This window comes from Paraburkholderia sp. Tr-20389 (assembly GCF_017104565.1).
Lineage (GTDB): Bacteria > Pseudomonadota > Gammaproteobacteria > Burkholderiales > Burkholderiaceae > Paraburkholderia.
Genome location: NZ_JAAGPD010000037.1, coordinates 1 through 115,343 on the forward strand (window position 1 = coordinate 1; position 115,343 = coordinate 115,343).

The window sequence follows — 115,343 nt, forward strand, 5'->3', positions numbered from 1 at the left end:
TCGGTCAATGCGGCCATGACGGCCAGAATCGCGAGCTTGCGCATCGATTGCTCCTTCAATGAGTTGTGCGTTCCGCGTGCGCCGTATGGTCGGCGTCGTGCGAAGCCCGCACCTTACCCATCGAATGCAAGTTGCGTTTAACAGCCTCGTTACAGAATCGACAGAAGGTTGCACGCGGGCGTATCCGTTCCGACGCGCGGAAGTGAGCTAGAAGGCCCGCCGGATATGGATGGACGCATCCGTCGCAGCGCGCGATGTCCGTCACGTTCTGTCTGTCTTTGTAAGGGACGTTAAGGTGTGCGCGTTGGCGAATCGCCACGCCTTACTTTTTCTTGCGTCGCTGCTGGTTCGCTTCGCGCATGGCGATCATCGCGCGCAGCAGGATGACGCTCTGTTCATCGATCAGTGTGCAGAGCTGCTGCAAGCGCTCGCCGTCGATCGATTTCCACTGCAGCGCAGACAGCGCCGTGCAACGCGTGAGATGAAACGACACGAGTTGCCCGTTGATCGCCAGCAGGCGAATGATCGTTTCGGGATCGTCGGCGGGCCGTCCGAGCAGCCGGCCGATGATTTCCGAACTGACGCTCAGCAGCGGCTTGCGCATGCGCTCGTTCAGGCGCTCGGCGCTGAACGCGGGACCGAGGCCCGCCTGCTCGCGCGCCATGAAGAGCCGCCACGTGGCGGGTGTTTCCGTCGTGAACAGATAACTGGCGACGCGCGCCTGAATCACACGAAACGCGTCGATCAATTCGTCGTCGGACGGTTTGCCGTCGAGCACCGTCTGTGCGGCGGCGACGGCATCCGCGAAATAGGCGCCGACGCTCGTCATGATGTACTCGACGCACGCCTGATAGACGCCTTCCTTGTTGTCGAAGTAATACACGAGCGCGGGCGCGTTGACGCCCGCATGCTCGGCGATCTCGCGCGTCGACGCGCCTTCGAAGCCGCGTTCGCCGAACAGGCCCAGCGCCGCCTCGATGATCTTCGCGCGGGTCTCTTCGCCGCGCTGATAGCCGCCTTCCGCTGCGGGGCGGTGTCTCGGTGTGCGTGTTATCACGAGTCGTCCCGTCGATTGAAGGATGAATACAAAAACACCAGAACAGTAAAAGGTAAGGAACGGGAAAACAATATTGTTGACTAAATTGTACCAACTGGAATAATTATAACGATCGGTATAATTCTGGAGTCGACATGTCAGCCACCTTGCCCGTTGAGGAATCGGGGCGCGCAGCGAGCGCGCAACGGTCTGGAAAGAAGGGCGTTTTTCTCCTGATCGGCGGCGTCGCCGTGCTCGGCGCCATTGCGTGGGGCGCGCACTGGTGGACGGTGGGACGCTTCATCGAAAGCACGGACGACGCGTATCTGCAAGCCGACGGCATGACGGTCGCGCCGAAGGTATCGGGCTACGTGGCCGACGTGCTGGTCGGCGACAACCAGCGTGTGACGCGCGGCCAGCCGCTCGTGCGGCTCGACAGCCGTCAGTACGACGCCGTGCTCGAACAGGCGAACGCGACCATCGCTGCGCGCCGCGCCGACATTCTGCGTGGCGAAGCGGAACTCGCGCAGCAGCAGGCGGCCATCGCGCAAGCCCGCGCGCAGCTCGACGGCGCGACCGCGAACGAGGCGCATGCCGCCGACCAGGTCAAGCGCTATGAGCCGCTTGCCGCGACGGGCGCCGAGACGAACGAACGCGTCGCCGATCTGCGCAACACGCAGCGCCAGGCGAGCGCGACGCGCGCGGCGGACGCCGCCGCGCTGCAAAGCGCCGAACGCCAGATCGCGACGACGCATGCGGCGATCGAACAGGCGCGCGCACAACTGGCCGCCGCCGAAGCGAGCGCGCGCCAGGCGCAACTCGATGCGCAGGACACGACGGTCAAGAGCCCGATCGACGGACGCGTGGGCGACCGCAGCGTGCGCGTCGGTCAGTATGCACAGCCGGGCACGCGCTTCATGACGATCGTGCCCGTGCAGGACGTCTATCTCGTAGCGAACTTCAAGGAAACGCAGATCGGCATGATGCGCATCGGACAGCCTGTGACGCTGCGCGTCGACGCGTTGCCGGGCGCGAAGCTGCACGGCACGATCGACAGCTTCTCGCCGGGCACGGGTTCGCAGTTCGCGCTGCTGCCTGCGCAGAACGCGACGGGCAACTTCACCAAGATCGTGCAGCGCGTGCCCGTGCGCATCAAGCTCGATGTCGGGCCGGAAACCCGCAAGGTGCTGTTGCCCGGTCTGTCGGTGAATGTCGACGTGGACACGCGCGACGCGCGCAACAACGAAGCGCGCATCGAACGCGAGAACGAAGCGCACGTCGCGCACGAGAACAACCGTGGCTGAGCACGCCGCCGTGCAATCGCAGTCGCAAGCCGCCTCGGCCAAACCCGCGAACGCGAGCCCCGCGGACTGGACGGCCGTCGCGGCGGGCGCGCTCGGCGCGCTGATGGCGACGCTCGACATCTCGATCACGAACTCCGCGCTGCCGCAGATTCAAGGGCAGATCGGCGCCACGGGCACGGAAGGCACGTGGATCTCGACGGGCTATCTGATGTCCGAGATCGTGATGATTCCGCTCGCCGCGTGGCTCACGCGCGTGTTCGGGCTGCGCAATTTCCTGCTCGGCAATGCGACGCTCTTCACGCTGTTCTCGATCATGTGCGGGATGTCGCATAGCCTGCCGCAGATGATCGTCGGCCGGATCGGCCAGGGCTTCGCGGGCGGTGCGATGATCCCGACCGCGCAGACCATCGTCGCGACGCGGCTGCCGCGTCATCAGATGCCGATCGGCATGACGATGTTCGGCCTGATCGTGCTGCTCGGGCCGTTGCTGGGTCCGGTGGTCGGCGGCTGGCTCGCGGAGAACATCGACTGGAGCTGGTGCTTCTTTCTGAATCTGCCCGTGGGCGTGGCGCTCGTCGTGCTGCTGGTCGCCGGGCTCGATACCGCGCGCACCAACTGGCAGCAGTTCGTGCGCGCCGACTGGCTCGGCATCGTCGGCATGGCGGCGGGTCTGAGTTCGCTCACCGTCGTGCTCGAAGAGGGGCAGCGCGAGCGCTGGTTCGAGTCGTCGATGATCGTGTGGCTGAGCGTGGTGGCCGTCGTCGGAATCGCATTGCTGATTGCGGCGCAGTTCGTGTCGAAGCAACCCATCGTACGGTTGAAGCTCCTGACCAACGCGCGTTATTCGAGTGTGATCTTCATCGTGTTCACGGTCGGCGCGGGGCTGTACTGCGTGTCGTACCTGCTGCCGCAATTCCTGAGCGGCGTGGCGGGCTACAACGCGCAGCAGTCGGGTGCGGTGATGCTGATGTCGGGCTTGCCCGCGTTCCTGATGATGCCCGTGCTGCCGCGTCTGATGGGGCGCGTCGATACGCGTCTGCTCGTGGCGGCAGGACTTGCGTGCTTTGCAGGCAGTTGCCTGCTCGACATCGCGCTGACGGCGCAAAGCGCGGGCGACGACTTCACGTGGTCGCAACTGCTGCGCGGAGTCGGCCAGGTGCTCGCGATGATGCCGCTGAATCAGGCATCGATGGCGGCCGTGCCGCGCGAACAGGCGGGCGACGCGGCGGGCCTCTACAACATGGCGCGTAACCTGGGCGGCTCGGTGGGCCTCGCGCTGCTCGGCACGTTCATCGACCGGCGCAATACATTTCATGACGACATGATCCGCGAATCGGTGACGGCGAATTCGCTCGTCGGTCAGGAGCATGTCGCGCAGAGCGCGGCGGGCTTTTTCTCACAGCACGGCGATATGGCCTACGCGAAGATGCAGGCGCTCGGCCAGCTCGCGGCGCAGATGCAGTTGCAGGCGAGCGTGATCACATTTTCCGAAACGTTCTACGTGCTCGCCGTCGCGCTGCTGTTGTGCATTCCACTCGCTTTTCTTCTCAAGAAGCCGGCACTGGGTACGCCGTCGGCTGGACACTGACATCTGTGATGAAGCTATTTGATTTCGTCGCCGCTCCGCGCGGCGCTGCTGCGGGGCGCGCCCGTTCGTCGGACGCCGCGCGCCGCCGCTTATTTCATGCGGGTTCGATGCTTCCGCCGTTCGCTGCTGCGTTGACCATGCTGCTTGCAGGCTGCACGGTCGGCCCCGACTACAAGGGCGCGCCCGCCACGACGCACGCGAGCAGCTTCAAGCGCGCGCCGGACGGCGTCGTGTCGACGGCACCCGGCGTCGCGGCATGGTGGGTCGCTCTCGACGATCCGCAACTGACGTCGCTGATCGACGCGGGCATCGCCAACAGCCCCGATCTGCGCGCGGCGCAGGCACGCGTGCGGCAGGCGCGAGCGGGCCTGTCGCAGCAGCAGAGCAACGAGTTGCCGAAAGTCGGCGCGAGTGCGGCGTATCTGCGCACACGCGAGCCCGATCTGTCGTCGCTGAGCGGCAGCAGTTCCGGCTCGTCGGGTGGACGCGGGCCCGTCGCGCTGTATCTTGCGGGTTTCGATGCAAGCTGGGAACTCGATCTGTTCGGCGGCACGCGCCGCGCGGTCGAAGCGGCGTCGGCGGAAGCGGACGCGTCGCAGGCGGATCTCGCCGACGCGCACGTGCAGCTCGCCGCGGAGATCGGCAGCGCCTATGTCGGCTTGCGCGATCAGCAGCAGCGCATGGCGATCGTGCGCAAGTCGGCGGAACTCGAAGAGCGCGTGCTGACGCTGACCGAGCAGCGGCGCGATCGTGGCGTCGCGTCGCAACTGGACGTGGAACGTGTGCGCACGCAGGTCGAGAACACCCGCAATGCGCTGATTCCTCTCGATGCGCAGATTGCCGAATCGCTCGACGAACTTGCGGTGCTGACGGGCCGCGAGCCGGGCGCGCTGGACGACATGCTGAATGCGTCAGCGCCGTTGCCCGCGTTGCCGCAGTCGATCGCCGTCGGCGATCCGGCGGAGTTGCTGCGGCGGCGCCCCGATGTGCGTGCAGCCGAGCGGCGGCTCGCGTCGCAGAGCGCGCAGATCGGCGAGCGCGAAGCGGACTGGTTTCCGAAAGTGACGCTGTTCGGTAGCCTGGCCTTCAGCGCCGCCGACCCCGGACACCTGGTGCGCAAGAACAATTTCACCTGGCTCACGGTGCCTTACCTGCAATGGAACGCATTCGACTTCGGGCGCACGAAGGCGCGTGTCGATCAGTCGCGCGCCGCGTTCGACGAGGCGCAGGCGAAGTACGAAAGCACCGTGCTCGGCGCGCTGCGCGATGCCGATGTCGCGCTCTCGCGTTATGGCCATGAGCGGGAGAACGTCGTCAGCCTCCGCACGGTCGAGTCGTCCGCGACGCGCGCAGCGACGCTGACCGAACAGCGCTATCGCGCGGGTACGGCGACGGCGCTCGACTGGCTCGATGCCGAACGGACCCGCTATACGGCCGAACAGAATCGCATCCAGAGCGACGCGCAACTCATCAAGGACTACGTCGCCTTGCAGAAGAGCCTGGGGCTCGGATGGGAAGGGATGGTGTCCGTGCAATAGCCGCGCTGAGCCCGAGACTGTCGCGCGACTACGAAAAACGCCACGGCGCATTGCGCGCCGTGGCGTTGTCTTATCTGGCCGTCGCGCTGACGCGACCTCACTTGCCGCATAACAGAAGCAGACGTTCCTGATCGGAGCAAGGCCGTTTCGGCTTGGGCGCGGCCGTCGGCTGCTGCTGCACCGACGCCGACGTGCCGCCCGCCGGCATCGACGCGCGCCGCGCGATGCACGAGCGCAAGTGCCGTTCGATAGGCGGATAGTATTGCCAGCCTTTCGTGAGCGGCGGCAATTCGAGCTTCACCTGCTTCCACTTCGGATGGCCTTTTTCCTGAAGCACGTCGAAGTTCTCGCACAGCGAATCGGCGAAGCGGTTCAGATTGCTCACCGTATCGCGCAGGCCGTAATCGTACGTGACGAGAAAAGCCTTCACGGTCAGCGTCGGCACGTCCTCTTTTAACCAGTTCGGATAGCTGCTCTGGCGGATCGTCGCGGGAAAGTAGGTTTCCTTCGCGCGCGTCGTTTCCGCCGCACCCGGATCGACGCGCAGAATGCGAATCTGCGCAAGCAGGTCGGGATTCATGTCGGTGAAGAGCTTGGCAGGCTGTCCCGCGACGATCACAGCCACGTCGATCTTCTTCACGACGAGCGCGGCAATCGCGTCTTCGTTCGAAAGGCTCTGCACGTTCTGGTCGGGAATCGCCTGGTTGAACATCAGGTGATAAAGCGTGGTCGCCGACTGCGCAGTGCCGCTGCCGATCGGCCCGATGCTGATGACCTTGTCCTTGATCTCATTGATCGTCGTCATCGGCGAGTCGTTGCGCACGACGAAATAGATCTCTTCGTTGTAGAGCGGCATGATGAGGCGCAACGGGCGGATCGTCGTTCCGGCGTCCGCGTTGCCGGAGTTCGCCATGTCGAGATATGCCTGGTACACATCCGACTGCACGAGTGCGAGCTTCACGCCCGGCTCGAAGCGCATGCGCTGCACGTTCTCTGCGGAGCCCTTCGACGGCATCACTTCGAGGTCGATGCCGGCCGGCTGCGCGACGTATTTCGCGAGGTCCGCGCCGATCTGGATATAGGTGCCGCGCTCCTGTCCCGTGACGATCTTGTAGTGCGCGCTGACTCCGGCTGCCACGGCCAGCGACGCGATCAATAAGCTCACCACTGCCGTCAATCCCGTCAGTATCGTCTTGAGCATGGTCTATCTACCTTATGGTGTGTTGAACAGCATGCGCCAACGGCTGACGCGCATGTTCCGTTACATCAGGCATTGCAATGCGTTGAGTAGCTTCGTTTTCTCGATTGCGTGACGTGCTCTACGGTTTGTTCGCTGACGAAGGCTGGTGTTTCCAGCCCGATTCGCGGATCGCGCGCATCTGCGCGTCGATGCTGCTGACGGCGCTCGCCGCGTTGCCGGTGGATGTGCCCGTTGCCGGGGCGTTGGCTGCCGGGTTGGCTGCCGTGTTCGCTGTTGCCGCGTTGGTGCTTGGCATGCCGGGCGGCAATGGCGGAAGCGCCGGCGCGGCTTTCGTGCTCGCGGCGGCTGCCGGGTTGGCATTGGCATTCGCGCTTACGTTCGCGTTCGCTGTCGTCGCAGCGCGCGGCGACGGTGCGGCGGCACCCGTCAGCGGCTTCCAGCCCGTCGACAGAATCACGCGTTCGAGCAGCGTCTGCGCCTCGACGCTGCTGGTGTCGATGGCGAGCGCCTGTGATGCGCGCTCGCGCACGCAACCCCACAGCTTGTCTTTCGCACAGGTGTTCGCCACGCCGAGCGCAACGTCGCGCTTGTTTTCGCGATCCTTCAGATCGCTCTGCATCTGCATTGCTTCCGTATTGTTCGGTTCGATGGCATGGGCATCGGACAGCGCGGCCTTCGCATCGGCGAGGCTGTTGTGGGCGAGACTCGTACGCGCCGCGCGCAATGCGTCGGGCACGTTCCGGTAGTGTTGCACCGCGCGTGGCGGCGGCGCTGCCGGGACGACAGGCGAGATGACGGCAACGGATGCGGCCGGTGTCTTCAAGACGGGCACGTTCGTCACGTTGGCACTGGGCGCGTTGTGAGCCGTCTGCGGTGGCGTGTATGGCGAAATCGATCCACCCGAGGTGCTCGCGCTATTGGTTGGCTCGTCGCTGCCCGTGTCCTGCCGGTGGTCGCCCAGCAGCAGATAGCCCGCATAGCCGAGCGCGAAGATGAACAGCAACAGCACGACGCCCTTCGTGAAGATCCAGCGGCCGGCCGCTTGCCAGAGCGGCAACGGCACGTCGAGGGGTGGAATCGGTACGTCGGGCGAGAGGAGCGGCGAGATGCCCGTACCGTCCGAGGCGATGTCGGCGAGCGGTGGCGGCTGCGTATCGACGGCCCGCAACTGCGTGCCGGCGCGCTTGCGCTGAATGGGTTCGAGGGGGTGATCGGCGCCGCAGTACGGGCAGAAGTCGACATGCTGATACAGCACGCCGCCGCAACGAGTACACGGCGTTGGGAAACCCTGGGCAGGTGATGTTTCAGCAGACATGCTTAACCCCAACCAGTTGTATGCGATGCCATTTCGGCATGCTCAGGATCGGAGTTGAAGCAAACTCGCAGTTGGCGGAACTACGATCCACATGCGCTGGGTAGCGGCCAGCCCAGTCCTTTCTTTACGGGGCCGCTGTGTGTGCCAATATGGTTTCTTTCGCTCGTCGCGTCAATCGACGTTGTTACCTATCGCAGACAAATACACTTTGATTTCAGGGGGAAAACGATAACGCGTCAGGGTTTTTGCATAGACGCGAATACAACGCGGCAACCCGTACATTGATCATAGGAAACGCCGCCCTCAAACAAAAGGCCGGTGCGCATCGCGACCGGCCTGTGAATTTGTGAAGTACCTCGATAATAGAGTGCACGCATTTCGTGCACGGAAGGACGTGTGTGCGTTTGCTAGCGTTTGTCCGTTTTCGACGTGCTTTAATGCTGGCGCAGCGGATGGTCTCTCAACAGCCACGCAAGCGCGAACGCGAGTACCACCACGCATGCAGCGACGATGTACACGGTATGCAACGCGCCCGCGAACGCTTGCAGATAGTCGTCGCGCAATACGGCCGGCAAGTGATGGATAGCAGCCGGGCCGAGTGCGTGCGGCAATTCGGTGTCGGGCGGAATCAGCGCTTGCAGACGCGCGCTCAGGCCATTCGAAAAGACCGCTCCGAATGCCGCTACGCCGACCGAGCCGCCAATTGAACGAAACAGCGTGGCGCCCGACGTCGCCGTGCCGAGATGCTTGAACGGCACCGCGTTCTGCACGGCAAGAATCAGCACCTGCATCACCATGCCGAGTCCGCAGCCGAGCACGGCCATATACGCGTACATCACGTGAACGGGTGTGTCGAGCTTCAGCGTCGTGAGCAGCAGCATCGCGATGCCGACGAGGAACGTGCCCATGATCGGGAACATGCGGTACTTGCCGATACGGCTGATGATGCGTCCGGTGACGATCGACATCAGCAGCACGCCGCCCATCATCGGCAACATCTGCATGCCGGCTTCCGACGGCGTGGAGTTCTTCACCACCTGCAGATACATCGGCAGGAACGTCACCGATCCGAACAGCGACACGCCGACGATGAAACCGATCGCGCTCGACAGCAGGAACGTGCGGTCGCGAAACAGTTCGAGCGGCATGATCGGCTCGACGGCAAGACGCTCTTCATAGATGAATCCGCCGATACAGATGAACGCGAGCAGCAGCGTGCCCCACAGTTGCGGCGACGTCCACGGCAGCACCGTGCCGCCCTGGCTCGTGAACAGGATCACGCAGGTGAGGGCGCCTGCGAGAAACGCCGCGCCCATGTAGTCGATAGTGTGCTTCACCTGTTCCACACGCGGCTTGAACACGGCGCCGATCACGAGCAGCGCGGCGATGCCGAGCGGCACGTTGATGTAGAAAATCCAGCGCCACGACAGATGGTCGACGAGAAAGCCGCCCATCATCGGACCGATCACGGTGGCGAGGCCGAACACGCCGCCGAACACGCCCTGATAGCGGCCGCGTTCCGCAGGCGGAATCACGTCGCCGATCGCGGCCATCGTGATCACCAGCAGTCCGCCGCCGCCGAGTCCCTGCAGCGCGCGCAAGAGGATCAACTGCGTCATGTTCTGCGCGACGCCGCACAGCGCGGAGCCGATCAGAAACAACACGATCGCCGTCTGCAGCACGATCTTGCGGCCGAACAGATCGCCGAACTTGCCGTACAGCGGCACGACGATCGTCGATGTGAGCAGATATGCGGTGACCACCCACGACAGGCTATCGAGCCCGCCGAGTTCGCCGACGATGGTGGGCAGCGCCGTCGACACGATGGTCTGGTCGAGCGCCGCGAGCAGCATCACCAGCAGCAGCGCGGGAAACAGCACGCGAAGAGACGGACGCCCGGTGGCGGCGGGCATGGCGTCGGCAGTGAGAGTGGGGCTTTCCATTTGTACTCCCGTTGCTTTCAAGTTGGCTTGAAATTAATTAACACGCAGATTAATATATTCGACATCGCAGCGTTCGTCAAATACAGGTCATGGCAAGGAAAGCAGAAGCGGGATCGAAAGCGGGTGCGGATCAGGTGGAGCAGGCTGGTATCGAAGAAGCGGGGGCGCAGCCGGGTTCGGCGGCTGCGGCGCGCAGACCGGGTCGTCCATCCGGCAGCGGCCGCGGTCCGGAACAGCGCGCGCGTCTGCTGGACGCGGCGCTCGCGCTGTTCGCGCGGCAGGGCATCGTCGATACGACGCTCGGGCAGGTTGCACGCGAGGCCGGCTTCACGCCCGCGATGATGCATTACTACTTCAAGACACGCGATCAGTTGCTCGACGTGCTGATCGACGAGCGCTTCCTGCCGCTGCGCGCGCGCCTGGGCGGCTCGTTTCAGGTACATCCCGACGACCCCGTCGCGGCCATCACGCTGCTCGCGGAGCGGCTCGTCGAAGTGGCGGGCGACTATCCGTGGTTTCCGCCGTTGTGGATCCGCGAGGTGATCAGTGAAGGCGGCCTGCTCAAGCTGCGCATGCACGAGCGTTTCGGCGACGCGAACCAGAAAACCGGCATCGCGTACATCGAGAAATGGCAGAAGGACGGCAAGATCAATCCGGAACTGGAGCCGTCGCTGATGTTTCTGTCGGTGATCGGTCTGACGATTTTGCCGCTCGCAACGTCGTCGATGTGGCGCAACGATCCCGCGCGCCGCAAGCTGACGGCCGACGATATCGCACGGCACGCCGTCGCGCTGCTGACGCACGGCGTCGCGCGGTAAGCCGGGCGCGACGCCACTCTCTCATCAAAATGCCGCGCATAGCCTGAGCGGCACGCAATGTGCTTCATGCTATGCGTTTCGCAAGTCTGCCTTCGGACCTTCACGCAGGCGTCTTGCGCGATCGTCAAGATGGCGCGGTGCCGTTTGGCGTCAACCTGTATGCCGAAGCGGACAAGCGTACGGTGGCGTGCAACTCGACGGGTAAAATCGAGTCCGAGTTGTGGGCATGCGCCGCGCAACGGCGCGCGCAGACGAATTCGCGAAACAGGGTAGATCGACGGACGAACAGCGCGTCCGTCATCCATTGGTAAGAACGTGCATACGAGAGTAGAAACGTTGAACTGTTTTCCGCTGCCGGTGCTGGCGCGGTACATCAATGCGTTACATCATGGCCACGTCAGAATGCATAACCAGATTTTCAAGCCATAACATCAAGATGAACGGAGTATTGAGGCTCGATCAGGCCACGATCGTGCTCGTTGAAGACGACCCGCAAAACAGGGAATCGTTGAAGATTTTGCTCGAATCGGAAGGGGCGAACGTCATCGCCGTGGCGGATGCGGAAGAGGGAGTCGAGGCGGCTGTGCGGGCGTTGCCCGATGCCGTCGTCTGCGATCTGGATCTGCCCGCGATGGACGGCTTCTATCTGATTCAGCGCCTGCGGGATCACGAGATTCGCGGCGATCTTTCCCCTTCGGTCGCAGTGGCCCTCACGGGCCATACCGATGAAGCCTACCGGCTGCGCAGCATCGGCGAAGGTTTCCAGCATTTCATGACGAAGCCGGCGCCGCCCGAGGCGCTGGTGACGCTACTGCACGATGCGATAGGCGCACGCGCCGCTGGTTTGACCTGAAGCTCGAACCGCGGCGCTTTCGTGGATGAATTCAGCTGCCGGCGGCTTGCGCCGCCTGGCACGTGGAACACAGTCCCTTCAGCTCGATTCCGTCGCCGGCGAGCCGGTATCCCGCGTTTTCGATTTGCGCGACGAGTGCTTCGCGCAGCGCAGGCTGATGCAACTCGGTGACGTTGCCGCATTGCTGGCACACCACCAGAATGCCGTGCTGACATTGCGTCAGATCGTGACAGACGGCGAACGCATTGATCGACTCGATCTTGTGCACGAGTCCGGCGGACAGCAGAAAGTCGAGCGCACGATACACCGTGGGCGGCGCGGAGCCCGGGTGAATCTGGCGCATGTCGTCGAGCAGCGAATACGCCTTGGTTGCGCGCCCCGATGTCAGCAGCAGTTCCAGCACCTTGCGGCGGATCGGCGTGAGCTTTTCGCCGCGTTCGCGGCAATATTCTTCGGCCAGCGCGAGCGCCGCTTCGGCGGAAGCGGGCGTGCCGTGCGCATGGTCGGCGTGCTCGCGATGCGGGCCGCCATCATGCGAATGGGCGTGACCCGCGGCATGCGCATGGTGCGCGTCGTGCGAATGATCCCGTGCGGCAGCGGCGGCGGCCGCAGTTGGCTTGGCGTTTTTCATCCGCTGATTATACGGTTCATCCCGCATCGATAGCGCGGGCGCCCGTGTGCCCGCGCGTGCCGGCCGTATCGTGTCAGTCGAGCTTTGCCTCGAAGCCGCGCTTCACGCCCGGACGTTCGAACAGCATGTCGTACCAGCGCTTCACGTTCGGATACTCGGCGAGATCGACCTTATGGCGTTCGTGCCGCCACGCCCAGCCGAGAATCGCGAAGTCGGCGATCGACAGCTCGCCCGCCACGTACTCCGTCTTGCCGAGCCGCGCATCGAGCACCGAGTAAAGCCGCCGCGTTTCGGTGGAAAAACGCTTCAGGCCATAGCGCTTGTCGTCTTCGGACGCGAGCGCCGCAAAATGATGCACCTGGCCCGGCATCGGCCCGAAGCCGCCCATCTGCCACATCAGCCATTCGAGCACGGGCACACGGTCGCGCAGGCTGGCGGGCAGGAACTTGCCCGTTTTTTCGCCGAGATACAGCAGGATCGCGCCCGATTCGAACACGCTGATCGGCTGGCCGTCCGGTCCGTCGGGATCGACGATCGCGGGAATCTTGTTGTTCGGGCTGATTGCGAGGAAGTCGGGATCGAACTGCTCGTCCTTCGTGATGTTGATCGGCCGGACGACGTACGGCAGTTCCATTTCTTCGAGCGCGACGCTGATCTTGCGGCCGTTCGGCGTGCCCCATGCGTAGAGCGAGATGGTCATGTTGTCAGGTCAGATCGAAGTCGACGTATTGCTTGAAGCCGGAGCGGGTGGCGAGCCGCAGATACCAGCGTTCGAGATTCGGCAGTGACGGACGCTCGACGCCCGGCAGCCCGAACCAGCGCTTCGCATACGCGCCCAGGACGACATCCGCAAGCGTGAAATTCTCGCCTTCGATGAAGAAGCGTCCTTGCAACTGCGCGTCGAGCATCTTCCACAGCTTCGCGACATTGTCGATGTCGGCGGCGAGCTTCGCGTCGTCGCGCTGCTCCGCCGGCGTGCGCACGATAGCCCAGAACACCGGGCGCTCGGCGGGCTGCAGCGTGGACAGAGCCCAGTCGAGCCAGCGGTCGATGCTGGCGCGCGCCTTGGGTTCTTCGGGGTAGAGCAGGCTGGATGCGCCGTACTGCGTGACCAGATAGCGCAGGATCGAGTTCGATTCCCACAGCACATAGTCGCCGTCGACGAGCGTCGGCACCTTGCCTGTCGGGTTCATCGCGAGATATTCGGGCTCGTCGTTGCGGCCGAATTGCAGGCCGGCGTCGATGCGGTGATAGGGTAGGACCAGTTCGTCGCATACCCACAGGACTTTCTGTACGTTGACCGAGTTTGCACGTCCCCAGACTGTAATCATCCGGTAATCCTCTTTCTCTTCTAGCTACGTTGGCAAGCCGCGCCTTGCGCGGCGTTCAACCACTCACGATACACGAACGGGATTTTTCTTTCCTTTCGCTGGAAAAGCCCCTACAGCCGTTGCGTACAATGGGCGCACCCCAATTTGACGAGGCGCGCATGGCCCGCATTGTCCCCGACGACTGGAAGAGTCTCGCCACCACGGGCGCCGCCGCGCGCGAGCGCGAAACGCTGGCGCTGTTCGAAGAAGCGCTGCCGCGCGACTACACCGTCTATCACGGCGTGCACTGGACGCGGCTGCACGAAGGTTTCTCCGTGTTCGGCGAGGCGGACTTCGTGATCGTGAGCCCGTCGGGGCGTGTGATGATCGTCGAGCAGAAAACCGGCTTCCTGCGCGAAACGCCGAAAGGGCTCGTCAAGGTCTACATGCAGACCGAGCGCAATGTGGCGATCGCGCTCGCCCGTACGATCGAAGGGCTGCACCGGCGCTTCACGGCGGCCTTCGGCGCGGGCACGTATTTCATCGAAGAGCTGCTGTATTGCCCGGATCACGTGGTCAGGGACGCGGCCATCGCAGGCGTGAACCCGGCGCGCATCGTCGACGCGACGCGCAAGGACAAGCTCATCGAAACCATCCGTACGGCGCTGCCCGCCGACGAGCCGCGTCTCGCCTGCGCGTCGAAGATCCACCATTTTCTCGCCGACGAACTTGCGCTCACGCCCGACGCGAGCGCGCTGGTCGGGCAGGCGGGCACGCTCGTCACGCGGCTCGCGGGCGGACTGGCGACGTGGGCGCGACGGCTCGAATTCTCGCCGTTCCGGCTGCGCGTGATCGGCACGGCGGGCTCCGGCAAGACACAGCTGGCCGTGCAGGTGATGAAGGACGCCGTCGCGCGCGGCGAGCGGCCGCTGTACGTGTGCTTCAACCGCCCGCTGGCGGACCACATCGCGCGCGTCGCGCCGCCGGAGGCGAAGATCGCGAACTATCACCAGCTGTGCGACTGGATCGTGCGGGAAAGCGGCCGTGCGCCGGATTTCCAGAGCAACGACGTATTCGACCAGCTCGAAAGCGCTTTTGCCGCCACGCCGATCGACGCGCGCTGGCAATACGACGTGCTGATCGTCGACGAAGGGCAGGATTTCCAGCAGCCGTGGGTGCCCGCGCTCGAACGTCTGCTGAAGCCGGGCGGCGCGCGGTGGTGGCTCGAAGATCCGCTGCAGAATCTGTATATGCGCGAGCCCGTCGCGCTGCCCGGCTGGACGGTGCTGCGCGAATCGACCAACTATCGCAGTCCGCGCGACATCCTCGACTATCTGCGCAACGTGGTCGGCGCGACGGTGCCGCTGGCGGGCAGCCTGACGGCGGGCGGCCCGTTCGACGGCTCCGACATCTCGCTCTCGACCTACGACGAAACCCAGACGCCTGAAAGCTGCATCGACGCGACCAAGCGCGCGATCACCCAGGCGCTCGCGCTCGGCTTTCGCAAGCAGGACATCGCGGTGCTGTCGTTTCGCGGACGCGAAGGCTCGGTGCTGTGGCCGCTCGATCATCTCGGCCCACACCGGCTGCGCAGCTTCACGGGCAAGTACGATCTGTTCGGCAATCCCGCCTACCGGGAAGGCGACGTGCTGCTCGACTCGATCTACCGCTTCAAGGGGCAATCGGCGCCGTGCGTGATCCTGAGCGAAGTGGATTTCGACGCGTTCGACGAACGCAACGCGCGCAAGCTGTTCGTCGGCGCGACGCGCGCGACGATGAAGCTGATCGTGGTCGCTTCGCAGCGCGCCGCGCGGCATCTGCAACTGGGCGAGGCGAAGGAGCAGGCCGCGTAGAGGCCGAGGCAGGCGCCGCGCAAAGGCATAACGCACGCATCACGGCGTGCGCCGCGAAAACTCAGTGCCAGGCCGACGCGGCGACCAGCGTGCCCTTGTACGTGAGCGCGTCCCACCAGATCACGCGCAACAGCGGCGCGAGCTTCGCGATGTACAGTGCCTGCACGGGATCGCTTTCGACGAAATGCGTGACGCCGCAACGAAGCGCCGCGGCCGCCTTGTGCGCGGCGGCGCCTTCGGGCGTTTCGTCGTGGCTGTCGGGCATGCGCATCACGAGTTCCAGATGTCCGAAGCCGTGCCGCTCGAGCCACGCGCGCGTGCGCGCAAGATCGGCGTGCGGCCGGCCCGTGATCACCGCGCGCACGTTCTGAAGATCGACGTCGGGCAGCACTTCATACGGCAGCAGCGCATCGCGCTCGTTCAAAGCGGCGGCGAGGTCTTCGTCATATCGTGACAGCGGCACGTCGGGCAGCAGGATGCCGTCCAGATCGATCGCGTAGGTAGCGTATTCGTGGTCATCCGCCATTTTCCCGGCGGAACCGGACTCGACCTTCAGCCAGTCCTCGCGATAGTCGTCCGTGTAGGCCTGGCGCTCCCACGGGAACAGCGCGAAAAAGCCCGAGGCGTCGTTGGCGTAGTCCGGGCGGATGCGGCTGATTTCGTCGTATGCGCCCGTCAGCGTCTTGACGATCAGGCCGTGCTGTTCGAGGAACGCGATGCAGTCGACCAGCGTGAAGCCGCGCCCCGCGATGTCCTCGCACAGCAGCACCTTCGAGCCGGGAGCGGGCAGCGGCTGCGCCGAATCCCACGTGACATGGCGCGCGCGGCGGTCGTAGCTGAGAAACGCGACGGGCACGCCGACGGCATGCGACGCCATCAATGCGAGCGGCGCACCGCCCCGTAAAATGCCGATGGCGGCGGCGAAGCGCTCTTCGAGCAGGGCGGGCTGCAGCGAGTCGATCCAGTGGTCGAGCTGTTCGTAGGTCAGCGGTAGAACCGGCTTTTTCATGACGGACGGAGGTTGCGCTTTGCGGTAGGCCGGATGGACGCGCGTCCGCGAAACGGCTTTTTTGAGATGGAGCCGATATTATGCACGGCATGTAACGATTCTGTGTCGGGGTAGGGCCAGCGGCGCTGTCGTTATTGTCCGACGGCGTTGTCAGGCACAATGCGGGCACATCGACAACAAGACCACAAGAGGGACCTGAAAGTGCACTACAAGAAGAACGGATGGTTGCGCGTGCTTGCGCTGATGTCCGTGCTGGCGCTGGCGTTTGCTTCGTTCGGAGCGGGCGCTGCGCCGTTGACGGCGGCGCTCGCGCTCGACGTGAAGGGCAAGATCGCGAAGACCAACGACGCCGATCACAGCGAGTTTCACTTTTCGGAAGCGCAGTTGCTCGCGCTGCCCGCGCACAGCATTTCCACGTCGACGACGTGGACGGCAAAATCCACCTTCACGGGACCGCTGCTCGCGGATATCCTCAAGACCGTGGGCGCCTACGGCGATCAGATCGAAATCCATACACTGGATGACTACACGTACACCGTTCCCGTGTCGGACACGAGCCGCTATGGCGTGATCGTCGCGTACAGCATGAACGGCAAGCGCCTGCAGGTCAGCGACTTCGGGCCGCTGTTTCTCATCTATCCGCGCGACCAGTTTCCCGGCGAACTGGCGGGGGCGTCGGCGGACGCGAAATTCGTATGGCAGATCAAGGCTCTCATCGTCAAATAGGACGGCGCCCGCTGCGCCGTGTCGTGCTCGTCGTCATCTGGATCGCCGCGCTCGCGGCGCCGACTGCGGCGATCAGCTATCTGCTCTACTCGACGCTGCTCAATCCGCGTGCGACCCAGCAGCTGACGGGCACCTATGACGGCTTCTACTGGGACGCCGCGCAACTGCAGATCGCTTACGCGCGGCTCGAAAGCCAGCTGCTGCTGTACCAGACGGGCGTCGATAGCGACTATCCTCGGCTCGCGCTGCATTTCCAGGTGCTGCAATCGAAGCTGCGCGTGATGGCGGGCTCGACGCAGCGCCTCGCCGCCCAGGCAGAAGCCGTGCAGCGCCAGCAGCAGGAGATCGCCGGGCTGTCGGCGATGCTGGTCGCGCTGCAGCCGTCGCTCGACGCGCTGCCGACGTCGCCCGTGCTCGCTTCGCAGATGGTCGAGGAACTGCGCAAGCACTGGAAGGAAGTCAACGATCTCGCGTTGAGCCGCCGCAACGTCGACCTGCAGGACCGCGAGGCGATGAACTCCGACTTCATCGCGAAGCGCCGGATGCTGTTCGCGGGCGGGCTGGTGCTGCTGTTGCTGTCGGCGGCGGCGACCACGCTGCTCGTGATGAACGGCCGGCGCCGCACCCGGCTGATTCACCAGCAGCACGCCGCACTCGATGCCGAGCATCAGGCCAGCCGGGCCGCGCGCGAGGCGAGTCTCGCGAAGGATGCGTTCCTCGGCATGATCAGCCACGAGTTGCGCACGCCGCTGCACGCGATCGTCTCGTCGATCGAACTGCTCGGCTTCACGTTTCATTCCGAGGCGGACCGCAAGGTGCTGCATCGGCTGGAGACGGCCGCGCGCCATCTCGAAGCGCAGATGAAGGACTTGACCGACTATGCGCGTCTCGGCGCCGGCAAGCTCGAATTGCGCAACGAGCATTTCGATCCGCGCGAGCTGCTGGTGTCGATCGTCGACGAAAACGAACCTGCTGCGCGCGCGAAGGGGCTCGTGTTCGAAGGCATCGCGAGCGGGCGAGTCGGGCTCGTCGATTCCGATCCGCATCGTATCCGTCAGATCGTCAACAACCTCGTGACCAACGGCATCCGCTATACGGAACGCGGCATGGTCACGCTGCATTTCGAACAGCGCGACGATGCGCTGACCGTGGTCGTCACCGACACGGGCGCGGGTGTACCGGACAAGCAGATTCCGCTGATCTTCAAGGAGTTCACGCAACTGGACTCGTCGCGCACGCGGCGCTTCGAGGGCGCGGGCATGGGGCTCGCGATCGTGCAGGGTCTGGTGGACCTGTTCGGCGGGTCGATCGGTGTCGACAGCGAGGTGGGCAAGGGCACGCGCTTCACGGTGACGATCCCCGTGAAGCCGGTCGCCGCGCCGGTGGGCGTGTCGGCGGCGCCGCAAGCGGCGCATGGCGAGGGGCGTCCGCAGGTGCTGATCGTCGACGACAACCAGCTGATCCGCGAGTCGCTGTGCGAAATGCTCGCGCACATGGGATGCGACACGGCCGCCGTCGCCAATGCTGACGACGCGCACGCGTGGCTGGCTGCGCAGCGTTGCGATCTGGTGCTGCTCGATCTGCACATGCCGGACAAGGACGGCTACGCGTTCATGGCCGAGTATCAGGAGAGGGTGAGCGGGCAACCGGCCGACGCGCGCACGCCCGTGATCGCGGTGAGCGCTTATGCGCCCGAGGGCGCGGCTCGCGCCGAGGCCGATCTGTTCTTCGACAGCCTGACGAAGCCCGTTCACTACGAGGTGTTGCGCAACGCCGTGCAGCGCGCGCTGGCGGCGCGGCACGGGGCGTCGGTAGCGGGCTGACGGCCGCGCCGCTGCCTGGCGAGGTTGACGTCCTCGCGCTTATGCGCGGCTCAACCGTTTCGACAGATCGGCGACGAGAATCGCCATGCGCGCCGGTTTCTCATAGCACGCGACGTCGTAGTTGCGTACGATGTCGCTGATCTCCGACTCGCTCGCCTTGCCCGTCAGCAGTTCGCCCGTCAGCACGAAAATGGGCGCGTCCGGGTTTTCCGACGCGCGCACCGCGCGAATCGCTTCCGCCGAGGTCTGCGGGCCGAACAGCCAGTCGATCACGACGCCGTCGAACACCTGCGTCTGCAGCGTTTCCGCAAAGGCGGTGAGCCCGTAGATCGCGATGGCTGCAAAGCCGCTGCGTTCGAGATAGTCGCGCAGGTTGTCGGCGGACGCCTGGTCGTCGTCGACGACGGCGATCAGCGGCTTGTCGGTCTCGGCGCGGCGCGGATAGATTTCGATCTTGTGGACTTCGTACGCGTTCTGATAGAGCGCGCCGTCGTGACGCACCACGCGCCACTGGTCGAGCTTCGACCACGCAATGAACTCCGGCCGGCTGCCCGCTTCGATCGGCGCACCGATCCACGCGGTGCACGCCAGCTCGATCGAGCCGATCGCGAACACGGCTTCCTGCGCGGTGGCGCCCACCATGCCCGGATCGAGCGACTGCGCGCCGAACAGTTGCGCGGCCGGCTCGCCGAACACCTCGGCGACCTTCTTGATCTGCGAGAGCGTCCACGGACTGTTGCCGCGCAGCTTCCGGTGGCCTTGCGAAAAACTCAAATCGAGGATCCGGCAAAGCTCGCTGGTCTGCTGACGCTTGCCGATGCCGTGACGGCTCATCAACTCGCGCACGCGTTCGGCGACGGCTAGCGAATCGGTTGAGGTGGCTTCGTTGGACATGCGCGAAGTGTGAGTCGATGTAAGTAGTTGTATGTGACGAGACCTCGTGGCGGCAGCGCGATGCCACGCGGCGCGCCGGGCGCACGGACTGCCCTCGGGGGCAGCCACTGTACCGCAAGACTTCGGGCGCGCCTGGTGTCGCGCCGTGTCCGCATGATCGATTGCGTTCGACGAATCTGCCGATTCTAATGAGTTCGATCGCCCGTTGCTAACGAAGGCCTGTCCGATTCATGCGTAACCTTTCTATTTTAACGTTGAAAGGTATGCAAAACGAATGACGACCTGGATTCAGGCGCGATTTCGATGATGGAATCGACTGACCGATTGACGGCGCGCAAAGGCGCAAGGACGAGCGGACGCAGCGCCCGGCGGTTTTTGGCCGGGATTGCGGCGCGCGGGGGAGCCTGAGAAGATGCTGTCCCTCGATACCGTTTCGTTGCACCGTTTCCGTTCCGATGACGACCACCTATCCGCTGCACGCCAACCTGAGTCCGGCCGACACGCCGTTTCCCGATCAAGCCGACGTCGTCATCGCGGGCGCGGGCATCATGGGCTGCGCGGCGGCGTACTATCTCGCGCGCCGCGGCGTGAAGGCGGTCGTGCTGGACAAGTCGCGCATCGCGGGCCAGCAGTCGACGCGTGCGTGGGGTTTCGTGCGCCAGCAGGGCCGTGAAGCCGCCGAAGTGCCGCTGATGATGGCGGGCATGCGCATCTGGGAGCAGCTCGAACGCGAACTGGATTTCGATCTCGAATGGCGGCAGGGCGGTTGTCTGTACGTCGCGGACAACGACGAGGACTGGGCGTCGTTCCAGCAATGGCTGGATGTCGCGAAGCAATATGGACTGGACACGCGCGTGCTCGATCGCGCGCAGATCGACCAGCATGTGCGCGGCATGCAGGGCAAGGTGCTGGGCGGCCTGTATACGGCGAGCGACGGCCAGGCCGAGCCGCGCCGCGCGGCGGCTGCGTTCGCGGCGCGCGCCGTGGAAGCGGGCGCGCGGTTCTTCGAGGGCTGTGGCGTGGTCGGCGTCGAACGGGCGGCGGGCGCGGTGACGGGCGTCGTGACCGAGCGCGGCACGATCCGCACGCGGCGTGTGATTTGTGCGGCGGGCGCGAGCAGTTGGCGGCTGCTCGACACGCTCGGCATTGCGTTGCCGCAGCAGGCGGTGCGCGGTACGTGCATGCGTACGAATCCGCTGCCGGCCGTCACGGCGTCGACGTTCTGGGGCCACGGCCTCGGCATTCGCCAGCGGACGAACGGCGCGATCAATCTCGCCGACGACATGCAGGTCGATGTCGACATGACGTTCGGCCACTTCCGTGCGCTGAAGTGGTTCTTGCCCGAGCTGTGGGCGCAGCGCCAGAAGTTCAGCTTCCATCTGAACGGTGCGCTCGTGCGCGATCTGTGCGACCGTCTGCCGGGCGTCGTGCCTGTCGATGAGCGCGTTCTGCATCCGCGCGATCCGAATCCGCAGCCGAACCGGGGTCACGCGCCGCGAGCCTTGCAGAAATTGCGCGCGCTGTTTCCGGCGCTCAAGGATGCACGGATCGTCGAGTCGTGGGCCGGGTTGATCGACGTGCTGCCGGACGGTATTCCTGTGCTCGATGCACCTTCGCAGATTTCCGGTCTGCTGATCGCCACGGGGTTTTGCGGACATGGCTTCGCGATGGGACCGATCGTCGGGCGCCTGATGGCCGAGTGGATCGACGACGGGCAGCCGTCGATGGATCTTTCCGCATTCCGGTTGCAGCGGTTTTTTGATGGGACGATGCAGCGGCCGCGGAGCATGTTGTAGTCGGGGTCGGTTTTTGTCTGCGACGCAGTCGCCAAGCTTTGCCTTCTCGGCGCGGGCTTTGCCGGTTTGGTTTTTTGTTTTTGGCTTTCGCTGGCATCCGCGGTTTCGCGTGCTGGCATCCGCGTTTTGCTTCTGGTTTGCTGGCGTTGCCCCTGTGCGGGGCGGCACTTACTTTCTTTGCCGCCGCAAAGAAAGTAAGCAAAGAAAGCGGGCTAACCCCGCCAGTGCTAGTGATTGCCTGCGGGCCCCCGTCAGTTCCTACGCTTCATGCGGCAACGCGTTTGTTTGCGCCCGTTGCCAGCGTGCTAGCTGCACGCATCACCCGCTTCACATTGCCGTATCACGGCCTGCGTTACCAGACGGCCACCGCCGCCCAGGTGGCAAACTGTGTGTAGGCAGTCTCGACGTAGATGCTCCACTTCGGACTGAAAAGCGGATCGGTGTCGTAGGATCGCCAACGCATGTGGTGCAGCAACCTACACACAGTTTGCCACCTGGGCGGCGCCGACGATTCGCTGCCGCTGGCCGGTTACGGGTGATTGGAGTGGGTGATGCGCCGGTTCAAGGCGCTGGCAACGGGCGCAAAACAAAGTGTTGTGGTGTGAAGTACGGGACCCGTTGGGGGCCCGCGTGCCGCCCCGCACAGGGGCAACGCCTGAACACCGACATGAAAAAGCGGATGCCAGCGAAAGCGCAGAGCGAAAACCAAAAGGCGAAGCCCGCGCCGAGAAGGCAAGAACGGCGACTACGTCGCAGACAAAAAACCTATTTAACCGCGATATCGCGCCGCACACGCATAATGTGCTGCTCTCAACCGCTACCCCAATCCTCGCGAGGAGCAATCGCATCATGAAACTGAACCGCGTGATCAGCACGGTTGAAGTGCATACGGGCGGCGAACCGTTTCGCATTGTCACCAGCGGGCTGCCGAAGATTCCCGGCAAGACCATCGTCGAGCGGCGCGCGTGGCTCAAGGAGCACGCCGATCATCTGCGCCGTGCGCTGATGCTGGAGCCGCGCGGTCACGCCGACATGTACGGCGGCTACCTGACCGATCCCGTTTCGGAAGGCGCGGACTTCGGCATCATCTTCGTCCACAACGAGGGCTACAGCGATCACTGCGGCCACGGCGTGATCGCTCTCGCGACGACAGCTGTCTCGCTCGGCTGGGTCGAGCGCACGGAGCCGGAAACGCGCGTCGGTATCGATGCGCCGTGCGGCTTCATCGAAGCGTTCGTCAAATGGGACGGCGATCACACAGGCAGCGTGCGCTTCGTCAACGTGCCGTCGTTCATCTGGCAGCGCGACGTGAGCGTCGAAACGCCGGGCTTCGGCATCGTGCGTGGCGACATTGCGTTCGGCGGTGCGTTCTATTTCTACACGTCGGGCGAGCCGTTCGGACTCGATGTGCGCGAGTCGCAAGTCGACCGGCTGATCCAGTTCGGCGCCGAAGTGAAGCGCGCGGCGAACGCGGCGTTCGAGGTCCGGCATCCGCACATTCCGGAGATCAATCACATCTACGGCACAATCATCGACAACGCGCCGCGTCATCCCGGCTCGACGCAGGCGAACTGCTGCGTGTTCGCCGACCGCGAAGTCGACCGCTCGCCAACGGGTTCGGGCACGGCGGGCCGCGTCGCGCAACTCTATTTGCGCGGCCAGCTGGGCAAGGACGAGACGCTCGTCAACGAGTCGATCATCGGCACGGTGTTTCGCGGGCGCGTGTTGTCCGAGACGAAGCTCGATCGCTTCGACGCCGTGATTCCCGAGATCGAAGGCAACGCGCATATTTGCGGTTTCGCAAACTGGATCGTCGATGAACGCGATCCGCTTACCTACGGTTTTCTGGTGCGCTGAACGCGCAAGGGAGCAGCTTCGATATGAGCAGCACGCCGATTTTCGACGCCGCCGGCACGGCGCGCCTGATTCCGTTTCGCCCGCTCGTGGACGCATTGAAGATAGCGGCCGCCGATTACGCAGCCGGACGCGTCGCGAGTCCCGAGCGGCTCGTCGTGCCGCTGAACGACAACGGCATCATGCTGTCGATGCCCGCCGCGGCCGCCGATCTCGCGATCCACAAACTCGTCAATGTCTGCCCGCGCAACGGCGAGCGCGCGCTGCCCACGATTCACGGTCAGGTGATGACGTTCGACCCGGACACGGGCAAGACGCTGTTCATTCTCGATGGTCCGACCGTCACGGGACGCCGCACGGCCGCAATGACGATGCTCGGCATCGAGACGCTGTCGCACGCCGCGCCGAAAGACATACTTCTAATCGGCGCGGGCACGCAAACGGCGAGCCATCTGCAGGCGATCGGCGAACTGTACCCGGACGCGCGCGTTCGAGTGCGCGGCACGTCGCCGGCGCGCGCGCAGGCGTTCTGCGACGCGCAGCGAGACAAGGTGCGAGCGCTCGAACCATTGAGCGACTCGACGATCCCCGATTCCGTCGATACCGTCATCGCGCTGACGACGAGCCGTCAGGCTGTCTACGACGAAGCGCCGCGCGCGGGGCGGATCGTGATCGGCGTCGGCGCGTTCACGCCGCAGATGTGCGAGATCGGTGCGCGCACGCTCGCGGGCAGCGCGCTATATGTCGACGATCTGGCTGGCGCGAAGCATGAAGCGGGCGATTTCATCCAGGCGGGCATCGACTGGTCGACGGTGACGGGCATCAAGGATGCCTTCTCGAACAGGCCGGCCGTCGACAGGCCCATCGTCTTCAAGACGGTCGGCTGCGCGGCGTGGGATCTGGCGGCGGGGCGCGTCGCTCGCGCTGCGCTGGGCGCGGGCTGAGCGTTCGGCGTTGGGCGCAATCCGGGCCTTCGGATATCGATGCAACGCCGTCGATCACTACGTTTCGTCGCATGCAGGTCAGGTCGGAATCGAAACGAACGTCCGTGCCGTGTCACGTCAGCAAGCGTGCAAACAAACCGAAAACGTTGCAACATAGTCGTCTCGCGCAATCCCGCCGTTGTAAGCGCTGCCTGAAAGGGTGGCCTGGACGGGCTTGCGTTCTTCCCAGCAGTTCATTTTTGCGACCGCGCTATGACGACTTCCACTGCTCCTGCTTCGCCGGACCGCCCGCTCGATATGATCATCTTCGGCGGCGCCGGCGACCTGTCAGCCCGCAAGCTGCTGCCCGCGCTGTATATGGCGCATACGCACGGCAACCTGCCCGCCGAGACACGCATTCTGGCCATTGGCCGTCGCGAGTGGCAGCGTGACGATTATCTGAAATGGATGGAGGAGCAGAGCCGTCCGTTCATCGAATCGAACTCGTTCGACTCGTCCGCATGGGACCGCTTCCTGTCGCTGTTCGAATACGTGCGCGTCGACGTCGACCAGGCCGAGGCATATCAGCGCCTGGCCGAAGCATCGCGCGAGAATGCGCTGCGCGTGTTCTATCTGTCGACGTCGCCGGAACTGTTCACGACCATCTGCGACAACCTCTCGTCGCACGGTCTGCTCGACGAGTATTCGCGTGTCGTGCTCGAGAAGCCGCTCGGCCACGATCTGGCGTCGGCGCAGGCAATCAACGATTCCGTCGGCAAGCATTTCTCCGAACATCAGATCTACCGGATCGACCACTATCTCGGCAAGGAAACGGTGCAGAACCTGATGGTGCTGCGCTTCGGCAACGCGATCTTCGGGCCGCTGTGGCAGGCGCCGTATATCCGCAGCGTGCAGATCACGGTGGCCGAGTCGGTCGGTGTGGGCACGCGCGCGGGCTTCTACGATCACACCGGCGCCATGCGCGACATGGTGCAGAATCATTTGCTGCAGCTGCTGTGCATCGTCGCGATGGAACCGCCCGTGTCGCTCGATGCCGACGCCGTGCGCGACGAGAAGCTCAAGGTGCTGCGTTCGCTGCGTCCGATGACGGCGGAAGACATTTCGCGCGATACGGTGCGCGGGCAGTACACGGCTGGCGCTGTCGGCGGCGAGCCGGTGAAGGGCTATCTGGAAGAGGCGAACGTGCCGCCCGATAGCCGCGCGGAAACCTTCGTCGCACTGCGTGCGCACATCAACAACTGGCGCTGGGCCAACGTGCCGTTCTATCTGCGTACGGGCAAGCGGATGGCGAAGAAGCTGTCGGAGATCGTGATCGAATTCGCGGATCTGCCGTTTTCGATCATGCCGAATAGCCCGTGCGGTCCGCGCAATTGCGGCAACCGCCTCGTGATCCAGTTGCAGCCGAACGAATCGATCCAGCTGCAGATGCTCGCGAAAGAGCCGGGTAGCGGCATGCGCACGCTGCCCGTGAATCTGAATCTCGATCTCGAACAGGCGTTCACGAGCCGTCGCGCGGAAGCGTATGAGCGTCTGCTGATCGACGTCGTGCGCGGCAGGCTCACTCACTTCATGCGCCGCGATGAACTGGAAGCGGCGTGGACGTGGGTCGATCCGATCATCGAAGCGTGGAAGCGCAATGGCGACAAGCCGCGTGGGTATACAGCGGGAACGTTTGGGCCGGGGGCTTCGACGGCGATGATGGCGCGGGAGAATATGGTGTGGTCGGAGGAGTCGTAAGCCTCTGGATGCATGAGTGTGAGAAAGGCGAAGAGGGTGACTTCTTCGCCTTTTTCGTTTTCAGACCGAGCCGCGCTCTTCAGCCGGTCGGGTAGTCACTCATCCGCAGCGTCGTGCAAGTGGTCGGCGAGGTAATCGATCAGCGCCCGAACCTTCGACGGAAGGAAGCGGTTAGGCGGATACAGCAGCCAGACGGGGCCCATATAGGGACGCGCCTCGAACTCCCACTCGTCGAGAACCTGAACGAGATCGCCTTGCCGCAGCGCTTGCGCCGCGGCGAAGTCGGGCAGGCTCGCAATGCCGAAGTCCTGCAACGCTGCATCGAGACGGGCGCCCGCATGGTTGGCGATATAACGCCCCCTCACTTCCAGCGACTGGGTTTGCGTGCCGCGCCGGAAATGCCATCGATTGTCGTCGACCGTTTCTCCCAGATACAGGCACTCGTGCCGTGCGAGATCGCGCGGCTCGGCGGGTGTCCCGTGTGCGTCGAGATAGGCCGGCGACGCACATAGCAGCCATCGCACGGTACCGAGCCGCCGGGCAGCGAGGCCCAACGGCGGCGAGCGTGTCAGTCGAATCACAATGTCGACGTCGTCCCGCAACGGATCGACTTCGCGGTCGGCAAACACCAGTTGCACATCCACGTCCGGCCAGTTGCGCAGAAATCCGGGTATCAGCGGATGGATCACGGATCGCGCGAAAGCGATCGGCGCACTGACGCTGACCTTTCCTCGCGGCTCGCCGACCACTTGTCCGGCGACATCGACGGCGCCTGACGCCGCACCGACGATGTCGCGGCAATAGCGATAGACCTGCGCGCCCGAATCGGTCACCCGGACGCTGCGCGTCGAGCGCTCCAGCAGGCGCGTGCCAAGCGATTCCTCCAGGCGTTTGATCTGCCGGCTCACCGTCGACGGCGTGCTGCCCAGTTGGCGCGCGGCCTCGGAGAAATTGCCGGCATCGACCACGCGGGCAAAGGTCGCCATGTCGGGCAACAGCGCAAAAAGCTCAGTGGGGTTCATTGTCGTGCTCGCATCGGTCGACGCATTTGTGCATCTCAGACATAAAAGATGTTCTCCGAGCCCCGATTATAGTTTCCGGCGCAATGCCCGATCATTCGGACTGTTCGATGAGAAAAAGGGAGTCCGACGTGTCGAATCAGAAACGTTTGCTGTGGATATCCGACCTGATGTTGCTCGCGGTCGCGATGGTGTGGGGCACGAGTTATGGGGTCGTGAAAGTCGCGCTCGCGTTCTATCCCGTTTTGGGGCTGCTCGCGCTGCGCTTTGGGCTGACCTTCATCGTGCTGTCGCCGGCATTGCGATCGCTGCGGCACGTCAAGGCTTCTGCACTCATCGGCACGTTCGGCGCGAGCGTGCTGCTGCTCGGCATCTTTCTGGCCGAGACGTTCGGGATCTCGCTGACGCGAGCGTCCAACGCCGCGTTTCTGATCAGCTTGTGTGTCGTGCTGACGCCGCTCGTCGAATGGGCGCTGCTGCGCAGAAAGCCGTTGCCTGTCGAGTGGATCGCCGTCGGATTGTCGCTGGCGGGTGCTGCTCTAGTGAGCGGCGGCGTGTTCATTCCGACGGCCGGCGATGCGTTGATTCTGCTCGCTGCGCTGCTCCGCGCATTGATGGTATGCGTGACCAAACGTGTGATGCGCGACCCGGCGCTCGCGCCGCTGTCGGTGACGGCGGTTCAGGCGGGCACCGTCGCGCTCGGCAGTCTCGTCGTCGCGCTGGTGTGGCCGTCCGGGCAATGGCGTGCACTGCCGTCGCTCGCCGGGCATGGCGTCTTCTGGATGAGCATCGGCTACCTGGTGATTGCCTGCACGCTGTTCGCATTCTTCGCGCAGAACTTCGCCGTCAAGCGCAGCAGCCCGACACGCGTGGCGCTATTGATGGGAAGCGAACCGGCGTTCGGCGCGCTGTTCGCGTACGCGTGGCTCGGGGAGCATCTTTCGATGTCGGGCTGGGTCGGAGGCGGCTTGATGGTGTCAGCCTCCGTGCTCGCAACAGTGCCCTGGCAAAAGCGTACAAGCGCTTCGGTCGACGTGCATGCGGCTGTCGCGAGTGACGCCTGACGGCGCGCAAAAAGGCATTGCCGACTGGCATCGCATGCCTCGTATCGAGCGCCGACGATCCGCGCGACATCGACGACGCCGCGTCGCCGTTCGCGCCGGGTCAAACGGCGCGCTCAGAACACATCCACCCGCCCCGGAAAGGTCTCTTCGTAAGCCGCCGCCGCATCACCTTCAACGGGCGTGCCGCCGCGCTGCTCCCTGAACATCACGGGCGGCATGCCGAATTCCTTGCGAAACTCGCGCCCAAGATGTGATGCGTCGGAGAATCCGCAGCTCGAAGCGATGTCCGCCACCGTCCGGTCCGAACTCGTCAGCAACCACGCAGCCGTTCTCAAGCGAACCTGTTTCGCAAACGCCTGCGGGCTCTTCCCCGTCTCCGCCTTGAACAGCCGCTCCAGCTGACGCGGCGACAAATCCAGCTTGCAAGCGAGTTCTTCCAACGGCAGCGTGCGCCCGACATGCTGCTCCATCAACAGGATCGCGCGCTTGACCTTCGGATGCGTCGCCGGCTCCAGCCCCGGCGGATGCGGCTGCGGCGCGTTGCCTTTCTGCATTTCGCCGACGAGCAGAATCCGCAGCGCCTTCTGCACCGTCGCCGTCTCGAAGTGCCGCAGCAGGATCGCTGCCGCCACGTCGATCGAAGCCCGTCCGCCCGAGCACGTAATGCGTCGCCGGTCGATCACGAACAGCCGGTCCGCGACCAGCGAGTCCGAATTGACGGCAGGGAAGCGTTCGACGAAATCCCAGTAGTGAAACCAGCTGACGCAAATCCGGTGCGCGTCGAGCACGCCCGCGCGCATCAGCGCGAACACGCCTGTGCAGATGCCGACCAGCGTTGCGCTCTTGCGCGCAGCGTCGCGGATGAACTGCAGCGTTTCGTCGCTTGCCTGCGGCCCCGAATGCAGCAGCCCGCCGACGACGACCACGTAGTCGAACGGCTCGGCATCGGCGAAGGTTTCCCACGGTGTGATCTGGATGCCGCAACTCGCGCGCACGGGCGCGAGCGTGTCGCCAATCACGCTCCACGAGCAGCGCACCGGCTTGCTGTAGTCGCCTTCGTCGGCGGAAAGACGCAGCATGTCGACGAAGCCCGAGAACGCCGTCAGCGTGAAGTTCGGCAGCAGGATGATGCCGAAGCGGATGCGCTCTTTGGGCAGCGCGTCGATGGAAGTCAGCGGTAGTGAATCAACGATGGTCATGAAGGTCGTCAGTGGCCGACAACGAATAAGAATAAACAACACGCACGCGGGATAACCCTAGCGTCGCCGATCCGGCTGCATGCCTCTTGTCCTTTTGCGACACCGATTTTCTCAGATGCGAAGCGCGTGCGCCCCTGTCCGGCATGCGATCCACAGAACGCCGGGCCGCCCTGACTTGCGTTTTTCCGTCACCGGCTTGCGCGGAAGCGCAGTGGAAACCCGCTCTGGCGTCGCCATCCCACGTCGATGCCGTTTTTGTTCTATCTGCGGATTTTACGCTTTGGTGTACTGGCGTCACTGCGGAAGTCTCGCGTTTCCGCCCACTCAACTGAGCAAGGTTTCCATGAACGTCAGCGTTTTCGACCTGTTCAAGATCGGCATCGGACCATCGAGTTCGCATACGGTCGGCCCGATGATCGCCGCGTGCCGCTTCGCTTCGCATATCGAGGACGCGAATCTGCTCGCGTTCGTGCGCCGCGTGAAAGTCGAGCTGTATGGCTCGCTCGGCGCGACGGGCAAGGGCCACGGCACCGACAAGGCGGTGCTGCTCGGCCTCGAAGGCCATCTGCCCGACACCATCGACCCCGATATGATCGAACCGCGTCTCGCGGACATCCGCAAGGGCAAGCAACTGTCGCTGCTCGGCAAGCACCAGATCGCGTTCGAGGAGAAAGAGCACATTGCGTTCTTCCGCCGTCTGATGAGCGGCACGGGCAGCATCGTGCATCCGAACGGCATGCGCTTTCAGGCATTCGACGAGAACGGCCAACTGCTCGTCGAGAAAGAGTATTACTCGGTCGGCGGCGGCTTCGTCGTCAACCGCGAAGGCGATCGCGTGAACGGCGTGCGCGCGGGCGGCGAAGTGCCATATCCGTTCCGCACCGGCGACGACCTGATGCGTGTATGCCGCGAAAGCGGGCTGTCCGTCGCGCAGGTGACGTTCGCCAACGAATGCGCGTCGCGCCCGGCAGAAGAAGTGCGCGAAGGCCTGCTGGCGATCTGGCGCACGATGGCCGCATGCGTCGAGCGCGGCTGCAAGATGCATGGCGAGCTGCCCGGCCCGATGAAGGTCAAGCGCCGCGCCGCCGATCTCACCGTGCAACTGCGTACGCGTTCGGAAGAGTCGCTGCGCGATCCGCTGTCGATGCTCGACTGGGTCAACCTCTACGCAATGGCCGTCAACGAAGAGAATGCCGCGGGCGGCCGCGTCGTCACCGCGCCGACCAACGGCGCAGCAGGCGTGATCCCCGCCGTGCTGCATTACTACGTGAAGTTCGTGCCGGGTTCGAACGAGAACGGCATCGTCGACTTTCTGCTGACGGCGGCCGCCATCGGCATCATCTACAAGGAAACGGCGTCGATCTCGGGCGCCGAAGTGGGCTGCCAGGGCGAAGTCGGCGTTGCGTGCTCGATGGCCGCGGCGGCGCTCGCGGCCGTGATGGGCGGCACGGCGACGCAGGTCGAGAACGCCGCCGAAATCGGCATGGAGCACAACCTCGGCATGACCTGCGACCCCGTCGGCGGCCTCGTGCAGATTCCCTGCATCGAGCGTAACGCGATGGGCGCGATCAAGGCGCTGAACGCATCGCGCATGGCGTTGAAGGGCGACGGCCAGCACTACGTGACGCTCGACAACGTCATCAAGACGATGCGCGAAACGGGCGCCGACATGAAAACGAAATACAAGGAGACGTCGCGCGGTGGTCTCGCCGTGAACGTCATCGAATGCTAATGGAAACCAGCAAGGCAACGACGAAGGGGTCTGCACGATGAGCCGCTATTCGATATTCAGTCTGTTCCGCAACGGGTTGTCGTATCACGAGAACTGGGAGCGACAGTGGAGAAGCCCGGAACCGAAGAAGGAATACGACGTGGTGATCGTCGGCGGCGGCGGGCATGGTCTCGCGACCGCGTACTACCTCGCGAAGGAACACGGCGTGAAGAACGTCGCGATTCTGGAGAAGGGTTGGATCGGCGGCGGCAACACGGCGCGCAACACGACCATCGTGCGCTCGAACTATCTGTGGGACGAGTCGGCCGCGCTGTATGAAAAGGCGATGAAGCTGTGGGAAGGTCTGTCGCAAGACCTGAACTACAACGTGATGTTCTCGCAGCGCGGCGTGATGAACCTCGCGCACACGCTGCAGGACGTGCGCGACACCGAGCGCCGCGTGAATGCGAACCGCCTGAACGGCGTCGATGCCGAGTTCCTCACGCCCGCGCAGATCAAGGAAATCGAGCCGACCATCAACCTGAACAGCCGTTACCCGGTGCTCGGCGCTTCCATTCAACGCCGTGCGGGCGTCGCGCGTCACGATGCGGTTGCATGGGGCTTCGCACGCGGTGCGGACCAGGCGGGCGTCGACATCATCCAGAACTGCCAGGTGACGGGCATCCGTCGCGACGGCGGCCGCGTGACGGGCGTCGATACGGTGAAGGGCTTCATCAAGGCGAAGAAGGTCGCCGTCGTCGCAGCCGGCAACACGACCACGCTCGCCGACATGGCGGGCATCCGTCTGCCCATCGAAAGCCATCCGCTGCAGGCGCTCGTGTCGGAGCCGATCAAGCCCGTCGTCAACTCGGTGATCATGTCGAACGCGGTGCATGCGTACATCAGCCAGTCCGATAAGGGCGACCTCGTGATCGGCGCGGGCGTCGACCAGTACACGGGCTTCGGGCAGCGCGGCAGCTTCCACATCATCGAAGGCACGCTGCAGGCGATCGTCGAAATGTTCCCGGTGTTCTCGCGTGTGCGGATGAACCGTCAGTGGGGCGGCATCGTCGATGTCTCGCCCGATGCATGTCCGATCATCAGCAAGACCGACGTCAAGGGCCTGTACTTCAACTGCGGCTGGGGCACGGGCGGCTTCAAGGCGACGCCGGGCTCGGGCTGGGTGTTCGCGCACACCATCGCGAACGACGAACCGCATCCGCTGAACGCGCCGTTCTCGCTGGACCGCTTCTACAGCGGCCATCTGATCGACGAACACGGCGCTGCTGCCGTGGCCCACTAAACGCGCGCAACTGCGTTGCATGGGACCAGAGTAAGGCGCTAAAGCGCCAACTCTGGTCGACACTGGAGAAACACAATGCTGATGATCGAATGCCCGTGGTGCGGGCCGCGCGCCGAATCCGAATTTAGCTGTGGCGGCGAAGCCGACATTGCCCGTCCGCTCGACACCGACAAGCTCACCGACCGCGAATGGGGCGAGTACCTGTTCATGCGCAAGAATCCGCGCGGCGTGCACCGCGAGCAATGGATGCACACGCAGGGCTGCCGCCGCTGGTTCATGGCGACACGCGACACCGTCTCGTACAACATTCAGGGTTACGACACGTTCAAGACGGGCAACACGTCCGCTGATGCTCAAGGGGGCAACAAGCAATGAGCCAGAAGAACCGCCTCGGCGCCGGTGGGCGCATCAACCGCGCGATCCCGCTGACCTTCACGTTCAACGGCCGCACGTATCAGGGCTTTCAGGGCGACACGCTGGCGTCCGCGCTGCTCGCGAACGGCGTGCACTTCGTCGCGCGCAGCTTCAAGTATCACCGGCCGCGCGGCATCGTCACGGCCGACGTCGCCGAACCGAATGCTGTCGTGCAGCTGGAGCGCGGCGCCTATACGGTGCCGAATGCACGCGCGACGGAGATCGAGCTGTATCAGGGGCTCGTTGCGACGAGCGTGAACGCAGAGCCGAATCTCGAACACGATCGCATGGCGATCAACCAGAAGTTCGCGCGCTTCATGCCTGCGGGCTTCTACTACAAGACCTTCATGTGGCCGGCCAAATGGTGGCCGAAGTACGAAGAGAAGATCCGCGAAGCCGCGGGTCTCGGCAAGGCGCCCGAAGTGCTCGACGCCGACCGCTACGACAAGTGCTACGCGCATTGCGACGTGCTCGTCGTGGGCGGCGGACCGACGGGTCTCGCGGCGGCGCATGCGGCGGCGTCGAGCGGCGCGCGCGTGATCCTCGTCGACGATCAGCGCGAACTCGGCGGCAGCCTGCTGTCGTGCAAGACGGAGATCGACGGACATGCGGCGCTGAGCTGGGTCGAGAAGATCGAGGCGGAACTCTCGCGCATGCCCGACGTGAAGATCCTGTCGCGCAGCACGGCGTTCGGCTATCAGGATCACAACCTCGTCACGGTGACGCAGCGTCTGACGGAGCATCAGCCCGTGTCGATGCGCAAGGGCACGCGCGAACTGCTGTGGAAGATCCGCGCCAAACGCGTGATCCTCGCGACGGGCGCTCACGAGCGTCCCATCGTGTTCGGCAACAACGATCTGCCGGGCGTGATGCTGGCGTCGGCGGTGTCGACGTATGTCCATCGCTTCGGCGTGATGCCGGGGCGCGATGCCGTTGTGTTCACGAACAACGACGCGGGCTATCGCTGCGCGCTGGATATGAAAGCGTGCGGCGCGAACGTCACCGTCGTCGATCCGCGAGCGCAGGGCAGCGGCGCGTTGCAGGCGGCCGCGCGCCGTCACGGCGTGAAGATCATGAACAACGCGGCCGTGATGACGGCGCATGGCAAGCAGCGCGTGACGTCCGTGGAAGTGGTCGCGTATGCGAACGGCAAGACGGGCGCGAAGCAAGCGGACCTGCAATGCGATCTGGTCGCGATGTCGGGCGGCTTCAGCCCGGTGTTGCACCTGTTCGCGCAGTCGGGCGGCAAGGCGCACTGGAACGATACGAAAGCGTGCTTCGTGCCGGGCAAGGGCATGCAGCCGGAAACGAGCGTCGGCGCGGCGGCGGGCGAATTCAGCCTTGCGCGCGGCCTGCGTCTCGCGGTCGATGCCGGCGTCGAAGCCGTCAAGTCGATCGGTTATGCGGTGACGCGTCCGCAGGTGCCGCAGGTGGCCGAAGTCGTCGAGTCGCCGCTGCAGCCGCTGTGGCTCGTCGGCAGCCGCACGGAAGCGGCGCGCGGTGCGAAGCAGTTCGTCGACTTCCAGAACGACGTATCCGCGGCCGATATTCTGCTTGCGGCGCGCGAAGGCTTCGAATCCGTCGAGCACGTGAAGCGCTATACGGCGATGGGCTTCGGCACGGATCAAGGCAAGCTCGGCAACATCAACGGCATGGCGATTCTCGCGGATGCGCTCGGCAAGACGATTCCCGAAACGGGCACGACGACGTTCCGTCCGAACTACACGCCCGTGACCTTCGGCACGTTCGCGGGCCGCGAACTCGGCGATCTGCTCGACCCGATCCGCAAGACGGCCGTGCACGAATGGCACGTCGAAAACGGCGCGATGTTCGAGGACGTCGGCAACTGGAAGCGTCCGTGGTACTTCCCGCTGAAGGGTGAAGACCTGCATGCGGCCGTCAAGCGCGAATGCCTCGCGGTGCGCAACAGCGTCGGCATTCTCGATGCATCGACGCTCGGCAAGATCGACATTCAGGGCCCGGATGCCGCGAAGCTGCTGAACTGGATGTACACGAATCCGTGGAGCAAGCTCGAAGTCGGCAAGTGCCGCTACGGCCTGATGCTCGACGAAAACGGCATGGTGTTCGACGACGGCGTGACGGTGCGCCTCGCCGACCAGCACTTCATGATGACCACCACGACGGGCGGCGCGGCGCGCGTGCTGACGTGGATGGAACGCTGGCTGCAGACGGAATGGCCGGACATGAAGGTGCGCCTCGCCTCCGTGACCGATCACTGGGCGACCTTCGCCGTGGTCGGTCCGAAGAGTCGCAAGGTTTTGCAGAAGGTGTGCAGCGACATCGACTTCGCCAACGAAGCGTTCCCGTTCATGTCGTATCGCAACGGCACGGTGGCGGGCGTGAAGGCGCGCGTGATGCGGATCAGCTTCTCGGGTGAACTCGCTTATGAAGTGAACGTGCCCGCGAACATGGGCCGCGCGGTATGGGAAGCGCTGATGGCCGCGGGCGCCGAGTTCGACATCACGCCGTACGGCACGGAAACGATGCACGTGCTGCGCGCGGAGAAGGGTTACATCATCGTCGGTCAGGATACGGACGGCTCGGTCACGCCGCACGATCTGGGCATGGGCGGGCTGGTCGCGAAGACCAAGGACTTCCTGGGACGCCGTTCGCTGTCGCGTTCGGATACGACGAAGGACAACCGCAAGCAGTTCGTCGGTCTGCTCACCGATGATCCGCAGTTCGTGCTTCCCGAAGGCAGCCAGATCGTCGCGGGTCCGTTCCAGGGCGATACGGCGCCGATGCTCGGGCACGTGACGTCGAGCTACTACAGCCCGATTCTGAATCGTTCGATCGCGCTCGCCGTGGTCAAGGGCGGCCTGAACAAGATGGGGCAAAGCGTGACGATCCCGCTGTCGAGCGGCAAGCAGATCGCTGCGAAGATCGCCAGCCCCGTTTTCTACGACACCGAAGGAGTGCGTCAACATGTGGAATGAAACAAGGAACAATGCACCGGGCGCAACCTCGGCAGTCGCACAACGTGTGGCGGGCCAGGCGTGGCAGGAGTCGCCGCTCGCCGGCGTCGGCGATCTGGTGAAAAAGCACTCGGCGGTGCCGTCGAAGAAGTTTCATCTGCGCGAGAAGGCGTTCTGCGATCTGGTGAACCTGCGCGGCGATGTACGTGACGCGGCGTTTGTGAATGCCGTCGCGAGCGTGACGGGCTGCGAGCCGCCCGCGAAGCCGAACACGGTGGCGCGCGGCAACGGCTACGACGTGCTGTGGCTCGGTCCTGATGAATGGCTGGTGCGTTCGCAGCAGGCGCAGGCGCCTGTTGCCGAAGAGAAGCTGGTCGAGGCGCTGCAGGGGCAGTTCGCATCGGCCGTCGATATCGGCAGCGGCTGGACGGTGCTCGAAGTGAGCGGCGAGAAGGTGCGTGACGTGATCGCACGCGGCTGTCCGCTCGATCTGCATCCGCGCATCCTTGCGCCGGGCCAGTGTGCGCAGAGTCATTACTTCAAGGCGTCGATCGTGCTGGTGCCTGTTGCCGGCGATGCGTATGAGATCGTCGTGCGCCGCAGCTTTGCCGATTACTTCGTTCGTATCATGCTCGACGCGGCTGAGCCGCTGATGTCGTGAAGCCGTTCGAGGAACCGTTAGCGGCGTTCATGGAGCCTGCCTTGGGCGCGCGTGGTTCGCGCGGCAAGGGCTGGCGCGTGTTCATCGACGAGCTGGTGGTGTCGACGCGCATCGGCATTCATGCGCATGAGCATCTCGCGCCGCAGCCCGTCGTGATCGACGCGAGCCTGGCCTATCGCTGCGAGCCTTCGGAAGAGGGCACGCACGCGATGATCGACTATGAGCGGTACTGCAATCGCGTGAGCGAGTTTCTTTCGGCCAAGCCGCATACGCGGATGCTGGAGACGTTGGCTGTCGAGATCGCGCGGTTGTCGTTCGACGAGTGGCCGGCGCTCGACGCGCTTACGTTGTCGCTGTACAAGCCGAAGATTCGCGAGGGCACGAGGCGGATCGGTGTCGAACTCGACTGGACGCGGGCGGATTATGACGTGCATCGTACCTCGGTTGTTGCGGGCTGAGGGCGCCCTATGTCGCGTGCGCAGACGTCCGAGTTGCTCAGGCGCGCGTATGAGTCGGGCGATGTGCGTGCCGCCGTTGCTCTGTTAGATCAGAGTATCGCGTTGGGGCATCGCAAGATTGCGTTGATCCGGTATTTGCAGGCGCAGCATCTCGATGCGCCGCTCGATGCCAGGCATCATGAGTATGTTCGCGATGTCGCTGCGAGGATGAGTCCTCGCACGTTGGCTAGAGTTGTTGGGGAGGCTCGTGCCAGGGCTGGCAGGCGGGACGGGTAGAGTTTGCTTTTTGTCTGCGACGCTAGTCGTCATTCTTGCCTTCTCGGCGCGGGCTTCGCCTTTTGGTTTTCGCTCTGCGCTTTTGCTGGCATCCGCTTTTTCATGTCGGTGTTCATGCGTTGCCCCTGTGCGGGGCGGCACTTACTTTCTTTGCCGCCGCAAAGAAAGTAAGCAAAGAAAGCGGGCTAACCCCGCCAGCCCGTGTTCCTGCCTGCGGGCCCCCAACGGGTCCCGCACTCCACACGGCAATACTTTGTTTTGCGCCCGTTGCCAGCGCCTCGAACCGGCGCATCACCCACTCCAGTCACCCGTAGCGCACCGAGCGGCAGCGACCCGTCTGCGCCACCCAGGTGGCAAACTGTGTGTAGGTTATTGCACTGCATGCGTTCGCGCTCCTACGACACCGATCCCGCTTTTCAGCCCGGAGTGGTGCACTTCGATCGCGACGGCCTACACACAGTTTGCCACCTGGGCGGCCGTGGATGTCTGGTAACGCGGTCCGTGACGCGGGAGTGTGAAGCGGGTGATGCGTGAGTTAGCACGCTGGCAACGCGCGCGAACAAGCACGTTGCCGCGTGAAGTGTAAGAACTGTTGGGGGCCCGCAGGCAATAACTAGCATTGGCGGTGTTAGCCCGCTTTCTTTGCTTACTTTCTTTGCGGCGGCAAAGAAAGTAAGTGCCGCCCCGCACAGGGGCAACGCATGAACTACCAACACCAAAACGCGGATGCCAGCACGCGAAACCGCGGATGCCAGCAAAGAAAACCCAGAATGGCGACTGCGTCGCAGAAAAAAAGCATCACGCCGCATGCAAGCGGCCCTGCATCAACATCCTGACCCGTGACAAATCCGCCTCGACATGCCCCTGATGTTCGAACAGCTCAGCGAGCCAATCCACGAAGGCTCTGACCCGCGGCGACACACGCCGCCCCTTCACATAAGCAACCGAAACAGACATCGGCACCGGCTTCCACTGCGGCAAAACCTCACGTAACAAGCCCTTGTCGAGCAGAGCTTGCGCAGCAATGCGTGCAGGCTGGATCAACCCAAGCCCCTGCAACCCGCAGGTCAAATACGCATGCTCGTCGCTGACCTTGATGAAGCCATTCACCTTCACGGTCAACGGACTGCCGCCGACATCGAAGTCGAAGTCGACCGCGCGCCCCGTTAGCGCCGACATGCAGTTCACGGCAACATGTCCCGACAGGTCATCGAGACTTTCAGGCATCCCGTATCGTTCAAGATAAGCAGGACTCGCACACGTCACGTGCTCCAGCGTCCCGAGCCGCTTCGCAGCCAGGCCCGAATCGGGCAACTCGCCCAGCTGGATACTGCAATCCACCGCTTCGCCGACCAGATCGACGTTGCGATGACTCACGCCGATCGCGAGATCGATCGACGGATAGCGCTCGTGAAAATCATCGAGCGCAGGCAGCACGATCGAAGTCGCAACGGCGCCCGGCATTTCGACGCGCAGACGTCCGCTCGGATTGTCGAGCGTCTGGCGCAGCGTCGCTTCCATCTCGTCGATATCGGCGAGAATCTGCGCGCAACGCTCGTAATAGGCCGCGCCTTCCGGCGTGAGACTCAGACGCCGCGTCGTGCGCACGAGCAGCGTCGTGCCGAGCAGCGCTTCCAGGTTCTGCACAATGGTGGTTGCCGTCGCGCGCGGAATTTCCAGCGACTCCGCCGCGCGGGTGAAGCTGTTGGTATCGACGATACGCATGAACGTGCGCATCGCCTGAATACGGTCGATCACGGAACTCTCCTGTTGAAGACAAACCAGCAGAAAACACCGCGGCGTGCGCCGTCATGAGGTGACGGCGCGCCGGTACTGCAAACGCAATGACTGATGCGAGGCGGGAAGCAGGGACAGGCCGCCGTCCTGCACGGCCTGGAAGGAGGGGGTGAAGCGCGAATCTGGTCCTGTTGGGTCCTGCTGCCCGTTACTTGCGGAGCGAGTCGAGATCGATGACGAAGCGGTACTTCACATCGCTCTTCAACATGCGCTCATATGCTTCATTGATCTGCTGCATCTGGATCATCTCGATGTCCGAGGTGATGCCGTGCTTGCCGCAGAAGTCCAGCATTTCCTGTGTCTCCGCAATGCCGCCGATCAGCGACCCCGCCAGACGGCGGCGCTTCATGATCAGGTTGAACACCTGCGGCGACGGATGGTCGTGTTCCGGCGCCCCCACCAGCGTCAGCGTGCCGTCACGCTTCAGCAGGTTGATGAACGGATTCAGATCGTGCTGCGCGGCAACCGTGTTGACGATCAGATCGAAGCTGTTCACATGCGCTTCCATCTCCGCCGGGTTCTTCGAGATCACCACTTCGTCCGCACCGAGACGCTTTGCATCTTCGATCTTCGATGCCGACGTCGTGAACAGCACGACGTGCGCGCCCATCGCATGCGCGAGCTTCACGCCCATGTGGCCGAGGCCGCCCAGACCGACGATGCCGACCTTCTTGCCGGGACCCGCGCCCCACGTGCGCAGCGGCGAATAGAGCGTGATGCCCGCGCACAGCAGCGGCGCGACGCCCGCTGGATCGAGGTTCTCCGGCACGCGCAGCACGAAGTCTTCATCGACGACGAGTTGCGTCGAATAGCCGCCGTACGTCACGGCGCCCGTCTGACGGTCGTTGCCGTTGTACGTGCCGACGAAGCCGTTCTCGCAATACTGTTCGAGACCTTCCTGGCAGCTCGGGCAGGTGCGGCACGAATCGACCAGACAGCCGACGCCGACCAGTTGGCCCACCTTGTATTTCGTCACCTGCGACCCGACGTTCGTCACGCGGCCGACGATCTCATGGCCGGGCACAACCGGGAAAATCGTGTTCTTCCATTCGTTGCGTGCCTGATGCAGGTCCGAATGACAGACGCCGCAAAACAGGACTTCCATCTGTACATCGTGTTCGCGTAGATCGCGACGCTGAAATTCGAACGGCGCGAGTTTCGATTGAGCGTCGGTTGCGGCATAGGCGTAGGTCGTGGTCATGAATGCTCCAGCTCGATAGTGCAATTGCGCGAGTCGCCGCGCGGTCTGTAAGCGACCTGCAAGCGCGGCGGGTGAATCTGTCGTGCGCCGTGGCGCGCGGGATGTCCGGCGTGAGAACCGTCCGTGGAGCGCAAAACGCGCGATGCAGGGCAACGCGCAGCGCGGATGCCTCGTGCGAGGCGATGGACGGGTGTCGCGGACAGGAAGCGGGCTTTGCGACAGGGTTCCCATGTTAGGGACCGGGCGTGGCCCAGGGAATACCTGAACGTCTTGAAGGTTTGCCTAATTCTCCTGGCGGCCTCCGCGATAGACCATTTAATGCTAGATTTCAAGCCATATTCTCTGGCCCCGCATGGTTTCGCCAAATGGATTTCATCATGTCCGACACAAAACATTCACATGGCGCGCCGCTCGCGGCGCGCACGCCCCAGCAGCGCATGGTCGAACTGCTGCGCACGCTTGCGCCCGCCGAGGGCATGACGGATGCGCCGCTCGAAGGCGTCAAGTTTCTGCGCGCGAATCATCCGATGCCGCGCCGCCCGGTGATGTACGAGCCGAGCATCGTCATTGTCTGTCAGGGGCGCAAGCGCGGCTATCTGGGCGAGCAGTCGTATATCTACGACGCGCAGCAGTATCTCGTGCTGTCCGTGCCGCTGCCGTTCGAATGCGAGACGGAAGCGAGCATCGACGAGCCGTTTCTCGGCATTTCGATTCGCGTCGATCTGACGATGGTGGCCGAACTGCTGATGCTGCTCAACGAGACGCACGGCGCCGTCGACAGCGAGCCGCGCGGCATCTACTCGACGCCGCTCGACGAGCCGCTCGGCGATGCTGTGTTGCGTCTGCTCGAAGCGCTGGTGTCGCCGTTCGATGCGCGCATTCTCGCGCCGTCGATCGTGCGCGAGATCTGCTATCGCGTGCTGACGGGCGTGCAGGGCGACGCGATTCGAGCGGCACTCACGCATCAGCATCATTTCGGGCGCATCGCGAAGGCGCTGCGGCGCATTCATACGGAGTACGACGGCGATCTCGATGTCGAAACGCTCGCGCGCGAATCGGGCATGAGCCTCGCCGTGTTTCATGCGCAGTTCAAGAACGTCACCTCCACTTCACCGATGCAGTACGTGAAGACCACGCGCCTGCATCACGCGCGTCTGCTGATGGTTCAGGACGGGCTGAATGCGAGCGCGGCGGCGGCGCGCGTCGGCTACGAAAGCGCGTCGCAGTTCAGCCGCGAGTTCAAGCGCCTGTTCGGCTTGAGCCCCGTCGATGAAGTCAAGCGCATGCGCGGTACGCTCGACCCAGTCGTGCCGCCGCCTCAGCGCCCCGTCACGGCCGCGCGCAAGTACGTGACGACGAACTGAAGCCTCGTATCGCGCGTGCCCTGTGGTGCTGTCATGCAGGGTCGTGACAGCACACGCAAAGCTTGTTGCCGTCGGGATCGCGAAAGTACGCGCCGTAGTAGTTCGCGTGATATTCGGGGCGCAGCCCCGGCGGCCCTTCGCAGGCGGCGCCCTGTGCGAGCGCCGTTGCGTGCACGCGATCGACGGTGAGGCGGTCCGCTGCCAGCAGCGCGACCATTGGGCCGTTGCCCGGCACGGCAGGCTGACCGTCGAACGGCCTGCCGACGAGAAACAGCGGCCGCGCGATACCGGGCTTCATCCATCCTGCCCACGGCCTGTCGTCTTCGCGGAACTTCAAAGCGAGCCCTAGCTCGGCGAGTAACGTCGAATAGAAATCAAACGCCTGCTCGAAATCGTTGACGCCGATAAACACGTGGGAAAGCATCGAATGCGGCTCCTTGTCAGACGGAAACGTAAAGGCGGGTAACGCCGATACCAGCATGATTGCTGATCTGGCTACGCATGTGCGTCGTGGCTACGATGATCGCGCTGTCGACTCACGTCACTTCAACCACATTGCGGAGCCCGTTCATGAAGCGCTTTCACATTGCATTGGCCGTTGCGAACCTCGACGCATCGATCGACGACTACAGCCGCCGTCTCGGCCAGCCGCCGTCGGCGGTCGTGCCGGGGCAGTACGCAATGTGGCGCACCGACCTGCTCAACTTTTCGATCAATGAAAAGCCGGAAAAAGCAGGGCAGTTGCGGCACGTCGGTTTCGAGGACGACACAGTCGAAGGCTATTCGAGCAGCATCGACGTGAACGGGCTCGAATGGGAGCTGTTTTCCGCGGCGGAGCAGGACAGGCGCATCGTCGATACGTATGGCGTGCCTGTGCATGTGCCTCTGAAGAACTGAGCATGCCGCGCGCCATGCGGAGAGGACCGCTCACTTCTGCGCGCTGCCTGCTTCCTGCGACGTGTAGTGCGCGCGCTTTTCCTCGTACATCAGCAGGTCGGCGCGCTGCACGCCTGCTTCGATGCGTTCGCCACGTTGCACCGTCGCCATGCCCATCGAGAAGCTGATTGGCGAGCCCGGATAGAACTGGTTGTTCAGATCGACCAGCTGGCGGATCGTCTCGATCATCGCTGCGCCGCCGCGCTCGTCGGTGCCGGGCAACAGGATCGCGAACTCGTCGCCGCCGATGCGCGCCGCGTTGAAGGGTGTTTCCATCGCCTTCGCGAGCACTTCGCCGGCGCGGCGCAGCAGTGCATCGCCCGCCGCGTGACCGAGCTGGTCGTTGACGCGCTTCAGGCCATTGAGGTCGGCCATCACGACCGTCACGGGGAACGGCCCTTTGCGCTCCAGCCGGTTGAGTTCATCGACGTAGAACGAACGGTTGCGCAGCTTGGTCAGCACGTCGTGCTTGCCGAGAAACTCCAGATACGCTTCGGCCTTCTTGCGTGCGGTGATGTCGGTGAGCGCGACGAGCACGAGATCCCAGTTGCGTTCGTGGCCGGGCAGCACCGAGAACTGCAGGTGCACGTGCACCTCGTTGGCTTCGAGCGAATAGTTGAGCACTTCGCGCTGCTGGAAGAGCTTGCCGTCCCACAGATCGATCAGCTGCTCGCGGAAATGCGGGCGCATGTCGTCGCGGAAGACTTCGGGCAGGCGGCCGAGCAGCGTTTTTTTGTCGGGGGCGGCGAACATGTCCAGCGTGTGCTGGTTGACGTCGAGCACATGAATCTCCGCCATGCAGCGCTCGACGAATTCCGGATGGACGTCGGTGAAGGTGCGGAAATCCGTGATGCCGGCGGCGCGGGCCTCGTCGAGCAGCCGTTTGACGGCGCTGAAATCTTCGACCCACAGCGATACGGGCGAGTATTCGAACAGCCCGCGCACGTATTGTTCGGCCGTTGTCACGCGATGGCGAGCGCCTTCCAGTTCGGTGATGTCTTCCGTCGACACCAGCACGCGGTCCCAGCGCTCTTCGTGGCCGGGCAGGACCTGGCCTTTGAGGAGCACGTCGAGACGCCGGCCGCCGAGCGTGTAGTTGACTGTCTGGCTGGTGAAGTGTTGCTGGCCGGACCACAGCTGGCAGAGTTCTTCGAGGTGGGTGATCAGCATGTCGTCGCGGAAGACGGCTGACAGGTTGTCTGTCAGCGTGCTGAAATCTGCGGCTTCGAATTGGCTGAGTGTTTTCTGGTTGACCTTGATGACGCGGATGCGGCTTGCGCATTCGGCTACGCGGGTTACGTCGTTACCGACGTGAGCGCGTAGATCCGTCACGCCTTGGGAGCGCCAGTCTTCGAATAGCGCTTTTACCCCGCTGAAGTCTTCGAGCCACAGCGCCACGGGCGCGAGATCGAACATTTCCTGATCGTCGGAGGTGGGGCTGCGCGGGCTGGTTGGGGTGGGCATCACGGACGGGTCCAAAGTCTGTTTTCTCGCTATTTTACGGTGCCATGTGGCAATGGAGAAAATTCGACGTCGTTGTTTGAGTTGCCGGTTTTGCTGGCATCCGGGTATGCGCGTGCGCTGGCATCCGCGTTTTGCCTTCGTACTTCACGCGTTGCCCCTGTGCGGGGCGGCACCTACTTTTCTTTGCAGCGGCAAAGAAAAGTAGGCAAAAGAAAGCCGCTCACACCGCCAGCCCGTGTTCTTGCCTGCGGGTCCCCAGCGGGTCCCGCACCCCACGCGGCAACGCGCTTGTTTGCGCCCGTTGCCAGCGTGCTAACTCACGCATAACCCACTTCACATGCCCGCGTCATGGCCCGCATTACCAGGAAGTCCACGGCAGCCCAGGTGGCAAACTGTGTGTCGGCCATCGCGATGCAAGTGCACCACTCCGGACTGAAAAGCGGGATCGGTGTCGTAGGAGCGCGAACGCATGCAGTGCAATAACCTACACACAGTTTGCCACCTGGGCGGCGGTGACGGGTCGCTGCCGCTGGCTGCCTGCGGGTGACTGGAGCGGGTTGTGCGCCTGTTCGAGGCGCTGGCAACGGGCGCAAAACAATGTGTTGCCGTGTGGAGTGCGGGACCCGTTGGGGGCCCGCAGGCAAGAACAAGGATTGGCGGTGTGAGCGGCTTTCTTTTGCCTACTTTTCTTTGCCGCTGCAAAGAAAAGTAGGTGCCGCCCCGCACAGGGGCGACGCATGAACCACGAAGGCAAACCGCGGATGCCAGCGAAAGCGGCAGAGCCAAAGCCCAACCGGCGAAGCCCACACCGAGAAGGCAAGAACGTCGACTGCGTCGCAGACAAAAAAGACGCTTACTTCGTACCCACAGTCTGCAACGGGAACCACTTCCCGCCCACAACCTTATAGACGGTCACACCGCCGTACTTCAGATCCCCATACTGATCGTAAGCGAGTTCATTCGTCGTCACGCCCCTGGCATTAGTGCCCTTGAGCGCACTCAAATACTGCTTGGGATCCGTCGAATCAGCCTTCTTCATCGCGGCAAAAACCGCCATCGCGCCATCATACGCATACGGCGAATACAGTTCGACCTCCTTGTTGAAGCGCTTCTTGTAGCGCTCCACATACGACTTGCCGCCCGGCATCTGTTCCAGCGGACTTCCGCCCGACGAAGCGAGGGTCCCTTCTGCAGCTGTACCGGCAATCTTCAGCAACTCGTCGGAATGAATCATGTCCGGCCCGATCAGCGTCGCCTTCATGGCCAGCGTCTTCATCTGCTTGAGGAACGGCGCAGCCTGCGTATCGGCACCGCCATAGAAAATCGCATCGGCATCCGACGACTTGATATGCGTGAGAATCGAACGGAAATCGACGGCCTTGTCGTTGGTGAACTCCTGCGCGACGATCGTTGCGCCCGCAGCCTTCGCGGCCTTCGCGAACTCTTCGGCGACACCCTGGCCATATGCCGTGCGGTCGTCGACGATCGCGATCTTGCGCAGCTTCAGATCCCTCACGACATACGCGCCGAGCACGCTGCCCTGCTGCGAGTCGGACGTGACGAGGCGGAACGTCGTCGGCAGATTCTGGCGCGTGTACGCGGGCGCCGTCGCCGTCGCAAGTTCCGGAATGCCGGCGCGCGCGTAAATGGGCGCAGCGGGAATCGACGTGCCCGAGTTGAAATGGCCGAGCACGGCGACCACGCCGTCGTCGACCAGCTTCTGCGCGACCGTCGTGCCCTGGCGCGGGTCGGCCTGGTCGTCGGCGGCGTCGAGGACGAAACGCACCGGCTTGCCGCCGATCACGGGGCTCGTCGCGTTGAAGTCCTCGATCGCCAGTTGCACGCCGCTGCGGAAGTCAGCGCCGTAATGCGCCTGGCCACCCGTCAGCGGCGCAGCGAACCCGATCTTCACTTCCTGCGGCTCCTGCGCGAACGCGGCGCCGCCCAGCAGCGCACAGGCGATCGCGCTGAGCGCGAACAGGGGACGGCGGCGGCTGACAACATCGATGCGTTGGGACATCTGGTCTTCTCCTCACGTTTGTGTTGGACGCAGGACGGCTCGCGCCGCGCGCCTGTCGCGCGGCGTCCGTCCCGCAGGGGTACAGCGAAAGAAAGGCGCTCAGGCCATGTGCGCGTAGCGGTAGTCGGTGGGCGGCACGTACGTTTCCTTGATCGTGCGCGGCGATACCCAGCGCATCAGGTTCAGCGCCGAACCGGCCTTGTCGTTGGTGCCGCTGCGGCGCGCGCCGCCGAACGGCTGCTGGCCGACGACGGCGCCCGTCGGCTTGTCGTTCACATAGAAATTGCCCGCCGCGAAGCGCAGTGCGCGGTCCGCGTCGACAATGGCCGCGCGGTCCTGCGCGAACACGGCGCCCGTGAGCGCATACGGGCTCGTCGTATCGACGAGTTTCAGCACGTCGTCCCAGGCCTCGTCGCGATACACGTACACCGACAGCACCGGCCCGAAGATTTCCTCGCGCATCGTCACGCAGGCGGGATCGTCGACCTGGATCACGGTCGGCTCGATGAAGTAGCCCGTGCGGTCGTCGCAGCCGCCGCCCGCGATCACGTGCGCATCGCCCGCATCGAGCGCGCGGCCGATATGACCCGCGATGCGGTCGAATGCGTTGCGGTCGATCACCGCGCCCATGAACGTCGAGAAATCGGCGACGTCGCCCATGCTGACGGTGGCGAGCTGGTCGAGCAGCTGTTCCTTCACGGCGGGCCACAGCGACGCCGGAATGTACGCGCGCGAGGCCGCGCTGCACTTTTGTCCCTGGTACTCGAACGCCCCGCGCAGCAATGCGATCACGAGCGAGGGCACATCGGCCGACGGATGCGCGAGCACGAAATCCTTGCCGCCCGTTTCGCCGACGAGGCGCGGATAGCTGCGATACGTCGCGAGCCGTTCGGACGCGGCGCGCCAGAGCGAATCGAAGACGGCCGTCGAGCCGGTGAAATGCAGCCCCGCGAACGCCTCGGACGCCAGCGCCACCGACGACACCGTCGACGCCTCGCCCGGCAGGAAATTGATCACGCCGGGCGGCAGGCCCGCCGCTTCGAGCAGTTCGAGCACGTAATAGTTGGAGAGCGCGGCCGTCGCGGCGGGCTTCCACAGCACGGTATTGCCCATCAGCGCCGGCGCGCACGCGAGATTGCCGCCGATCACCGTGAAGTTGAACGGCGTCACGGCATAGACGAAGCCTTCCAGCGGCCGATAGTCGAGCGCGTTGCGCACGCCGTCGGGCGAGACGGGCTGCATCGTCTGCAGGCTGCGGGCAAAGGCGACGTTCCAGCGCAGGAAGTCGATCAGTTCGCACGCGGAATCGATTTCCGCCTGCTGCACGGTCTTGCTCTGGCCGAGCATCGTCGCCGCGTTCAGTCTGGCGCGCCACGGGCCGCTCAGCAGATCGGCGGCTTTCAGGAACACGGCGGCGCGGTCCTCGAACGACCATTGCGCCCATTCGCGCTGCGCATCGGCGGCCGCGCGGATGGCGGCGGCGACATCGTCCGCGCTCGCCTGATGAACTTCGGCGAGCACGCGCCGATGCTCGTGCGGGCTGGTCAACGCACGAGCAACGCCGCCTGCGATTCTTTTTCCGCCGACCACCACGGGCACCTGCACGGCCTCGCCCGCCTGCTGCGCAAGCGCGGCGGCCAACGCCGCGCGTTCGGGCGAGCCGGGCGGATAAGCTAATATCGGTTCGTTTCTGGGCGCTTCGACCACTGCCATGACTACCTCGGAAAGGGAGAAATCGGATTCAGGTCTGACCTGAATGTATCCATAAGTTAGTAAATTGGATCCAATCCTAGCAGCACATAAAATAGACGACAACTTTTTTCGTCGGCCGGCGCTCGGCCGGCTTCCCCACCATTTCTTCATTTATGACGACAGAGCAGGCCAAGGCGGACACCCGTTCGCTGCCCCAGACGATCCGCGACCAGTTGCGCGAAGACATCCTGCGCGGCGTGTTGCCGCCCGGCACCCAGCTGCGCCAGGAAAATCTCGCCGAGCGTTTCGGCGCGAGCCGTATCCCCGTGCGCGAAGCGCTCCGGCAGCTGGAGGCGGAAGGGCTCGTCAGCTATCAGGTCAATCGCGGGGCGGTCGTGATCGCGATGTCGACGACCGAGATCTGCGAACTGCTCGACATCCGCGCCGCGCTCGAAACGTACGCGGCGAAACTCGCGGTGCCGAACATGGTGGCGGCGGATATCGAGGCGATGAAGCGCATCCTCGCGTCGTACGACGTGGCGACGACGCCTGCCGAGTGGGCCGAATGCAACCGGCAGTTCCACCTCGCGTTGTGCGCGCCCGCCAACAACGCGCGTTTGCGCAAGATGATCGAGGAGTACTGCCTGAGCACGACGAACCGCTATCCGCATCTGCGCATGTCGCTGGATACGGAGAAGGGCGACGTGCAGCGCGATCACTACGAGATCGTCGATGCATGCAAGCGGCGCGCGGTCGACGAAGTGGTGACGCTGATCGAGCGGCACATTCTCGATACGAAACGCGAAGTGATGGCGGCCGCGCGGCATGCCAAAGCTTGAGTGCCGGATGGCGCGAGGTTCAGCGCAGATGAGAAGCCGTCGTTTGAAATCCGGCGCGGCAGAGCGTGACGAGTCGTTCTGCGGTGTGCGTCAGGCATTCGGGCTCGACGGACATCGCGGCGTCGATGCCATCCGCGATCTCGTTCACGCGCACGGCGATGGGCGCGTTCGCGTCCTCCCATGTTTGCGCGAAAGCGATCTGCTTGCATGGCCGCGCGAAGTCTTCGTCGCGCAGCAGATTGATGCGCGGCAGCGCATGCGCGATTGCGACGATCCGCCCATGCAGGCTGCTGCCGATATAGCCGCGGCTGTGCGCGATCAACGCACAGATGTCCCAGATATTCAGCGAACGGAAGACGTGCACGTGAGGCGCGCGCATGCGCGCGGCCGTGCGCTCCAGACACGCCAGATCGTCGTGCCACGGCGCCGCGCCGGCGCGGAACAGCACGACGGCGAGGCGATGCGCGTCGGCCGCGAGGTCCAGTTGCGCGGCGATCCGCGCGAGCGTTGCGTCGTCGGCGAAATCGGCGCTGAACTGCACGGCGAGATAGCCGGACGGTGCGGCATCGCGCAGTTGCATGAGCGCCGTTTCGTTTGCATGCGCGCGTATCGTGTCGCCGCACAGGTCGGCGACCAGCACGGCGCAATCGGGCGCGAGCCGCGCGTTGATTCCGAACTTCGCGAGCAGCGCCTGCGTATGAAAATCGCGCACGCTGATGTCGTCGGCACGCGCGAGTTTGGCGAGCACTTCGTCGCGCAACGCCGCGTCGCGAACGTCGAGCGCGACACCGCCGACCGCATTGAATAGCACGCGCACGGCGCTCGGCAATTCATGCTTCGACACCACATACGGCGCACGCTCGCGCGTGCCGAGCACGCGTTGCGCCCATCCGAAGCGATCGTGCTGCCGCGATGCGATGAGCCGCTGCGCGTGTTCCGGCGATTGCAGCATCACAGCTGCTTCCCACGCGTCGCAGGCGAGAATCTCTCCGCCGGCATGCAGCAGATCGACCGCACGTTCGTGCCACGGTCGAAGCGCTTCGACACGATGCCCGCCTTGCGCGCGCAGATCGCGTGCCGCGAGACCCGCGAAGCGCACGCTCCGGTCCGCGAGCAGGCTTGCAGCGACATGGGCGAACAGCATGTCGCCGAAGTTGTGCCGGTCGAACGCGCCGAACAGAACCACGGGTAACGGATGTGCCGTCATCGAGCGAATCCGCCATCACGTAGCGCGTGCCGCGCACGCCGCGATCGTCGAGTTGACTTTCGCATATCCATGCCCTACGAATCGAATTAACCGGTCGTCGGTGATATCGGTGCAAAGCTTCATACAAGTCACTGGATGCTGTTCGGAGGGTACACGCAATTCGCGTGTGGGCGACGATCAGTCTGCAGCGCGCCGGCATGCCGGTGCGCCCCTTCATGCCTCGCAAAACGCAACCATCCTGCTGCCCGGGAACACGGGCACCGCAGCGACGCTGGTTGCAGGGGATGCATCATGTTTACCTACCTGATCGTCGTCGCCATTTCGGCGTTCGTTCCCTATGTCGCGACGCCGGCCGCCGAAGCCGGCGTCAGGGCGGTCGTCTCGCATCACAACGACATGGAGACGGGCAGCGACACCGCCACCATACCCGCGCCGACCCTCGTGGCGCAGGACACGCGCGTCGCGAGTGCGAAGCCGCGGGAAGCACATTGAAGCGCTCTTGCTCGCTGGTCCGCGTCGAAAGCACCTCATCTGAAGGATGTTTTATCGCGCTGTAACATGGCCGTCGATAATCGAAGGGACGGCCGAGATGTATGCGCGTGCATCGAGTCGAACGGCTCGATGTGCTGCGTGTCGCCGTCCTGCCGTTTTGTCCAGCGATCAACCCGCCCGCCGCAGTGCGGCGCGATGCGTCTACACCCAATGGAGCGAAACCGGATGAGCACGATCACCACAAAAGATGGCACGCAGATTTTCTACAAGGATTGGGGTACGGGCCGTCCCGTCGTCTTTTCGCACGGCTGGCCGCTCGATGCCGACGCATGGGATGCGCAGATGCTGTTCCTGCTGCAGAACGGCTTTCGCGTGATCGCGCATGATCGCCGGGGTCATGGGCGCTCGGACCAGCCGTCGAACGGCAACGACATGGACACCTACGCCGACGATCTCGCCGCGCTGCTCGACGCGCTCGACATCCAGGGCGCGACGCTCGTCGGCCATTCGACGGGCGGCGGCGAAGTCGCCCACTACATCGGCCGTCATGGCACGAAGCGCGTCGCGAAGGCGGTGCTGATCGGCGCGGTGCCGCCGCTAATGCTGAAAACGGAAGCGAATCCGGGCGGCCTGCCGATGGACGTGTTCGACGGCATCCGCAAGGGCGTCACCGATAACCGCTCGCAGTTCTATAAGGATCTCGCGGTGCCGTTCTTCGGCTTCAACCGGCCGGGCGCGAAAGTGTCGCAAGGCACGATCGACGTGTTCTGGGCCCAGGGCATGGCGGGCGGCATTCACGGCCAGTATCAGTGCATCCGCGAGTTCTCGGAAGTCGATTACACGGAAGACCTGAAGAAGTTCGACGTGCCGACGCTGATCCTGCACGGCGACGACGACCAGATCGTGCCCATCGACGCAGCCGGCAAGCTGTCGGCGAAGATCGTCAAGAACGCGACGTTGAAGATCTACGAAGGCGGCTCGCACGGCATGTGCGTGACGGAAGCCGACAAGGTCAACGCCGATCTGCTCGCGTTCATCAATAGCTGAAGACGGCAACCTCGGCTGAAAGCGGCGCGCCCCTTGCGGGACGCGCCGCTTTGCTGTTTCATCCGCAGTGCTGCATCGCCCGATGCAGGCAACACGCTGCAACACGAGGATGAACACGCATGGCAATCGAACTGGACAAGGACGTGCGCAACGAAGCAATCGCTTCGTTGCAGCGCTACTTCGCGGAGAACATGGACGAGCCGATCGGCAATATCCAGGCAGGTGCGCTACTCGCGTTCTTCGTCGAGGAAATCGGCCCGGTGATCTACAACCTCGCGGTGCAGGACGCACAGGAGCGCATGCATGCACGCGTGGCTGAACTGGACATCGAGTGTCACGAAGACACGTTCGGCTACTGGAAGAAGTATGGCAAGCGGCGCTGAATCGCGCTTTTTACTTCACGCCGCGTCGCGGCTGCGATTGTCGCGCAACACGAAATCGACGAAGGCGCGCAGCGGCGCGGGCATGTGCTCGCGGCTCGCATAGTACAGACGCGGCCCGGTAAACGACTGCCACCAGTCGTGCAGGATCGGCACGAGCGTGCCGTCGTCGAGCGCGGGACGCAGGAACTCGTCGAACGAATACACGATGCCGAGTCCGTCCACGGCCACGCGCCGCTGGATGTCGATCACGGAAGCCACGATGGGCCCGTTCGGCACGATCCGCACGGTCTCGTCGCCGCGCGTGAACTCCCATACGGCCAGCACACCGCTTTCGAAGCGATGGCCGATGCACGCGTGCCGCACCAGTTCGTCGGGATGGCGGGGCTCGCCGTGCTGCTGCAAGTACCCGGGCGACGCGGCCGCGATCATGCGCTGCATGGGCGGGCCGATGGGGACGGCGATCATGTCCCGCTCCAGGCGTTCGTCGTAGCGGATGCCCGCATCGAAACCCGCCGCGAGGATGTCGATGAAGGTGTCGTTCGACGCCACCTCGACGGTGATGCCGGGATGCTCCGCGAGAAAGCGCGACAGCAGCGCGGGCAGGATTTCGCGCGCGGCGATCGACGGTACGTTCAGGCGCAGCGTGCCCGTGGGACTGTCGCGGAACACGTTGATCGCGTCGAGCGCCGTCGAGATTTCACCGAACGCAGGCGCGAGCCGTTCGAACAGGCGCTGGCCGGCTTCCGTGGGCGTGACGCTGCGCGTGGTCCGGTTCAAGAGGCGCACGCCCAACTGCTGCTCGAGACGCCTGACGGCTTCGCTCAGCGACGAGGCGGACACGCCGCCTGTGGACGCCGCGTTGCGGAAGCCGCGCGCGGCCGTGACGGCGACAAAGGCTTTCAGATCGGCCAGATCGGGTTCGACCATTGTTCGGGTTTCCGCACGGGGCATTCGGATTGAGGCGGATTATCGCACGGTCGGTTTGCGCGGATACTGCGCTTCAACATCCACGGAGAGAACGGACATGAAGCAACTGCAACTTGGCAAGACAGGCCCGGCCAGTTCGGCAATCGGCCTCGGCTGCATGGGCATGTCGGGCATGTACGGCCCGGCCGACCGCGCAGAGAGCATCGCGACGATTCACGCCGCGCTCGAAGCGGGCATTACGCTGTTCGATACGGGCGACTTCTACGGTTCGGGGCACAACGAGATCCTGCTCGGCGAGGCGTTGAAGCGTGCGCCGGCATCTCGGCGCGACAACGCGCTCGTCAGCGTGAAGTTCGGCGCGATGCGTGATCCTGCGGGCGGCTGGACCGCGTACGACGCGCGCCCGGCGGCCGTGAAGAACTTCCTCGCGTATTCGTTGCAGCGGCTGGGCGTCGATCGCATCGACGTCTATCGTCCGGCGCGGCTCGATCCGAACGTGCCCATCGAAGACACGGTCGGCGCGATCGCGGAGATGGTGCAGGCGGGCTATGTGCGGCACGTCGGGCTGTCCGAGGTCGGCGCGACGACGATCCGCAAGGCGGCATCCGTCACGCCGATCTGCGACTTGCAGATCGAATACTCGCTGATTTCGCGCGGCATCGAAGACGAGATCCTGCCGACGCTGCGCGAACTCGGCATCGGCGTGACCGCTTACGGCGTGCTGTCGCGCGGACTCATCAGCGGGCACTGGCAGAAGGACGCGGCGGCGGGCAAGGGCGATTTCCGTGCGATGAGCCCGCGCTTCCAGGGCGAGAATGTCGACCGCAATCTGGCGCTCGTCGAAGCGCTGCGCAAGATCGCGGATGCCAAGGGCGTCTCCGTCGCGCAGATCGCAATCGCCTGGGTGGCCGCGCAAGGCGACGATATCGTGCCGCTGGTCGGCGCACGGCGGCGCGACCGGCTGACGGAAGCGCTCGGCGCGCTCGACGTGAAGCTGGATGAGGGCGAACTCGCGGCCATCGAGCAAGCGGTGCCGAAGGGCGCAGCAGCGGGCGAGCGCTATGCGGCCGCGCAGATGGCGCATCTCGACAGCGAGAAGGGCGCTGCGCACTGATGCATCGAACGTGAATGGGGCGAGCGGGTCGTTGCGCTTCGCGCGGCCGGCCCGGCGTCATCGTGGCGCCTGTCGACGCGATCCCGACGCAATCGCCAGGCGGGCGGCACGGCTCACGCAATCATCGCGCGACGCGCTGCGGCGAGCCGGGCTTGTTGCTACACTGCGCGTTCCCCGCACTTCGTTGCAGCCTTGCTCATTCACCGCTCGCGTCGATGTCATGAAACCTTCCCTGCTCGTACTGATTCCCCTTGGCGACGACAGTCGCACACGCGTCGCAGCATCGTTCGATCTGCACTACGCCCCGACACACGATGCACGCACAGAAGCCGTCGCGGCACACGGCGCTGCGATTCGCGCTGTGTTGACCAATGGCACGACGGGTTTGACGTCGGCGGAAATCGACGCCATGCCTGCACTCGAATTCGTCAGCGCACTTGGCGCAGGCTACGAAAACATTGCGACGGAGCATGCGCGTGCGCGCGGCATCGTGCTCGCGAACGGCGCGGGCACGAACGACGATTGCGTTGCCGATCATGCGATGGCGCTGCTGCTCGCCGTCGTGCGCGACGTGCCGCAACGCGACCGGGCGACACGCGATGGCATCTGGCGCGATGCGCTGCCGATGCGGCCGTCCGTGTCCGGCAAACGGCTCGGCGTGATCGGCCTCGGCAATATCGGCCGGAAGGTTGCGCGGCGCGCAGAGGGCTTCGATATCGATGTCGGGTATCACAACCGCAAAGCACGCGACGGCGTCGCGTGGCGCTACTTCGACGACGTGCGCGAACTCGCGCGCTGGAGCGACTATCTCGTCGTCGCCACACCGGGTGGACCGTCGACGCATCATCTGATCGATCGGGACGTGCTGGAAGCATTGGGGCCGAAGGGCTTTCTGGTGAACGTGTCGCGCGGCAGCGTCGTCGATACGGCTGCGCTCGCGCATGCGCTTGACAACGATGTGATCGCGGGCGCGGGCCTCGATGTGTACGAGGGCGAACCGCAGCCGCCGCAGGCGCTGCTGCATCTGACGAACGTCGTGCTTACGCCGCATGTAGCGGGCACGTCGCCCGAAGCGATCGGCGCTTCCGTCGACAACTTCATCACCAACGCTACGCGCCACTTCGCGGGCGAAGACGTGTTGACACCCATCTGATCGTATCGCTCATACAGAGGAGCTTTGTCGCATGGCCAAACATACGGCGCTCATCGAATGGAACAGCAACGGCAGCAAGTTCACCGACAACCGCTATAGCCGCGCGCATCAATGGACGTTCGACGGCGGCGCGGTGGTGCCCGCATCGAGTTCGCCGCACGTCGTGCGCGTGCCGTTCTCCGATCCCGCCGGTGTCGATCCGGAAGAGGCCTACGTTGCAGCGCTGTCGAGTTGCCACATGCTGTGGTTTCTTTCGATCGCGGCGGAGCAAGGCTATGTCGTCACGTCGTATCGCGATGCAGCCGAAGGCACGATGGCGAAAAACGACGCGGGCAAGGAGGTGGTCACGCGCGTCGTGCTGAAGCCTGCCGTTGCGTTTGCGGGTTCGAAAGCGCCCAGCGACGAAGCACTTGCGCATCTGCATCATCTCGCTCACGACGCCTGTTTTCTGGCCAATTCAGTGAAGACGGTGATCGATGTCGATGGAAGCTGGAGTTTCAGCGAGGCCTGATCGCTGGATCGTAGAGCTGAAAAATGGCCGACCATGAAAGGTCGGCCGAAAAGATTCCGGCCAATTCCGAGGGCCATGCTGCCGGAACCTGAGAGACCATCATTGTCTCGCGGAGACACTGAAGCCTTGCTTAAGACGCGCGGCCACAAATAAACAAACGTTGCACGACTGCTAAACCATTATGTCTGTGCAGTAAGGCTGACACGCTGCATCGTTGTGTGCGAATTTGCGTTTTTCGCATCAGCGTTGCTTAAGAATTGCGCGCTATGCTATGCGCCCTTTTCGTCGGCAGCCGTCGGTAAGCACTGCGCTATGCAGGCTCACCGATTCATCATTACCGATTCCTTCTTTCCGCTGCGCCTTGCGAGCCGTATTTTCCTCGTTATATATCCGCCTAATGGGGAACAAGTACTGCGCTCGCCTCGTCACAAATTACCGCTGTGTTCCTTGCACCACAGTCGCTTTTTTCGAATGTAAAGGATCGTTACTCGCGTAACCGTGGCGCATTGTGCGGCATTCGAGCCGATTCTCTTCTGTCGCTTTAGCGGCGCGGCTCACGTGCTTGCTCGCGACTTCCCGCCCGCAAATTGCGCTGCCTGCCGTTGCGTCGAGATGTTTTCAAACGGTAACAACCCGTCGTATTGATGCATCTGCTATTCCGCTACTTTTGAGTCACCGATCGCGAGCATTTAACGGGGGCGCAGTCGGCAATCGTTCGATCAATCGAGGCGGGCTAACCGATCACACCATGAATCTAAATCTGAAACGGCTCTATCACGTCTGCAACCCGGAGCGTGCCTGTCTCGATGGGAATCTTCCGTCGCTGCAATGGCGCATCCGCAGCATCGACATCCGCGCACGGCAGGGCGCCGCGTTGCTCGCCAATGATCGCGCCGCCGGTCTGATCGAATTTGCTTCGCTGAACATTCCCGCCGATTTGAACGAAGTCGACGAACTCACGCGGTCGAGCGCGGCGATCAGTTGGGTCGCCGTCGTCACGAATGCGCATCTCAACGATCCGGAGATCGGGCGTATCGTGCGTACGCGTTGCGTGAGCTATATCCGCCTGCCCGCAGCGGCGGAAACGATCGTGCAGGAACTGGATCGCGCGTATGAGATGTCGGCGGCCGATGCGAGCGAACACAGGAACGCGAACAGCGGGGCGCCTGCGATGATCGGTGCATGCGCTGCGATGGGCGACGTGCGCGCGGCGATACGGACCGCATCCGAACACGAGCGCCCGGTGACGATCGTCGGCGAATCGGGCAGTGGAAAGGCGCTCGCGGCCGCGTCGATTCATCTGGGTTCGTTGCGCCGCGAAGGACCGTTCGTTTCGATCGATTGCGCAGCGTATGCGCCCGAACGCGTGGAAGCGGAAATATTTGGCGTAGGGGAGACTAAAGTCGAAACGGGCAATCAGCGTTCTCGCCTGAACATGGCGGAGGGCGGCTCGCTGTACATCGACGGCATCTGCGAACTGCCGCTTGCGGCACAAGAACGACTCGCGGACCTGCTCGGTGGCGGAGCACGCAATGTGCGCATCATCTGCTCGACACATATCGACTTGCAGCGCGCTGCGGACGAGCATCGTCTGCACGCGCGTCTTTTTGCGTCGCTTTCGCCCACGACGATTGCGATTCCACCGCTGCGCGAACGCGGGCCCGACATTCGTCTGCTCGCTGCGCATCTGTTGAAGAGCTTCCGTTCCGATTCCCGTCACGACGTGCAAGGTTTTTCGGTGTGCGCGTGGGAAGCGTTCGATGCGCACACATGGCCCGGCAACGTGCGCGAGATGATCAATCGCATCCGGCACGCGATCGTCGCGAACAACGGGCCGCTCATCACGGCGACGGACCTGGGTTTCGAACACGCTGCCAGCATGCCGATGATGCGGGCATCCGGCGACGGATCCGATGACATTCCCGAATGGGATGCCATCGAACTGGCCGTCGCGAGAAATCAGGGCCGGCTCGATGCGGCGGCAATGGAACTGCACATTTCGAAGGTGTTGCTCGCGCGCATGCTGGCCTCGAACGCGAGGCGCGCCGTGGCGACGCCCGGCGCACTGCGGATGGACTCCGCGTAAGCGGCTGAAAAGGTGCCCGTGCGCCGGCTGGAATGCTGGCCGCACCGCGCCTCACGAACGGTTACACAAACCTTTTTTGTGTGACACCTTTTCCCCTTTCTGCGCGCTATGCTTGGCTTCAACAACGCAGTTCACGCTTCATCAGCGTACCTGCCCTGTTCTTTTATTTGTTTCATTTGATTTTTTTTCGGATTTTTTTATTCCGTCCACTGCCGTTTTCCGTACTTCCTGAACTATGAGAGAGCCCTATCGCGCCGTTCACCGCTACTCGCGTAACGACTCGGGACGTGACTTCGTCGTCGGGGACATACACGGCTGCTTCGCGCAACTGCGCGCGGAGCTGGAAGCGCGCAATTTCGATCCGCAACGCGACCGTCTGTTCGCGGTCGGCGATCTCGTCGATCGCGGGCCGCAGTCGGATGCCCTGCTCGAAACCGTCGAACGGTATGACATCAGGTCGGTGAAGGGCAATCACGAAGATGTGATCGTGCGCTGGCATGCCGGCGACGAACAGGCCTTTTCGCTGCTCAGCAATGGCGGAAACTGGCTGCTGGATCGGGCGGAAGATCGCGAATGGGTGAACGCGATCGCCGCGTATATGGCTTCGCTGCCGTATCTGATCGAGATCGAAACCGAACATGGGCTAGTCGGTATCGTGCACGCCGATTCGCCCGTGTCGGACTGGAACCGGCTGGTCGTCGATATCGAACGTGAAAAGGCGGATGGCAAGATGCGCCGCAAGGCGATCTGGTCGCGCACGCGCTGGAAGACCTATCAGCCGCATCCCGCGCCGTCGCGCAACACCTTGCGCAACCTGCTGGACAGGGCAACGAACAGCGTGCGTTCGCAGATGCATGCGCCGGGACGGATCGACAACGTGACGGCGGTGATCGTGGGCCATACGCCCGTGTCGGGTGTCACCGCGAAGGACAACGTGATCAACATCGACACGGGCGCTGTCTATGGCGGAAGGCTCACGATCGTCGATCTCGCGGATCTGCCGAAATGGATCGACGTCTCCGCGGGTTCGCCGGACGAGGCCGTGGAACAGGCCCGGCTCGAACCTGTGATGGCCACGCGCACCGGCGATCCTGCGTTCTCCGATGGCGTGTTCGGCGTGGAAGTGCCTGTGCTGGCGGAAAGCCTGGCGGACGCGGAACTGCCCGTGACGGCCGACGAAGCGGTCGTCGACTATCCTGCATCCGTGGATATACCCGTCAACGCGAAAGGTGCGGAGGTCCACGACAGCGGCCCGCATTTTGCGCCTGAAACGAAATCCGCGCGGCAACCGTTGCCATCGTTCGCGTCGAATACGATGCACATCACCGTGCGTATGAGCATGTTCAACCTGGTGAGCGAGCGGCAGCAGGGCACTGCTTCGAATAGCGCCGCGCGTCCGCGCCGGCGCTGAAGGCACTCAGCGCGCGGCATCCATTCCGAGCCGTTTCAGCAGAGCGCGTCCACGCGCGCTGATCTGCAACGCGGCAACACCGCCGTGCAGTTCGTGCACTTCGACGAGTTCATAGCGGCGTAGAGCCATCACATCCGGGTCGAGCGATTCGATACGGCGTTCACTGCTACTCAGCAGCATGAGCGTCGCGAGTTCGTGAGGGCTCAACATCGGGACACCTCCGTAGACAAGTGAGCGATCAGTCCGGACATGCTAATCGGACCGCACGACAGTTTGACTACGGACGTGTTTCACCAGGTTACGCCGTTACAGGTCTGACAATAACGAAAGGCGGCGGTTTGCGCCGTGCGCGCGACGTGTGCGCGAAACTGCGTCGCGCCACCGCGATGCTGACGCTGTAACAGGCTTACGCGCGGGAAAGCCCGTTACAGCAACTGGAAAGGACATCGCTGTGCGGCGCGGCGTGCGTGCATCAGCGCGCGTCGTCGGCGGTCACGCGCCACGCAGACGCATCGTCGTCGACATGCGACACGAGCGTTTCGAGCGAGAGGCCTTTCGTCTCGATCCCGAGCGCCCACACGGCAAGCGCCGCGACGCCGAACGACAGCGCGCCGAGCGTGAAGACGCCGCCCTGTCCGAAGATGGGCAGCACGACGCCGACCGCGTACGGACCGATCAATGAGCCGACACGGCCGATCGCCGATGCAAAGCCGGAACCCGTGGCCCGCGCGCCCGTGCCGTAGAGTTCGGGTGTGTACGTGTAGAGCACGGCCCACATGCCGAACAGGAAGAACTGCATCGCGAGGCCCGTGCAGATCAGCAGCGTCACGCTGTCGGCATGCATCGCGGTCTGGCCGTACGCGTAAGCCATCACGCCGCCGCCGATCAGCGAAGCGATGCACGTCGGCTTGCGTCCCCAGCGCTCGACGAGCCACGCGGCGCACAGAAAGCCCGGCACACCGCCAAGCGAAATGAGCACCGTATAGAACACCGATTTCGTCACGGCGAATCCCGCTTGCTGCATCAGGGCGCCGAGCCACGACGTGAGTCCGTAGAAGCCGAGCAGCGCGAAGAACCACAATGCCCAGACCATGATCGTGCGCTGACGATAGGCGGCGCTCCAGATCTCGCGGAATGCGCCGTGCTTCGAAGGAGCGGCCGAATCGGCGAGCAGCGACGGCGCGGGCAGCGAACGCAGTCCTTTGGACTTCATGACCTTCGCCTCGATGGTGTCGAGCACGGCGTCGGCCTGCGCGAGACGTCCGCGATGTTCGAGCCAGCGCGGCGATTCGGGCACGATGCGCCTCACGATCAGCACGAATACAGCGGGAATCGCGAGCAGCGCGAAGACGGTGCGCCAGCCGAACTGCGGCAGTACGAAGAACGACACGCAGCCCGCCGTGATGAAGCCCAGCGGCCAGAAGCCGTCCATCAACGCGACGAGACGTCCGCGCGAAGCCGTCGGCACGAACTCGGACAGCAGCGTCTGCGCGATCGGGAATTCCATGCCCATACCGATGCCGAGCAGCACGCGATACACGATCAACGCATCGACGCTTTGCGCCGTCGAGCACAGATACGACGCTACGCCCCACAGCACCATGCTCCACTGAAACACGGGGCGGCGTCCGAAGCGGTCCGCGAACAGGCCCGCGACGGCGGCGCCGAGCACCATGCCGAAGAAGCTTGCGCTCGCGACGAGCCCCGCTGCTGCGCTCGACAGACCGAACTCCGTCTTGATCGAGCCGAGCACGAACGTCATCGTGCCGAGATCGACGGAGTCGAAGAAGAACGCAATCGCGATGATGATGAAGATGGTGCGGTGATAGCCCGAAAACGGCAGGCGTTCGAGCCGCGCGGCAGCGCTGGCTCGTTTGGCGGAAGCGGTGGTCGGCATGGCGTCCCCGGGTGGAGGGTGGAAGAAGCCGGCTGTGTCAGCGAAGCCGGTTCAGTCCAGTAGACGCCGCCATTAATCCGTCATATAGAACAGATTCGGCATTGGGATGGAACGTGTGCGTCATTCGCGATGACGCACACGTATTCTTCAATGCGTATGTGCGGCCACGCTCCGCGCCGGTGCGGGCGCAGCATGCTTCGCGCCGCGCGCCGGTGTGCCGTTCGCCACGTAGTAGGACGCTGTCGAACGCGCGAGCGGCGTGCGTCCGCGAATGCGATCGGCGATCTTCTCCGCGAGCATGATGGTCGGCGCGTTCAGGTTGCCCGTCGTGATGCGCGGCATGATGGACGCATCGACCACGCGCAGGCCTTCGAGTCCATGCACGCGTCCTTCGCCATCGACGACGGCCATATCGTCGTAACCCATCGCACACGAACACGACGGATGGTAGGCCGTTTCCGCGCGGGCCCGCACGAACGCATCGATCTGCGCATCGCTCTGCAACTCGGCGCCGGGGCTCAGTTCGCGGCCGCGGAAGCGATCCAGCGCAGGCTGCGCGATGATCTCGCGCGTGATCCGGATCGCGTCGCGGAACTCACGCCAGTCGAGGGCTTCCGCCATGTAGTTGAAGAGGATCGACGGATGCTCGCGCGGATCGCGCGAACGCAGTTTCACGCGTCCACGGCTTGGCGAGCGCATCGAGCCGACGTGTGCCTGGAAGCCGTGCATCTTGATCGCGTTCGTGCCGTTGTAATTGATCGCGACGGGCAGGAAGTGATACTGGATGTTCGGCCACGGATCGTCGTCGCGGGTGCGGATGAATCCGCCCGCTTCGAAATGATTGCTCGCGCCGATCCCTGTGCCCTTCAGCATCCATTCGATGCCGATGGCGGGCTGATTGCGCAGCAGCAGCGCGGGGTAGAGCGACACGGGCTCCTTGCACTCGTACTGCATGTACATCTCGAGGTGATCCTGCAGATTCTGGCCGACGCCGGGCAGGTCGAGCACGACGGGGATGTCCAGCTCGCGCAGCCATGCGCCAGGGCCGACGCCCGAGCGTTGCAGGATCTGCGGCGACGCAATTGCGCCACTGCACAGCAGCACTTCGCGCCGCGCGTGGGCCGTGATCTGCGCCTGTCCATCCAGATACACGACGCCTTGCGCACGCTTGCCGCTAAAGAGAATCCGGTCGGTGGTCGCGTGCGTGACGATCGTGAGATTGGGGCGTGGCTTCGCCTGATCCAGATAGCCGCGCGCGGTGCTCGCGCGGCGGCCGTTGGCCGTCACGGTGCGGTCCATCGGGCCGAAGCCTTCCTGCTGGTAACCGTTGAGGTCGTCGGTACGCGGATAGCCCGCCTGCACGCCCGCTTCGATCATCGCTTCGAAGAGCGGATTCACGCCGGGCTTGCTGGTCGTCACATGCACGGGACCATCGCCGCCGTGATAGTCGTTCGGGCCGGCATCGCGAGTCTCAGCCTTGCGGAAATACGGCAGGCAATCCAGATAGGTCCAGTTTTCCAGGCCTTTTCGTTCGGCCCAGCCGTCGTAGTCGAGCGCGTTGCCGCGGATGTAGCACATGCCGTTGATCAGCGACGAACCGCCCAGACCCTTGCCGCGTCCGCATTCCATGCGCCGGTTGTTCATGAACGGCTCGGGGTCCGTTTCATAGGCCCAGTTGTAGCGACGGCCCTGCAACGGATACGCGAGCGCGGCGGGCATCTGCGTACGAAAGTCGAAGCGATAGTCGGGCCCGCCCGCTTCGAGCAGCAGCACGGTCACGTCGCGGTCTTCCGTCAGGCGAGTGGCGAGCACATTGCCCGCCGATCCCGCGCCGATGATGATGTAGTCGTACTCTTTCGCTGCCATGCTGCGCTCCCTCAAAACACGGGCTGATATTTGCCCAGTTCGACCTGGATGGACTTGATGCGCGTGTAGTGCTCGAGCGTCGTGATGCCGTTTTCGCGCCCGACACCCGATTGCTTGTAGCCGCCCACGGGCATTTCCGCGGGTGACTCGCCCCACGTGTTGATCCAGCAGATGCCCGCTTCGAGCCGGTGAATCGCGCGATGCGCACGCGCCAGATTCTCCGTCACGACGCCCGCTGCGAGACCATAGATCGTGTCGTTCGCGCGCGCGATTACTTCGTCTTCGTCGGTGAAGCTCAGAATGCTCATCACAGGCCCGAAGATTTCTTCGCGCACGATCTTCATGTCGTCGCGGCAGTCGGCGAAGACGGTCGGCTGCACATATTGACCGCGCGCGTAATCGCCTTCGACGATTCGTGCACCGCCCGTCACGAGCCGCGCGCCTTCGCGCTTGCCGCTTTCGATGTAGCCGAGCACCTTGTCCAGTTGCGCGGCGCTCGCCAGCGGCCCGAAATTGGTCGACGGATCCGACGGCTTGCCGACGCGAATGCGCTTCACGCGTTCGAGCACGCGCGCCTCGAACGCCTGCTGCACCGACTGATGCACGAACACACGCGTGCCGTTCGTGCACACCTGTCCTGCACTGAAGAAGTTGGCGGTCACGGCGATGTCGGCGGCGCGGTCGAGATCGGCGTCTTCGAACACAATCAGCGGCGACTTGCCGCCGAGTTCCATCGTCACTTCCTTCAGCGACGAACCGCCGGCCATCGACATCACTTTCTTGCCCGTTTCCACGCCGCCCGTGAACGAGATCTTCGCGATGCCGGGGTGCGCGCTCAGCATCGCGCCCACGCGTCCGTCGCCCTGCACGACGTTGAACACGCCGGCGGGCACGCCCGCTTCGAGATAGATTTCCGCGAGCTTCGATGCCGACAGCGGCGTGACTTCACTCGGCTTGAAGATCATCGCGTTGCCGGCAGCGAGCGCGGGCGCCGACTTCCAGCATGCAATCTGGATCGGATAGTTCCATGCGCCGATGCCCGCCGTCACGCCCAGCGGCTCGCGCCGCGTATAGACGAACGACTCCGCACGCAAGGGAATCTGTTGCCCTTCGATTGCCGTTGCCAGACCGGCGTAATACTCGATCACGTCGGCGCCCGTGACGATGTCGACCGCGCGCGTTTCCGCAATCGGCTTGCCCGTGTCGCGCATTTCGAGTTCGGCGAGCTCGTCGTTGCGCTCGCGCAGCAGTTCGACCGCGCGACGCAGGATGCGCGAGCGCTGCATCGCCGTCATCGCGGCCCACACGCGCAGGCCTTCACGCGCGGATTGCACGGCGCGCTCGATGTCGGCTTCGCTTGCTTGCTGGACCGTGGCGAGCAGTTCGCCCGTGGCGGGATCGAAGGTGTTGAAGGTGACGCCGCCAGTGGCGTCGACATATTCACCACCGATGTAGAGACGTTGCAGGCCGTATGCGGACATCCGGGTTTCTCCTTGAAATGCGGTTTTGGTTTGCGCGGCGCTCAAGTGACGCTCAAGCGACGTTCAAGCGGCGCTTTGCGCGAGCAGCAGGTCGATGTAGTCGTTGGCGAGGCGCAGCGCCGCTTTGGTGTCGAACGGATCGCCGGACAATGCGCCGCGCAGCCACAGGCCGTCGATCATCGCGGCGAGGCCGCTGGCCGCGCGCCGGGCCGAAGCTCGGGGCAATTCCCTGGCGAACTCGGCGCACAGGTTCGAATAGAGCCGCCGCGTATTCACGTGCTGCAAACGGCGCAGCGCGGGCTCGTGCATGCTCTCGGACCAGAACGCGAGCCAGGTCTTCATGACAGGGCCGCTCACCTGCGACACGTCGAAGTTGGCCGCGACAATTGCGCGCAAGCGCGCGCGCGGCTGTGCTTTTGCTGCGATGCGGCGGCGCGTCGTGGCGGCCCATAGATCGCGCAGGATATGGCGCATGGTCGCTTCGAGCAGACCGTCCTTGTCGCCGAAATAGTGGCTGACGATGCCCGTCGAAATGTTGGCGCGCTGCGCGACGGAAGCGAGCGTCGTGCCCGACAGACCGGACTGGTCGATCGTGAGCAAGGTGGCGTCGATCAGTTGCGCGCGACGCACTTCGCGCATTCCGACTTTGGGCATGGTGACTCGCAGCACTTTCGAAAGTCGTCACTCTAGTCTTTTTTTATTGAACGATCAATCAACAAAAACGGTCTGGACCGGCTTTGTCGGTTTCGGGAAAACGCGTGTCGGTTTTTGAACATTGGCGCACGGGGCAAAAGGACTAACCTCGACTCAGCGCCTTTTCGCGCATGCAGACCAACATGGAGACGAGACGATGAGCAGCAATCGCGGTGTCGTGTATCTGGGGCAGGGCAAGGTCGAAGTGCGGCCGATCGATTATCCGAAGATGGTAGATCCGCGCGGCCGCGCGATTGGCCACGGCGTGATTCTGAAAGTGGTGTCGACGAATATTTGCGGCTCGGACCAGCACATGGTGCGCGGCCGCACGACGGCTGAAGTCGGCCTTGTTTTAGGGCACGAAATCACGGGTGAAGTGATCGAAGTCGGTCGCGACGTGGAGACGCTGAAAATCGGCGATCTGGTGTCCGTACCGTTCAACGTCGCATGCGGCCGCTGTCAGACCTGCAAGGAGCAGCACACGGGCGTGTGCCTGAACGTGAACCCGTCGCGTGCGGGCGGCGCGTACGGTTACGTCGACATGGGTGGCTGGATCGGCGGGCAAGCCGAATACGTGCTGGTTCCGTATGCGGACTTCAATCTGCTGAAGTTTCCCGACCGCGACCGCGCGATGGAAAAGATCCGCGACCTCACGTGTCTCTCCGATATCCTGCCGACGGGCTATCACGGCGCGGTGATGGCGGGCGTGAAGCCGGGTTCGACCGTCTACATCGCGGGCGCGGGCCCTGTCGGCATGGCGGCGGCCGCATCGGCGCGCATCCTGGGTGCGGCCTGCACGATCATCGGCGACATGAACGAAGAGCGTCTCGCGCACGCTCGCGCTGTCGGCTTCGAGACGGTCAACCTGTCGAAGGATGCGACACTCGGCGAGCAGATCGCGCAGATTCTCGGCAAACCCGAGGTAGATTGCGCCGTCGATTGCGTCGGCTTCGAAGCACACGGCCACGGCAGCAGCGGCGCGCGCGAAGAAGCGCCCGCCACGGTGCTCAATTCGCTGATGGATATCACGAAGCCTGCCGGCGCGATCGGCATTCCGGGCCTCTATGTGACGGACGATCCGGGCGCCGTCGACGTCGCCGCGAAGAAGGGCAGCCTGTCGATCCGCTTCGGCCTCGGCTGGGCCAAGTCGCACTCGTTCCACACGGGTCAGACGCCCGTGATGAAGTACAACCGCAATCTGATGCAGGCGATTCTGTGGGACCGTCTGCCTATCGCGGATATCGTCAACGTGACGGTCATTTCGCTCGAGAACGCGCCCGATGGCTACCGTCAGTTCGATGGCGGCGCGCCGCGCAAGTTCGTGCTCGATCCGCATGGTTTGCTGAAGGCCGCGTGATCCGAACCGGCTGGTTCGTCATGCGTTGGTAGCAGGTCGAAGTCTCCTCTGTCCTTATCCTGGACGATGCTGCGTTGCCTCTCGCGAGGCACGCAGCATTTTTTTATTCACGCGATGGATGTTCCGCGCTTCAGAAGTCGTGTCGAATCGAGAAGGTCGCGCCGCGCTCGTGCGCGTGATTGAGGTTCAGAAGCGGATTGGCCCTGAAGCTCCAGTCGTCGTCATCGCTGGCGGCAGTGGACGGAACGCCCTGCGGGTCGGACGGAAGGCCGAAGCCATAGGCGGGCAAGGGCGAACGGCCGGCCTGAGCGCCGTCGAGCGGGGCCAGGTAGGGATCACCCGGCGCATGCCCGTAACGGAAGCGGTGTTTGCCTTGCGCGATGTTGTTGCTATCGGGCAGTCCGTAAGCCACCGCACTCCATTGCATCGCGTTCTGGACCACATAGCGGCGTACATGGCGAAACGGCGTGTACGCCGGTGATGCAGCGACGGGATACGAATAGAAGAGAACGGATGTCGAATAATGCCTTTTGGGTAGGGCGTGAACGGGACGTTTGGCAAATGACATCGCGCCGTTCAGAAGCAATAACGCGCCGACAATCCAGAGCACTGGATTGCGGCGCGCAATCAATCCGATCCTGCCAACGATGTAGTCGATCACCCTACCGGCCACCCCCGGTCCATTGAGACCCTCACCGATTAAGGCATGAATAAATCAGTTTAGTTCGCTTTGCATCATTGACGAACGACTCTGACAGGTAAAAACTGCGGGCGATTATCCGCATGCGCCAATTTCACCGCACGCCGTGCAAAAGTCGCAGCCGTCTTTACGAATCACGGCATTGGCACCGCAATTGCCGCATTTGCGGCCATGCATCGTGCGTAGTTCCTGAGCGCTGCGTGCTTCTTCCGCAGAGCCTTCGACAATGGAAAGCGCATTGTTCGCAGTCGAAGCGGTGAGATTCGCGTCGTCGCGCGGCGGATGAGCAAGAAGGCGGGACGGCACCTGGTTGCCTTCTGCATCGAGAAAGCCACGGCGGTGCAGAATCTGCTGAAGCGCATAGGCGAGGGCGGCGACTTCCGAATCGTGCCAGCGCGGCGAACGGTGGCCGTCGAGCCGCTGCACGTCGCCGAGCCTGACCTGGCCTCGATCCCACGACACCTTGCGTAAGTCCTGCAGATTGCGCGCGACGAAGCCGCCTCGCGCGGCCAGCGACAGCGAGCGCATCGTCGCCGTGATCCATTGCTGCGATTCGTCGCGCTGACCGGCGGGGATGAAGAACTCGATGGGGCGCTCGATCGTCACTTCTTCGCCGCCTACGCGTCCCGTCACTTCGATGAAAGACACGGCCAGATACAGCGACTTCTTGCCCGCTGCCGTCAGGTACTCGACCTTCTCGATGATCGCGGGTAACTGGCCCTTGGGGCGATGATCGATGGCGATGCGCAGCGGGTCGAGATCGACTTCGGCGAGTGCATCGTCGGCCATCGGAGCGGGTTCGGGCGTGACGCTCAGCACGGCGCCGAGCGTTTCGTTCGGGCGATATGTCGCGAGTCCTTTCAGCCCGCCTTTCCATGCATCGAAATAGAGATTTTCGAACGCGTCGAAAGGATAGTCTGCGGGCACGTTGACGGTTTTCGAAATCGACGTGTCGATGTACGGCTGCACGGCCGCCATCATATCCAGATGATCGCGCGCCGACATTTCGAGCGCGCTGACGAAGTAGTCGGGCAGATGGCCGACGTCGCCGCCCAGTTCGCGATACAGACGGTAAGCATGATCTTCGACGGCAAACTGCTCGCGGCTGCCGTTCGCCATCACCTTCATGCGGGTATAGGTCCATGAGAACGCGGGCTCGATACCGTTCGACGCGTTGTCGGCGAACGCGAGACTGACCGTGCCCGTCGGCGCGATGGAAAGGAGGTGGCTATTGCGGATGCCGTGCGTGCGGATTGCTTCCTTGACGTCGTCGGGAAGGCGCGATGCGAAGGTGCCGTCTTCGAGATACTGCTTGGCATTGAAGAGCGGGAACGCGCCGCGTTCGCGCGCGAGTTCGACGGACGCGCGATACGCCTCATCGCGCATCAGCTTTGCGATGCGCACCGCGAAATCGCGGCCTTCCTGCGAGTTGTAGCGCAGGCCCATCATCACGAGCGTGTCGCCGAGCCCGGTGAAGCCCACGCCGATGCGCCGCTTCGCGCGCGATTCATCGTATTGCTGGTCGAGCGGCCAGAGCGTGACATCGAGCACGTCGTCGAGAAAACGTACATGAGTGCGCGTGCGTTGCGCGAGTGCGTCCCAGTCGAACGATGGCTTGCCGCCGTGCCGCTGAGCGAACGGATCGAGCACGAAGCGCGTGAGGTTCAGCGGGCCGAGATTGCAGCAGCCGTAGGGCGGCAGCGGTTGTTCGCCGCACGGGTTGGTCGCGCGGATCGATTCGACGGCGCGCAGATTGTTGTCGTCGTTCATCCGCGAGATGAATACGATGCCGGGTTCCGCGATGTCGTAGGTCGAGCGCATGATGCGATCGAAGATTTCTTTCGCGCGCCGTTCGCTGTAGACCCACATGCCGTCGTCGCGCTGGCGCACGTCGTTGGCCGCACGCAATGCGGGCGTCGGTTCCGCGCGATGCACGAGCTGCCACATCGCGTCGTTTTCGACGGCTTGCATGAATTCGTCGGTGACGGCGACGGAAACGTTGAAGTTGTTCCAGCGGCCTTTGGAGTGCTTGGCCTCGATGAATTCGAGCAGATCGGGGTGTGTGCAATCGAGCACGGCCATTTGCGCGCCGCGCCGCGAGCCTGCGCTTTCGACGGTGCGGCACGACGCGTCGAACACGTCGATATAGCTGCACGGGCCCGACGCCGACGAACTTGTTGTTTTCACACGCGCGCCGCGCGGCCGGATTGCCGAGAAGTTGTAGCCGACGCCGCCGCCGCGGCGCATCGTTTCGGCTGCTTGCAGCAGTGCGACATAGATGCCGGGCAGGCCTTGATCGTCGACGCCCTGGATGCTGTCGCCGACGGGTTGCACGAAGCAGTTGATCAGGGTCGCCTGGATGCCTGCGCCTGCGGCGCTCATGATGCGGCCGGCGCCGAGCGCGCCGTTCTGGAGGTTTTCGACGAAACGGGCTTCGATTGCTGGGCGCAGTGCTTCTGGCTCGGCGAGGGCGACGCCGCGTGCGACTCTTCGGTAGACGTCGTCGGCTGTGCGTTCATCGCCCTTTGCGTACTTTTCCATGAGTACGTCGAGGGAGAATTGCTGCGGCGCGATGGTGGTGGAGTTGAGTTGCGACAGGTCGTTGTCGGTGTCGGCCATGAGGTTTCTCTGTGAGAGACGACGCGCCCTGGCGTCGCGGGCAGGTCTTACCTTAGCGCAGGGCGCGGTTGCGTGCAAACCGCGTGCGTCAAGGTTTTTGTCTGCGACGCGGTGGTGCCGGTTTTTTGCGGTTGGGGATTGGTATTTGCTGGCATCCGCGATTTCATGTCGGTGTTCAGGCGTTGCCCCTGTGCGGGGCGGCACTTACTTTCTTTGCCGCCGCAAAGAAAGTAAGCAAAGAAAGCGGGCTAACCCCGCCAGCGCTGGTTCCTGCCTGCGGGCCCCCGACAGTTCTTATGCTCCACGCGGCAACGCGCTAATCCATGCTCGTTGCCAGCGCTCGTCGATTCGCATCACCCACTTCAAACTCCCGCGTCACGTTCCGCGATACCCGAAAGCCCACCGCCGCCCAGGCGGCAAACTGTGTGTAGGCCGTCGCGATGGAAGTGCACCACTCCGGACGGAAAAGCGGGATCGGTGTCGTAGGATCGCTAACGCATGCGGTGCGATAGCCTACACACAGTTTGCCACCTGGGCGGCGCAGACGAATCGCTGCCGCTGGCTGCCTGCGGGTGATTGGAGTGGGTGATGCGCCGGTTCAAGGCGCTGGCAACGGGTGCAAAACAACGTGTTGCCGGGTGAAGTGCGGGACCCGTTGGGGGCCCGCAGGCAGGAACAAGGATTGGCGGTGTGAGCCCGCTTTCTTTGCTTACTTTCTTTGCGGCGGCAAAGAAAGTAAGTGCCGCCCCGCACAGGGGCAACGCCTGAACACCGACATGAACTCGCGGATGCCAACGAAAAAAAAGCGCTCGCTAGCAAAAAAACCAAACCGGCGACTGCGTCGCAGACAACAAAAAAAACCAAACCTCAAGCGTGAAGCGGCGAGCCAGCGAGCACCCCCATCACAGGATGGGCCAACGGAGCGACCTGCTTCCTCCGCTCCCGAGTAGGAGCGGTCCCAAACGCATCACGATAGCTCTTCGAAAAATGACAGGCAGACTGAAACCCGCACGCCATGGTGATATGCATGATCGACATATCCGTCTGCAGCAGCAGTTCACGCGCGCGGCGCAGCCGCAACGTCAGATAGTAGTGGGTCGGCGTCATACCGAGATGCTCGCGGAACAGACGCTGCAACTGCCGCTGCGACATATTCGCGAGCCGCGCGAGTTCCTCGCGTGAAAGCGGCTCCTCGATGTTGTTCTCCATCAACGCAATGACTTCGAACAACGACTTGTTGGCGGAGCCAAGCCGCGCCACCAGCGGCATGCGCTGCTGCGCGCTGTTGTCGCGCACATGCTCGACGATGAACTGCTCGGCAATCTGCGTGACACGCGGTGTGCCGACGCGCGCCGCGATCAGGTTCAGCATCATGTCGAGCGGCGCGACGCCGCCCGTACAGGTCACGCGGTCACGGTCGATCACGAACAGTTCTTTCAGGAAACGCGTGTCGGGAAACTCTTCCTTGAGCGCCGACATGTTCTCCCAGTGAATCGCGCACGCATAACCCGCCAGCAAGCCCGACTTCGCGAGCGCATAGGTTCCCGTGCACAGGCTGCCCAGCGCAACGCCCGCGCGAGCGAAGCGCCGCAGCGTGGACAGATGCTCGGGCGTGGTCTCGCGCTGCACGTCGATGCCGCCGCATACGAACACGATGTCCGGCGTGCCGACGCACTCGGCAGGCCCCGTGTCGACTGAAAGACCATTGCTCGCCGTAACGGAGCCGCCGTCCGGACTGATGATCGACCATCGATAGAGCGATTGCCCGCTTAGGTAGTTGGCCATGCGCAGCACTTCGATCGCATTCGTAAACGCGATCATCGTGAAGTTGGGCAGCGGCATGAACGCGAAGTGAGACAACGACGCGGTTCGATCGGGCGACATGGTTCGGGCGTTCCTTCAGCTCGATGTTCTGTTTCAGCCGCGTGGGGAACGGCCTTTCTTATTCTGCGAGCGAGCGCAACAAGCATGCCATACGGCTAAACCCTGGCTGGATAAACGGTTTGCGGCAGTGCATTCGCGCCGGCGCACCTGCGCTGTGCACTTTTCGCACTGTCAATGAGCCTGCGGCGCGCCCGAACGGTGCTGCATCCGATGTACCCGAGTCGATCGACGTTGCGATGCACCATTTCTATTTAGCTTCAATTCTTTGCATTGAAGCCGCCGATTAGCACGAGCGATCACTTGTCCAAAACGGACTTGCATGGCGGAAAAGGCAAAGAACGCGTCTGAAATCGTAAATTGACCGGTCAGGCGAAAGACAAGAATAGAGCCATCGCTGGAGGTAGTGCAAAGCCAGTCCAGGCAAGGGATTGCGCGGGATCAAGGACGCCGGGCCACGCACTCTCTTTCGCTTTTCGGTCATCAACGGTCAACTGAACGGAAGCCATGTCGAACGCCAACCCATTCTTCTCGCAGTCCCTCGCCGAGCGCGACGCATCGGTGCGCAAGTCGGTCCTCAAGGAACTCGAACGCCAGCAGTCGCAAGTCGAACTGATTGCGTCGGAAAACATCGTGTCGCGCGCCGTGCTCGAAGCACAAGGCTCGGTACTGACGAACAAGTACGCGGAAGGCTATCCCGGCAAGCGCTACTACGGCGGCTGCGAATTCGTCGATGAAGTCGAAGCCCTCGCGATCGAACGCATCAAGAAGCTCTTCAATGCAGGCTTCGCCAACGTGCAGCCGCACTCGGGCGCGCAAGCGAACGGTTCGGTGATGCTCGCGCTCGCCAAGCCGGGCGACACGATCCTCGGCATGTCGCTCGACGCGGGCGGCCACCTGACGCACGGCGCAAAGCCCGCGCTGTCCGGCAAGTGGTTCAACGCCGTGCAGTACGGCGTGAACCGCGAAACGATGCGCGTCGACTACGATCAGATCGAAAAGCTCGCGCACGAGCACAAGCCGTCGATGATCATCGCCGGCTTCTCCGCCTATCCGCGCGAGCTGGACTTCGCACGCTTCCGTGCGATCGCCGACAGCGTCGGCGCGAAGCTGATGGTCGACATGGCGCACATCGCGGGCGTGATCGCGGCGGGCCGTCATGCGAATCCCGTCGAGCATGCGCATGTCGTGACGTCGACCACGCACAAGACACTGCGCGGTCCGCGCGGCGGCTTCGTGCTGACCAACGACGAAGACATCGCGAAGAAGATCAACTCGGCGGTGTTCCCCGGCCTGCAAGGCGGCCCGCTGATGCACGTGATCGCGGGCAAGGCGGTCGCGTTCGGCGAAGCGCTCGAAGGCAGCTTCAAGACCTATATCGACAACGTGCTGGCCAATGCGCAAGCGCTCGGCGAAGTGCTGAAGGACGGCGGCGTCGATCTCGTGACGGGCGGCACCGTCAACCATCTGCTGCTCGTCGATCTGCGCCCGAAGGGCCTCAAGGGCACGCAGGTCGAACAGGCGCTCGAACGCGCGGGTATCACCTGCAACAAGAACGGCATTCCGTTCGATACGGAAAAGCCGACGGTGACCTCGGGCATTCGTCTCGGCACGCCGGCAGGTACGACGCGCGGCTTCGGTGTCGCCGAGTTCCGCGATGTCGGCCGGATGATTCTCGAAGTGTTCGATGCACTGCGCACGCAGCCCGAAGGCGACGCTGCAACCGAGCAGCGCGTGCGCCGCGAGATCTTCGCGCTGTGCGAACGCTTCCCGATCTACTGAGCCGCCTCGAACGGTCCGTCAAAACCCCACAGCTACGGAGTCAACCATGAGCAACCTGCACGACAGCAGCATCATCATCGACGGTCTGAACATTTCGAAGTTCGAGCGTTCGGTGTTCGAGGACATGAGAAAGGGCGGTGTCACCGCGGTCAACTGCACGGTCTCCGTGTGGGAAGACTTCCAGAAGACGATCGACAACATCGCGGAAATGAAACAGCAGATCCGCGAATACAGCGAGATCCTGACGCTGGTGCGCACGACGGACGACATCCTGCGCGCCAAGAAAGAGAACAAGACGGGCATCATCTTCGGCTTCCAGAACTCGTACGCGTTCGAGGACAACCTCGGCTATATCGAAGTGTTCAAGGAACTCGGCGTGAACGTGGTGCAGCTTTGCTACAACACGCAAAACCTCGTCGGCACGGGTTGCTATGAAGCGGATGGCGGCCTGTCGGGCTATGGCCGCGAAGTGATTCAGGAAATGAATCGCGTCGGCATCCTGGTCGACCTCTCGCACGTCGGCGCCAAGACGTCGTCCGATGCGATCGCCTGCTCGAAGAAGCCCGTCACGTACTCGCACTGCTGCCCGTCGGGTCTCAAGGACCATCCGCGCAACAAGACGGATGAGCAGCTGAGAGAAATCGCCGATGCCAACGGCTTCGTCGGCGTGACGATGTTCTCGCCGTTCCTGAAGAAAGGTCCGGACGCGACCGTCGACGACTATCTCGAAGCCATCGAATACGTGATCGACGTGATCGGCGAGGACAAGGTCGGTATCGGCACGGACTTCACGCAAGGCTATAGCACGGAATTCTTCGACTGGATCACGCACGACAAGGGCCGCTATCGCCGTCTGACGAACTTCGGCAAGGTCGTGAATCCCGAAGGCATCCGCACGATCGGCGAATTCCCGAACCTGACGGCCGCGATGGAGCGGGCGGGCTGGGGCGAGTCGCGCATCAAGAAAGTGATGGGCGACAACTGGATGCGCTTCTTCGGCGAAGTCTGGAACGTCTAAATCAACCTACAGATACAGCACAGGAACCCCCGCGATGCAACCGGAACTCCCGATCGACGTCGACCCGAACACGGGCGTCTGGACCACCGACGCGCTGCCGATGCTGTACGTGCCGCGCCACTTCTTCACGAACAATCACACGGCCGTCGAAGAAGCGCTCGGCCTCGAAGCGTACGCGGAGATTCTCTACAAGGCCGGCTACAAGTCCGCTTATCACTGGTGCGACAAGGAAGCGAAGCAGCACGGCATCAGCGGCATGGCCGTGTTCGAGCACTACCTGAACCGTCTTTCGCAACGCGGCTGGGGCCTCTTCAAGATCGTCGAAGCCGATCCGTCGACGGCGCGCGCGAAGATCGAATTGCATCACTCGTCGTTCGTGCTCGCGCAGCCGGGCAAGGAAGGCAAGCTGTGCTACATGTTCGCCGGCTGGTTCGCGGGTGCGATGGACTGGGTGAACGACACGACTGACGGCGGCAAGAGCGCGCCGCGCGCGCAGTCGAAAGAAGTGCAGTGCGCAGCCGAGCATCACGATCACTGTGTATTCGAAGTGTCGCCGATCGCTCACTGACACACTGCTCATCACATTAGAGCCTGAACTGAACACCGCCCGAGGTCGCCTGCAATGCGTTACCCCAATCTGTTCAAACCTTTGACCCTCAACCAGCTGACGCTGCGCAACCGTATCGTCAGCACCGCGCACGCGGAGGTGTATGCCGAACCGGGCGGCCTGCCCGGCGACCGCTACATCCGCTATTACGAGGAAAAGGCCAAGGGCGGTGTCGGCCTCGCCGTGTGCGGCGGGTCGAGCCCGGTTTCGATCGACAGCCCGCAAGGCTGGTGGAAGTCCGTGAACCTGTCGACGGACAAGGTCATCGATCCGCTGTCGCGTCTCGCCGAAGCGATGCACCGGCACGGCGCGAAGATCATGATTCAGGCGACGCACATGGGCCGCCGCTCCGCATGGCATGGCGAGAGCTGGCCGCATCTGATGACGCCTTCCGGCGTGCGCGAGCCCGTGCACCGCGGCAACGCGAAGATCATCGAAGTGGAAGAGATCCGCCGCATCATCGGCGACTTCGCGACGGCAGCGAAGCGCGTGAAAGATGCGGGGATGGACGGCATCGAGATTTCGGCTGCGCACCAGCATCTGATCGACCAGTTCTGGAGTCCGCGCACGAACTTTCGTACCGACGAATGGGGCGGCTCGCTCGAAAACCGTCTGCGTTTCGGCGTCGAAGTGCTGCAGGCGGTGCGCGAAGCCGTCGGCAAGGACTTCTGCGTCGGCCTGCGCATGTGCGGCGACGAGTTCCATGAAGATGGCCTCGATCACACGCAGTTGAAGGAAATCGCGCAGGCGATGGCCGAAACGGGTTTGATCGATTACATCGGCGTGATCGGGTCCGGCGCGGATACGCACAACACGCTCGCCAACTGCATGCCGCCGATGGCGTTGCCGCCCGAGCCGTTCGTGCACCTCGCGGCCGGTATCAAATCCGTTGTGAAGTTGCCCATCATGCACGCGCAAAGCATTCGCGATGCAGGGCAAGCGGAGCGTCTGCTCGCAAACGGCATGGTCGACCTGGTCGGCATGACGCGCGCACAGATCGCCGATCCGCACATGGTCATCAAGATCCGCGATGGCCGCGAAGACGAAATCAAGCAGTGCGTCGGTGCGAACTACTGCATCGACCGCCAGTACAACGGCCTCGACGTGCTGTGTGTGCAGAACGCCGCGACATCGCGCGAAGCGACGATGCCGCATGTGATCGAAAAGACGCGTGGGCCGCGCCGCAAAGTGGTCGTGGTCGGCGCGGGTCCCGCCGGACTCGAAGCGGCACGCGTCGCGCGTTCGCGCGGCCATGATGTGGTGCTGTTCGAGAAGAGCGATGCCGTCGGCGGCCAGATCATGCTTGCCGCCAAAGCGCCGCAGCGCGAGCAGATGGCGGGCATCGTGCGCTGGTTCGATATGGAAACCAAGCGTCTTGGCGTCGATCGCCGCATGGGCGTCGAAGCCGACGAGAAGATGATCCTCGCCGAGAAGCCGGACATCATCGTGCTCGCCACGGGCGGTTCGGCCTTCACGCAGCAAGTGCCTGCATGGGGCGTCGCCGAAGGGCACGCCGTGAGTTCGTGGGACATCCTGTCGGGCAAGGTCGAGCCGGGCCAGAACGTGCTGGTCTACGACGGTGTGAGCACGCATGCGGGCGCGGGTGTGGCCGACTTCATCTCGAGCCGCGGCTCGAAGGTCGAAATCGTCACACCGGACGTGAAGGTGGCCGACGACGTCGGCGGCACCACGTTCCCGATCTTCTATCGACGCCTCTATGCGCAAGGCGTGATTCACACGCCGAACTACTGGCTCGACCGCGTGTATGAGGAAGACGGCAAGAAGATCGCCGTGATCCGCAACGAGTACACGGAAGAACAGGAAGAGCGTGCCGTCGATCAGGTCATCATCGAAAACGGCAGCACGCCGAACGACGGGCTGTACTGGAAGCTGAAGAACGAGTCGGTGAATCGCGGTCAGGTCGACGTGCACAAGCTCTTCGCTTCGGAGCCGCAGCCGTCGCTGTCCGAAGAACTCGGCAACGGCCGCTTCCTGCTGTTCCGTGTCGGCGACTGCATCTCGATGCACAACATCCACGGCGCGATCTATGACGCGCTGCGTCTTTGCAAGGATTTCTGACGATGAGCCCGGCGTTCCTCATCACCGCGTTGTTGTGGGTATCCGTCGCCGGCCTTGCGTTTGCGGTCGCAAAACGGGCGGCATACTGGCGTCTCGGACGGGCAACGGCAGCCGGCGCATTCGGCTGGACGAACCTGCTGACCATTCCGAAGCGCTATTTCGTCGATCTGCATCATGTCGTGGCGCGCGATCCGTACATCGCGAAGACGCACGTCGCGACGGCGGGCGGTGCGATTGCCGCCTTCGCGCTGGTCTTCCTGAACTACGGCCTCGCGATCTATTCGCCGTGGCTCGACCGGCTGATCTTTCTGGCCGCGCTGATCATGCTGGTGGGTGCCGTGTTCGTGTGGCGCCGCCGGCATGCGAAGGACGTGCCCGCACGCCTGTCGCGCGGTCCGTGGAATACGCTGCCCTGGCTGCTCGGATCGTTCGCGCTCGGTCTGCTGCTGTACACGCTGTTGCCGGCATCGGCGATGTCGGGCGGCCTCGCGATCATCTTCGCGGTGCTGATCGCGGCAGGTGCCTTCGCGATGACGTTCGGCGCAGCGCGCGGCGGTCCGATGAAGCACGCGCTGGCAGGGCTGCTGCATCTCGCGTTCCATCCGCGTCAGGAGCGTTTCGCGGCGCAAGGCGACGTGCGCAAGGAACAGGCTGTTCCGCCGACGGCGCTGAAGACGCCCGTGCTCGAACAGAATGAATACGGCGTCGGCAAGCCCGTCGAGTTTCGCTGGAACCAGCTGCTGAGCTTCGATGCATGCGTGCAATGCGGCAAGTGCGAAGCGGCCTGTCCCGCGTTTGCGGCAGGCCAGCCGCTGAATCCGAAGAAGCTGATTCAGGACCTCGTGACGGGCATGGTGGGCGGAACGGATTCGGCCTATGCAGGCAGCCCGACGCCCGGCATCAAGGTCGGCCAGCATGGCGGCGAACCGCAGCGTCCCATCATCTCCAGCCTGATCGAAGCCGATACGGTGTGGTCGTGCACGACTTGCCGCGCTTGCGTGCACGAATGCCCGATGCTGATCGAGCACGTCGATGCCATCGTCGATATGCGCCGCAACCAGACGCTCGTGCACGGCACGGTTCCCGGCAAGGGCCCGGAAGTGCTCGCGAATCTGCGCGAAACGGGCACGATGGGCGGCTATGACAAGGCGGCGCGTTACGACTGGTCGGTCGATCTGAGCTCGCCCATCGCGCAGCCGGGCAAGCCTGTCGACGTGCTGCTGGTGGCGGGCGAAGGCGCGTTCGACATGCGTTATCAGCGTACGCTGCGCTCGCTGGTCAAGGTGCTGAACAAGGCAGGTGTGAACTATGCGGTGCTGGGCGCGCAGGAAACCGATACGGGCGACGTCGCGCGCCGTCTCGGCGACGAAGCGACGTTCCAGCGCATGGCGAAGCAGATGATGGGCACGTTGTCCGCGCTGAACTTCAAGCGCATCGTCACCGCCGATCCGCACGTGATGCACAGCCTGCGCAACGAGTATCGCGCGCTCGGCGGCCGCTATGACGTGCTGCATCACACGACGTTCCTCGCGGAACTGGTCGCGAGCGGCAAGCTGTCGCCGAAAGCCATCGCGGCGTTCAACGACAAGACGATCACGTATCACGATCCGTGCTATCTCGGCCGCTACAACGGCGAAACGGAAGCGCCGCGCCAACTGCTGAAGACGATCGGCATCAAGGTCGTCGAAATGGAACGGAACGGTAAACGAGGCCGCTGCTGCGGCGGTGGCGGCGGTGCGCCGCTGACGGATATTCCCGGCAAGCAGCGTATTCCCGATATCCGCATCAACGATGCGCGCTCGATCGGCGCGGACGTGGTCGCGGTGGGTTGCCCGAACTGCACGGCGATGCTCGAAGGCGTGGTCGGTCCACGGCCCGAGGTGCTCGATGTGGCCGAACTCGTTGCCGCAGCGCTGGAGTGAACGATGAATACGACCATCAAACGTATCGATCCGCGCCGGCCATTCGTCATCACGGCGGCAGGGCTGAAGCGCATCACGCTCGGCGCGGAGCATGTGGCAGGCGCGTCGTATGACCATGCGTTGCAGGCGGGCGCGCACGGCCATGGTGCCGCTAAAACGCTGCGCACGACGCAGGCGCCGCAACGCACGCTGCTCGTGGTCGCACACAGCGACCGCGGCGCGCTCGACGATCACACTCGTCAGGCGCTGGCCGCCGCCGCGCTGATCGCGGACGCCACGACGCAAGTCGCGCTGCTGGTGCTCGGCGAACTGAAGGATGATGCCGCCGCGCTCGGCGCCGACAAGGTGATCGAACTGCCGTCGTTCGATCGACGCACGTTCGCACCGGAACGCGAAGTGCAGGCCGTCGCGGCCTGTGTCGCGCAACTCACGCCCGCGCATATTTTCATGCCCGACAACGCGACGGGCGACGGCGATCTCGGCCGCCGCTACGCCGCGCTCGCGGGCGCCAGCATCGCGACGCACGTCGTGCAGATCGACGCGAAGGAAGTGTCGACCTATGCGCAGGCGAAGACGGCCTACGCAACACGCGCGCTGCCCGATGTGATTCTGCTGGCAGCGGGTGCGGTCGATACGCGGCTGCCGTTCGTCGGCGCAGGCGAGCGGCTGGACGTGCCCGCTCTCGCGCAGACGAACGATGCATCGACGGGTGCGTACCGCGATCTCGGCATCGAGGAAATCGACGCGGCTCAGGTTGCGCTGGAAGAGGCCGATTTCATCGTATCGGCGGGCAATGGGGTCACGGATGTCGCGGCGTTCCAGAAACTCGCGGGCACGTTCGGCGCGGCGATCGGCGCGAGCCGAGTGGCCGTCGACAACGGCATGTTCACGCGCGACAAGCAGATCGGCGCAACGGGCAAGACCGTCGAAGCGAGCGTGTATATCGCGTTCGGCATCTCTGGCGCCGTGCAGCATTTGCAGGGCATCAAGGATTGCCGTCATGTGATCGCGGTGAACCTGGACGGCAGCGCGCCTATCGTGAAGCGCGCGAATCTGACGATCATCGGCGATACGCAGGCCACCATCGCGTCGCTGATCGACGAGATCGATCGTGCGCGTTCTGGACGCGGCGGTGCCGCTGCGCCTGTTGCCAACCCGATCGTCGAAGGAGTCGCGGCATGAACGGCAAGCTCGAAAAAATCGCAGTGCTCGTGTCGGTCGGCAGGCATCCCGTCAGCGGCGTCGCGCGCTATAGCCGCAACGATGCCGCCGCGCTCGAAATCGGCCGTCAATTGTCGAGCCAGCACGCGGCGCGTCTGGACGTGCTGCATGCGGGCGATCCGGGTAATCCCGCACTCGAAGACTACCTGGCGCTGGGTGCGGAACACGTCGAAGTGCTGACCTGCGGCGCCAATGACGATGCCGTGAAGCTGCTTGCGGCGCGGCTCAAAGGATACGACCTCGTGCTGACGGGCACCTGCGCGGAAGGCGCGTTCGACAGCGGCATGCTGCCTTACCGTCTCGCCGATGCGCTGTCGGTTCCGCTCGCCGGCACGGCCGTCGACGTGACGGTGGCAGGCGGCCGGGCGACGGTGCGGCAATTCTTGCCGAAAGGTGTACGCCGCCGCGTCGAGGTCGCGCTGCCCGCTGTCGTCGCCGTGCATCCGCTGGCCAGCGTGACGCCGCGTTATGCGTACGCGCGGCTGCGCGCGGGCTCGATCCAGCCGGGACGCGCGGAGGCAGTCGCCGATACGGAAGCCGCGCAATGGCAGATCGCGGCCGTCACGCGCAAACCGGTGCGGTTCGCCGCGGCGGAAAAGCGTTCGGGCCATGCCCGTATGCTGTCTGCGACGACCACGGAAAGCCGCGGCGGCAGCGTCGTAATTGAAGGGACTTCGGTCGAAAAAGCACAAGTGATACTTGCCTATTTGCGCGAGCATCAACTCATCGATTACTGATTTGCGCCGCACCCACACGGCCTCGCAAACCCGGAGCACACATGAAAGTATCGGCAGACATTCAGGCGCTCGTCGATCGGCGCAAGCAGGGACATAGCCTCGAAGCACCGTTCTATCTGAGCGAAGAAATCTTCAAGCTCGATATGGATGCGATTTTCCGTCAACACTGGATTCAGGTCGCCGTCGAGCCGGACGTTCCCGAGCCGGGCGATTACGTGACCGTCGAACTCGGCAGCGATTCGATCCTGATCGTGCGCGACGACGACATGAACGTGCGCGCCTTCCACAACGTGTGCCGCCATCGTGGCGCGCGCCTGTGCAACGAGGACAAGGGTAGCGTCGGCAATATCGTGTGTCCGTATCACAGCTGGACATACAACCTGTCGGGCGACCTGATGTTCGCCGAGCACATGGGCGAGCAGTTCGATCGCTGCAAGCACAGCCTGAAGAGCGTGCATGTCGAGAACCTGGCGGGCCTGATTTTCGTTTGCCTCGCGGAAAACCCGCCCGTCGATTTCGCCGTGATGCGCGCCGCGATGGAGCCGTATCTGCTGCCGCACGATCTGCCGAACTGCAAGATCGCCGCGCAGATCGACATCATCGAGAAAGGCAACTGGAAGCTCACGATGGAGAACAACCGCGAGTGCTACCACTGCGTCGCGAACCATCCGGAGCTGACCATTTCCCTCTACGAATACGGCTTCGGCTATCAGCGCTCGCCGGCGAACGCTGAAGGCATGGACGCGTTCGAGCGCACCTGCATCGAGCGGGCCAAGGAATGGGAAGAGATGGATCTGCCGTCCGTCGAGATCGATCGGTTGTCGGACGTGACGGGTTTCCGCACGCAACGTCTGCCGCTCGATCGCAGCGGCGAATCGCAGACGCTCGACGCGAAGGTCGCGTCGAAGAAATTGCTGGGCGAATTCAGGCAAGCCGACCTTGGCGGCCTGTCGTTCTGGACGCAGCCCAATTCGTGGCATCACTTCATGAGCGATCACATCGTGACGTTCTCGGTGATTCCGCTGTCGGCGGGTGAAACGCTGGTGCGCACCAAGTGGCTCGTGCACAAGGACGCGCAAGAGGGTGTCGATTACGACGTGAGCAACCTGACGGCCGTATGGAACGCGACCAACGACCAGGACCGTGCGCTCGTCGAATTCTCGCAGCGCGGCGCGTCCAGCAGCGCGTATGAGCCGGGTCCGTACTCGCCGTTCACGGAAGGGCTGGTCGAGAAGTTCAGCGACTGGTATGTGCGGCGCGTGGCTGCGCACATCGACAGCTCGGCTTCGGAGCCGCGCACGTTCAACATCAAGGCCGTTTGACCGAGCCTTCAGACAACACCGACCGGATGCCTGGCGGCAAGTGGAGCAAGCAATGATGCGCGATGGAGCAACCTTCGAACCCGTCGAAAGCCGCGTGACGAAGCCCGAATTCTGGAGCGCGTTGCCGGCGCGCTGGACGAGCGATGTCGAGGAGACGCTCGTGTGCTGCCAGGTTCGTCAGGAAACGCACGACGTGAAGAGCTTTTTCTTCCGTTCGCCGGAAGGCCGTGCGTTCGTGTTCGAGCCGGGTCAGTTCATTACACTCGAACTGGACATCGAGGGCGAGACGATCAATCGCTGCTATACGATCTCATCGTCGCCGACGCGCCCGCACACCATTTCGATTACGGTGAAGCGCGTGCCGGGTGGCAAGGTATCGAACTGGCTGCACGACAACCTGCAGGCGGGCGCGCGCGTGCGCGTGCTGGGCCCTGCGGGCGAATTCACCTGCGCGCGGCATCCGGCGCGCAAGTATCTGTTTTTGTCGGCGGGGTCGGGCATTACGCCGCTGATGTCGATGAGCCGTGCGCACCACGAGCTGAGCGAGGACCGCGACATCGTGTTCGTGCATAGCGCGCGTACGCCTGACGACATCATCTTTCCCCGGGAACTGGATCTGATTGCTTCGAATCAGGCGAACTTCCGAACTTCTTTTGTTTGTGAGCGGGTGGGTGCACGGACCAGCTGGCCGGGGATTACCGGGTTCTTGACGCTGCCTTTGCTCAAGCTGATTGCGCCGGATTTCATGGAGCGTGAGGTTTTCACTTGCGGACCTGCGCCTTATATGAAGGCGGTGCGCGATCTGCTCGATGAAGCGGGTTTTGATCGCAAGCAGTATCACGAGGAGAGTTTTTCGTTCGAGACCTTGATCGAGGCTGAGCCGCAAGTTGCGGCGGAAGTGCTCGAGGCCGAGCACAAGGCTGATGGCCATGCTGCGAATGGTACGCAGACCTTTTCGGTGAGCTTTACTCGTAGCAATCGGTCGATTGAATGTGGTTCGACGCAACATGTGCTCGATGCGGCCCGCCAGGCCGGGGTTCGGTTGCCGGCTTCATGTACTCAGGGCATGTGTGGCACATGCAAGGTCAAGCTTGTTTCTGGCCAGGTGGATATGAAGCACAACGGTGGGATCCGGCAGCGTGAGATCGATCAGGGGATGGTGTTGTTGTGTTGTAGCAAGCCGTTGAGCGATCTTGTTGTTGAGAAGTGATTTTTTTGTCTGCGACGCAGTCGCCATTCTGGTTTTTTTTTGCTGGCGAGCGCCTTTTTTTTCGCTGGCATCCGCGTGATGTTGTCTTGTTTCAGGCGTTGCCCCTGTGCGGGGCGGCACCTACTTTTCTTTGCAGCGGCAAAGAAAAGTAGGCAAAAGAAAGCCGCTCACACCGCTAGCGCTTGTTTTTTGCCTGCGGGCCCCCTACGGGTCCCGCGCTTCAAATGGCAGCGCACTAATCTCGGCTCGTTGCCATCGTGCTAACTGAATGCATCACCCGCTTTACATGCCCGCGTCATGGACCGCGGTACCAGGAAGTCCACTGCCGCCCAGGCGGCAAACTGTGTGTAGGCTGTCTCGACGGAGGTGCACCGCTCCGGACTGAAAAGCGGATTGGTGTCGTAGTATCGCTACTGGTTTTTTTGCTGGCGAGCGCCTTTTTTTTCGCTGGCATCCGCGTGATGTTGTCTTGTTTCAGGCGTTGCCCCTGTGCGGGGCGGCACCTACTTTTCTTTGCAGCGGCAAAGAAAAGTAGGCAAAAGAAAGCCGCTCACACCGCTAGCGCTTGTTTTTTGCCTGCGGGCCCCCTACGGGTCCCGCGCTTCAAATGGCAGCGCACTAATCTCGGCTCGTTGCCATCGTGCTAACTGAATGCATCACCCGCTTTACATGCCCGCGTCATGGACCGCGGTACCAGGAAGTCCACTGCCGCCCAGGCGGCAAACTGTGTGTAGGCCGTCGCGATAGAAGTGCACCACTCCGGACTGAAAAGCGGATTGGTGTCGTAGGATCGCTAATGCATGTGGTGCGAAAACCTACACACAGTTTGCCACCTGGGCGGCGCAGACGACTCGCTGCCGCTGGCTGAACTACGGGTTGCTGGAGTGGGTGATGCGCTTGTTAGCGCGCTGGCAACGGGCGTTAAAAGGTGTGTTGCCGTGTGGAGTGCGGGACCCGTAGGGGGCCCGCAGGCAAGAAGAAGGATTGGCGGTGTGAGCGGCTTTCTTTTGCCTACTTTTCTTTGCCGCTGCAAAGAAAAGTAGGTGCCGCCCCGCACAGGGGCAACGCCTGAAACAAGACAACATCACGCGGATGCCAGCGAAAAACCAGGAACTGCGACTGCGTCGCAGACAAACAAAACCTTAAACGGCGACTGCGTCGCAGAGAAGAAAAAACCCAAGTCGCATACAGACAAGAACCCGTCGCAAACCCGACCACCATCGACTTTCTGGTTAGCGATTCTAAAACTACACCGCACCTGCGGCCACAAGGAGATCGACCATGAAGCACCTGAAAAAACTGATGTTGTGCGGGGCACTGATCGCAACCATGACCGCGATCGGCACGGCGGCTGCAGATACCAAACCCACCATCAAGATCGGCTACGTCGAAGGCTGGGACGACAGCGTCGCCACTTCCAACGTCGCCGCGCAGATCATCGAAAAACGTCTCGGCTATCCGGTGCAACTCGTGCCCGTCGCAGCCGGCATCATGTGGCAGGGCGTCGCGCGCGGCGATCTCGACGCGACTCTGTCGGCATGGCTGCCCGTCACGCACGGCGCGTACTGGGATCAGTTCAAGGGCAAGGTGCAAGACCTGGGAGCTAACTATACCGACGCGAAGATCGGTCTGATTGTGCCCGCCGACGTACCCGAGAAAAGCATCAGCGACCTGCAGGCGCATAAGGCCGACTTCTCGGGCCGTATCGTCGGTATCGACGCCGGCGCGGGCGTGATGAAGAAAACCAGCGAGGCAATCAAAGCCTATAACCTCGACTATCAACTGATGCCGAGTTCGGGCAGCGCAATGACCGCGGAACTTGCTCGCTCAATGAATGCCAATAAACCTGTGATCGTCACGGGTTGGGTGCCGCACTGGATGTTCGCGAAGTGGAAGCTGAAGTTCCTCGAAGACCCGAAGAAGGTGTACGGCGAGTCCGAGCACGTGGATAGCGTCGTCAATCCGGGCCTCGATACAAAGGCTCCGCAAGTGGTCGCGTTTCTGAAGAAATTTCAATGGAAGCCGGGCGAAATCGACAGCGTCATGCTGGCGACGGAGAACGGCGCCAAGCCTGCCGACGCAGCCGGATCGTGGATCGCCTCACACGGCGACCGCGTGAATAGCTGGGTAGGCGGAGCACAATAACCGTCCTTCTCTAACGCGTTCTAATTAGGGTTTTAATGGCGATGCGAATGCGCTGCGCGCGCATCCGCATCGCCGTGTCACCGGTTGTTTGTGTTCCAGCCAGCGCGCAGGCTCTTTCTAAAAAGGGAGACTCTGGATGGATCAGACAGGACTGCGCTCGCGCAGTATCGAAGGCTCGAGCAATGGTACGAGCGACAGCGCCGCACATGAAGGCCATGCGCTGCAACGCGGCCTCACATGGAAAGACGCATTCTGGGTGACGAGCGGCGTGCCTGGCGGCGTGCTGTTCACGATCGGCGGCGTATCGGCGACGATCGGTCAACCCGCGTGGGCCATCTGGGTCGCAGCGATCCTGATGGGTCTCATTCAAAGCGCGACCTACGCTGAAATTTCAGGGCTTTTCCCGCACAAGTCGGGTGGCGCGTCCGTGTATGGCGCGATGGCCTGGGTGCGCTACAGCAAGACCATTGCGCCTGTTTCCGTGTGGTGCAACTGGCTCGCGTGGTCGCCCATGCTCGCATTGGGCACGGGCCTCGCCGCCAATTACGCGCTCTCCAGTCTGTATGCACCCGACGCCGCGATCAACACATGGCGTCTGACACTGCTCGACCTGAGCTTCATCAAGCAAGGGCTGTCGTTGCGCATCAACGCGACGTTCATCATCGCGGCGATCTTCCTGCTGATCACCTTCAAGCTGCAGCATAGCGGCGCTTCAAAAGCCGCTAAAACGCAGCGCATTCTCGGGATTGCTTCGCTTGCGCCGCTGCTGATCGTCGGCATCGTGCCGTTCGTCACGGGCGATGTGCCCGCTGCGCATCTGTGGCCGCTGCTGCCGCTCGGACACGACGCACAAGGCAACGTAACGGCAGCGACATTCGGCTCATGGAACGGCGCGGGCATCACGATGGCGTTCGGCGCGATGTTCATGGCGGGCTGGGCCGCGTATGGCTTCGAGACGGCTGTCTGCTACACGCGTGAATTCCGCAATCCGCGTACCGACACGGTCAAGGCAATCTTCTGGTCCGGCATGGCGTGTCTGCTCGTGATGACGCTCGTGCCGCTCGCGTTCCAGGGTGTATTGGGCACGAAGGGTATGCTCGATCCGAAAATCGCCGACGGCACGGGTGTGGCGGCTGCGATGGCGCATATGGTGGGCGGCGGCGCGATCGTGTTCGACGTGGTGGTCGTCATGCTGATGCTCACCATCCTGCTGATCGTGATGACGTCGATGATGGGTTCGTCGCGCACGCTGTATCAGGCATCCGTCGACGGCTGGCTGCCGAAGTATCTGTCGCACGTCAACGAGCACGGCGCGCCGACGCGCGCGATGTGGACCGATCTCGGCTTCAATCTGATCCTGCTGCTGATGTCCGACTACATGACGGTACTGTCGATCTCGAACGTCTGCTACATGATCTTTGTGTTCCTGAATCTGCAATCGGGCTGGATTCACCGGCTGGATCGCGCGGATGCCGACCGTCCGTTCCGCTGCCCGCCGTGGCTGCTCGCAGCGGGTGCGTTGTGCGGCTATCTGGATCTCGCGTTCATCGGCGCGGGCGCCGACATGCAAGGCGAGGGGACGATGCGCAACGGTCTGATCGCGATGCTGCTGATCGTGCCCGTGTTCATGTTCCGCCATTACTGGCAGGACCGTGGGCGCTTTCCGGCGCGCATGCAGCAGGACATGGAGTGGAAGGGCGGCGCGCGGCCTGCCGGCCTGCGCGGTGTGCTGCCGTACGGCGCATTGCTGCTAGCCGTTTTTGTGGTGTGGTTCTCGCATCATCTGGCGAAGCCGTTTCTGTGAGCATCGCCTGAATGCTGGCCGCCGCGTCTGCGATGCAGCGCGGCGGCTTGTGCTTTTAGAGCACGACGGTTCGATCGCCATTGATGAACACGCGGCGCTCGACAAACGCCTTCACCGCGCGCGCCAGCGTGATGCACTCGACATCGCGGCCCACGGCAAGCATGCGCTCCGGACCATACGAATGATCGACGCGCTGCACTTCCTGTTCGATGATCGGACCTTCGTCGAGATCGTCGGTGACGAAGTGGGCCGTCGCGCCAATCAGCTTCACGCCGCGCGCATGCGCCTGGTGATACGGCCGCGCGCCCTTGAAGCCGGGCAGGAACGAGTGATGGATGTTGATCGCGCGGCCCGCGAGCGCGCGGCTCGTTTCATCGGACAAAATCTGCATGTAGCGCGCGAGGATCATCAGTTCCGCGCCGCTCGTTTCGAACAGGTCGAGAATCTGCGCTTCCTGCTGCGCTTTCGTTTCGGGCGTCAGCGGAAAGTGATGGAACGGCAGACCGTGCTGCGCGGCAAGCGGCTCGAAATCAGGGTGATTCGACGCAATGCCGACGATGTCCATCTTCAGCTCGCCCATGCGCCAGCGGAACAGCAGGTCCGCCAGACAGTGTTCAAGCTTCGACACCATGATCAGCACTTTCGGCCGCGTCTCGAGGTCGTGCATCGCCCATGTCATGTCGAAGTCGGCGGCAATGGGGCGAAACTCGTGGCGTAGCGTGTCGATATGCAACGTAGCGTCGGGCGCGCTACCCACGCCATGAAACACGCAGCGCACGAAAAAGCGCTCGCTGATGTCGTCGTCGAACACAGTCAGCTCGTCGATGTAGCAGTGATGCCGATCGAGAAAGCCGACGACGGCGGCGACCTGTCCGGCGGCGCTCGGGCAGGAAAGGGTCAGCGCGAACTGCTGGTGGCGATCGGTGGCGGGCATGCGGTCCTCTGTCTTCGATATGGGATTCCCGCATGGCCGCGCCAGTGGTCGTGCAGCGCAGCGTGGCGCGGCAAGCGGGATGATCAAGTAAATCAGCCCAATTTGCGCGCGCATAGAACCGAAGCGCCGTGCTCGTAGTATCGGAACGTCAGGCGTGCGCGTGCTCGCTCGCGTCCACCAGTTCGTTGAAAAGCCAGCGCCGGAACAGCGGCACGGCGGCGGGCGCGGGGCGGGCAGGCGGGCAGACGAGGTAGTAGCCGCGCTCGGTCGTCACGGGCGTGTCGAGCAGACGCACGAGCTGACCCGTCGCGACGAGTTCGTCGGTCAGCGGCGTCCAGCCGAGCGCGACGCCCTGGCCCATCAGCGCGGCCTGCACGACGAGCGAATAGCTGTTGAACATCATGCCCTGGCTTTCTTCGGGCGCGGCAAGGCCGTGTGCGGCGAACCAGCTATTCCACGCGAGCCAGCGCTCGGGCTCGGTGGGCTGCACGTGCAGGAGCGGCAGTGCGGCGAGATCGGCGGCCGTATGCACGGCCGGGTGCAGCTTCTGGAAGGCGGGCGAACACACGGCCGTGACAGCTTCGGCGAACAGGCGTGTGGACGTGCAGGGCGGCCAATGGCCGTCGCCGAATGCAATGGCGATGTCGGCATGATCGCGGTGCGGGTCGTAGCCGAGTTGCGATGTGACGATCTTCACGTTGACGCCGGGCATCGATGCTTTGAGGCGTGCAAGACGCGGCATCAGCCAGTAAGTGGCGAAACCGGCGTCGGTGAGTATCGTCAATGCGCCCGTGGCGCGGCGCGCGCGGATGTCGGAGGTGGCCTCGCGGATCGTGTCGAGCCCGCTGCGCACCGCTTCGTACAGCAGCACGCCTTCGGGCGTGAGCGTCACGCCGCGATGGCCGCGCTCGAACAACGGCGCGCCGAGATCTTCTTCGAGCTGCACGATGCGTTGGCTCACGGCGGGCTGCGTCGAGCCGAGCTCGCGCGCGGCGGCCGTGAAGCTCGCGAGTCGCGCGGCCGATTCGAAGGCCGATAGAGCCTGCATCGGCGGAAGACGGTCTGGTCCCGGCATAAGATCCCCTTATGGGCCGATAAGCGCACGCCGCCTTCACAACGTTTTAATGAGCGGCAATAGTGAAGTGAATGCGCGGCGTTCCGCACTGTTGCGAGCACCGCGCTTCGAAGCGTAACCGTACGATTCTAATCCGCCCCGTCCATGAGCCTTAATACAAAGCAGAATATCCTTATCCTGATGGCCGATCAGATGACGCCGTTCGCATTGCGTGCGTATGGCAATCAGGTCTCGCTGACGCCGCGCATCGATGCGCTCGCGAAAGAAGGCGTCGTGTTCGATTCCGCGTACTGCGCGAGCCCGCTGTGCGCGCCGGCCCGCTTTTCGATGATGGCGGGCAAACGGCCCGCTGCAATCGGTGCTTACGATAACGCCGCCGAATTGCCTGCGCAAACACTGACGTTCGCTCACTATCTGCGTGCCGCGGGCTATCGGACGATCCTTTCCGGCAAGATGCATTTCTGCGGCCCGGACCAGTTGCATGGCTTCGAAGAGCGTTTGACCACCGACATCTATCCCGCGGATTTCGGCTGGGTGCCGGACTGGGATCGCCCGGACGTGCGGCCCAGCTGGTATCACAACATGAGTTCGGTGCTGGATGCGGGACCGTGCGTGCGTACGAACCAGCTGGATTTCGACGACGAAGTCACCTACACGACGCGACAGAAGCTCTTCGACATCGTGCGCGAGCGCTCGGCGGGCGGCGACGCGCGGCCGTTTTGCGTGGTCGCGTCGCTGACGCATCCGCATGATCCTTACGCGATACCGCAGCAGTACTGGGATATGTATCGCGATGAAGAGATCGACATGCCGCGCGTCACGCTCACGCGCGATGAAAGCGATCCGCATTCGAAGCGCCTGCGCGACGTCTACGAAGCGGACCTCACGCCGCCAACGGAACAACAGATCCGCGATGCGCGGCACGCGTATTACGGCGCGCTATCGTATGTCGATGCGCAATTCGGCGCGATTCTCGACACGCTCAAGGCAACGGGACTCGCCGACGATACGATTGTCATCGTTACGTCGGATCACGGTGAAATGCTCGGCGAGCGCGGCCTCTGGTACAAGATGACCTGCTTCGAAGGCGGCGTGCGCGTGCCGCTGATCGTGCACGCGCCGAAGCAGTTTCACGCGCATCGCGTGGCGGCGTCGGTATCGCATGTCGATCTTCTGCCCACGCTGGTCGGAATGGCAACGGGAGCGCGCCGCTCGGAGTGGCCCGATACCGTCGATGGACACAGTCTCGTTCCGCATCTGCACAACGACGGCGGCCACGACGAAGCCATCGTCGAATACTTTGCTGAAGGCGCGATTGCGCCGATGTTGATGATCCGGCGCGGCCAGTACAAGTTCATTCACACGCCCGTCGATCCGGACCAGCTTTACGATCTCGCGAATGATCCTCAGGAACGTGTCAATCTTGCGCAGGATCCGGCAGCCGCGACGCTCGTCGAAGCCTTTCGCAAAGAGATCGCGCAGCGCTGGGATATTCCCGCACTGCATCAAGCTGTGCTCGCCAGCCAGCGCCGCCGCCGCTTTCACTTCGAGGCGACGACACAAGGCACGATCCGCTCATGGGACTGGCAGCCATTCAACGATGCGAGCCAGCGCTATATGCGCAATCACATCGAACTCGATACGCTCGAAGCGATGGCGCGTTACCCGCGCGTCGTCTCGCGCTGATCAATCTGGTAACGAAGACAACTCGATACGGGAGCCCTACGATGAACACACGCTGGAGAAGTTCGCTTGCCAAGGCTGCGTTGATGCTTTCTGCATTCGGCATGGCCTTGACGGGATCGTCGCATGCCGCCGAACCGCAAAGCTGTACGCAGGTGCGCATGGCCGATCCCGGCTGGACCGACATCGACGCGACGAATGCAGTGGCGGGTGTGCTGCTGAAAGCACTCGGCTATCAGCAGAACGTGTCGAACCTGTCGGTGCCGATCACCTATCAGGGCCTGAAAAAAGGTCAAATCGACGTGTTTCTCGGCAACTGGATGCCCGCACAAGGTCCGCTCGTCAAACCGTTCGTTGACGAACACTCGATCGACGTGCTGCACGCGAATCTGACCAACGCGAAATTCACACTCGCCGTGCCGGATTACGTGGCGGCGGCCGGTGTGCATTCGTTTGCCGACCTCGTCAAACATGCGGATCAGTTCAACGGCAAGATCTATGGCATCGAGCCGGGCGCACCCGCCAATCAGAACATCAAGAAGATGATTGCGGACAAGGCGTTCGGGCTCGGTGACTGGAAGGTGGTCGAATCGAGCGAGACGGGCATGCTGACGCAAGTGGAGCGGGCCGTGCGGGACAAGCAGTGGATCGTGTTCCTTGCGTGGGAGCCGCATTTGATGAACACGAAATTTCACTTGACCTATCTGTCTGGCGGCGACGCGTATTTCGGGCCGAACTACGGCGGCGCGACGGTGAATACGGTGACGCGTCCGGGTTTTGCAGGGCAGTGCACGAATCTCGCGAAGCTGTTTCAACAGATGACGTTCAATGTCGACATGGAGAACCAGATCATTGCGAACGTTCTGCAAAACAAGGTGGACATCAATACAGCGGCATTGACTGCGCTAAAGGGTAATCCCGATTTGTTAAATGCATGGCTCAAGGGCGTGACGACCACGAGCGGAGCAGACGGATTGCAGGCTGTTCAGGCGCAACTCGGCATTCACTAAAGCGTCATTGCAAGTACTTCAAAAAGCGCGCGGAGCCGAAGGGCCGCGCGCTTTTCATTTGTGACACGTGTATTTCTTTTTGCAGTCGTGTCGCTATCAGACCAATGTGTGTCGTGTCTGGTCGAGTCGAATGAAAAATGGATTTGTACTGTGCCTTCATCGTGGTGCGAATTGCACACGCCGCGGAGTGCGCTTCGCATTCCTATTCCCTCATAGCCAGGCAAGAGAGAACGATACGATGAAAAAGCTGAATGCCGCAGCACTGACAGGCGTCGCGCTAGCGCTCGCCGGAGTTTCGAACGCGAGCCATGCGCAAAGCAGCGTCACGCTGTATGGGATCCTCGACGCGGGCATTACGTGGGTCAATAACACGGGCGGCTCGCATGTCGTGAAGTTCGACGACGGCATTTCGTACGGCAACCGCTTCGGCATCAAAGGCACGGAAGATCTCGGCGGCGGACTGCAAGCGGTATTCGTGCTCGAAAGCGGGTTTCACCTCGGCAATGGGCAGCTGGGCTTCGGCAGCACGCTGTTCGGCCGTCAGGCCTATGTGGGCCTGAAGAACCAGTGGGGCACGCTGTCGTTCGGCAATCAGCTCGATATGACGGAGGAGATGGTGTACCTGTACAACGTCTCGGCATGGGCGAGCGGCTACGCGATTCACCAGGGCGACTTCGACCGCTTCAATGGCGACCGTCTGCCCAATTCGGTGAAGTTCCTGTCGAATGAATTCGCGGGCTTCATGTTCGGCGGCATGTATTCGTTCGGCAATGTCGCGGGGGACTTCCATCAGGACAGCGCATGGAGCGTCGGTGCGCACTATGCCAACGGAGCATTCACGGCGGGCGCGGCTTATACGCAACTTAACAATCCGCACGGCATCTACGCATTCGATCCGTATGCGATGCTCGGCGTGCACACGTTCCTCGGCCAGCAGACGGTCACCGTCGATCCGGCAACGGGCGCAAGAACGGATCTCTTCTCGAGCAATCCGTTCCCCGTCGACAAGCAGGGCACGTTCGGTATCGGCTCGAGCTACGCGATCGGCGACGTGACGCTGATGGGCAACTTCACCTATACGACGATCAAGGGCCTGGGCGTCACGTCGCACATGAAGGTCGGCGAAGGCGGCGCCAGCTGGCAGGTGACGCCGGCGTTCAGCGTGATCGGCGGCTACCAGTACACGAATTTCGAAGGGCACCACTGGAATCAGGGCTCGCTCGGCGCGCATTATCTGCTTTCCAAGCGGACGGATGTCTATATTTCGGGTGACTATCTGAAGGCTTCGAGCGGCGTGGATGCGGTGATCGGCTATAGCTTCACGCCGTCCACCACGACGACGCAAGCCGACGTCCGCATTGGCATGCGCCACTCGTTCTGATCGTATCGAGTACTTGCACCCATCTGCTTTGCCCGCAACGGGCGAAGCAGGTCTAAAGAACCATCCGGCGAGTCAGGGTGCGGCGGCTTCGCGTGTCGAAAGCGTTCTGCCGCCCGCCCCGTGATGCGGCGGACTGCGGTCGCTGCGCGGACTCGCGCCGAAACGCGCCCGATAGGTCCGGGAGAAATGCGAAGGCGATTCGAATCCGCATGCGACGCAGATCGCCGTAATCGACATGTCCGTCTGCCGCAAAAGCTCACGCGCGCGATCGAGCCGCAATTGCAGATAGAAATGCGTCGGCGTGTCCTTCAACGATGAGCAGAAGAGCCGTTCGAGCTGCCTGCGCGTGACGCCGATTTCCTGCGCCAGATCGGCGGGCGCAAGCGGCTCTTCCATGTTCTGTTCCATCACGCCGATCACCTGAATCAGCTTGCGGTTGTGCACGCCGTAGCGCGCGGCGATTTCCATGCGCTGATGATCGGACCGCTGACGGATGCGGCTCACGACGAATTGCTCGGATATCGCTGAAGCAAGCGCGGCGCCGTGATTGCGCGAGATCAGGTCGAGCATCATGTCGATCGAAGCGGTGCCGCCCGCGCAGGTAATGCGCCGTTCGCCGATTTCGAACAACTCGTCGCTGGCCTGCACCGATGGATAGTGCTCGCGAAACGCGGCGAGCGCTTCCCAATGCAGTGTCACGCTGTCCGTGGCGCGCAGCAGTCCCGCTTCCGCCAGAATGAACGCACCCGTGTCGATGCCGCCTAGTGTGGCGTGCGCACGATCCATCCGCTTGAGCCAGTCGCCGAGCGCACGGCTATAGCACGCGAGCGGCTCGAAGCCCGCTACGACAAAGACCGTTGACGCGTGATGCACATCGCCGAACGCGGCTTCGGCATTCAGCGAAATACCGTTGCTCGCGGTGACGGGCGCGCCGTCCACACTCAAGATGTGCCAGCGGTACAGATCTTCGCGAAAGCGGTTCGCGACGCGTAAAGGCTCGATGGCCGACATGAAGCCGATGGCCGAAAAGCCGGGCAGCAGCAGAAACGAAATGTCTTCGGGCATCGCTCGATCGTCGGGAGTGAGGTCGACCGGATTCGTCGAATCCGGCGAGCGTAGCAAGCAGCATGCAAGCCGGCAAGCCGCCAATAATCGGCGCGACGCATGGCGCAGCGCACCATTCGCGCGGCCTTCACCGGGCGTAGTGCCGCATGCTGGTTTTCCCTCATGGTCGCTCGCGAGCAAGAACGGGTCGCTGGCGGTCGATTTTGCCGGAATATGGATTTGTACCTTTAATGCACATCACGTCGTTGTCGTTTCATTCGTCGCCCGCGTCGCGGGCGTTCAAAACCATTACGAGCCGGTTCAAAGGGGATCGTCATGAAGTGGATCAACCAGGCTGTTTCCGCATGTCTTGCCGGCCTTCTGGCCGCACTGTCGTTGCCCGCGCTCGCGCAGGATCCGGCGAGCTGCCGTGCCGTGCATTTCGCGGATATCGGCTGGACCGACATCACGTCGACGACGGCGCTCGCGTCGACGGTATTCGAGGGACTGGGCTATCAGCCGGTGACGACGGTGGCCTCCGTGCCGATTTCGTTTGCCGGTTTGAAGAGCAAGCAACTGGACGTGTCGCTCGGCTACTGGTGGCCGGTGCAGGAAAAGGCGATTGCGCCGTTCGTCGACGCGAAATCGATCAACGTGTTGCAGCCGCCCAATCTGACGGGTGCGAAGGCGACCTTTGCCGTGCCGACCTATGAATACGACGCAGGGCTGAAGACCTTTGCCGATATCGCGAAGCACCGCGCGGAACTCGACGGAAAGATTTATGGCATCGAACCGGGCAGCAGCGCGAATGCCGCGATTCAGAAAATGATCGCGACCAATCAGTTCGGTCTCGGCGGATTCAAGCTGATCGAATCGAGCGAGGCGGGCATGCTCGTTACGGTCGACCGTGCGGTGCGCGAGAAGAAATGGGTTGTATTTCTCGGCTGGCAGCCGCATCCGATGAACATCCAGATCGACATGAAGTACCTGAGCGGCAGCGAAGGCGTATTCGGTCCCAACGATGGCGAAGCGCGCGTCTATACACTGACATCGCCTGATTTTCTGACGCGTTGCCCGAATGCCGGCAAGCTCGTGAGCAACCTGCGCTTTACCACGCAGCTCGAGAACGTGGTGATGCAGTCAGTGATGAACAAGGAGAAGCCTTCCGAAGCCGCTAAAGCCTATTTGAAAAAGAACCCGCAAGTACTCGATGAATGGCTGGCGGGCGTGAAGACGTATGACGGCAAGGATGGCTTGCCGGCAGTGAAGGCTTATCTCGGTCTTTGAAATTTGACATTCGAATACGAAGAGTACTTTTTCATTGCGACTCTTCAGATCCAACCGCTAGCAGATATTGCACGAGGAATTGCACGCATGAACCATGAAGTGATCGTGACCTGTGCCGTCACGGGTGCAGGGGACACCGTCGGCAAGCATCCCGCCATCCCCGTCACGCCGAAACAGATCGCCGATGCCGCGATCGAAGCCGCGAAAGCCGGCGCAACCGTTGCGCATTGCCATGTGCGCGATCCGAAAACGGGCCGTGGCAGCCGCGATCCGAATCTGTATCGCGAAGTCGTCGACCGCATTCGTTCCGCCGATACGGACGTCATCATCAATCTGACGGCGGGCATGGGCGGCGATCTGGAGATCGGCCCGGGCGAAGATCCAATGCGCTTCGGTGCGAACACCGATCTGGTGGGAGGCTTGACGCGGCTTGCGCATGTCGAGGAACTCTTGCCCGAGATTTGCACGCTCGATTGCGGCACGCTCAATTTCGGTGACGGCGACTACATCTATGTGTCGACGCCCGCGCAATTGCGCGCCGGCGCAAAGCGAATCCAGGAACTGGGTGTCAAGCCGGAGCTGGAGATCTTCGATACGGGGCATCTGTGGTTCGCGAAGCAATTGCTGAAAGAAGGTCTGCTCGATGCGCCGCCGCTGTTTCAGCTTTGCCTTGGCATTCCCTGGGGCGCGCCCGCCGACACCACGACGATGAAGGCCATGGTCGACAACCTGCCGCACGGTGCGCATTGGGCCGGTTTCGGCATCGGCCGCATGCAGATGCCGATGCTCGCTCAGGCGATGCTGCTCGGCGGTCATGTGCGCGTCGGACTCGAAGACAACATCTGGCTCGACAGGGGCGTGCCCGCGAGCAATGGATCACTGGTGACGCGTGCGGTCGAGATCATCGAACGGCTCGGCGGCCGTGCGCTGACGCCGGCGGAAGGTCGCAAGAAACTCGGTCTACCCGCGCGCGGCGAACGGTTGCTCGAAAGACGCGCGGTCGAACAGTTCGCCTGATCGAACCAACGGTATTGAACGCTTCGAATATTTTCTGAGGAACATCGGCAATGGCAGTGATTACCGACATCAAGACATGGGCTGCAATCGGCGCGGGCGTGATCGGCAGCGGCTGGGTGGCGCGCGCGCTCGCGCACGGCCTGGACGTCGTCGCGTGGGACCCGGGGCCCGGCGCCGAGAAGCAGTTGCGCGACAACGTCGCGAATGCATGGCCCGCGCTCGAACGCGTTGGACTGGCGCCGGGTGCATCGCAGGAGCGCTTGCGCTTCGTGAAGACGATCGAGGAGTGCGTCGCGGAGGCGGATTTCATTCAGGAAAGCGCGCCGGAGCGCGAGGAGTTGAAGCTTGCGTTGCACGATCAGATCAGCCGTGCCGCGAAGCCCGACGCGATCATCGCTTCTTCGACATCGGGCCTGCTGCCGACCGATTTCTACGCGCGGGCTTTGCATCCCGAGCGCTGCATCGTCGGGCATCCGTTCAACCCTGTGTATCTGTTGCCGCTCGTCGAAGTGCTGGGCGGCGAGCGGACTGCGTCGTCGACCATCGATGCCGCCATGCAGATCTATCGCACGCTAGGCATGCGGCCGCTGCATGTGCGCAAGGAAGTGCCCGGCTTCATCGCGGATCGCCTGCTCGAAGCGTTGTGGCGCGAGGCGCTGCATCTGGTCGATGAAGGCGTCGCGACGACGGGCGAGATCGACGATGCAATCCGTTTTGGCGCGGGCATACGATGGTCGTTCATGGGCACGTTCCTGACGTATACGCTCGCGGGCGGCGATGCGGGCATGCGGCACTTCATGCAGCAGTTCGGGCCCGCGCTGGAATTGCCGTGGACGAAGCTGGTTGCGCCGAAGCTGACGGACAAACTGATCGATCGCGTGGTCGACGGAACGGCCGAGCAGGTCGGTCCGCGTTCGATCAAGCAGCTCGAACGCTATCGCGACGAGTGCATCACGAACGTGCTGTCCGCGATTGCGGAAACGAAAGCGCGTCATGGCTTGCGGGCCGACGAATAAGGTCGCGTATCATCAGCGCGTGTGGGGCATCGGAGCCGATATCCCGCACGCGCAAGGTATCCATTCAAAGCGACGGAGACATTCGCCATGCCGCGACATGCGGAATTGCCTGCGTATCACGACGTCGTGCGCGCCGAGTGGGTCGACTACAACGGCCATCTGCGCGACGCGTTCTATATGTTGATCTTCAGCTTCGCCACCGATGCGCTGATCGACCAGATCGGCCTCGACGACGCAGTGCGCAAGGCGCGCGGCCGTTCGATCTACACGCTTGAAGCGCACATCAACTATCTGCACGAAATCAAGGAGGGCGCGAAAGTGCGGACCGAGATGCGCGTGCTGGCGCATGACGCGAAGCGCATGCACCTGTACCTCGAAATGTTCGCCGGCGACGGTGAAGAGCCCGTCGCAGCGGGCGAGCAGATGCTGTTGCACGTCGATACGAGCGGGCCGAGTTCCGCCTCCTTCGACGCCGATGTCGAGGCGCGCGTGCGTGCTTTGGTCGAGGCTCAGGCGGCGCTGCCTGCCGCCCGCTATGCAGGGCGTGTGATCGGTTTGCCGGGCCAGACGCGCACCTAAAGAAGGCCGGCATCTGCGTGGATAATTGGGCAACTGATAAGCGGAGCACGCGCCATGCTCGAGCCTGAGATCGTTGCGTTCGTTGAACGCACGAAAAGTCTTTATCCTGCCGATCGCGGCGAGTCGACTCCTGCTGAGCAGCGCGCGATGTACGAGCGACTGGCGGCAGCGTTCACGCCGCCGCTGCCCGACGGTGTGACGACTCGGGATGCGCTGTTCACGTCGCCCATGGGCGGATACTCCTTCATGGTGCGACTGTATGCGCCGACCGACCACGCGCGCGCGTCGGGCACGGTGCTGTACTTTCACGGCGGAGGGTTCGTTGTCGGCTCGCTTGCGAGTCACGAGCTGATCACTGCGCGCATCGTCGCGGATACGGGACTGTGCGTCGTGGCCGTCGATTATCGGCTGGCGCCCGAACATCCCGCGCCCGCCGCTCACGACGATTGCCTGGCGGTGACGCGCGCTGCGCTCGACGGCAGTTTGCCGTTCGGTCCGCTGCCGCGCTCGCTGCAACTCGCGGGCGACAGTGCGGGCGGCACGCTGGCCGCGAGCGTCGCGCTACGGCTGCGCGACGAGGGTGTGCCAGGCGTGCGCGGTCTCGCGCTGGTCTATCCGATGCTGGGCGTCGAACCGCAACTGCCCGCGCGCGACACGGAGGCCGATGCGCCGATGCTCACGCTTGCCGACGTGCGGCGCTACGGCGCGCTGTACTGGCGCGGTCGGTCCGATTGCACGTGGACCGTGCCGCTCGAAGCGTTGCGCTACGACGGATTGCCGCCGACGCTGGCAATCGGCGTCGAGCACGATCCGTTGCGCGACGATGCGCGCGTGTTCGTTGAACGCATCGGCGCGGCGGGCGGGCAGGCTCACGCGCCCGTCGGCGCTGGTCTTGTCCACGGATCGTGGCGTGCGCTGGCGACGAGCCCCGGCGTGCAATGGATGCATCGCGAAGTGTGCCGCTTTCTCGTCGAGCACGCGGCAAGCTGACTGCCGCTCCAACTGTACTGATCCGTCGAAGATCGATTGTTGCTCGAAATGCTGGTTATGCGGCGAGCGCGTGTTCGAGCACTTCGGCCGCGATCATCGCGGAGGCGTTTGCGGGGGCAGGACGTTCTGCGGGCTTGAAGACCGCGTCGCCGCGGCGAATCTTGCGGCGCGAAACGGCGCAGGTACCCGACGTATGCGCCGAGCGGCGGCGCCAGCGCTGTTCGCCATAGTGGCAGCGGCCCGGTTCGATCCAGCGGATCACCAGCGTCGTGTCAGAGTGCTCGAGAATCTCGATGCGCAACCCGTCAGCGCCCGTCAACGGTAAACACTCCAAGGTCGTCATGGTCGGCTCCGTAGTTGTGGTGTGCCGAATTTAGTCCCGCGCGCGCGTGAGAGCCATTGTGTCCGAGTAGAAACACTGTTCCCGATTCCGCAATAATGAGATGGCTGCTGTGTACGGGAACGGTACAAAGCGGATTTGCGGGCGATCGGATCGATTGCGCGCAAATATGCAACGAACTGTTGTATGAAAAGCAGAAAAGGGCGGGATCATTGGCGGGGTGATCCGGCCGCGGGCCGCATCCTATAAGATGGGCGGCCCGGCAGCCGGACTAGCGGGGTGCGGCATCCCGTGTGCTTGCATCTGCGGACGGCTTTTGCCTGCATCATCATAGCGATGCGCCATTGCTGAATGCGCATCGAACCTGTTCACGAGGTCACATGAACCAGCGCCCGCCCGACGTTCCATCCGAAGCCGACCTGCCGAATCGCCGCAAGGTACAGCGAATCGCGTCGACCGCGTTGTATGCCGTGATGGTGGCGCTGGCGATCTGGGTGATCCGCGATTTTGTGCCTGCCATTGCGTGGGCCTGCGTGATCGCGATTGCGCTGTGGCCGGCGTTTCACCGGATCGAAGAGCACAAGTTCTTCAAGGGGCGGTCGACGCTGATCGCGACCGTTCTGACCATTGCGATCGGCCTGCTGTTTCTGCTGCCCGTCGGTATCGGCATTGCGCAGGCGGCGTCCGAGGCGCACGACGTGATCGAATGGGCGCGCGGCGTGCAGGAGAACGGCATTCCTGTGCCGGACTTCGTGCAGCACCTGCCGTTCGGTGCGGCGCAGATCGGGAGCTGGTGGCAGGACAACCTGAGCCAGCCGTTGCGCGATTCGCCCGCGATGAAGAGCTTGCACGGTGGGGCCGTCGTCACGTTCGGGCGGCATTTCGGCGCGCGCGCCGCGCATGCGCTGATGCTGTTCGCGTTCATGCTGGTCACGCTGTTCGTGATCTTTCAGGCGGGGCCGAAGCTGTCCTGCGAGCTGATGAAGGGCGTGCGGCGCGCGTTCGGCTATGACGGCATGCATCTGTTCGAGCGGATGGCGGCGGCCGTGCGCGGGACGGTGTCGGGGCTGGTGGTGGTCGGGATCGGCGAGGGTGCGCTGCTGCTGGTGGCTTACATGCTGACGGGCGTCCCGCATGCCGCGCTGCTTGGCTTCGTCACGGCGATTGCGGCGATGCTGCCGTTTTGTGCACCGGTCGTGTTCTGCGGCGCGGCGCTGTGGATCTTCGTCGAGCAAGGCGCGCTCATTCCGGCGATCGGTCTTGCCGTGTTCGGCTTCGTCGTCGCGTTTGTCGCCGAGCACTTCGTGCGGCCTGTGCTGATCGGCAGTTCCGCGCGCTTGCCTTTCCTGCTCGTGCTGTTCGGGATTCTTGGCGGCGCGGAGACCTTCGGTCTGCTGGGCCTGTTCGTCGGCCCTGCGCTGATGACGGTGCTGATGGTGCTGTGGACCGAGTGGATCGAGCGCTGAGCCTTTTGAGCCGCGCTCTTGCTTGCTGCGTCTGGGATTCCGGGGCGGTCAGGCTCGGGGCCGATTTGACGGCCTGATCGCAAGGCTCAGGCGGGGCCGGAGCCGCGCAGACGTAGGGTCAACACGCGCGAGATCGGCACGGATGCCTTGGCGACGGCGAACAGCGAGCCGATGGCGACGGCGTCGGCGACGAGGCCGAGCGGCACGTTCAGATATCCGTCGGTGGCCGTGTACAGCAGCGAGTCGACGACCAGCGAGATCACTGTGCCGGCGACGAAGCACAGCAGGCCTTTGCGCCCGACGAGCCCGACCCAGGGCAGGCGCTGCGCGATCTCCCTCGCCCAGCCGAGGCGCACCATATTCGCGACGAGCCACGCGATCGCGAGGAAATTCATTGCACGCAGCCATGACAAATTCTGCTTCAGGCTGCTGTCGAGCGGCGTCACTTCCACGAACAGCTTGAACCAGGCGGCCGCCGCGACGATGCCGCACGCGAGCGCCGTCACCAGCCAGCCGTAGCGATGCGCGCTCGTGCGCTGATAGACAGGCTGTGTCTGCGCGATCACACCCAGCACGAACATCAGCTGCCATGCGAACGGGTTGAAGTCCCATTGCGCATTTTCCGCGACGGGAAGGTGCGGCAGCATCGACGGCGCAATGCCCCATACGGCAAGGCTGCCCGCGAGCAGCAGCCACGGCTTGCTGCGCGCGAGCGGCAGGATCATAGGCACCGCGAACGCGAAGAACGCGTACATGGGCAGGACGGAAGCCAGATACGGCTGGCGACGGAACAGCAGGATGTCGCGCAGGACGGCGGCAGGCGTGTCCATCATGTCGTCGAGATCGGTCGTGGCCATGTTGGGCGCGTCGATGCTGAAGGCGCTCATGACGGCGCTCACGACCAGCATCAGGACGGCCGTGACCAGAAATGCGCGGTACAACTCCAGTGATCGCTTGAAGAAACGGTTGCGTGCGTCGGCCTCCGTGTGACGGTTGGCGAGTGACGCGTAGGCCGTGGCCGTCGCGAATCCGCCGAGGAAGACGAAGACTTCGGCCGCGTCGCACAGCGCGTACGCGTGGAGCGTGGCGCGCGACAGGATGCTGCCGCCGATGTGGTCGACGACGATAAATAAAAGAACGAGACCTCGGAAGAAGTCCAGCTCGATCAGACGGTTTTTTGATGTCTGCATGCGTTTTCTGCTTTTTCTGCTTTTTCAGCAAAACGCCTCCCCGAGACGGTGCGCGGGTGGCGCGCAGCGCGGTTTCGGTGAAGCGGGAATGGTGGGGGGCTTTGGCGCAGTTGCTGCCTGTGCGCGGGACGGTGCTGGTTGCGCACTTGGGACCCATTGATTGACCGACATTATCTCTCAGAGTTCACCCTCATTGCATTTTCGCGAGAAAAATGCATCGCGATGAGGGGCGCCGAGTGTGTAGGGAGTCTGTGTTGAGTCTCAAATAATGTGCGGGTTGGCGAAAACGGTTCGAGTATTGGCCGGAACGACGGGGGTGGCCTCGGTAACCTTGCGACCGCAATTGTCACTATCTCGCCGGTCGTCGACTGGTCATGCTCATGAGGGGGGCGGGCGGTAGCCCTGTAATTGATCTGGCAATAGAAACACCCATGCGGAAACCGGTTTCCGTCGGGGATGGCAGCTTAATAACAATATGGATAACTAAATGAAAAGCGTCGTTCGGATGGTGGGTAGAGCAACTGGTCGAGCTGGCGTGGTTCGGCGTGTCGCCAAGCGAATTTTCGATGTCGTCGTTGCGTCGCTGTTGATCGTATTGCTGTTGCCGCTCTTCCTTGTAATCGCCGTTGTGGTAAGGCGCGACGGTGGGGCGGTGCTGTATGGGCATGTACGCATCGGGCGTGACGGCGTTCCATTCAACTGCCTGAAGTTCCGGTCGATGGTGGCAAATGCGGACGCGGTTCTCGAGGAATTACTCAAGCGAGACCCGGTGGCGCGCGCCGAATGGGAGCGCGAGTTCAAGCTTAAAAATGATGTGCGCATCACCGCGATCGGGCGTCTGCTTCGCAAGACGAGTATGGATGAGTTGCCACAGCTCTTTAATGTCGTCAAGGGTGAAATGAGTCTGGTTGGTCCGCGTCCAATCGTCCGGGAGGAACTGCTGCGCTACGGCGACAACGCTTCCTACTATCTGATGACGAAACCCGGGATGACTGGACTGTGGCAGGTGAGTGGGCGGAACGATGTCGACTATTCGACACGGGTCTTGTTGGATGTTGCTTATGTCAAGGAATTGTCTTTGCGCCGCGATCTTTGGATTCTCTTCCGGACCGTGGGTGTGGTGTTCCGAGGTTCAGGCGCTTATTGATGCGTCGAAGTTTTAGTAACAAAGCGGGTTATGAGGTTGTAGATGAATGTGTTGAAACAGGCAAAACGTTTCATGCCACGATGTGCGTTCGATATGCGACGAGTCGGCATCTTGATCGCCATGCTTCCAGTGTGCGTGACGATGTCTGCCTGCGGTGTGGCGCCAGGCATGAGGATGCAACAGCCGGCGACTCTTCCGGTGAGTACGTCTAGCGCGTCGACTGACGATGACAGACTTCAGGTCCCGATTGCTGATATCAACCTCGCGTTGATCACACGTCTACGCGAGGATGCACGAAAGGCATCGCTCGATTGGACCGGGCTGACAAGGGCGCACGGGGCGTATACGGTTGGGGCGGGCGACGTGCTGCAGATTACCGTATGGGATCATCCGGAACTTGCGGCGGCGTTGGGTACGCAGTCGCAGTCGAGCGCGCGCGCAGCGGATGCTCCACCGGGCTTTGTCGTTGATCAGGACGGCACGCTTCAGTTTCCGTTCGTCGGTCGAATTCAGGTTGCTGGCCTGCAACCCGAGAAAATCCAGATGATCCTGGTCAAGGCCTTGAGCAAGTCCTACCAGTCTCCGCAGGTGACGGTACGGATTGCTTCGTTTCGTGCAAAGCAAGTGTTCATCGAGGGAGAAGTTCACGCGCCCGGCTCACAACAGATCAACGACATTCCGATGACACTATATGACGCGATCGGCCGTGCGGGAGGCCTCGCATCGACGGCGGATCAAAGTCGCATCGCGCTGGTGCGTGATGGGGTTCAGCACGAGATTAACCTGACGGAAATGACGGCGCGTGGCGAGAGCCCCTCGCACATCGTTCTGCAAAACGGAGATGTCCTGCGAGTACCGGCACGGGACGAAAGCGGCGTTTTCATCATGGGCGAAGTCAACAAGCCTCTATCCGCGGTACCGATGAAAAGTGGCAAGCTGACGCTCAGCGATGCGCTGTCGCAGGCAGGTAGCTTGAACTCGGCATCCGCGGACGCCGCTCAGCTTTATGTGATCCGAGGCGGCGAAGGGAAAGAGCCTCAAGTTTTCCATCTCGACGCCACTTCGCCTGTCGCGATGGTACTCGCCAATCAGTTTGATCTCCAACCCAAGGACATCGTGTATGTCGACGGTAACGGTCTAGTACGTTTCAGCCGCGTGTTGAGTTTGCTACTGCCTGCGATCAATGCCGGACTTACCGCCGCTATCGTCACCAAATGATTGAAAAGATCCTTGTTGTGTGCGAAGGCAACGTTTGCCGCAGTCCGATGGCCGCTGCGTTGCTGAGTGTGACGCCGGGAGGTCACAAGGTCACGTCGGCGGGATGGAACGCTATGGTTGGCGCGCCTGCCGCGCCATTCGCGCGCGAGATCATGCAAGCACGCGGCATGAACATCGACGCACATAGAGGTCGTCAACTTGGTTTGCCAGACTGCATCCACGCCGACCTCATTCTTGTGATGGACCGCAGGCAGCGTGAACTGATCGAACGCGAATATCCCCTCGCGCGCGGAAAGATCTTCCGTCTTGGCGAGCATCGGAACATCGATGTAGACGATCCGTTTCGTCAGCCGCGGGCCGTTTTCGAGCGCTGCGCGCATCTCATCGAAGTCTGCGTCGCCGATTGGCAGACGCGATTGAAGACATTGTAAATATAGAAGCGTCAACGCCGCCTACATGCTCTGGTCGAGTGATGTGGGCGGCGCTGTTGCAAGGAATATCCGGTTGTATGATGAACGAAGAGACCCTGAGAACTCGTAATTCAAATGATCGGGATGATGATGGGAGCAGCGATGTCGTTGCGATCCTCGACATCCTCCTGGAAACCAAATGGACGATCCTGGTAATCGTCTCCGCATTTCTGTTGTTGGGTGTCAGTTACGCGCTCCTTGCAAAGCCAGTCTACCAAGCGGACATCATGGCCCAAGTTGAGGGTACTCCTGACACGGCGCCGGCCGATGGCCTTTTAGGCGATGTTTCGTCGCTGTTCGACATCAAGTCGTCAGCGGCGGCTGAAACGCAAGTTCTTGCTTCGCGGCTCGTGGTGTCGCGCGCAGTCGATAAATTGCATCTTTATATCAGCGCGAAGCCGTTACGCTTTCCCATAATCGGCAGTTGGGTCGCGCGACACAACAACGGACTGACAGATCCGGGTGTCTTTGGGATAGGTGGCTATGTTTGGGGGCAAGAGAGTATCGATGTCGCTGTTTTCAATGTACCGCACGAGATCGAAGGCGATGCATTCAAGCTGACTTTACTTGACCCGAAGCACTATCGAATTTCGGGGGACGACCTTCAAAAGAGTGCTGAGGGCACAATCGGCTCGATCGAACGCTTTGACAGCGTGAGCGGTCCAGTGGAACTGCTTGTGTCGTCGGTAACCGCCCGGACCGGCGCTGCGTTCAGGCTCGTGCGAAATTCGCGTCTGCAAACGATCGAGGACTTGCAGGATCACCTGGACGTGCAGGAGAAGGTCAAGCAATCGGATGTCATCGTAGCGAGCCTGCAGGATACTGACCCGCTGTGGCTGGCGGACGTTCTCAACGAAATTGGTTCGCAATACGTTCAGCAGAATGTCGAGCGAAAGTCGGAAGCTGCTGCGCAATCGCTGGATTTTCTGAAGCGGCAATTGCCGCAACTGAAGGCACAGTTGAGCGAGTCGGAAACCATGCTCACGAAATTTCAAAACGAGCGAGGGACCGTTGATCTAAGCGAAGAGGCCAAGCAGGCGTTGCTTCAAAACGCGGACGCACAGACGCGTTTGCTCGAGTTGCAGCAAAAGCGCGCCGAACTCCTTACCCATTTCACGCGTGACAATCCGAATGTTGTCTCGGTAGACCGGCAAATCGAATCGCTGAGTTCGTATCGGGATTCCGCACACGCTCAAATCCGTCGCCTGCCGGATCTCCAACGGGAGTCGGTCGGCTTACTGCTTGATGTGAAGGTTAATACGGACATGTACGCGGCGTTGCTGAACAACATGCAACAGCTGCAACTGGTACGTGCGGGCAAGGTCGGAAACATCAGACTCGTCGACACGGCAGAGATTGAGGAGGTCCCCGTCAAGCCTAAAAAAGTACTGGTGATCATCGCATCTTTGATGTTTGGCCTGCTATTCAGTACCGGGTGGTCTATTTCTCGCTGGTATCTGTTCAAAGGGATTACGGACCCATCAGAGATTGAGCGTCGCCTTGGACTGAGCGTCTATGCAACGGTGCCACTCAGTTCGCATCAAGTTCTCCTTTCCAATAAATCAGAAAGGAACGGTGCAGCAGGCGAATTGCTGGCGCTCGCGTTTCCAGACGATCCAGCAATCGAGAGCCTTCGCAGTCTCAGAACGGCATTGCAGTTTGCGATGCTCGAAGCCAAAAACAACTTGGTTCTGATAGCAGGATCGGCGCCGGGCGTCGGGAAAAGCTTCGTCTCGGCCAATCTGTCTGCCGTACTTGCAACGGCCGGTAAGCGCGTACTGCTTATTGATGGCGATATCCGTAAAGGACGACTCAACGAATACCTGGGATACTCGCGTGAAGGCGGGTTTTCAGATGCGATCAGCGGAAGCATTTCGCTTGAGGACGCCATTCACTGTGGCGTCGTACCGGGACTTGATTTCATCTCCACCGGAAATCGTCCGACGAATCCATCGGAGCTGTTGCTGAACAGCCGGGTCGACGGATTGATCAAGGAGTTGTCTGCACGCTACGACATTGTGATCATCGATTCGCCGCCGGTGCTGGCAGTTTCTGATGCCTGTACGCTCGCCGCGTTGGCGGGAACCATATTTCTGGTCGCTTTCTCAGGCGCGACGAAGCTTGGGGAGATTAGTGAATCCGACAAACGCCTGGCGCAGAACGGCATCAAGCTGAACGGCGTCGTGTTCAATGGCATTAATCCAAAACTCGGCTTGTACGGATACGGCTCAAAGTACGGTAGCTATCGCTACGTCGCGTACGAATACGGCCCAGAACGTGACGCGTAGCGAGTTGCAGAAAATGATACGGCTGAAGGATTCCGTCATATCGCTCGCGGGCGTGGTCGCGGGCCAAATTTCGCTGTTTCTTTGCGTTTCTCTAATCGGGCGCTCTCAGGGACCAGCGGTATTGGGGCACTTCAACTATCTACTCGCGTGCGGGACATTTGCGGGAACGCTGCTGGGGTTCCGATACGAGCTCGCTTGTGTATCGGACAGTCCGCGTTACGCGTTCAATGCACTCGTCAATGTAACCGTGTTTAGTGCGACGGTGATGGTCGTCGCCATATGCGTAACACTCGCCATGTCTCATGGTGAACTTCTTGCCGTGGAAAGCTACGCATTCGCTTTTCTTGTGCAGCAGGCGACGAGTTCTTATTTGAATAGTTTTCGCAGATACGATCTAATCGCCGCAAGCCGGCTGGCCATAAATGGTTCGTTCCTGCTGTGTCTCCTGACGGAGAGATGGACTGGAACTCTACACGGCCTAGATGTGTTTCGGACGTACTCCGTCATAAACGTCTTGCTCACGGTATTGTCGCTGGCTGGTGTTCTGCTCCACGGCAGACGTCACGGTTACCGGGCTCAGATCGGTCTTGCGTTCTTCTCGGAAAATCGTCGCTTCGCAACCTTCATTCTTCCATCCACAATCTGCGGATCAGTTCTGACGTACTCGCTTGCGATCATTATTCCGCAGTGGTTTGATGCGGAAAGTGCGGGATATTTTGCGGCTGCCTATCGCTTGGGTTTCTTTCCTGTCTCATTGATTGGACAGAGCCTCGGCAGCGTGTTTCGCCGTGATGCAATCGGCGCCTTGGCGCACTGCGATGCAGATATGCTTCTGCATCGGGTATTCATGACCTACGCAAAATTTCTCGTCCTGATTGCAATCGCTTACGGAGCGGGAAGCGCTTTGCTTTTTTCGTCACTGGTGCGCATCTTCTTCGGTACAAGTTGGCGTGGGGCAAGCGATTTCTTTTACGACTTGGTACCGCTTTTTGCGGTTCAACTGATTTACGTTCCACTTTCTCAGATATTTCTGGTTACCAGAGAACAGCGGCTTGATTTTCTGTTTCAGTTTGGATCTGCTCTTGTATTGAGTTCAACGCTATACACCACTCATATATTGAGCTTTTCTCCGCATTCAAGCGTCCGAGCGTTCTCGTTCGCGGGTGTCGTCACGATGCTAGTCGGACTCGCGTTGACATATCAGGTAATGAAGTGCAGTGCATTACGTTTGCGCAAAGTGGCGTGAAATTTTCTATTCTATTCTGAGAGCCGTTGATGACGATTGCCGTCGTAGTCGATTCGCTTGAGCGCTTCTATTTCATTCGTCGTCTCGTGAAGCCGATCGAGGACGAATGCGATTTCGTCTTTATCACGAGCGAGCCTCTTGCTCATCTTTTGCTCCGACTCGAAGGGCATCGCTCGGTCTATCTTCGGCGCGATGTTGGGATTCGTCAGGTCTCTACATATGACGCATCAGCGTTTGAGCGCTCTATCGAAGTCTTGAACGGACAGATTGACGTAAGCGTTGCTCGCGTGGACTCGATGGCGACGTTTGCCGCTGTGTCGGAACTTTTTAGCGACGGCACCATTGAGCGCTGTGTGATGTGGAATGGACAGCAATTGGTATGTAGGGTCGTTAGCCAGGCATGTGCGAAATACGGCGTGCGAACGCGGTTTTTAGAGCTATCAAATCTACCAGGAAAATTGTTTGTCGACGATTCAGGGGTAAATGCGCTTTCGACAATCGCTAAAAACCCGACCATCATAGATGGTTATCCATTGCCAGATCGAGCGGATCACAATCGCTGGATAGAGGAATATGAAGAATATAAAAGACAACCGCTCCCTCAATCACGGACATTGATCAGGCGAAAATCTCTTTCGCTACTTAACTACGCGTTGAAGTTTTTGACATGTGGCGTTGGTCGAAAGCGACTCGACCGAACGCGGGCTAGCAATGGAGCGAGACTTCCCTCGCTAATAACGGAAATAGACGTAAAAGAACTCATCTCGCGACGTTATATATTTTTGCCTCTTCAGGTATCGGGTGATACGCAGATCAGACTGCATTCGGATGTCAATAATCTTCAGGCGATCTTGATCGCGCTCAAGTTGGCAAAAGAGGAGGGGCTTGATCTGATCGTCAAGATTCATCCTGCGGAGAACGATAGGTCACAAATCGATGAAATCGTACACCTCCAAAAAATCCACAACTTTCGGATTGCATGCACTGCAACTGTGGATTTAGTCAGATATGCATCGGTTGTTGTAACAATCAACTCAACCGTTGGTCTGGAAGCGATGTTGTATGAAAGACGGGTTGTAGCCTTGGGGCGTTGCCTATACAAAGAGTTCGATCATGACCGGTTGATGAAGTATATCCACGGATTCTTGGTGGATGGAATCGATTATTTCGGAACCGATCCAATTGACGGGTGGGCCGCGAGGCGAACATTTTCGATTGGGGGCGACGTATGAGCGTTACGATAAGAGGCACACTACGTTTGATAGTTGAGGATCATAGGTGTAATTCGTTCGTTAAGTCTCGATTCGTTCTTTTATTATTCAGGATGGCGAACTATTTGGCCTCTAGGAATAAATTAACCTTGATCCTTGGGGCGCCTGTTATTGTATTTTATACATTGGTATGCGACTGGATAATGGGAATTGAAATTCCGGTGAAAACGCAAATCGGAAAAGGCTTGACGATATATCACGGTTTTGGCCTTGTTATTAACGGATACTCGGTGATTGGCGACTACTGCGTGCTACGTCATGGAGTGACGATCGGGAATATTATGCGCGCCGATGGCACATACACGGGTGCCCCGATTATTGGAAACTGCGTCGAGTTTGGTGCCAATTCCATTGCACTGGGCGAAATAGAGATTGGAAACAACGCCCGCATCGGTGCGGGGGCTGTACTGTTATCCAGCCTGGCCGAGCACGCTGTAGCCGTTGGCGTTCCAGCTCGCGCAGTAGAAAAGGATAAGCGAAAGTGAAAGTTTTCATTCTGCATTCGGGTAAGGCCAACTACCCAGAGATTAGCGCGTATTCTGCTGTGCTCGTCAAGCGGGGATTTCAGGTTTTTGACGGCGATAGTAACGAATATTCACGATTCCCGTTCAAGGATGAATGCGTACTCTGGTGCATCATGGGTTTCTATCGTACGCATGGCGAAGCACGGTTCATCATTCACGACTATCGCTCGCTTTCGGTGAGGCCTTTTGCAGCCTGCAAGGATTGGGTCAAGCGGGCAATGAACGCCACGCCGAATCTCAGGGCTTTTCAGAATGTACAAATGCGCGATGCGATGAATTTCGGAGATGATATTCCGTCTGTAATTTTGCCGATGGGTGTGCCGGATTGGATATTCGATCTCGTTGACGACGAGTGTGACGATGCTATAGACAAGAGGAGCGTCGGCCGATTCTGTTACATCGGTGAAATGAGTAGGGAGCGTGGTTTCGATAAGCATGCTTGCTGCATGGCAGGCTTCACCTTGGAAGCGAAAGAACCAGTTCGTGTTGGTCGGACGCCCCGAACCTGCGATTTACGATGAGTTTAAGGATACGCAAGGGTTGACTTTCGTGGGACGTGTTCTACAAAAGGACGCGTTGCGTATTGTCCGACGATCTGAGTACGCTATCTGCTACTTTCCCTATCATCGTCCGCACTGCTTTCAGACTCCTACAAAACTCTTGGAGTATGCCGCGCTTGGTAAAAAGATTATTTGCAACGACTCACCGTCGAACAGAACTGCCTCTCAAGAATTCGGGATTCATGCACTCATGGCGGGCCGAACAATCTTCGATAGCTTGCCACTCGACGAATCTTCTCTAACTATAAGACAGAATGAACCTCACAAGTTGAGACAGATTGCGTGGTCGGCAGTAATCGAAGATTCCGGCATTCTTGTGCACATCCGAGACGCGGTCGGCACGACTGTCGCGCGACGGATTGAACGCGCTGAGAGCGCGTTATGAAGATTGTTCAAGTCTTGGAGTCCTGCGCAACAGGTACGCTGTCGATGGTTTGCCTGATCGCAAACAGGTTTGCGAACGACGGGCATGAAGTGCATGTGGTCTATTCGATCAGGGATGAAACACCCAACGCACTTAGAACGATGTTCGACAATAGGGTGATACTCAAGCATATTCAGATGCAGGGGCGCGGCTTGTTTTTTGCAATTGCACGGCTGCGAGCTACGTTAGTCGAGATACAGCCCGATGTCATTCATCTTCACTCGTCGGTGGCAGGTTTTCTTGGCAGATTGGCGACACTATTCTCGTGCAGGCGTTCGATCATTTTATACAGCCCGCATTGCATCGCATTCATGCGCCAGGATATCTCGCGGTTTGCAAGATCCACATATATTGCGTTGGAGCGTTTGGCGTCCATGCGAAAGGCCGTATATGTGGCATGTTCTGAAAGTGAGTGCCACGCAGTATGGGCTTATTTGCGGAAACGTGCAGTAGTCGTTGAGAACGCCGTATCGGAAATATGGACGTCAGAACACGGTTCGCTTCACCAATGTGGCCGTGCCTCGTCAGGGTTCCGGTGCATTGTCACCGTCGGAGGCATTCGGCGACAAAAGAATCCTGAACTGTTCGCACGTATCGCTTCAACGTTTCGCGACAGTAATTTACGCTTTGTCTGGGTCGGAGACGGCGAGGAGAAATTCAAGCAGCAACTCGTCGATGCGGGCGTTCGTGTTACCGGGTGGGTTAGTCGTGAAGATGTCATTCGGAATCTGGAGCAGGCCAGCATTTACCTATCGACGGCATCGTGGGAAGGGATGCCCGTATCGGTGATTGAAGCGATGCTAACGGGACTACCCGTGGTCGTTTCCGCGTGCGCTGGGAATGTGGACGTTGTACGTGGGGCCGTGACCGGCGTGGTCTTCAATAACGAGATCGAGGCAATTAACGCAATAAAAAATATTTCGGATAACGACGTATGGCGAGAAGATCTCGCCAACCGAGGCCGGTGCGAAGCGCGAAGGCGGTTTTCGGAAGATCGGTTTTTCGAAGTTCTGATTCCGCTCTATCTAGGCCGTGTTGTCGCTACTCGAACTTAAGAGGCTGCATCTATTATTTTTGGAATTGGAACATCAATGAATATCGCCATCGCACCGAGCATAGTCGTCGGTAACACGCTGCCATTCGTGTTGTTCGGCGGGTTAAACGTGCTCGAAAATCTTGATCTCACACTCGAAGCGTGTCAAACATTCGTCGAGGTCACGCATAAGCTTCAGATACCTTTCGTGTTCAAGGCATCTTTCGATAAGGCAAATCGCTCGTCCATACATTCATACCGAGGTATCGGGCTTGACGAAGGACTTGAGGTTCTCAGTAAAGTTAAAGAGCGATTCGATGTTCCCGTCGTCACCGACGTGCACGAAGCATGGCAAGCAAAACCCGTGTCCGAAGTGGTGGATGTGTTGCAGATTCCGGCGTTTCTCGCTCGCCAAACCGACTTGGTCGTGTCCATAGCTCGCGCTGGAAAACCCGTCAATATAAAGAAGCCTCAGTTCATGAGTCCCTCGCAGATCAGGCACATAGTCAGAAAATGCAACGAGGCGGGAAACCCGTACGTGATTCTCTGCGAGCGAGGCAGTTCTTTCGGATATGACAACCTGATCGTCGATATGCTTGGCTTTCGGGAGATGCGGGACGCGAGCGACGATTGCCCTGTCATTTTTGACGTCACACATAGCCTGCAGCGGCGTGAACCGGCAAGTGCGGCGTCCGGCGGCCGGCGACGCCAGGCACTTGAGTTGGCACGCGCCGGTATGGCTGTGGGGCTGAGCGGGCTCTTTTTGGAGGCCCATCCGGATCCGGACCGTGCACGGTGCGATGGCCCCAGTGCATTGCCGCTTCATCTGCTTGAACCGTTTCTCTTGCATGTCAAAGCAATCGATGACCTTGTCAAGAGTTTGCCAACGGTTGAGATTCAATAAGCGGTGTATCGCTGTTACGTTATTTCATGAAATTTTAAGCGAGCTAATCTGGATTCGCAAATCATGCAAGCATTGAACTATATCGAGTCCGCGCGAGCCGTCTTTCAGATCGAATCAGAAGCGCTTTTGGGTGTTGCCGACAGGCTTGACGCTGAATTTAATGGCGCAGTGGAAAGAATACTGAACTCTACTGGCCGAGTCGTGGTTTGTGGTATGGGGAAGTCGGGAATCATTGGACGCAAAATCGCGGCCACCTTGGCAAGCACCGGCACCCCCAGTTTCTTTATGCATCCAGGAGAGGCGTACCACGGCGATCTGGGTATGGTCACGCCGGACGACACGTTTTTGGCGATCTCGAACTCCGGAGAGACAGACGAGGTGATCAAGTTGATTCCATTCTTGCGGAATAACTGCAACCACCTGATAGCACTGACCGGAAATGTGCAATCGACGCTTGCAAAGGCAGCCGATTGTCATCTGTATATTGGTGTCAAAGAAGAGGCGTGCCCGTTCCAGCTTGCGCCGACGGCGTCGACGACAGCAACCTTGGCAATGGGCGATGCGCTCGCTGTGACGTTGATGAAGGCGCGTGGCTTTCGCCCCGAGGGGTTTGCGCGCCTGCATCCCGGTGGGTCGCTTGGAAGAAGGCTTTTGCGTAAGGTCGAGGATGAAATGGTTAGCACCGAGTTGCCGATCGTCACGGAGGACACGCGCGCGGTAGAGGTATTGCGAACAATGACTCGCGGACGACTCGGGCTCGCAATCGTCCGAAGACAAACGGGATGGGGAGTTGTGACGGACGGTGATCTACGTCGTGCGATTCAGGCTTTCGGGGATGCGTTGTTCGTCAAAAGCGCGTGCGACATGATGTCGGTTGATCCTGTGATGGTCCCGGTCGGCACACGGGTTGAGGATGCGTTGATCCTGATGGACGAGCGCAAGATCGGCGCGTTGTTGGTCTTTGAATGCTCGGACGTCGTTGGGGTGTTCAAGAAGTAGGTGCGGGTTATGACGGCAATTTGTCTATAGCTTCGAATCATGCTTCACGAACATCGCAATTTTCATTTCCTAACGTCTCAATCGGTAGCTATTGCTATGAGAATAGACGATGCTTGATCATACGATTTACGTCATAGGTTTAGTAAATCGAATGATGGCATTTGATTTTAAGTTTACCGATTGCTCTGGAATAGAGGTGCGCACAATGTCCCGATCTGAAGTTATTTCATATTTTTTAGAGCTGTGAAGAAATATTCGTTTGATTATCTTAGATCAACTTCGCCGATGCGCAGCGTCGTTCCGTTGATTTTAATTGTTATCTTGTTTTTTCTTTTCCCTTTTGCGTCATTTTATATAGCTCTTATTTTTATTTGTATCGTCGCGGGCATTCGATCACCTGATCGAATGCTCGTTGCTTTCATTTGCATGTGCGCAATTGTCTCGCTTGGCCCTCTGATCGCTCTTAAACTACCCATTCAAGACGGTGGTAACGACAAGTTACAGTACCTTGATTTTATGCGTACGATGCATTCGGTAGGGGTTGCGAAGTATCTAATGCGTCAGCCTGAGATTATTTCATTTTTATCTATTTATTTTGCATCGTCGCTGGCTGGATTCAGCGATTTGGCGTTCTATTTAATATTCGTCGTATATTTTTCGTTGTTTTTGATCGTGCTGTGGCGAGGAGAGTATCGGATGATCCCTATATTCTTAGTTCTTTTCATCTCGTCATCGTCGTTCTTTGGAACCTATGGAAACTTGATCCGCCAAGCGATGGCCTTTCCTTTCATATTTGCAATGATTTTTGCGAAGAAAAGAGGAAAATCGGTACTTTATATGGTTCTTGCCGGTGCGGCTCACATACCTGCTTTACTAGTTTGTCTGCCTTATGTGGTGCTAAGGTATTTCAATAAAATTATTATATTTTGTTTTTTCGCTATTGCGCTAGTAATATTAGTTGCAGCGAGTGGGGTTGGTGACTTTGTGTCTTTGTTGGACGGAGGTGATTCATACCTGTCCACAAAAATCAGTATTTACAATAATTGGG

General features: G+C 62.0%; 94 protein-coding genes and 2 pseudogenes (1 of these 96 running past the window's edge). 64 read left to right on the forward strand and 32 right to left on the reverse strand.

The window, feature by feature from the left end:
- Positions 1-322: 322 nt before the first annotated feature.
- Positions 323-1,057 carry a CerR family C-terminal domain-containing protein gene (locus tag G3N95_RS28125; protein WP_205973366.1) on the reverse strand — a complete coding sequence of 245 codons (735 nt, stop codon included), beginning with the start codon at positions 1,055-1,057 and terminating at the stop codon, positions 323-325.
- Between the two features lie 134 nt (positions 1,058-1,191).
- Between G3N95_RS28125 and G3N95_RS28130 the strand changes: the two genes are divergently transcribed.
- The 3 genes from G3N95_RS28130 to G3N95_RS28140 all read left to right on the forward strand — a co-directional run bounded on the left by G3N95_RS28130 (position 1,192) and on the right by G3N95_RS28140 (position 5,466).
- Positions 1,192-2,340 (forward strand): HlyD family secretion protein, encoded by a 1,149-nt coding sequence (locus tag G3N95_RS28130; protein ID WP_205973367.1) that lies wholly within the window; start codon positions 1,192-1,194, stop codon positions 2,338-2,340.
- Positions 2,333-3,928, forward strand: a complete 1,596-nt coding sequence (locus G3N95_RS28135) for an MDR family MFS transporter (RefSeq protein ID WP_346778419.1) — start codon at positions 2,333-2,335, stop codon at positions 3,926-3,928. Before G3N95_RS28130 ends, G3N95_RS28135 begins: the two co-directional genes overlap by 8 nt.
- A gap of 107 nt (positions 3,929-4,035) precedes the next feature.
- A complete protein-coding gene (locus G3N95_RS28140) occupies positions 4,036-5,466 on the forward strand; it encodes an efflux transporter outer membrane subunit (RefSeq protein WP_205973463.1) in 1,431 nt (476 codons plus the stop codon).
- A gap of 97 nt (positions 5,467-5,563) precedes the next feature.
- Here the strand turns inward: G3N95_RS28140 and G3N95_RS28145 are convergent, their stop codons facing one another.
- The 3 genes from G3N95_RS28145 to G3N95_RS28155 form a co-directional block, all read right to left on the reverse strand.
- On the reverse strand, positions 5,564-6,667 hold the full coding sequence (locus G3N95_RS28145; protein ID WP_205973368.1) for a TAXI family TRAP transporter solute-binding subunit: 1,104 nt from the start codon (positions 6,665-6,667) through the stop codon (positions 5,564-5,566).
- A gap of 118 nt (positions 6,668-6,785) precedes the next feature.
- Positions 6,786-7,982 carry a zinc ribbon domain-containing protein gene (locus G3N95_RS28150; RefSeq protein WP_205973369.1) on the reverse strand — a complete coding sequence of 399 codons (1,197 nt, stop codon included), beginning with the start codon at positions 7,980-7,982 and terminating at the stop codon, positions 6,786-6,788.
- A 434-nt stretch (positions 7,983-8,416) separates the two neighbouring features.
- Entirely contained in the window at positions 8,417-9,925 is a 1,509-nt protein-coding gene (locus G3N95_RS28155; RefSeq protein ID WP_205973370.1) for an MDR family MFS transporter, read from the reverse strand.
- 89 nt (positions 9,926-10,014) lie between these two features.
- Here G3N95_RS28155 and G3N95_RS28160 point away from each other — a divergent pair, with 89 nt between their 5' ends.
- Both G3N95_RS28160 and G3N95_RS28165 read left to right on the forward strand, forming a co-directional pair.
- A complete protein-coding gene (locus tag G3N95_RS28160; protein ID WP_205973371.1) occupies positions 10,015-10,743 on the forward strand; it encodes a TetR/AcrR family transcriptional regulator in 729 nt (242 codons plus the stop codon).
- Positions 10,744-11,119: 376 nt separating this feature from the next.
- Positions 11,120-11,596: a response regulator gene (locus G3N95_RS28165; protein WP_205973372.1), complete on the forward strand. Its 477-nt coding sequence runs from the start codon at positions 11,120-11,122 to the stop codon at positions 11,594-11,596.
- 31 nt (positions 11,597-11,627) lie between these two features.
- Here the strand turns inward: G3N95_RS28165 and G3N95_RS28170 are convergent, their stop codons facing one another.
- From G3N95_RS28170 to G3N95_RS28180, 3 genes are all read right to left on the reverse strand, one after another.
- Positions 11,628-12,227 (reverse strand): Fur family transcriptional regulator, encoded by a 600-nt coding sequence (locus G3N95_RS28170; RefSeq protein ID WP_205973373.1) that lies wholly within the window; start codon positions 12,225-12,227, stop codon positions 11,628-11,630.
- Between the two features lie 73 nt (positions 12,228-12,300).
- Entirely contained in the window at positions 12,301-12,927 is a 627-nt protein-coding gene (locus G3N95_RS28175) for a glutathione binding-like protein (RefSeq protein WP_205973374.1), read from the reverse strand.
- Positions 12,928-12,931: 4 nt separating this feature from the next.
- Complete coding sequence (locus tag G3N95_RS28180; RefSeq protein ID WP_205973375.1) at positions 12,932-13,558, reverse strand: glutathione S-transferase; 627 nt, start codon at positions 13,556-13,558, stop codon at positions 12,932-12,934.
- A gap of 158 nt (positions 13,559-13,716) precedes the next feature.
- Between G3N95_RS28180 and G3N95_RS28185 the strand changes: the two genes are divergently transcribed.
- Positions 13,717-15,390, forward strand: a complete 1,674-nt coding sequence (locus G3N95_RS28185; RefSeq protein WP_205973376.1) for an ATP-binding domain-containing protein — start codon at positions 13,717-13,719, stop codon at positions 15,388-15,390.
- Positions 15,391-15,451: 61 nt separating this feature from the next.
- On the opposite strand, the gene G3N95_RS28190 is transcribed toward G3N95_RS28185, so the two are convergent.
- Positions 15,452-16,399 carry a phosphoribosyltransferase gene (locus tag G3N95_RS28190; protein ID WP_205973377.1) on the reverse strand — a complete coding sequence of 316 codons (948 nt, stop codon included), beginning with the start codon at positions 16,397-16,399 and terminating at the stop codon, positions 15,452-15,454.
- A 201-nt stretch (positions 16,400-16,600) separates the two neighbouring features.
- Between G3N95_RS28190 and G3N95_RS28195 the strand changes: the two genes are divergently transcribed.
- Together G3N95_RS28195 and G3N95_RS28200 are read left to right on the forward strand one after the other, a co-directional pair.
- Positions 16,601-17,125 carry a molybdopterin-dependent oxidoreductase gene (locus G3N95_RS28195; protein WP_205973378.1) on the forward strand — a complete coding sequence of 175 codons (525 nt, stop codon included), beginning with the start codon at positions 16,601-16,603 and terminating at the stop codon, positions 17,123-17,125.
- On the forward strand, positions 17,095-18,948 hold the full coding sequence (locus G3N95_RS28200) for an ATP-binding protein (protein ID WP_205973379.1): 1,854 nt from the start codon (positions 17,095-17,097) through the stop codon (positions 18,946-18,948). The genes G3N95_RS28195 and G3N95_RS28200 overlap by 31 nt, the downstream gene beginning before the upstream one ends.
- A 39-nt stretch (positions 18,949-18,987) precedes the next feature.
- On the opposite strand, the gene G3N95_RS28205 is transcribed toward G3N95_RS28200, so the two are convergent.
- Entirely contained in the window at positions 18,988-19,842 is an 855-nt protein-coding gene (locus tag G3N95_RS28205) for a helix-turn-helix domain-containing protein (protein ID WP_205973380.1), read from the reverse strand.
- Between the two features lie 455 nt (positions 19,843-20,297).
- On the opposite strand from G3N95_RS28205, the gene G3N95_RS28210 reads away from it, so the two are divergent.
- The 4 genes from G3N95_RS28210 to zwf all read left to right on the forward strand — a co-directional run bounded on the left by G3N95_RS28210 (position 20,298) and on the right by zwf (position 26,173).
- Positions 20,298-21,638: an FAD-binding oxidoreductase gene (locus G3N95_RS28210; RefSeq protein WP_205973381.1), complete on the forward strand. Its 1,341-nt coding sequence runs from the start codon at positions 20,298-20,300 to the stop codon at positions 21,636-21,638.
- A gap of 849 nt (positions 21,639-22,487) precedes the next feature.
- The gene (lhpH, locus tag G3N95_RS28215; RefSeq protein WP_205973382.1) at positions 22,488-23,495 is read left to right on the forward strand and encodes a trans-3-hydroxy-L-proline dehydratase; all 1,008 of its coding nucleotides are present in this window, start codon (positions 22,488-22,490) and stop codon (positions 23,493-23,495) included.
- Between the two features lie 23 nt (positions 23,496-23,518).
- Entirely contained in the window at positions 23,519-24,436 is a 918-nt protein-coding gene (lhpI, locus tag G3N95_RS28220) for a bifunctional Delta(1)-pyrroline-2-carboxylate/Delta(1)-piperideine-2-carboxylate reductase (protein ID WP_205973383.1), read from the forward strand.
- 252 nt (positions 24,437-24,688) lie between these two features.
- Positions 24,689-26,173 carry a glucose-6-phosphate dehydrogenase gene (gene zwf / locus G3N95_RS28225; RefSeq protein ID WP_205973384.1) on the forward strand — a complete coding sequence of 495 codons (1,485 nt, stop codon included), beginning with the start codon at positions 24,689-24,691 and terminating at the stop codon, positions 26,171-26,173.
- 95 nt (positions 26,174-26,268) lie between these two features.
- Here zwf and G3N95_RS28230 read toward each other — a convergent pair whose 3' ends face one another.
- Complete coding sequence (locus tag G3N95_RS28230; RefSeq protein ID WP_205973385.1) at positions 26,269-27,195, reverse strand: LysR family transcriptional regulator; 927 nt, start codon at positions 27,193-27,195, stop codon at positions 26,269-26,271.
- A gap of 128 nt (positions 27,196-27,323) precedes the next feature.
- Between G3N95_RS28230 and G3N95_RS28235 the strand changes: the two genes are divergently transcribed.
- Positions 27,324-28,256 (forward strand): DMT family transporter, encoded by a 933-nt coding sequence (locus G3N95_RS28235; RefSeq protein WP_205973386.1) that lies wholly within the window; start codon positions 27,324-27,326, stop codon positions 28,254-28,256.
- A gap of 113 nt (positions 28,257-28,369) precedes the next feature.
- On the opposite strand, the gene G3N95_RS28240 is transcribed toward G3N95_RS28235, so the two are convergent.
- Complete coding sequence (locus tag G3N95_RS28240) at positions 28,370-29,455, reverse strand: GlxA family transcriptional regulator (protein WP_205973387.1); 1,086 nt, start codon at positions 29,453-29,455, stop codon at positions 28,370-28,372.
- 343 nt (positions 29,456-29,798) lie between these two features.
- Between G3N95_RS28240 and G3N95_RS28245 the strand changes: the two genes are divergently transcribed.
- From G3N95_RS28245 to G3N95_RS40695, 7 genes are all read left to right on the forward strand, one after another.
- On the forward strand, positions 29,799-31,187 hold the full coding sequence (locus G3N95_RS28245) for an L-serine ammonia-lyase (RefSeq protein ID WP_205973388.1): 1,389 nt from the start codon (positions 29,799-29,801) through the stop codon (positions 31,185-31,187).
- Between the two features lie 37 nt (positions 31,188-31,224).
- On the forward strand, positions 31,225-32,469 hold the full coding sequence (locus G3N95_RS28250) for a sarcosine oxidase subunit beta family protein (RefSeq protein WP_205973389.1): 1,245 nt from the start codon (positions 31,225-31,227) through the stop codon (positions 32,467-32,469).
- A gap of 75 nt (positions 32,470-32,544) precedes the next feature.
- Positions 32,545-32,844, forward strand: a complete 300-nt coding sequence (locus G3N95_RS28255) for a sarcosine oxidase subunit delta (protein ID WP_205973390.1) — start codon at positions 32,545-32,547, stop codon at positions 32,842-32,844.
- Positions 32,841-35,840, forward strand: a complete 3,000-nt coding sequence (locus tag G3N95_RS28260) for a sarcosine oxidase subunit alpha family protein (RefSeq protein ID WP_205973391.1) — start codon at positions 32,841-32,843, stop codon at positions 35,838-35,840. The genes G3N95_RS28255 and G3N95_RS28260 overlap by 4 nt, the downstream gene beginning before the upstream one ends.
- Positions 35,830-36,480 (forward strand): sarcosine oxidase subunit gamma, encoded by a 651-nt coding sequence (locus G3N95_RS28265; protein WP_205973392.1) that lies wholly within the window; start codon positions 35,830-35,832, stop codon positions 36,478-36,480. The genes G3N95_RS28260 and G3N95_RS28265 overlap by 11 nt, the downstream gene beginning before the upstream one ends.
- Positions 36,477-36,938 carry a dihydroneopterin aldolase gene (locus tag G3N95_RS28270; RefSeq protein ID WP_205973393.1) on the forward strand — a complete coding sequence of 154 codons (462 nt, stop codon included), beginning with the start codon at positions 36,477-36,479 and terminating at the stop codon, positions 36,936-36,938. Before G3N95_RS28265 ends, G3N95_RS28270 begins: the two co-directional genes overlap by 4 nt.
- 9 nt (positions 36,939-36,947) lie before the next feature.
- A complete protein-coding gene (locus G3N95_RS40695; RefSeq protein WP_241019004.1) occupies positions 36,948-37,214 on the forward strand; it encodes a hypothetical protein in 267 nt (88 codons plus the stop codon).
- Between the two features lie 798 nt (positions 37,215-38,012).
- Here G3N95_RS40695 and G3N95_RS28275 read toward each other — a convergent pair.
- Both G3N95_RS28275 and G3N95_RS28280 read right to left on the reverse strand, forming a co-directional pair.
- On the reverse strand, positions 38,013-38,972 hold the full coding sequence (locus G3N95_RS28275; RefSeq protein WP_205973394.1) for a LysR family transcriptional regulator: 960 nt from the start codon (positions 38,970-38,972) through the stop codon (positions 38,013-38,015).
- 187 nt (positions 38,973-39,159) lie between these two features.
- The gene (locus G3N95_RS28280) at positions 39,160-40,212 is read right to left on the reverse strand and encodes an NAD(P)-dependent alcohol dehydrogenase (protein WP_205973395.1); all 1,053 of its coding nucleotides are present in this window, start codon (positions 40,210-40,212) and stop codon (positions 39,160-39,162) included.
- Positions 40,213-40,589: 377 nt separating this feature from the next.
- Here G3N95_RS28280 and G3N95_RS28285 point away from each other — a divergent pair, with 377 nt between their 5' ends.
- On the forward strand, positions 40,590-41,576 hold the full coding sequence (locus G3N95_RS28285; protein WP_205973396.1) for an AraC family transcriptional regulator: 987 nt from the start codon (positions 40,590-40,592) through the stop codon (positions 41,574-41,576).
- 31 nt (positions 41,577-41,607) lie between these two features.
- Here the strand turns inward: G3N95_RS28285 and G3N95_RS28290 are convergent, their stop codons facing one another.
- A complete protein-coding gene (locus G3N95_RS28290) occupies positions 41,608-42,000 on the reverse strand; it encodes a VOC family protein (RefSeq protein WP_205973397.1) in 393 nt (130 codons plus the stop codon).
- Between the two features lie 146 nt (positions 42,001-42,146).
- Between G3N95_RS28290 and G3N95_RS28295 the strand changes: the two genes are divergently transcribed.
- Positions 42,147-42,473 carry a hypothetical protein gene (locus G3N95_RS28295; protein ID WP_205973398.1) on the forward strand — a complete coding sequence of 109 codons (327 nt, stop codon included), beginning with the start codon at positions 42,147-42,149 and terminating at the stop codon, positions 42,471-42,473.
- A 30-nt stretch (positions 42,474-42,503) separates the two neighbouring features.
- Here G3N95_RS28295 and G3N95_RS28300 read toward each other — a convergent pair whose 3' ends face one another.
- The 3 genes from G3N95_RS28300 to pruA all read right to left on the reverse strand — a co-directional run bounded on the left by G3N95_RS28300 (position 42,504) and on the right by pruA (position 47,709).
- A complete protein-coding gene (locus G3N95_RS28300; RefSeq protein ID WP_205973399.1) occupies positions 42,504-43,976 on the reverse strand; it encodes a sensor domain-containing diguanylate cyclase in 1,473 nt (490 codons plus the stop codon).
- An 853-nt stretch (positions 43,977-44,829) separates the two neighbouring features.
- Positions 44,830-45,996 (reverse strand): branched-chain amino acid ABC transporter substrate-binding protein, encoded by a 1,167-nt coding sequence (locus tag G3N95_RS28305; protein ID WP_205973400.1) that lies wholly within the window; start codon positions 45,994-45,996, stop codon positions 44,830-44,832.
- Positions 45,997-46,095: 99 nt separating this feature from the next.
- Positions 46,096-47,709 (reverse strand): L-glutamate gamma-semialdehyde dehydrogenase, encoded by a 1,614-nt coding sequence (gene pruA / locus G3N95_RS28310; RefSeq protein ID WP_205973401.1) that lies wholly within the window; start codon positions 47,707-47,709, stop codon positions 46,096-46,098.
- A 152-nt stretch (positions 47,710-47,861) separates the two neighbouring features.
- Here pruA and G3N95_RS28315 point away from each other — a divergent pair, with 152 nt between their 5' ends.
- Positions 47,862-48,527 (forward strand): GntR family transcriptional regulator, encoded by a 666-nt coding sequence (locus G3N95_RS28315; protein ID WP_205973402.1) that lies wholly within the window; start codon positions 47,862-47,864, stop codon positions 48,525-48,527.
- A gap of 19 nt (positions 48,528-48,546) precedes the next feature.
- Here G3N95_RS28315 and G3N95_RS28320 read toward each other — a convergent pair whose 3' ends face one another.
- Entirely contained in the window at positions 48,547-49,734 is a 1,188-nt protein-coding gene (locus G3N95_RS28320) for a polysaccharide pyruvyl transferase family protein (protein ID WP_205973403.1), read from the reverse strand.
- 291 nt (positions 49,735-50,025) lie between these two features.
- Between G3N95_RS28320 and G3N95_RS28325 the strand changes: the two genes are divergently transcribed.
- The 3 genes from G3N95_RS28325 (at position 50,026) to G3N95_RS28335 (ending at position 51,656) form a co-directional block, all read left to right on the forward strand.
- Positions 50,026-50,226 carry a hypothetical protein gene (locus G3N95_RS28325; RefSeq protein ID WP_205973404.1) on the forward strand — a complete coding sequence of 67 codons (201 nt, stop codon included), beginning with the start codon at positions 50,026-50,028 and terminating at the stop codon, positions 50,224-50,226.
- Between the two features lie 225 nt (positions 50,227-50,451).
- Complete coding sequence (locus G3N95_RS28330) at positions 50,452-51,273, forward strand: alpha/beta hydrolase (protein WP_205973405.1); 822 nt, start codon at positions 50,452-50,454, stop codon at positions 51,271-51,273.
- Between the two features lie 119 nt (positions 51,274-51,392).
- The gene (locus G3N95_RS28335; RefSeq protein ID WP_205973406.1) at positions 51,393-51,656 is read left to right on the forward strand and encodes a DUF2164 domain-containing protein; all 264 of its coding nucleotides are present in this window, start codon (positions 51,393-51,395) and stop codon (positions 51,654-51,656) included.
- Between the two features lie 15 nt (positions 51,657-51,671).
- On the opposite strand, the gene G3N95_RS28340 is transcribed toward G3N95_RS28335, so the two are convergent.
- Complete coding sequence (locus G3N95_RS28340; RefSeq protein ID WP_205973407.1) at positions 51,672-52,583, reverse strand: LysR family transcriptional regulator; 912 nt, start codon at positions 52,581-52,583, stop codon at positions 51,672-51,674.
- A 97-nt stretch (positions 52,584-52,680) separates the two neighbouring features.
- Between G3N95_RS28340 and G3N95_RS28345 the strand changes: the two genes are divergently transcribed.
- From G3N95_RS28345 to G3N95_RS28365, 5 genes are all read left to right on the forward strand, one after another.
- Complete coding sequence (locus G3N95_RS28345; RefSeq protein WP_205973408.1) at positions 52,681-53,697, forward strand: aldo/keto reductase; 1,017 nt, start codon at positions 52,681-52,683, stop codon at positions 53,695-53,697.
- 220 nt (positions 53,698-53,917) lie between these two features.
- Entirely contained in the window at positions 53,918-54,850 is a 933-nt protein-coding gene (locus tag G3N95_RS28350) for a 2-hydroxyacid dehydrogenase (RefSeq protein ID WP_205973409.1), read from the forward strand.
- Positions 54,851-54,881: 31 nt separating this feature from the next.
- Positions 54,882-55,361, forward strand: coding sequence for an OsmC family protein (locus tag G3N95_RS28355; protein WP_205973410.1), 480 nt, complete (start codon positions 54,882-54,884; stop codon positions 55,359-55,361).
- A 748-nt stretch (positions 55,362-56,109) separates the two neighbouring features.
- Positions 56,110-57,447, forward strand: a complete 1,338-nt coding sequence (locus G3N95_RS28360) for a sigma 54-interacting transcriptional regulator (RefSeq protein ID WP_205973411.1) — start codon at positions 56,110-56,112, stop codon at positions 57,445-57,447.
- A gap of 235 nt (positions 57,448-57,682) precedes the next feature.
- Positions 57,683-58,858: a metallophosphoesterase gene (locus G3N95_RS28365; protein ID WP_205973412.1), complete on the forward strand. Its 1,176-nt coding sequence runs from the start codon at positions 57,683-57,685 to the stop codon at positions 58,856-58,858.
- Between the two features lie 6 nt (positions 58,859-58,864).
- On the opposite strand, the gene G3N95_RS28370 is transcribed toward G3N95_RS28365, so the two are convergent.
- The 5 genes from G3N95_RS28370 to betI form a co-directional block, all read right to left on the reverse strand.
- On the reverse strand, positions 58,865-59,068 hold the full coding sequence (locus G3N95_RS28370) for a hypothetical protein (RefSeq protein WP_205973413.1): 204 nt from the start codon (positions 59,066-59,068) through the stop codon (positions 58,865-58,867).
- A gap of 262 nt (positions 59,069-59,330) precedes the next feature.
- On the reverse strand, positions 59,331-60,755 hold the full coding sequence (locus tag G3N95_RS28375; RefSeq protein WP_205973414.1) for an MFS transporter: 1,425 nt from the start codon (positions 60,753-60,755) through the stop codon (positions 59,331-59,333).
- Between the two features lie 147 nt (positions 60,756-60,902).
- Positions 60,903-62,621, reverse strand: a complete 1,719-nt coding sequence (betA, locus tag G3N95_RS28380; protein ID WP_205973415.1) for a choline dehydrogenase — start codon at positions 62,619-62,621, stop codon at positions 60,903-60,905.
- An 11-nt stretch (positions 62,622-62,632) separates the two neighbouring features.
- Positions 62,633-64,102 carry a betaine-aldehyde dehydrogenase gene (gene betB / locus G3N95_RS28385; protein WP_205973416.1) on the reverse strand — a complete coding sequence of 490 codons (1,470 nt, stop codon included), beginning with the start codon at positions 64,100-64,102 and terminating at the stop codon, positions 62,633-62,635.
- Positions 64,103-64,165: 63 nt separating this feature from the next.
- Positions 64,166-64,756, reverse strand: a complete 591-nt coding sequence (gene betI / locus G3N95_RS28390; protein WP_205973417.1) for a transcriptional regulator BetI — start codon at positions 64,754-64,756, stop codon at positions 64,166-64,168.
- Positions 64,757-64,952: 196 nt separating this feature from the next.
- Between betI and fdhA the strand changes: the two genes are divergently transcribed.
- The gene (gene fdhA / locus G3N95_RS28395) at positions 64,953-66,152 is read left to right on the forward strand and encodes a formaldehyde dehydrogenase, glutathione-independent (protein ID WP_205973418.1); all 1,200 of its coding nucleotides are present in this window, start codon (positions 64,953-64,955) and stop codon (positions 66,150-66,152) included.
- A 130-nt stretch (positions 66,153-66,282) separates the two neighbouring features.
- Here fdhA and G3N95_RS28400 read toward each other — a convergent pair whose 3' ends face one another.
- The 3 genes from G3N95_RS28400 to G3N95_RS28410 all read right to left on the reverse strand — a co-directional run bounded on the left by G3N95_RS28400 (position 66,283) and on the right by G3N95_RS28410 (position 71,355).
- Positions 66,283-66,813, reverse strand: a complete 531-nt coding sequence (locus G3N95_RS28400) for a hypothetical protein (RefSeq protein WP_346778420.1) — start codon at positions 66,811-66,813, stop codon at positions 66,283-66,285.
- Positions 66,814-66,927: 114 nt separating this feature from the next.
- A complete protein-coding gene (locus G3N95_RS28405; protein ID WP_205973420.1) occupies positions 66,928-69,471 on the reverse strand; it encodes an adenosylcobalamin-dependent ribonucleoside-diphosphate reductase in 2,544 nt (847 codons plus the stop codon).
- 867 nt (positions 69,472-70,338) lie between these two features.
- Entirely contained in the window at positions 70,339-71,355 is a 1,017-nt protein-coding gene (locus G3N95_RS28410; protein ID WP_205973421.1) for a GlxA family transcriptional regulator, read from the reverse strand.
- A gap of 504 nt (positions 71,356-71,859) precedes the next feature.
- Here G3N95_RS28410 and G3N95_RS28415 point away from each other — a divergent pair.
- The 11 genes from G3N95_RS28415 to G3N95_RS28465 all read left to right on the forward strand — a co-directional run bounded on the left by G3N95_RS28415 (position 71,860) and on the right by G3N95_RS28465 (position 87,199).
- A complete protein-coding gene (locus G3N95_RS28415) occupies positions 71,860-73,134 on the forward strand; it encodes a serine hydroxymethyltransferase (RefSeq protein WP_205973422.1) in 1,275 nt (424 codons plus the stop codon).
- Between the two features lie 46 nt (positions 73,135-73,180).
- Positions 73,181-74,152 (forward strand): dipeptidase, encoded by a 972-nt coding sequence (locus G3N95_RS28420; RefSeq protein WP_205973423.1) that lies wholly within the window; start codon positions 73,181-73,183, stop codon positions 74,150-74,152.
- A gap of 34 nt (positions 74,153-74,186) precedes the next feature.
- On the forward strand, positions 74,187-74,720 hold the full coding sequence (locus tag G3N95_RS28425) for a DUF5943 domain-containing protein (RefSeq protein WP_205973424.1): 534 nt from the start codon (positions 74,187-74,189) through the stop codon (positions 74,718-74,720).
- A 54-nt stretch (positions 74,721-74,774) separates the two neighbouring features.
- The gene (locus tag G3N95_RS28430) at positions 74,775-76,838 is read left to right on the forward strand and encodes an NADH:flavin oxidoreductase (protein WP_205973425.1); all 2,064 of its coding nucleotides are present in this window, start codon (positions 74,775-74,777) and stop codon (positions 76,836-76,838) included.
- A 2-nt stretch (positions 76,839-76,840) separates the two neighbouring features.
- Positions 76,841-78,760 (forward strand): (Fe-S)-binding protein, encoded by a 1,920-nt coding sequence (locus tag G3N95_RS28435; protein ID WP_205973426.1) that lies wholly within the window; start codon positions 76,841-76,843, stop codon positions 78,758-78,760.
- 3 nt (positions 78,761-78,763) lie between these two features.
- A complete protein-coding gene (locus tag G3N95_RS28440) occupies positions 78,764-79,942 on the forward strand; it encodes an electron transfer flavoprotein subunit alpha/FixB family protein (RefSeq protein ID WP_205973427.1) in 1,179 nt (392 codons plus the stop codon).
- Positions 79,939-80,718: an electron transfer flavoprotein subunit beta/FixA family protein gene (locus tag G3N95_RS28445; protein ID WP_205973428.1), complete on the forward strand. Its 780-nt coding sequence runs from the start codon at positions 79,939-79,941 to the stop codon at positions 80,716-80,718. The genes G3N95_RS28440 and G3N95_RS28445 overlap by 4 nt, the downstream gene beginning before the upstream one ends.
- 41 nt (positions 80,719-80,759) lie before the next feature.
- The gene (locus G3N95_RS28450; protein WP_205973429.1) at positions 80,760-82,040 is read left to right on the forward strand and encodes an aromatic ring-hydroxylating dioxygenase subunit alpha; all 1,281 of its coding nucleotides are present in this window, start codon (positions 80,760-80,762) and stop codon (positions 82,038-82,040) included.
- A 52-nt stretch (positions 82,041-82,092) separates the two neighbouring features.
- On the forward strand, positions 82,093-83,250 hold the full coding sequence (locus G3N95_RS28455) for a hybrid-cluster NAD(P)-dependent oxidoreductase (protein ID WP_205973464.1): 1,158 nt from the start codon (positions 82,093-82,095) through the stop codon (positions 83,248-83,250).
- Positions 83,251-84,531: 1,281 nt separating this feature from the next.
- On the forward strand, positions 84,532-85,395 hold the full coding sequence (locus G3N95_RS28460) for a glycine betaine ABC transporter substrate-binding protein (RefSeq protein WP_205973430.1): 864 nt from the start codon (positions 84,532-84,534) through the stop codon (positions 85,393-85,395).
- A gap of 136 nt (positions 85,396-85,531) precedes the next feature.
- Positions 85,532-87,199: an APC family permease gene (locus tag G3N95_RS28465; RefSeq protein ID WP_205973431.1), complete on the forward strand. Its 1,668-nt coding sequence runs from the start codon at positions 85,532-85,534 to the stop codon at positions 87,197-87,199.
- A gap of 55 nt (positions 87,200-87,254) precedes the next feature.
- Here G3N95_RS28465 and purU read toward each other — a convergent pair whose 3' ends face one another.
- On the reverse strand, positions 87,255-88,133 hold the full coding sequence (purU, locus tag G3N95_RS28470; RefSeq protein WP_205973432.1) for a formyltetrahydrofolate deformylase: 879 nt from the start codon (positions 88,131-88,133) through the stop codon (positions 87,255-87,257).
- 148 nt (positions 88,134-88,281) lie between these two features.
- On the reverse strand, positions 88,282-89,208 hold the full coding sequence (locus G3N95_RS28475; RefSeq protein ID WP_205973433.1) for a LysR substrate-binding domain-containing protein: 927 nt from the start codon (positions 89,206-89,208) through the stop codon (positions 88,282-88,284).
- A gap of 144 nt (positions 89,209-89,352) precedes the next feature.
- On the opposite strand from G3N95_RS28475, the gene betC reads away from it, so the two are divergent.
- The 3 genes from betC (at position 89,353) to G3N95_RS28490 (ending at position 93,282) form a co-directional block, all read left to right on the forward strand.
- Positions 89,353-90,894, forward strand: coding sequence for a choline-sulfatase (betC, locus tag G3N95_RS28480; protein WP_205973434.1), 1,542 nt, complete (start codon positions 89,353-89,355; stop codon positions 90,892-90,894).
- Positions 90,895-90,977: 83 nt separating this feature from the next.
- A complete protein-coding gene (locus G3N95_RS28485) occupies positions 90,978-91,901 on the forward strand; it encodes a choline ABC transporter substrate-binding protein (protein WP_241019009.1) in 924 nt (307 codons plus the stop codon).
- A 238-nt stretch (positions 91,902-92,139) separates the two neighbouring features.
- On the forward strand, positions 92,140-93,282 hold the full coding sequence (locus G3N95_RS28490) for a porin (protein WP_205973436.1): 1,143 nt from the start codon (positions 92,140-92,142) through the stop codon (positions 93,280-93,282).
- Positions 93,283-93,354: 72 nt separating this feature from the next.
- Here the strand turns inward: G3N95_RS28490 and G3N95_RS28495 are convergent, their stop codons facing one another.
- On the reverse strand, positions 93,355-94,347 hold the full coding sequence (locus G3N95_RS28495; protein WP_205973437.1) for a GlxA family transcriptional regulator: 993 nt from the start codon (positions 94,345-94,347) through the stop codon (positions 93,355-93,357).
- 315 nt (positions 94,348-94,662) lie between these two features.
- On the opposite strand from G3N95_RS28495, the gene G3N95_RS28500 reads away from it, so the two are divergent.
- From G3N95_RS28500 to G3N95_RS28520, 5 genes are all read left to right on the forward strand, one after another.
- Positions 94,663-95,613 (forward strand): choline ABC transporter substrate-binding protein, encoded by a 951-nt coding sequence (locus tag G3N95_RS28500; protein WP_205973438.1) that lies wholly within the window; start codon positions 94,663-94,665, stop codon positions 95,611-95,613.
- Between the two features lie 87 nt (positions 95,614-95,700).
- Positions 95,701-96,630 (forward strand): 3-keto-5-aminohexanoate cleavage protein, encoded by a 930-nt coding sequence (locus tag G3N95_RS28505; RefSeq protein ID WP_205973439.1) that lies wholly within the window; start codon positions 95,701-95,703, stop codon positions 96,628-96,630.
- 50 nt (positions 96,631-96,680) lie between these two features.
- Positions 96,681-97,646, forward strand: coding sequence for an L-carnitine dehydrogenase (locus tag G3N95_RS28510; protein WP_205973440.1), 966 nt, complete (start codon positions 96,681-96,683; stop codon positions 97,644-97,646).
- Positions 97,647-97,733: 87 nt separating this feature from the next.
- Positions 97,734-98,225, forward strand: a complete 492-nt coding sequence (locus tag G3N95_RS28515; RefSeq protein WP_205973441.1) for a thioesterase family protein — start codon at positions 97,734-97,736, stop codon at positions 98,223-98,225.
- A 54-nt stretch (positions 98,226-98,279) separates the two neighbouring features.
- A complete protein-coding gene (locus G3N95_RS28520) occupies positions 98,280-99,215 on the forward strand; it encodes an alpha/beta hydrolase (protein ID WP_205973442.1) in 936 nt (311 codons plus the stop codon).
- Between the two features lie 55 nt (positions 99,216-99,270).
- Here the strand turns inward: G3N95_RS28520 and G3N95_RS28525 are convergent, their stop codons facing one another.
- Positions 99,271-99,558, reverse strand: a complete 288-nt coding sequence (locus G3N95_RS28525; protein ID WP_205973443.1) for a DUF3331 domain-containing protein — start codon at positions 99,556-99,558, stop codon at positions 99,271-99,273.
- A gap of 377 nt (positions 99,559-99,935) precedes the next feature.
- Between G3N95_RS28525 and G3N95_RS28530 the strand changes: the two genes are divergently transcribed.
- Entirely contained in the window at positions 99,936-101,021 is a 1,086-nt protein-coding gene (locus tag G3N95_RS28530; protein WP_205973444.1) for an AI-2E family transporter, read from the forward strand.
- Between the two features lie 86 nt (positions 101,022-101,107).
- On the opposite strand, the gene G3N95_RS28535 is transcribed toward G3N95_RS28530, so the two are convergent.
- The gene (locus tag G3N95_RS28535) at positions 101,108-102,211 is read right to left on the reverse strand and encodes an OpgC domain-containing protein (RefSeq protein WP_205973445.1); all 1,104 of its coding nucleotides are present in this window, start codon (positions 102,209-102,211) and stop codon (positions 101,108-101,110) included.
- Positions 102,212-102,740: 529 nt separating this feature from the next.
- On the opposite strand from G3N95_RS28535, the pseudogene G3N95_RS28540 reads away from it, so the two are divergent.
- The 12 genes and pseudogenes from G3N95_RS28540 to G3N95_RS28595 all read left to right on the forward strand — a co-directional run.
- Positions 102,741-103,358 (forward strand): annotated as a pseudogene (locus tag G3N95_RS28540) (sugar transferase); the annotation flags it as partial.
- A 93-nt stretch (positions 103,359-103,451) separates the two neighbouring features.
- Positions 103,452-104,576 (forward strand): polysaccharide biosynthesis/export family protein, encoded by a 1,125-nt coding sequence (locus tag G3N95_RS28545; protein ID WP_241019010.1) that lies wholly within the window; start codon positions 103,452-103,454, stop codon positions 104,574-104,576.
- Complete coding sequence (locus G3N95_RS28550; protein ID WP_205973447.1) at positions 104,573-105,007, forward strand: low molecular weight protein-tyrosine-phosphatase; 435 nt, start codon at positions 104,573-104,575, stop codon at positions 105,005-105,007. Before G3N95_RS28545 ends, G3N95_RS28550 begins: the two co-directional genes overlap by 4 nt.
- A gap of 80 nt (positions 105,008-105,087) precedes the next feature.
- Positions 105,088-107,334, forward strand: coding sequence for a polysaccharide biosynthesis tyrosine autokinase (locus G3N95_RS28555; protein WP_205973466.1), 2,247 nt, complete (start codon positions 105,088-105,090; stop codon positions 107,332-107,334).
- Between the two features lie 13 nt (positions 107,335-107,347).
- Positions 107,348-108,580 carry an oligosaccharide flippase family protein gene (locus G3N95_RS28560; RefSeq protein WP_205973448.1) on the forward strand — a complete coding sequence of 411 codons (1,233 nt, stop codon included), beginning with the start codon at positions 107,348-107,350 and terminating at the stop codon, positions 108,578-108,580.
- 29 nt (positions 108,581-108,609) lie between these two features.
- The gene (locus tag G3N95_RS28565) at positions 108,610-109,812 is read left to right on the forward strand and encodes a capsular biosynthesis protein (RefSeq protein WP_205973449.1); all 1,203 of its coding nucleotides are present in this window, start codon (positions 108,610-108,612) and stop codon (positions 109,810-109,812) included.
- Positions 109,809-110,336 carry a serine acetyltransferase gene (locus G3N95_RS28570; protein WP_205973450.1) on the forward strand — a complete coding sequence of 176 codons (528 nt, stop codon included), beginning with the start codon at positions 109,809-109,811 and terminating at the stop codon, positions 110,334-110,336. The genes G3N95_RS28565 and G3N95_RS28570 overlap by 4 nt, the downstream gene beginning before the upstream one ends.
- Positions 110,333-111,320: pseudogene (locus G3N95_RS28575) on the forward strand (glycosyltransferase). Before G3N95_RS28570 ends, G3N95_RS28575 begins: the two are co-directional and overlap by 4 nt.
- Positions 111,317-112,414: a glycosyltransferase gene (locus G3N95_RS28580; RefSeq protein WP_205973451.1), complete on the forward strand. Its 1,098-nt coding sequence runs from the start codon at positions 111,317-111,319 to the stop codon at positions 112,412-112,414. Before G3N95_RS28575 ends, G3N95_RS28580 begins: the two are co-directional and overlap by 4 nt.
- Before the next feature lie 36 nt (positions 112,415-112,450).
- Positions 112,451-113,296, forward strand: coding sequence for a 3-deoxy-8-phosphooctulonate synthase (kdsA, locus tag G3N95_RS28585; protein ID WP_205973452.1), 846 nt, complete (start codon positions 112,451-112,453; stop codon positions 113,294-113,296).
- A gap of 63 nt (positions 113,297-113,359) precedes the next feature.
- Positions 113,360-114,295 (forward strand): KpsF/GutQ family sugar-phosphate isomerase, encoded by a 936-nt coding sequence (locus G3N95_RS28590; RefSeq protein WP_205973453.1) that lies wholly within the window; start codon positions 113,360-113,362, stop codon positions 114,293-114,295.
- 285 nt (positions 114,296-114,580) lie between these two features.
- On the forward strand, positions 114,581-115,343 hold the 5' portion of the coding sequence (locus G3N95_RS28595; protein WP_205973454.1) for an EpsG family protein. Its footprint extends 419 nt past the window's final position; 763 of the gene's 1,182 nt are visible here — the first part of the coding sequence; it begins with the start codon at positions 114,581-114,583; the stop codon falls past the right edge of the window.

Coding starts and splice junctions, on each gene's coding strand:
- G3N95_RS28450 (WP_205973429.1), top strand. CDS start 80,760: ATGAAAGTATCGGCAGACATTCAGGCGCTCGTCGATCGGCGCAAGCAG.
- G3N95_RS28435 (WP_205973426.1), top strand. CDS start 76,841: ATGAGCCCGGCGTTCCTCATCACCGCGTTGTTGTGGGTATCCGTCGCC.
- G3N95_RS28200 (WP_205973379.1), top strand. CDS start 17,095: ATGGCAGATCAAGGCTCTCATCGTCAAATAGGACGGCGCCCGCTGCGC.
- G3N95_RS28520 (WP_205973442.1), top strand. CDS start 98,280: ATGCTCGAGCCTGAGATCGTTGCGTTCGTTGAACGCACGAAAAGTCTT.
- kdsA (WP_205973452.1), top strand. CDS start 112,451: ATGAATATCGCCATCGCACCGAGCATAGTCGTCGGTAACACGCTGCCA.
- G3N95_RS28445 (WP_205973428.1), top strand. CDS start 79,939: ATGAACGGCAAGCTCGAAAAAATCGCAGTGCTCGTGTCGGTCGGCAGG.
- G3N95_RS28375 (WP_205973414.1), bottom strand. CDS start 60,755: ATGCCGACCACCGCTTCCGCCAAACGAGCCAGCGCTGCCGCGCGGCTC.
- G3N95_RS28190 (WP_205973377.1), bottom strand. CDS start 16,399: ATGAAAAAGCCGGTTCTACCGCTGACCTACGAACAGCTCGACCACTGG.
- G3N95_RS28320 (WP_205973403.1), bottom strand. CDS start 49,734: ATGACGGCACATCCGTTACCCGTGGTTCTGTTCGGCGCGTTCGACCGG.
- betA (WP_205973415.1), bottom strand. CDS start 62,621: ATGGCAGCGAAAGAGTACGACTACATCATCATCGGCGCGGGATCGGCG.
- G3N95_RS28555 (WP_205973466.1), top strand. CDS start 105,088: ATGAACGAAGAGACCCTGAGAACTCGTAATTCAAATGATCGGGATGAT.
- G3N95_RS28290 (WP_205973397.1), bottom strand. CDS start 42,000: ATGCTTTCCCACGTGTTTATCGGCGTCAACGATTTCGAGCAGGCGTTT.
- G3N95_RS28460 (WP_205973430.1), top strand. CDS start 84,532: ATGAAGCACCTGAAAAAACTGATGTTGTGCGGGGCACTGATCGCAACC.
- G3N95_RS28340 (WP_205973407.1), bottom strand. CDS start 52,583: ATGGTCGAACCCGATCTGGCCGATCTGAAAGCCTTTGTCGCCGTCACG.
- G3N95_RS28570 (WP_205973450.1), top strand. CDS start 109,809: ATGAGCGTTACGATAAGAGGCACACTACGTTTGATAGTTGAGGATCAT.
- G3N95_RS28230 (WP_205973385.1), bottom strand. CDS start 27,195: ATGAACCCCACTGAGCTTTTTGCGCTGTTGCCCGACATGGCGACCTTT.
- G3N95_RS28490 (WP_205973436.1), top strand. CDS start 92,140: ATGAAAAAGCTGAATGCCGCAGCACTGACAGGCGTCGCGCTAGCGCTC.
- G3N95_RS28205 (WP_205973380.1), bottom strand. CDS start 19,842: ATGTCCAACGAAGCCACCTCAACCGATTCGCTAGCCGTCGCCGAACGC.
- G3N95_RS28500 (WP_205973438.1), top strand. CDS start 94,663: ATGAAGTGGATCAACCAGGCTGTTTCCGCATGTCTTGCCGGCCTTCTG.
- G3N95_RS28335 (WP_205973406.1), top strand. CDS start 51,393: ATGGCAATCGAACTGGACAAGGACGTGCGCAACGAAGCAATCGCTTCG.
- G3N95_RS28260 (WP_205973391.1), top strand. CDS start 32,841: ATGAGCCAGAAGAACCGCCTCGGCGCCGGTGGGCGCATCAACCGCGCG.
- G3N95_RS28210 (WP_205973381.1), top strand. CDS start 20,298: ATGACGACCACCTATCCGCTGCACGCCAACCTGAGTCCGGCCGACACG.
- G3N95_RS28175 (WP_205973374.1), bottom strand. CDS start 12,927: ATGACCATCTCGCTCTACGCATGGGGCACGCCGAACGGCCGCAAGATC.
- G3N95_RS28160 (WP_205973371.1), top strand. CDS start 10,015: ATGGCAAGGAAAGCAGAAGCGGGATCGAAAGCGGGTGCGGATCAGGTG.
- G3N95_RS28180 (WP_205973375.1), bottom strand. CDS start 13,558: ATGATTACAGTCTGGGGACGTGCAAACTCGGTCAACGTACAGAAAGTC.
- G3N95_RS28345 (WP_205973408.1), top strand. CDS start 52,681: ATGAAGCAACTGCAACTTGGCAAGACAGGCCCGGCCAGTTCGGCAATC.
- G3N95_RS28405 (WP_205973420.1), bottom strand. CDS start 69,471: ATGGCCGACACCGACAACGACCTGTCGCAACTCAACTCCACCACCATC.
- G3N95_RS28255 (WP_205973390.1), top strand. CDS start 32,545: ATGCTGATGATCGAATGCCCGTGGTGCGGGCCGCGCGCCGAATCCGAA.
- G3N95_RS28130 (WP_205973367.1), top strand. CDS start 1,192: ATGTCAGCCACCTTGCCCGTTGAGGAATCGGGGCGCGCAGCGAGCGCG.
- G3N95_RS28505 (WP_205973439.1), top strand. CDS start 95,701: ATGAACCATGAAGTGATCGTGACCTGTGCCGTCACGGGTGCAGGGGAC.
- G3N95_RS28455 (WP_205973464.1), top strand. CDS start 82,093: ATGATGCGCGATGGAGCAACCTTCGAACCCGTCGAAAGCCGCGTGACG.
- G3N95_RS28265 (WP_205973392.1), top strand. CDS start 35,830: ATGTGGAATGAAACAAGGAACAATGCACCGGGCGCAACCTCGGCAGTC.
- G3N95_RS28475 (WP_205973433.1), bottom strand. CDS start 89,208: ATGCCGGGACCAGACCGTCTTCCGCCGATGCAGGCTCTATCGGCCTTC.
- G3N95_RS28240 (WP_205973387.1), bottom strand. CDS start 29,455: ATGACCATCGTTGATTCACTACCGCTGACTTCCATCGACGCGCTGCCC.
- fdhA (WP_205973418.1), top strand. CDS start 64,953: ATGAGCAGCAATCGCGGTGTCGTGTATCTGGGGCAGGGCAAGGTCGAA.
- G3N95_RS28285 (WP_205973396.1), top strand. CDS start 40,590: ATGTCCGACACAAAACATTCACATGGCGCGCCGCTCGCGGCGCGCACG.
- purU (WP_205973432.1), bottom strand. CDS start 88,133: ATGCCCGCCACCGATCGCCACCAGCAGTTCGCGCTGACCCTTTCCTGC.
- G3N95_RS28185 (WP_205973376.1), top strand. CDS start 13,717: ATGGCCCGCATTGTCCCCGACGACTGGAAGAGTCTCGCCACCACGGGC.
- G3N95_RS28515 (WP_205973441.1), top strand. CDS start 97,734: ATGCCGCGACATGCGGAATTGCCTGCGTATCACGACGTCGTGCGCGCC.
- G3N95_RS28560 (WP_205973448.1), top strand. CDS start 107,348: ATGATACGGCTGAAGGATTCCGTCATATCGCTCGCGGGCGTGGTCGCG.
- G3N95_RS28350 (WP_205973409.1), top strand. CDS start 53,918: ATGAAACCTTCCCTGCTCGTACTGATTCCCCTTGGCGACGACAGTCGC.
- G3N95_RS28530 (WP_205973444.1), top strand. CDS start 99,936: ATGAACCAGCGCCCGCCCGACGTTCCATCCGAAGCCGACCTGCCGAAT.
- G3N95_RS28565 (WP_205973449.1), top strand. CDS start 108,610: ATGACGATTGCCGTCGTAGTCGATTCGCTTGAGCGCTTCTATTTCATT.
- G3N95_RS40695 (WP_241019004.1), top strand. CDS start 36,948: ATGTCGCGTGCGCAGACGTCCGAGTTGCTCAGGCGCGCGTATGAGTCG.
- G3N95_RS28580 (WP_205973451.1), top strand. CDS start 111,317: ATGAAGATTGTTCAAGTCTTGGAGTCCTGCGCAACAGGTACGCTGTCG.
- betI (WP_205973417.1), bottom strand. CDS start 64,756: ATGCCCAAAGTCGGAATGCGCGAAGTGCGTCGCGCGCAACTGATCGAC.
- G3N95_RS28545 (WP_241019010.1), top strand. CDS start 103,452: ATGCGACGAGTCGGCATCTTGATCGCCATGCTTCCAGTGTGCGTGACG.
- G3N95_RS28300 (WP_205973399.1), bottom strand. CDS start 43,976: ATGCCCACCCCAACCAGCCCGCGCAGCCCCACCTCCGACGATCAGGAA.
- G3N95_RS28360 (WP_205973411.1), top strand. CDS start 56,110: ATGAATCTAAATCTGAAACGGCTCTATCACGTCTGCAACCCGGAGCGT.
- G3N95_RS28295 (WP_205973398.1), top strand. CDS start 42,147: ATGAAGCGCTTTCACATTGCATTGGCCGTTGCGAACCTCGACGCATCG.
- lhpI (WP_205973383.1), top strand. CDS start 23,519: ATGAGCAGCACGCCGATTTTCGACGCCGCCGGCACGGCGCGCCTGATT.
- G3N95_RS28155 (WP_205973370.1), bottom strand. CDS start 9,925: ATGGAAAGCCCCACTCTCACTGCCGACGCCATGCCCGCCGCCACCGGG.
- G3N95_RS28250 (WP_205973389.1), top strand. CDS start 31,225: ATGAGCCGCTATTCGATATTCAGTCTGTTCCGCAACGGGTTGTCGTAT.
- G3N95_RS28165 (WP_205973372.1), top strand. CDS start 11,120: ATGCGTTACATCATGGCCACGTCAGAATGCATAACCAGATTTTCAAGC.
- G3N95_RS28510 (WP_205973440.1), top strand. CDS start 96,681: ATGGCAGTGATTACCGACATCAAGACATGGGCTGCAATCGGCGCGGGC.
- G3N95_RS28420 (WP_205973423.1), top strand. CDS start 73,181: ATGAGCAACCTGCACGACAGCAGCATCATCATCGACGGTCTGAACATT.
- G3N95_RS28485 (WP_241019009.1), top strand. CDS start 90,978: ATGCTTTCTGCATTCGGCATGGCCTTGACGGGATCGTCGCATGCCGCC.
- G3N95_RS28365 (WP_205973412.1), top strand. CDS start 57,683: ATGAGAGAGCCCTATCGCGCCGTTCACCGCTACTCGCGTAACGACTCG.
- G3N95_RS28330 (WP_205973405.1), top strand. CDS start 50,452: ATGAGCACGATCACCACAAAAGATGGCACGCAGATTTTCTACAAGGAT.
- G3N95_RS28150 (WP_205973369.1), bottom strand. CDS start 7,982: ATGTCTGCTGAAACATCACCTGCCCAGGGTTTCCCAACGCCGTGTACT.
- G3N95_RS28325 (WP_205973404.1), top strand. CDS start 50,026: ATGTTTACCTACCTGATCGTCGTCGCCATTTCGGCGTTCGTTCCCTAT.
- pruA (WP_205973401.1), bottom strand. CDS start 47,709: ATGGCAGTGGTCGAAGCGCCCAGAAACGAACCGATATTAGCTTATCCG.
- G3N95_RS28425 (WP_205973424.1), top strand. CDS start 74,187: ATGCAACCGGAACTCCCGATCGACGTCGACCCGAACACGGGCGTCTGG.
- G3N95_RS28535 (WP_205973445.1), bottom strand. CDS start 102,211: ATGCAGACATCAAAAAACCGTCTGATCGAGCTGGACTTCTTCCGAGGT.
- G3N95_RS28440 (WP_205973427.1), top strand. CDS start 78,764: ATGAATACGACCATCAAACGTATCGATCCGCGCCGGCCATTCGTCATC.
- G3N95_RS28245 (WP_205973388.1), top strand. CDS start 29,799: ATGAACGTCAGCGTTTTCGACCTGTTCAAGATCGGCATCGGACCATCG.
- betB (WP_205973416.1), bottom strand. CDS start 64,102: ATGTCCGCATACGGCCTGCAACGTCTCTACATCGGTGGTGAATATGTC.
- G3N95_RS28550 (WP_205973447.1), top strand. CDS start 104,573: ATGATTGAAAAGATCCTTGTTGTGTGCGAAGGCAACGTTTGCCGCAGT.
- lhpH (WP_205973382.1), top strand. CDS start 22,488: ATGAAACTGAACCGCGTGATCAGCACGGTTGAAGTGCATACGGGCGGC.
- G3N95_RS28280 (WP_205973395.1), bottom strand. CDS start 40,212: ATGACCACGACCTACGCCTATGCCGCAACCGACGCTCAATCGAAACTC.
- G3N95_RS28355 (WP_205973410.1), top strand. CDS start 54,882: ATGGCCAAACATACGGCGCTCATCGAATGGAACAGCAACGGCAGCAAG.
- G3N95_RS28465 (WP_205973431.1), top strand. CDS start 85,532: ATGGATCAGACAGGACTGCGCTCGCGCAGTATCGAAGGCTCGAGCAAT.
- G3N95_RS28590 (WP_205973453.1), top strand. CDS start 113,360: ATGCAAGCATTGAACTATATCGAGTCCGCGCGAGCCGTCTTTCAGATC.
- G3N95_RS28370 (WP_205973413.1), bottom strand. CDS start 59,068: ATGTTGAGCCCTCACGAACTCGCGACGCTCATGCTGCTGAGTAGCAGT.
- betC (WP_205973434.1), top strand. CDS start 89,353: ATGAGCCTTAATACAAAGCAGAATATCCTTATCCTGATGGCCGATCAG.
- G3N95_RS28145 (WP_205973368.1), bottom strand. CDS start 6,667: ATGCTCAAGACGATACTGACGGGATTGACGGCAGTGGTGAGCTTATTG.
- G3N95_RS28170 (WP_205973373.1), bottom strand. CDS start 12,227: ATGAAAAACGCCAAGCCAACTGCGGCCGCCGCCGCTGCCGCACGGGAT.
- G3N95_RS28305 (WP_205973400.1), bottom strand. CDS start 45,996: ATGTCCCAACGCATCGATGTTGTCAGCCGCCGCCGTCCCCTGTTCGCG.
- G3N95_RS28140 (WP_205973463.1), top strand. CDS start 4,036: ATGCTTCCGCCGTTCGCTGCTGCGTTGACCATGCTGCTTGCAGGCTGC.
- G3N95_RS28495 (WP_205973437.1), bottom strand. CDS start 94,347: ATGCCCGAAGACATTTCGTTTCTGCTGCTGCCCGGCTTTTCGGCCATC.
- G3N95_RS28315 (WP_205973402.1), top strand. CDS start 47,862: ATGACGACAGAGCAGGCCAAGGCGGACACCCGTTCGCTGCCCCAGACG.
- G3N95_RS28410 (WP_205973421.1), bottom strand. CDS start 71,355: ATGTCGCCCGATCGAACCGCGTCGTTGTCTCACTTCGCGTTCATGCCG.
- zwf (WP_205973384.1), top strand. CDS start 24,689: ATGACGACTTCCACTGCTCCTGCTTCGCCGGACCGCCCGCTCGATATG.
- G3N95_RS28415 (WP_205973422.1), top strand. CDS start 71,860: ATGTCGAACGCCAACCCATTCTTCTCGCAGTCCCTCGCCGAGCGCGAC.
- G3N95_RS28430 (WP_205973425.1), top strand. CDS start 74,775: ATGCGTTACCCCAATCTGTTCAAACCTTTGACCCTCAACCAGCTGACG.
- G3N95_RS28525 (WP_205973443.1), bottom strand. CDS start 99,558: ATGACGACCTTGGAGTGTTTACCGTTGACGGGCGCTGACGGGTTGCGC.